At 60.9% G+C, this 100856-nt stretch carries 95 protein-coding genes and 1 pseudogene; 62 read left to right on the top strand and 34 right to left on the bottom strand.

Translation table 11 applies throughout. The features are described from left to right. Positions 1 to 208, top strand: a 208-nt coding sequence (locus OIS50_RS20495; protein ID WP_264694872.1) for a hypothetical protein, incomplete at its 5' end; no start/stop codon positions are given. A gap of 72 nt (positions 209 to 280) precedes the next feature. On the opposite strand, the gene OIS50_RS20490 is transcribed toward OIS50_RS20495, so the two are convergent. The 7 genes from OIS50_RS20490 to OIS50_RS20460 all read right to left on the bottom strand — a co-directional run bounded on the left by OIS50_RS20490 (position 281) and on the right by OIS50_RS20460 (position 7025). Continuing rightward, positions 281 to 1606: a type II toxin-antitoxin system HipA family toxin gene (locus OIS50_RS20490; RefSeq protein ID WP_264694870.1), complete on the bottom strand. Its 1326-nt coding sequence runs from the start codon at positions 1604 to 1606 to the stop codon at positions 281 to 283. Then, positions 1603 to 1929, bottom strand: coding sequence for a helix-turn-helix domain-containing protein (locus tag OIS50_RS20485; RefSeq protein WP_183405440.1), 327 nt, complete (start codon positions 1927 to 1929; stop codon positions 1603 to 1605). Before OIS50_RS20485 ends, OIS50_RS20490 begins: the two co-directional genes overlap by 4 nt. A gap of 248 nt (positions 1930 to 2177) precedes the next feature. Then, a complete protein-coding gene (locus OIS50_RS20480; protein ID WP_264694868.1) occupies positions 2178 to 2954 on the bottom strand; it encodes a DUF6122 family protein in 777 nt (258 codons plus the stop codon). A 71-nt stretch (positions 2955 to 3025) separates the two neighbouring features. After that, positions 3026 to 3649 carry a DUF305 domain-containing protein gene (locus tag OIS50_RS20475; protein WP_264694866.1) on the bottom strand — a complete coding sequence of 208 codons (624 nt, stop codon included), beginning with the start codon at positions 3647 to 3649 and terminating at the stop codon, positions 3026 to 3028. Between the two features lie 87 nt (positions 3650 to 3736). Further along, on the bottom strand, positions 3737 to 4360 hold the full coding sequence (locus OIS50_RS20470) for a helix-turn-helix domain-containing protein (RefSeq protein WP_264694864.1): 624 nt from the start codon (positions 4358 to 4360) through the stop codon (positions 3737 to 3739). Positions 4361 to 4369: 9 nt separating this feature from the next. Continuing rightward, the gene (locus tag OIS50_RS20465) at positions 4370 to 4747 is read right to left on the bottom strand and encodes a cupredoxin domain-containing protein (protein WP_264694862.1); all 378 of its coding nucleotides are present in this window, start codon (positions 4745 to 4747) and stop codon (positions 4370 to 4372) included. A gap of 4 nt (positions 4748 to 4751) precedes the next feature. Further along, the gene (locus tag OIS50_RS20460; protein ID WP_264694860.1) at positions 4752 to 7025 is read right to left on the bottom strand and encodes a heavy metal translocating P-type ATPase; all 2274 of its coding nucleotides are present in this window, start codon (positions 7023 to 7025) and stop codon (positions 4752 to 4754) included. A gap of 421 nt (positions 7026 to 7446) precedes the next feature. Between OIS50_RS20460 and OIS50_RS20455 the strand changes: the two genes are divergently transcribed. The 14 genes from OIS50_RS20455 (at position 7447) to OIS50_RS20390 (ending at position 20029) form a co-directional block, all read left to right on the top strand. Continuing rightward, positions 7447 to 7929 carry a hypothetical protein gene (locus OIS50_RS20455; RefSeq protein WP_183405435.1) on the top strand — a complete coding sequence of 161 codons (483 nt, stop codon included), beginning with the start codon at positions 7447 to 7449 and terminating at the stop codon, positions 7927 to 7929. Positions 7930 to 8254: 325 nt separating this feature from the next. Further along, positions 8255 to 9202 carry a heavy metal-binding domain-containing protein gene (locus OIS50_RS20450; protein ID WP_264694858.1) on the top strand — a complete coding sequence of 316 codons (948 nt, stop codon included), beginning with the start codon at positions 8255 to 8257 and terminating at the stop codon, positions 9200 to 9202. 42 nt (positions 9203 to 9244) lie between these two features. Beyond that, entirely contained in the window at positions 9245 to 9967 is a 723-nt protein-coding gene (locus tag OIS50_RS20445) for a DUF305 domain-containing protein (protein WP_264694856.1), read from the top strand. Positions 9968 to 10014: 47 nt separating this feature from the next. Beyond that, the gene (locus OIS50_RS20440) at positions 10015 to 10566 is read left to right on the top strand and encodes a heavy metal-binding domain-containing protein (RefSeq protein WP_264694854.1); all 552 of its coding nucleotides are present in this window, start codon (positions 10015 to 10017) and stop codon (positions 10564 to 10566) included. A 96-nt stretch (positions 10567 to 10662) separates the two neighbouring features. Then, positions 10663 to 11910, top strand: a complete 1248-nt coding sequence (locus OIS50_RS20435; RefSeq protein WP_264694852.1) for a TolC family protein — start codon at positions 10663 to 10665, stop codon at positions 11908 to 11910. 1 nt (position 11911) lies between these two features. Continuing rightward, positions 11912 to 12535 carry a hypothetical protein gene (locus tag OIS50_RS20430; protein WP_264694850.1) on the top strand — a complete coding sequence of 208 codons (624 nt, stop codon included), beginning with the start codon at positions 11912 to 11914 and terminating at the stop codon, positions 12533 to 12535. 13 nt (positions 12536 to 12548) lie between these two features. Next, on the top strand, positions 12549 to 13694 hold the full coding sequence (locus OIS50_RS20425) for an efflux RND transporter periplasmic adaptor subunit (RefSeq protein WP_264694848.1): 1146 nt from the start codon (positions 12549 to 12551) through the stop codon (positions 13692 to 13694). 8 nt (positions 13695 to 13702) lie between these two features. Next, positions 13703 to 14215, top strand: coding sequence for a YybH family protein (locus OIS50_RS20420; protein WP_264694847.1), 513 nt, complete (start codon positions 13703 to 13705; stop codon positions 14213 to 14215). 87 nt (positions 14216 to 14302) lie between these two features. Further along, complete coding sequence (locus OIS50_RS20415) at positions 14303 to 17524, top strand: efflux RND transporter permease subunit (protein WP_264694845.1); 3222 nt, start codon at positions 14303 to 14305, stop codon at positions 17522 to 17524. A gap of 3 nt (positions 17525 to 17527) precedes the next feature. Next, positions 17528 to 17839, top strand: a complete 312-nt coding sequence (locus OIS50_RS20410) for a DUF6122 family protein (RefSeq protein WP_264694843.1) — start codon at positions 17528 to 17530, stop codon at positions 17837 to 17839. Between the two features lie 11 nt (positions 17840 to 17850). Next, a complete protein-coding gene (locus tag OIS50_RS20405; protein ID WP_264694841.1) occupies positions 17851 to 18483 on the top strand; it encodes a helix-turn-helix domain-containing protein in 633 nt (210 codons plus the stop codon). A 76-nt stretch (positions 18484 to 18559) separates the two neighbouring features. Continuing rightward, positions 18560 to 18895 carry a four-helix bundle copper-binding protein gene (locus OIS50_RS20400; protein ID WP_183405424.1) on the top strand — a complete coding sequence of 112 codons (336 nt, stop codon included), beginning with the start codon at positions 18560 to 18562 and terminating at the stop codon, positions 18893 to 18895. 146 nt (positions 18896 to 19041) lie between these two features. After that, a complete protein-coding gene (locus tag OIS50_RS20395; RefSeq protein ID WP_183405423.1) occupies positions 19042 to 19680 on the top strand; it encodes a hypothetical protein in 639 nt (212 codons plus the stop codon). A 139-nt stretch (positions 19681 to 19819) separates the two neighbouring features. After that, complete coding sequence (locus OIS50_RS20390; protein WP_183405422.1) at positions 19820 to 20029, top strand: heavy-metal-associated domain-containing protein; 210 nt, start codon at positions 19820 to 19822, stop codon at positions 20027 to 20029. Positions 20030 to 20260: 231 nt separating this feature from the next. Here the strand turns inward: OIS50_RS20390 and OIS50_RS20385 are convergent, their stop codons facing one another. Together OIS50_RS20385 and OIS50_RS20380 are read right to left on the bottom strand one after the other, a co-directional pair. Further along, the gene (locus OIS50_RS20385) at positions 20261 to 20791 is read right to left on the bottom strand and encodes a hypothetical protein (protein ID WP_264694838.1); all 531 of its coding nucleotides are present in this window, start codon (positions 20789 to 20791) and stop codon (positions 20261 to 20263) included. Between the two features lie 246 nt (positions 20792 to 21037). Next, entirely contained in the window at positions 21038 to 21310 is a 273-nt protein-coding gene (locus OIS50_RS20380) for a T9SS type A sorting domain-containing protein (protein ID WP_264694836.1), read from the bottom strand. A 38-nt stretch (positions 21311 to 21348) separates the two neighbouring features. On the opposite strand from OIS50_RS20380, the pseudogene OIS50_RS20375 reads away from it, so the two are divergent. Continuing rightward, positions 21349 to 22017 (top strand): annotated as a pseudogene (locus tag OIS50_RS20375) (Tn3 family transposase); the annotation flags it as partial. 76 nt (positions 22018 to 22093) lie between these two features. Here OIS50_RS20375 and OIS50_RS20370 read toward each other — a convergent pair. Continuing rightward, positions 22094 to 23020 carry a toxin-antitoxin system YwqK family antitoxin gene (locus OIS50_RS20370; RefSeq protein ID WP_264694834.1) on the bottom strand — a complete coding sequence of 309 codons (927 nt, stop codon included), beginning with the start codon at positions 23018 to 23020 and terminating at the stop codon, positions 22094 to 22096. A gap of 165 nt (positions 23021 to 23185) precedes the next feature. On the opposite strand from OIS50_RS20370, the gene OIS50_RS20365 reads away from it, so the two are divergent. The 13 genes from OIS50_RS20365 (at position 23186) to OIS50_RS20305 (ending at position 46174) form a co-directional block, all read left to right on the top strand. Then, positions 23186 to 24199 (top strand): tyrosine-type recombinase/integrase, encoded by a 1014-nt coding sequence (locus OIS50_RS20365; protein ID WP_264694832.1) that lies wholly within the window; start codon positions 23186 to 23188, stop codon positions 24197 to 24199. A gap of 67 nt (positions 24200 to 24266) precedes the next feature. Next, entirely contained in the window at positions 24267 to 25016 is a 750-nt protein-coding gene (locus tag OIS50_RS20360; protein WP_264694830.1) for a hypothetical protein, read from the top strand. 73 nt (positions 25017 to 25089) lie between these two features. Beyond that, positions 25090 to 26187: a competence protein CoiA family protein gene (locus tag OIS50_RS20355; protein WP_264694827.1), complete on the top strand. Its 1098-nt coding sequence runs from the start codon at positions 25090 to 25092 to the stop codon at positions 26185 to 26187. A 158-nt stretch (positions 26188 to 26345) separates the two neighbouring features. Then, a complete protein-coding gene (locus tag OIS50_RS20350; protein ID WP_264694825.1) occupies positions 26346 to 28067 on the top strand; it encodes a UvrD-helicase domain-containing protein in 1722 nt (573 codons plus the stop codon). Between the two features lie 97 nt (positions 28068 to 28164). After that, positions 28165 to 28920, top strand: a complete 756-nt coding sequence (locus tag OIS50_RS20345; RefSeq protein ID WP_264694823.1) for a UPF0489 family protein — start codon at positions 28165 to 28167, stop codon at positions 28918 to 28920. A 243-nt stretch (positions 28921 to 29163) separates the two neighbouring features. After that, the gene (locus tag OIS50_RS20565; RefSeq protein WP_319805332.1) at positions 29164 to 29892 is read left to right on the top strand and encodes a DUF6577 family protein; all 729 of its coding nucleotides are present in this window, start codon (positions 29164 to 29166) and stop codon (positions 29890 to 29892) included. Positions 29893 to 29990: 98 nt separating this feature from the next. After that, positions 29991 to 32087 carry a methylation-associated defense system DNA methyltransferase MAD2 gene (gene mads2, locus OIS50_RS20335; RefSeq protein ID WP_264694819.1) on the top strand — a complete coding sequence of 699 codons (2097 nt, stop codon included), beginning with the start codon at positions 29991 to 29993 and terminating at the stop codon, positions 32085 to 32087. Continuing rightward, positions 32084 to 33445: a methylation-associated defense system restriction endonuclease subunit S MAD5 gene (gene mads5, locus OIS50_RS20330; protein ID WP_264694817.1), complete on the top strand. Its 1362-nt coding sequence runs from the start codon at positions 32084 to 32086 to the stop codon at positions 33443 to 33445. Before mads2 ends, mads5 begins: the two co-directional genes overlap by 4 nt. Next, a complete protein-coding gene (gene mads6 / locus OIS50_RS20325; RefSeq protein WP_264694816.1) occupies positions 33436 to 37575 on the top strand; it encodes a methylation-associated defense system protein kinase MAD6 in 4140 nt (1379 codons plus the stop codon). Before mads5 ends, mads6 begins: the two co-directional genes overlap by 10 nt. A gap of 12 nt (positions 37576 to 37587) precedes the next feature. Beyond that, positions 37588 to 39177 carry a methylation-associated defense system protein MAD7 gene (gene mads7 / locus OIS50_RS20320; RefSeq protein WP_264694814.1) on the top strand — a complete coding sequence of 530 codons (1590 nt, stop codon included), beginning with the start codon at positions 37588 to 37590 and terminating at the stop codon, positions 39175 to 39177. Continuing rightward, the gene (locus OIS50_RS20315) at positions 39177 to 44729 is read left to right on the top strand and encodes an ATP-binding protein (RefSeq protein ID WP_264694812.1); all 5553 of its coding nucleotides are present in this window, start codon (positions 39177 to 39179) and stop codon (positions 44727 to 44729) included. Before mads7 ends, OIS50_RS20315 begins: the two co-directional genes overlap by 1 nt. 19 nt (positions 44730 to 44748) lie before the next feature. Then, positions 44749 to 45168: a hypothetical protein gene (locus OIS50_RS20310; RefSeq protein ID WP_264694809.1), complete on the top strand. Its 420-nt coding sequence runs from the start codon at positions 44749 to 44751 to the stop codon at positions 45166 to 45168. Between the two features lie 16 nt (positions 45169 to 45184). Further along, complete coding sequence (locus OIS50_RS20305; RefSeq protein WP_264694807.1) at positions 45185 to 46174, top strand: hypothetical protein; 990 nt, start codon at positions 45185 to 45187, stop codon at positions 46172 to 46174. Positions 46175 to 46201: 27 nt separating this feature from the next. Here OIS50_RS20305 and OIS50_RS20300 read toward each other — a convergent pair whose 3' ends face one another. Continuing rightward, the gene (locus OIS50_RS20300; protein WP_264694805.1) at positions 46202 to 46759 is read right to left on the bottom strand and encodes a hypothetical protein; all 558 of its coding nucleotides are present in this window, start codon (positions 46757 to 46759) and stop codon (positions 46202 to 46204) included. 131 nt (positions 46760 to 46890) lie between these two features. On the opposite strand from OIS50_RS20300, the gene OIS50_RS20295 reads away from it, so the two are divergent. Continuing rightward, positions 46891 to 47817, top strand: coding sequence for a hypothetical protein (locus tag OIS50_RS20295; protein ID WP_264694803.1), 927 nt, complete (start codon positions 46891 to 46893; stop codon positions 47815 to 47817). Between the two features lie 26 nt (positions 47818 to 47843). On the opposite strand, the gene OIS50_RS20290 is transcribed toward OIS50_RS20295, so the two are convergent. The 5 genes from OIS50_RS20290 to OIS50_RS20270 all read right to left on the bottom strand — a co-directional run bounded on the left by OIS50_RS20290 (position 47844) and on the right by OIS50_RS20270 (position 53430). Further along, on the bottom strand, positions 47844 to 49202 hold the full coding sequence (locus OIS50_RS20290) for a Fic/DOC family protein (RefSeq protein ID WP_264694801.1): 1359 nt from the start codon (positions 49200 to 49202) through the stop codon (positions 47844 to 47846). Beyond that, on the bottom strand, positions 49202 to 49474 hold the full coding sequence (locus tag OIS50_RS20285; RefSeq protein ID WP_264694799.1) for an antitoxin VbhA family protein: 273 nt from the start codon (positions 49472 to 49474) through the stop codon (positions 49202 to 49204). The genes OIS50_RS20290 and OIS50_RS20285 overlap by 1 nt, the downstream gene beginning before the upstream one ends. A 79-nt stretch (positions 49475 to 49553) precedes the next feature. Beyond that, positions 49554 to 51764: a type IV secretory system conjugative DNA transfer family protein gene (locus tag OIS50_RS20280; RefSeq protein WP_264694797.1), complete on the bottom strand. Its 2211-nt coding sequence runs from the start codon at positions 51762 to 51764 to the stop codon at positions 49554 to 49556. Positions 51765 to 51830: 66 nt separating this feature from the next. Continuing rightward, entirely contained in the window at positions 51831 to 52865 is a 1035-nt protein-coding gene (locus OIS50_RS20275; RefSeq protein WP_183405406.1) for a DUF5712 family protein, read from the bottom strand. Positions 52866 to 52872: 7 nt separating this feature from the next. Next, positions 52873 to 53430, bottom strand: coding sequence for a BfmA/BtgA family mobilization protein (locus OIS50_RS20270; RefSeq protein ID WP_264694794.1), 558 nt, complete (start codon positions 53428 to 53430; stop codon positions 52873 to 52875). 885 nt (positions 53431 to 54315) lie between these two features. Here OIS50_RS20270 and OIS50_RS20265 point away from each other — a divergent pair. From OIS50_RS20265 to OIS50_RS20245, 5 genes are all read left to right on the top strand, one after another. After that, positions 54316 to 55083, top strand: a complete 768-nt coding sequence (locus tag OIS50_RS20265; RefSeq protein WP_123823395.1) for a ParA family protein — start codon at positions 54316 to 54318, stop codon at positions 55081 to 55083. Next, on the top strand, positions 55083 to 55568 hold the full coding sequence (locus OIS50_RS20260) for a hypothetical protein (RefSeq protein WP_183405404.1): 486 nt from the start codon (positions 55083 to 55085) through the stop codon (positions 55566 to 55568). The genes OIS50_RS20265 and OIS50_RS20260 overlap by 1 nt, the downstream gene beginning before the upstream one ends. An 873-nt stretch (positions 55569 to 56441) precedes the next feature. After that, positions 56442 to 57386 carry a replication initiation protein gene (locus OIS50_RS20255; protein WP_227769184.1) on the top strand — a complete coding sequence of 315 codons (945 nt, stop codon included), beginning with the start codon at positions 56442 to 56444 and terminating at the stop codon, positions 57384 to 57386. Between the two features lie 183 nt (positions 57387 to 57569). Further along, positions 57570 to 57893, top strand: coding sequence for a helix-turn-helix domain-containing protein (locus OIS50_RS20250; protein WP_227769183.1), 324 nt, complete (start codon positions 57570 to 57572; stop codon positions 57891 to 57893). A 4-nt stretch (positions 57894 to 57897) separates the two neighbouring features. Further along, the gene (locus OIS50_RS20245; protein WP_227769182.1) at positions 57898 to 59175 is read left to right on the top strand and encodes a type II toxin-antitoxin system HipA family toxin; all 1278 of its coding nucleotides are present in this window, start codon (positions 57898 to 57900) and stop codon (positions 59173 to 59175) included. 55 nt (positions 59176 to 59230) lie between these two features. Here the strand turns inward: OIS50_RS20245 and OIS50_RS20240 are convergent, their stop codons facing one another. From OIS50_RS20240 to OIS50_RS20205, 8 genes are all read right to left on the bottom strand, one after another. Then, positions 59231 to 59752: a hypothetical protein gene (locus OIS50_RS20240; RefSeq protein ID WP_227769181.1), complete on the bottom strand. Its 522-nt coding sequence runs from the start codon at positions 59750 to 59752 to the stop codon at positions 59231 to 59233. A 45-nt stretch (positions 59753 to 59797) separates the two neighbouring features. Then, a complete protein-coding gene (locus OIS50_RS20235; RefSeq protein ID WP_227769180.1) occupies positions 59798 to 60073 on the bottom strand; it encodes a hypothetical protein in 276 nt (91 codons plus the stop codon). 55 nt (positions 60074 to 60128) lie between these two features. Beyond that, positions 60129 to 60407 (bottom strand): hypothetical protein, encoded by a 279-nt coding sequence (locus OIS50_RS20230; protein ID WP_227769179.1) that lies wholly within the window; start codon positions 60405 to 60407, stop codon positions 60129 to 60131. A 78-nt stretch (positions 60408 to 60485) separates the two neighbouring features. Next, complete coding sequence (locus OIS50_RS20225) at positions 60486 to 61052, bottom strand: hypothetical protein (RefSeq protein ID WP_227769178.1); 567 nt, start codon at positions 61050 to 61052, stop codon at positions 60486 to 60488. Positions 61053 to 61293: 241 nt separating this feature from the next. Beyond that, the gene (locus OIS50_RS20220) at positions 61294 to 61689 is read right to left on the bottom strand and encodes a hypothetical protein (RefSeq protein WP_227769177.1); all 396 of its coding nucleotides are present in this window, start codon (positions 61687 to 61689) and stop codon (positions 61294 to 61296) included. A gap of 44 nt (positions 61690 to 61733) precedes the next feature. Next, on the bottom strand, positions 61734 to 62063 hold the full coding sequence (locus OIS50_RS20215) for a hypothetical protein (protein ID WP_227769176.1): 330 nt from the start codon (positions 62061 to 62063) through the stop codon (positions 61734 to 61736). Between the two features lie 33 nt (positions 62064 to 62096). Further along, positions 62097 to 62387 carry a hypothetical protein gene (locus OIS50_RS20210; RefSeq protein WP_227769175.1) on the bottom strand — a complete coding sequence of 97 codons (291 nt, stop codon included), beginning with the start codon at positions 62385 to 62387 and terminating at the stop codon, positions 62097 to 62099. A 77-nt stretch (positions 62388 to 62464) separates the two neighbouring features. Further along, positions 62465 to 63460, bottom strand: coding sequence for an ArdC family protein (locus OIS50_RS20205; protein ID WP_264694780.1), 996 nt, complete (start codon positions 63458 to 63460; stop codon positions 62465 to 62467). A 375-nt stretch (positions 63461 to 63835) separates the two neighbouring features. Here OIS50_RS20205 and OIS50_RS20200 point away from each other — a divergent pair, with 375 nt between their 5' ends. Then, positions 63836 to 64303, top strand: a complete 468-nt coding sequence (locus OIS50_RS20200) for a LexA family protein (protein ID WP_110980514.1) — start codon at positions 63836 to 63838, stop codon at positions 64301 to 64303. A 2-nt stretch (positions 64304 to 64305) separates the two neighbouring features. Further along, the gene (locus tag OIS50_RS20195) at positions 64306 to 65604 is read left to right on the top strand and encodes a Y-family DNA polymerase (protein WP_264694777.1); all 1299 of its coding nucleotides are present in this window, start codon (positions 64306 to 64308) and stop codon (positions 65602 to 65604) included. Here the strand turns inward: OIS50_RS20195 and OIS50_RS20190 are convergent. Further along, complete coding sequence (locus OIS50_RS20190) at positions 65601 to 66515, bottom strand: hypothetical protein (protein ID WP_264694776.1); 915 nt, start codon at positions 66513 to 66515, stop codon at positions 65601 to 65603. The two genes, OIS50_RS20195 and OIS50_RS20190, sit on opposite strands and share 4 nt — an antisense overlap. Before the next feature lie 162 nt (positions 66516 to 66677). Here OIS50_RS20190 and OIS50_RS20185 point away from each other — a divergent pair, with 162 nt between their 5' ends. From OIS50_RS20185 to OIS50_RS20165, 5 genes are all read left to right on the top strand, one after another. Then, positions 66678 to 67007, top strand: coding sequence for a DUF6660 family protein (locus OIS50_RS20185; protein WP_183405467.1), 330 nt, complete (start codon positions 66678 to 66680; stop codon positions 67005 to 67007). Positions 67008 to 67184: 177 nt separating this feature from the next. Beyond that, a complete protein-coding gene (locus OIS50_RS20180) occupies positions 67185 to 71579 on the top strand; it encodes a CusA/CzcA family heavy metal efflux RND transporter (RefSeq protein ID WP_264694773.1) in 4395 nt (1464 codons plus the stop codon). 22 nt (positions 71580 to 71601) lie between these two features. Continuing rightward, on the top strand, positions 71602 to 72798 hold the full coding sequence (locus OIS50_RS20175; RefSeq protein ID WP_264694771.1) for an efflux RND transporter periplasmic adaptor subunit: 1197 nt from the start codon (positions 71602 to 71604) through the stop codon (positions 72796 to 72798). A 2-nt stretch (positions 72799 to 72800) separates the two neighbouring features. Continuing rightward, a complete protein-coding gene (locus tag OIS50_RS20170) occupies positions 72801 to 73223 on the top strand; it encodes a Fur family transcriptional regulator (RefSeq protein WP_183405464.1) in 423 nt (140 codons plus the stop codon). A 78-nt stretch (positions 73224 to 73301) separates the two neighbouring features. Further along, positions 73302 to 75356, top strand: a complete 2055-nt coding sequence (locus OIS50_RS20165; protein WP_264694767.1) for a heavy metal translocating P-type ATPase — start codon at positions 73302 to 73304, stop codon at positions 75354 to 75356. A gap of 124 nt (positions 75357 to 75480) precedes the next feature. Here the strand turns inward: OIS50_RS20165 and OIS50_RS20160 are convergent, their stop codons facing one another. Next, positions 75481 to 75744 (bottom strand): hypothetical protein, encoded by a 264-nt coding sequence (locus OIS50_RS20160; RefSeq protein WP_264694765.1) that lies wholly within the window; start codon positions 75742 to 75744, stop codon positions 75481 to 75483. A gap of 1027 nt (positions 75745 to 76771) precedes the next feature. Between OIS50_RS20160 and OIS50_RS20155 the strand changes: the two genes are divergently transcribed. Further along, complete coding sequence (locus tag OIS50_RS20155) at positions 76772 to 77113, top strand: hypothetical protein (protein ID WP_264694763.1); 342 nt, start codon at positions 76772 to 76774, stop codon at positions 77111 to 77113. Here the strand turns inward: OIS50_RS20155 and OIS50_RS20150 are convergent. Next, positions 77110 to 78012, bottom strand: a complete 903-nt coding sequence (locus OIS50_RS20150) for a DUF3626 domain-containing protein (RefSeq protein ID WP_264694761.1) — start codon at positions 78010 to 78012, stop codon at positions 77110 to 77112. The two genes, OIS50_RS20155 and OIS50_RS20150, sit on opposite strands and share 4 nt — an antisense overlap. Positions 78013 to 78622: 610 nt before the next feature. On the opposite strand from OIS50_RS20150, the gene OIS50_RS20145 reads away from it, so the two are divergent. The 6 genes from OIS50_RS20145 (at position 78623) to OIS50_RS20120 (ending at position 82434) form a co-directional block, all read left to right on the top strand. Then, on the top strand, positions 78623 to 78973 hold the full coding sequence (locus OIS50_RS20145) for an ArsR/SmtB family transcription factor (RefSeq protein WP_110980503.1): 351 nt from the start codon (positions 78623 to 78625) through the stop codon (positions 78971 to 78973). A 57-nt stretch (positions 78974 to 79030) separates the two neighbouring features. After that, a complete protein-coding gene (locus tag OIS50_RS20140; RefSeq protein ID WP_110980502.1) occupies positions 79031 to 79489 on the top strand; it encodes a DUF6428 family protein in 459 nt (152 codons plus the stop codon). A gap of 81 nt (positions 79490 to 79570) precedes the next feature. Beyond that, complete coding sequence (locus OIS50_RS20135) at positions 79571 to 80344, top strand: metallophosphoesterase family protein (protein WP_264694754.1); 774 nt, start codon at positions 79571 to 79573, stop codon at positions 80342 to 80344. Between the two features lie 12 nt (positions 80345 to 80356). Next, complete coding sequence (locus tag OIS50_RS20130; RefSeq protein WP_264694752.1) at positions 80357 to 80851, top strand: GNAT family N-acetyltransferase; 495 nt, start codon at positions 80357 to 80359, stop codon at positions 80849 to 80851. Between the two features lie 13 nt (positions 80852 to 80864). Then, complete coding sequence (gene arsB / locus OIS50_RS20125; RefSeq protein ID WP_264694750.1) at positions 80865 to 81971, top strand: ACR3 family arsenite efflux transporter; 1107 nt, start codon at positions 80865 to 80867, stop codon at positions 81969 to 81971. 22 nt (positions 81972 to 81993) lie between these two features. Then, complete coding sequence (locus OIS50_RS20120; RefSeq protein ID WP_264694748.1) at positions 81994 to 82434, top strand: arsenate reductase ArsC; 441 nt, start codon at positions 81994 to 81996, stop codon at positions 82432 to 82434. A 542-nt stretch (positions 82435 to 82976) separates the two neighbouring features. On the opposite strand, the gene OIS50_RS20115 is transcribed toward OIS50_RS20120, so the two are convergent. From OIS50_RS20115 to OIS50_RS20090, 6 genes are all read right to left on the bottom strand, one after another. After that, positions 82977 to 84323: an FRG domain-containing protein gene (locus OIS50_RS20115; protein WP_264694746.1), complete on the bottom strand. Its 1347-nt coding sequence runs from the start codon at positions 84321 to 84323 to the stop codon at positions 82977 to 82979. Positions 84324 to 84436: 113 nt separating this feature from the next. After that, positions 84437 to 84997, bottom strand: a complete 561-nt coding sequence (locus OIS50_RS20110) for a sigma-70 family RNA polymerase sigma factor (protein WP_264694744.1) — start codon at positions 84995 to 84997, stop codon at positions 84437 to 84439. Positions 84998 to 85054: 57 nt separating this feature from the next. Beyond that, positions 85055 to 85219, bottom strand: coding sequence for a hypothetical protein (locus OIS50_RS20105; RefSeq protein WP_162303730.1), 165 nt, complete (start codon positions 85217 to 85219; stop codon positions 85055 to 85057). 77 nt (positions 85220 to 85296) lie between these two features. Beyond that, positions 85297 to 85491, bottom strand: coding sequence for a hypothetical protein (locus OIS50_RS20100; RefSeq protein WP_264694739.1), 195 nt, complete (start codon positions 85489 to 85491; stop codon positions 85297 to 85299). A 114-nt stretch (positions 85492 to 85605) separates the two neighbouring features. Continuing rightward, entirely contained in the window at positions 85606 to 88140 is a 2535-nt protein-coding gene (locus tag OIS50_RS20095; RefSeq protein ID WP_264694738.1) for a toprim domain-containing protein, read from the bottom strand. Positions 88141 to 88224: 84 nt separating this feature from the next. Beyond that, a complete protein-coding gene (locus OIS50_RS20090) occupies positions 88225 to 88626 on the bottom strand; it encodes a hypothetical protein (protein ID WP_264694736.1) in 402 nt (133 codons plus the stop codon). Between the two features lie 233 nt (positions 88627 to 88859). Here OIS50_RS20090 and OIS50_RS20085 point away from each other — a divergent pair, with 233 nt between their 5' ends. Genes OIS50_RS20085 through OIS50_RS20025 form a run of 13 tightly spaced genes read left to right on the top strand, consistent with a single transcriptional unit; the run spans position 88860 to position 100134 of the window. Then, on the top strand, positions 88860 to 89543 hold the full coding sequence (locus OIS50_RS20085) for a flagellar biosynthesis protein FlhF (protein WP_264694734.1): 684 nt from the start codon (positions 88860 to 88862) through the stop codon (positions 89541 to 89543). 57 nt (positions 89544 to 89600) lie between these two features. Continuing rightward, entirely contained in the window at positions 89601 to 90020 is a 420-nt protein-coding gene (locus OIS50_RS20080) for a hypothetical protein (RefSeq protein ID WP_264694732.1), read from the top strand. Positions 90021 to 90026: 6 nt separating this feature from the next. Beyond that, positions 90027 to 90353 carry a hypothetical protein gene (locus OIS50_RS20075; RefSeq protein ID WP_264694730.1) on the top strand — a complete coding sequence of 109 codons (327 nt, stop codon included), beginning with the start codon at positions 90027 to 90029 and terminating at the stop codon, positions 90351 to 90353. Then, on the top strand, positions 90322 to 92937 hold the full coding sequence (locus OIS50_RS20070) for a TraG/VirB4 family ATPase (protein ID WP_264694728.1): 2616 nt from the start codon (positions 90322 to 90324) through the stop codon (positions 92935 to 92937). The genes OIS50_RS20075 and OIS50_RS20070 overlap by 32 nt, the downstream gene beginning before the upstream one ends. After that, positions 92934 to 94070, top strand: coding sequence for a conjugal transfer protein TraG N-terminal domain-containing protein (locus tag OIS50_RS20065; RefSeq protein WP_264694726.1), 1137 nt, complete (start codon positions 92934 to 92936; stop codon positions 94068 to 94070). Before OIS50_RS20070 ends, OIS50_RS20065 begins: the two co-directional genes overlap by 4 nt. 23 nt (positions 94071 to 94093) lie before the next feature. Beyond that, a complete protein-coding gene (locus tag OIS50_RS20060) occupies positions 94094 to 94741 on the top strand; it encodes a hypothetical protein (RefSeq protein ID WP_264694724.1) in 648 nt (215 codons plus the stop codon). Positions 94742 to 94793: 52 nt separating this feature from the next. Then, positions 94794 to 95543, top strand: a complete 750-nt coding sequence (locus OIS50_RS20055) for a conjugal transfer protein TraK (protein ID WP_264694722.1) — start codon at positions 94794 to 94796, stop codon at positions 95541 to 95543. A gap of 19 nt (positions 95544 to 95562) precedes the next feature. Further along, on the top strand, positions 95563 to 96462 hold the full coding sequence (locus tag OIS50_RS20050; protein WP_264694720.1) for a conjugative transposon protein TraN: 900 nt from the start codon (positions 95563 to 95565) through the stop codon (positions 96460 to 96462). A gap of 17 nt (positions 96463 to 96479) precedes the next feature. Then, positions 96480 to 97877 (top strand): conjugative transposon protein TraM, encoded by a 1398-nt coding sequence (gene traM / locus OIS50_RS20045; RefSeq protein WP_264694718.1) that lies wholly within the window; start codon positions 96480 to 96482, stop codon positions 97875 to 97877. A gap of 24 nt (positions 97878 to 97901) precedes the next feature. Next, a complete protein-coding gene (locus tag OIS50_RS20040) occupies positions 97902 to 98792 on the top strand; it encodes a hypothetical protein (RefSeq protein WP_264694716.1) in 891 nt (296 codons plus the stop codon). A gap of 6 nt (positions 98793 to 98798) precedes the next feature. Beyond that, positions 98799 to 99338 carry a hypothetical protein gene (locus OIS50_RS20035; protein WP_264694715.1) on the top strand — a complete coding sequence of 180 codons (540 nt, stop codon included), beginning with the start codon at positions 98799 to 98801 and terminating at the stop codon, positions 99336 to 99338. 13 nt (positions 99339 to 99351) lie between these two features. Further along, a complete protein-coding gene (locus OIS50_RS20030) occupies positions 99352 to 99741 on the top strand; it encodes a hypothetical protein (RefSeq protein ID WP_264694713.1) in 390 nt (129 codons plus the stop codon). 27 nt (positions 99742 to 99768) lie between these two features. After that, positions 99769 to 100134: a hypothetical protein gene (locus tag OIS50_RS20025; RefSeq protein WP_264694711.1), complete on the top strand. Its 366-nt coding sequence runs from the start codon at positions 99769 to 99771 to the stop codon at positions 100132 to 100134. 70 nt (positions 100135 to 100204) lie between these two features. Here OIS50_RS20025 and OIS50_RS20020 read toward each other — a convergent pair whose 3' ends face one another. Continuing rightward, the gene (locus tag OIS50_RS20020; RefSeq protein ID WP_183405442.1) at positions 100205 to 100375 is read right to left on the bottom strand and encodes a hypothetical protein; all 171 of its coding nucleotides are present in this window, start codon (positions 100373 to 100375) and stop codon (positions 100205 to 100207) included. Between the last annotated feature and the right edge of the window lie 481 nt (positions 100376 to 100856).

Below are 100856 nucleotides of genomic sequence, written 5' to 3'. Positions count from 1 at the left end.
ATACTGGCCCGACACCTGCTCGGTTGCAGGTGAACCAAAGCGGGTGCCGCATGCCCTTTCAGGCAACAGCGTGCTGCCGACGGCTCGTAACAGGGATTCCCCGTTTGGCAGCTCTGAATTTAATTGCTTTCATTCGAAGCGTAATGACCTTCGCTGCCTTGTTTCCGGGCTCTATGAGCCCATGATTATAGCGCGGCAGCGCGCTTAAAACTGCGTTTGCGCGCTATTATGACGCTTTTCTCAAAAAAAACCCGGGTGTAGTGAGCCCTTTGTGAGCCCTTTATTTTTCGAGGAGTGTTCCCCTAAACAGCTGTAGCCGGTGCGTCTTCGCAATTGCCTGCTGCTGCTTTTCCGGAACGCCGGCTTCGGCAGCAAATTTGGGCCAGTTCGCAACGGCCTCAACCACTTGCTGGATTATCTCCCGGGGCTTTTTCACCAGTACATTCTTGGCTAGCTGCAGGAAATCATCCTCCGTAAAGTCATCTACTTTGCCGGCTATTGACATTTGGTGTTGGCTGGACCATTCCCCCGTGGGGTTGTAGGAGTGCGTCACATCGTACGCCGGTGACAAACTCCACTTCCCCTCGGGGTTCATCAGGAAGGAAATGTTTTTGGTATGGTCGTCTTGATTGCGGGCCACCACATTGAATACCATGCGCCGGTAGAGCTCCTCCACGGCCGGGTGCGGCAGCCGTAGCTTCAGGATGACCTGAAATGCCTGCTCGTAGGTGTACGCTCCGGGCTGGTTGTAATCAAAGTGAGCCAGTCCGCAAAGCGTCTGCATGTGCAGGCGCTTGCTGCCATCCACCCGGTCGAAGCGCCGCGTCATAAAGTGCGCCCGGCCGTTTTCTTCCAGCAACCGACACGGAGTCATGTGCAGGCCCGCCTGTTGCGCCATCAGGTAGTAGGCGTACTCAATGCGCCCGTAGCCGGCCGGGTCACCCAGGCTGGCGTTCGTTACCCCGTCGAGCTTGAGCAACCAGTGCTCAAAGCCGTCCGGAGCATCCACTTGCCCGGAGCGGACTTCCTGGGTGCCGGCGTTGTAGGCAATCACGGCCTTGGCCCGGGCACCGCCGGCGGAAGTGCCCACGCTGATGATTTCGGCCAGCCCCTCGGCGGCGTTGGTGGCCAACGATGTGTGCAGCCCCTCCCGGTTCGTTAGTACCTGACGGGCAAACTTAACGAGCTCGCCTACTTCCAGTGACATTCCCTTTTCCAGCGCCGGCTGCAAAGCCGGTTCATACACCAGGGCGCCCATCCCCCGGTGGCCGAGGTAGCACAAATGCTCAACCGGAGTAAAGGAAGCGGCGTCTCGTCCTTTGGACGCCAGCCAAGCATCAATCAACTGGCGCCCGTACCGGTCAGGTAGGCTGTCGGCGAGCAAACCTGGCAGGCCCTGATAGGTATCCCGGTTCAGGGTTGGGAAGATAAAAATCCCCTTCTGGCGCCGTTGCGGAAGGGGCATCGTCAACGGGGCCAGCTCCACTCCCGTGCGGGCAAAGGCGGGCTCGTATTCGAAGACGCCAACGCGACGTCGGGCGTCCCAGAGCACCGCGCCGACTCGCTGGCCCCAAATGGAAACAGTGGCAGTTATATCAGGGGTCATAAACCGGATGCTGAAGTGTCTTCCCCTCGGCGGCTGGCCCGTTGCCGCTGTTGGCGCGCCAGCCGTGCCGCCTGCAAAGGGCTGATGGTGGCGGACTCTTCCAGCACCTCCAGCACATCAAGCCGCCCCAATGCCCGCAACAGCTGCACCAGGGTCAGGGTAGACGCCGGGCGTCCATTCTCAACCTGGCTAATAGTCAACCGGCTCAGACCGGTTTGGACAGCCAGTTCCTGCTGGGAGATGTCCTGATTCAGACGAATCTGCTGCAGGTTCCGACCAATTTCCTTAACGGCGGCCAAGTCTGATAGCGCGTACCAATCCATAATGATGCTTTTGCATGTCATTAACTGCCGTTCACGGCCTTAATGTCACGTAAAGATAGCATTAACAAACGAACCGGTCAACAAATCTGCCAAAAGATTAATGACACCTATGCATTACATTAAGTAGGTTTTAGTGCCATAATGATACGCATAATATGCATTAAACTACACTAAATTGCTTTGACTTGCATACCAATAGAGGTGACGTGTCAGTTACCGATGTGTACTAAACTACTTCCTTGCCCCACTTACCTGACCACCTCAAGGCCCAGCAGCTTCCGCGCCCAGTCGACCAAACCACGAATGCGGGAGTTGAGATAGCACTCGCGGCAGTAGCGGAAGGACCATAGGCAGTCCACCGTATCGGTGAACAGGTGAAACAGCACGCCCACGGCGATGACGTTCATGGGCGGTGGCAGCAACAGCAGCAGCACATACACCGGGATGGCATAAAACGAGTGCAGCGGGTGGAAGCCTATGCTGCAGCGCAAGGGGTCAAAGACGGGAGTGGCTAACAAGTGGTCCAGGTCAATGAGCATCGTGGCCAGCATAATCAGGTAGGCAGTTTGCCACATCGCAGGAAAGAACACCAACGCCAGCACGACCGGAAACACGAAGTGCAAGCTATAATGCACCAGCGTTTTGGCGCTTACTAGTTTGGGTAAAGGCTTGCCAAGCTCGCGCGGCGTCGCTGCACGGGCTGAGTTCTTCGCCGTATCGGCCGTCGTTGTGGTTGGATAACTTCTATTCGATTGGGGTGCCTGTCCCTTTTTCTCCAAGGGCCTCTCGTTCAGCGAGTACACCGCCCGGGGGCGCGCTCCCCTCTTCGCCGGCCGCGGCGGGGCAGTAGAACGTTCAGGGGCGGCGGCCAGCGTCGTGTCCAGGCGCGTCACCGGGCGCTGCGTAAAGGAATAAGCGGCCGGGGCAAACCGGGGAGTTACAGCCGTGGAGCGGCAACCGCCGAGTAGCAGCACCAGACCGGCGGCGATGTTTCGGAGGCGATGCAGAACAGAGCAGGCAAGCATGGAAGCTCGTAACAGCGGAGCGAAAAAAAGGCAGCCCGAACAGAGCTGCCTTTGCCAGAACGTACCGGTGCTTAGCGGTTGCGCGTCAACCAATTCTGCAGCGCCGCAATTTCCTGACGCTGGTCGGCAATGATGGCTTGGGCCATGCTACGGGTGGTGGCGTGGCGCCCGTGCTGCAGCAGGGCCTCGGAGTTGTCGATGGCGGCCTGGTGGTGGTCCACCATGAGTTGGGCGAAATCGTAATCCGGCCGGCCCGTCAACGTGCGGGCGTCGCTGGCAGCCATCATGCGGTCCATGTTGGTTTTCTGCAGCTGGTTGAACTGCGGCACCAGCGGCGTTTGCGGTTGGTGGCTACCCAGAAAGGCGTTGAACTGGCCAATTTCAGCCTGCTGCTTGGTGATGATGTCCTGGGCCGTGGTCTTCATCTCCTGGTTAGTGCCCGTGCGCAGTTCTTCTTGGGCCATTTTGATGGCGGCATCGTGGTGCAGCACCATTTGGGCAGCAAAGTCGTGGTCGGGGTCTTGGGTTTTGGCCTGCGCGTCCATTTGAGCCATCATGTCCATCATGATTTTCATGTAAGGACTATCGTGTTTCGTGTGCTGGTCGTGGTCCTTCTTGCAGGATGTTACCAGCACCCCTATCAGAAGCAGGGAAAGCAGGGGCAGGCGAAAAAAGCGGCGGGAGAGCATGCGCATTAAATTAGTGGTGAATAAGCGTGACAACGGTCGGCTTGGCGAGGTTGTTTTTACACAACAGAGCCTTTCGCTTGCATAATTTCTGGCTTATACCAACGAATCCAGGCTACGGCGGGCTGAACTCGCCGGCCCCAGCTTCTGAAATTCACTCGGGGTAAGGCCGGTGATTTGCCGGAATTGCCGCGTTAGGTGGGCCGGGCTGCTGTAACCCAGTTGCCGGCTGACCTCGGCAATGCTCAGTTCGCCGTAACCGATAAGCTCTTTGGCGCGCTCGACCTTCTGGCGGATGATAAACTTCTCAATGGTCAGCCCTTCCTCGGCGGAAAACAAGTGGGAGAGGTAATGGTAGTCGCGGCCCAGATGTTCCACCAAGTAGTCAGAGTAGTTGAGCAGGCGCGGGCCGGGGGGCGGGTAGTGAATCAGGGTCACCAGCACCGTTTTAATTTGTTCCACCAGCTGGGCCCGGGGGTCCTCCAGCAACGCAAAGCCGGCATCGCGCAGGCAGGCCCGGATGGGCTCCCATTCCAGCTCGGCGCCGTCGGGAGCCGTTACGTCGGCCTCGCCCAGCACCACGCGGTGCACCTGCAGGCCCAGGGCCGTCAGGTCCTCCTGCACCACCCGGATGCACTGGGGGCACACCATATTTTTAATGAGCAGGCGCTGGACCCCGGGCGGGGGCAGCATGTGGCCGGCAGGAAGGGCGTGGTTCATAGCACGGGCTTACTTAACGACCAGGCTGCCCCGCAGCATGCCCATGCCGCAAGTGAACGTAAACGTGCCGGCCTGCTGGGGCAGCAGCTCTACCAAAGTGGTTTTGTAGGCCGGCAGGTCGCGGCGGATGCTGAAGTCGGGCAGCAGCAGCTCCTCGGAGCAGGAGTTTTCCTCGTCGCGGTAAAAGCTCAGCTGCACGGGTTTGCCACGCTCCACCTCGATGACGTCGGGCGAGTGGCCGCCCTTGACGGTGATGTCCACCTGCTGCACCCCGCCCGAGCTTGACACGGCGCTGGCCGTTTGGCGGGCCGAGAAGAAAAAGTACCAGATGACAAACCCGGCCAGCGCCAGCCCGGACAGGGTCACGATGATTTCGGCAGTATCCATAACCTTAGGATTTAACGGGGGTGAAGCCGCGCAGCCGCAGCGAGTTGGTGAGCACCGAAACCGAGCTCAGGGCCATGGCCGCGGCCGCCAGCATGGGCGAGAGCAGCCAGCCAAAGACCGGGTAGAGCAGGCCCGCCGCCACCGGGATGCCCAGGGTGTTGTAGATGAAGGCAAAAAACAGGTTCTGCTTGATGGTGCGGATGGTCTGGCGCGAGAGGTCGATGGCCGTGACCACGCCCTGCAAATCGGAGCGCATGAGGGTGATGCCGGCGGCTTCCATGGCCACGTCGGTGCCGCCGCCCATGGCCAAACCGATGTCGGCCTGGGCCAGGGCGGGCGCGTCGTTGATGCCGTCGCCCACCATGGCCACCGTGCGGCCCTCGGCCTGCAGCTCCTTGACTTTGCCAGCCTTGTCCTGGGGCAGCACCTCGGCGAAATAGCGCTTGATGCCCACCTGCGCGGCCACCTGCGCGGCGGTCTGGGGGTTGTCGCCGGTCATCATCACCACTTCGATGCCCAGCGCCTGCAGCCCTTGAATGGCGGCCCGGGAGGTGTCGCGCACGGTGTCGGCCACGCCGATTACCCCCGCGGCTTGGCCGGCCACGGCCACGTAGAGCACCGTCTTGGCCTGGGCCAGCAGCGCCTCGGCCTGCCGGCGCACGGCCGGGGGCAAGGAAATACCGGCTTCTTCGAGCAGGCGCAAATTGCCGATGAGCACGGGCTGGCCGTTGACCGTGGCCTGGGCGCCCTTGCCCTCCACCGCCCGGAACCCGCTGGCCGCGACCAGCGGCGTGTGCCGGGCATCGGCGAAGCGCACCACCGCTTCCGCCAAGGGGTGTTCGCTCTGCCGCTCCACGGCGGCCACTGCTTGCAACAGCTGGCTTGCATCCTGCCCGTCGGCCGGACTAAAGTCGGTCACGGCCGGCTCACCCCGGGTAATGGTACCGGTTTTGTCGAGCAGCACGGTGTTGACTTGGTAAGCTTTTTCCAGCGCCTCGGCGTTGCGGATGAGCACGCCGTGCTCGGCGCCCTTGCCGGTGCTGACCATGATGGCCGTGGGCGTGGCCAGACCCAGCGCGCAGGGGCAAGCAATGATGAGCACGGCCACGAAGTTGACCAGCGCCAGCGGCAGGCGCGCTTCTACCGGCGCCAGGTCGAACCACAGCACGAAGGTGAGGATAGCAATAACAACCACCGTGGGCACGAAGATGGCGCTAACCTTGTCGGCCAGCCGCTGGATGGGTGCCCGGCTGCCCTGCGCATCTTCCACCAGCTTCACGATTTGCGACAGCATAGTGTCGGCGCCCACTTTGGTCACGCGGAAGCGGAAGGAACCGGTCTTGTTGAGCGTCGCCCCGAACACGGGGTCGCCTTCCTTCTTCTCCACCGGCAGGCTTTCGCCCGTGAGCATGGCCTCGTCCACGGCCGAGTGACCGGCTTCGATGATGCCGTCGGTGGCGACTTTTTCGCCGGGGCGCACCACAATAATATCGTTCAGCTGGACCTGCTCAATGGGCACGTCCACTTCCTGGCCCCCGGGGCGCACCACGCGGGCGGTTTTAGCTTGCAAACCCATCAAGGCCTTGATGGCGGCCGAGGTCTGGGTTTTGGCGCGCAACTCCAGCACCTTGCCCAGCAGAATCAGGGCAATGATGGTGGCCGTGGTATCGTAGTACACCTCAGGCATGATGCCGCGGCGCATAAACCAGCCCGGCACCACGGTCGCCGCGAGGCTATACAGAAAGGCTGCGCCGGTGCCCACGGCAATGAGCGTGTCCATGTTGGCGGCCCGGTGTTTGAAGCCGTTCCAAGCCGACGTGTAGAATTCGCGGCCGCTGTAGAGCAGCACCGGCAGGGTCAGCAGCAGCAGGCCGTAGTTGAGCCATTGCATGTTGACGCGTGCCATCAGCGCGGGCCAGAGCATCAGCATGCTCAGCGGCATGATGACGATGGCCAAGGCCGTGGCTACCCAAAAGCGGCGCTTGAGCTTTTGGTAGGCCAGGGCCTTCTGCTGGTCGATTTCGGCCTGCCGGTCGGCCGCACTCGTGTCGGGGGCGCGCTCGGTCACGCCGTAGCCGGCCATGACCACGGCTTGCTTGAGGGTAGCGGGCGTGGCCTGAGCGGGCAAGTAATCCACGGTGGCTTTTTCCGTGGCAAAGTTGACCACGGCGCGTTGCACGCCGGGGGTGCGGGTCAGGGACTTTTCGACAAAGGCCGCGCACGAGGCGCAAGTCATGCCTTCGATGTCGAGGGTCTCGGTTCTGGTCGTTGGTTCCATAGGTAACAGCTCAGTAGCGGATTTGCGCGCTTGGCAGGCCAGTGGCCCAAAGGTGAAATCACGCTACAAAGGAACGGGGGCAGTTGCCGGAAGTTGGTACTAAATCCGGCTGCGAACTTGCATAATTTGACGCCCTGACCGGGTGGTAATTGCGTGGGGAAGTAAGGTTGTTAAAAGCCAAACAACAGGCAGCGTTTACATAATCGCGGCGCAGGCTTGCATAATTTTGCACTTAGTTGTGGTACCCGCAGGAAACGAAAAGCTGCAAAAACGGGCCGCAAAGCTTATTCAGCCCAAATTGCGACGCCCCGCTCCAGGCCTGATGCAGACCCGCGGCAACTCTTCGCCCGCAATTACAGTAAAGGAGCAGTCCTGCACTTTTTGCGCAGAATAGTAGTTTTGCAGTTGCTTAGCACCTGTCATGTTTCGTAGCCTGTTCCCCTTCCGCCGTTTGCTGGCGACGAGCTTTCTGCTCGTCTTCGTCAACGTGTTCGTGGGCCAGTGCTATTGCGCTACCCTCACTTCAACGGGGACGGCCCCGGTAGCCAAGCCTCAAGTCGTGGAGAAACCCACGCATCCGGGTTGTCACGGCCACGGCCAGGCGACGGCCCAAACGAAGCCCGTGAAAGCCCAGCCGGAACACGGCCGGCACGACTCCAAACCCGCGGGCAAAGAGGATTGCTGCAAAGACAACTCGGCTGCCATTCTCAAGTCCTTGACGACGCCCGGGGAAAAGCAGTTGCTGGTAACTTCCCCCGCGTTGCTGCCGGCCAGCAACGACTTCTTTTTCCGGCCGGCTGCGGGCCAATGGGACCGCACGAACGCGGTGGTACTGGTGCTTCGTGAGCACCTGCCGCCCAAAATACCCGACATCCGCATTTTCATTCAGTCCCTGACGGTCTGATTGGTTGATTAGCCGAAGGCCCGCCCCGGCATAGCGCTGCTATGCTCGGGGCGGGCCTTTGCTGTGGCGTGTTCGCCCGGCGCCCTGGCGCCCCCATCCCATCTCTTCCTGGATTACCCGCCCCAACAATGAAGCGTTGTTGCCAGGAGGCGGGCGGACCCGCCCCCCGGGGCCCGGTTCGCCGCCGGCTTTCCTACCTGCTCTATGCCGCGGTAATCGCCGTGCTGGGCTTCGTGCTCTGGCAGCAGTGGCAGACTTAATTCCCCGGCAAAGTTCTCGGGCCGCAACAGGCAGCGGCCTCATGTCTAACCCCCACACCTCTGTTATGTACCGCTTACCGCTTTCCCTGCTGGCCCTGGCCGGCACCCTGGCTGTTGCCGGCTGCTCGTCCAACCCCGAGTCCAGCAACGCCACCGACACCGTCACCACGCCCACCAACGGCCCGGCCGAAGGCACCGCCGAGCACAGCGGCGGCCACACCTACGCCTGCCCCATGCACCCCGAAGTGACCAGCACCAAAGAAGGGGAGAAGTGCCCCAAATGCGGCATGAACCTGGAGCACAACGACAAGGTGGCCAATGGCAAGACCTACGACATGAAGCTCGTGCCCACGCCCACGGAAGTGACGGCCGGGCAGCCCACCACGCTGGCTTTTACCCCCGTGGAAATGGGCAATGCCTCGGCTCCCGTGCCGCTGGACGTGGTGCACGAAAAGAAGATTCACCTCATCATCGTCAGCAAAGACCTGGGCCAGTTCTACCACGAACACCCCGAGTACACCGCGGCCGGCGACTACAAGGTGCAGTACACCTTCCCCAAAGGCGGCGACTACGTGCTGTTTCAGGACTACACGCCCACCGGCTCGGGGCACCAGCTGGGCCGCCAGCCCCTCACGGTGAAGGGCCCGGCCTACGCGCCGGTGAGGTTTAAGAACGACGACATGCAGTGGGCCGGCGACGGCTACCAAGCCACGCTCTCCTTTGACAAGGAGTTGAAAGTAGGCCAGCTGCTGGGCATGAAAATCAACATCACCAAGGGCGGCCAGCCCGTGACAGACCTGGAAAACTACCTGGGCGCCCTGGGCCACGTGGTGGTCATCAGCGAAGACACCGAGCAGTACCTGCACGTGCACCCCAACGACCAGGCCGACAAAGGCCCGGCCATCGGCTTCAACACCAACTTCGAAAAGCCCGGCCTATACCGCGTCTTCCTGCAGTTCAACCACGCGGGGAAGATTCACACCGGTGACTTCACCATCAACGTGAAGGCGTAGCTCCGGCACCGTTTTGTACACCCACTAATCCCAACCAAACCCATGAAAACCTCCGCTTTTATCCTCGCCGCCCTTTGCACTGGCTCGCTGCTCGTCGCCGGCTGCAACACCGACCAATCCGCTGACTCAACGGCTACCACTACTACTGCACCGGAAAGCGCGGCCTCCGGCGACATGGCCGGCGAGGACCACGCGGCCATGGGCCACGCCCCGGCCGAGGCAGCCGGCAGCTCGCCGCAGCTGGCCGCCATGAATGCGATGATGCAGAAGATGCACGCCATGCCGATGAAGGGCAACACCGACCACGACTTTGCCCACCACATGCTCGAGCACCACAAAGGCGCGGTGGTGATGGCCGACCTGCAGCTGCGCGACGGCAAAGACGCAACGATGCGCCAGCTGGCGGAGAAAATCAAAGCCGACCAGCAGCGGGAAATCGCCGCGCTGGAAGCCGCGGCCACCCGCCTCGACAACGCCCCGACCAACTACCAGCCAAACGACCCCAACGACCCCTTCTCCAGCAAAATGAAGGCCTCGATGGACGGCATGATGAAAAACATGCCCCGGCCGGTGGCCGACCCCGACATGAACTTCAACATGCTCATGACGGTGCACCACCAGAGCGCGGTGGACATGGCCAAGGCCGAGCTGGCCCACGGCAAGGACACCAAGCTCAAGGAAATGGCGCAGCAAATGATTGACGCCCAGGAAAAGGAAATCCAGCAGCTCAAAGACTGGCACAACCAGAACGCCGACAAAATGTGACCTCCGGGCCCGGCCCGCTTTTCTCTCCACGATTGACTTTTCTTCCCATGAAAATCCTGCAAGTTCTCGCCGCTGCTTTGTTGTTGGCCGCGCCGCTCACCGTTGCCGCCCAGCACAGCCACAAGCCCGGCACCGCCGCCCACGGCCACAAGGCCGCCGGCGAAACCCACGCCCACAAATCCCCCCACGGCGGCACCGTGCGCACGGCCGGCAAGTACCACATCGAGCTGGTGCAGCAGGCGGGCCAGGTGCACGTGTACCTGCTCGACGCCAAGGAAAACGCCCTGCCCCTGGAGCGCACCACCGGCACGGCCATGCTGCTGAGCACAACGGGCCAAACCGCCAGCGTGAAGCTCACCCCGGCCGGGGACCACTTGGTGGCCGCCGTACCCGCCGGCACCACCCTGCGCACGGCCATTGTCAGCCTGAAGGCCAACGGCAGCTCGCTCAGCGCCCGCTTTGAAAAGCTGGACGCGGCAGCGAAAGCCGGCAAAGCCCTATCGGCCGCGTACGCCTGCCCCATGAACTGCGAAGGCTCGGCCAGCACCCAGCCCGGCAGCTGCCCCAAGTGCGGCATGGCCCTGGTGAAAAAGTCGTAGGCGGAGTCCGGAAGCCGGACGCCCGGCTTCCCTCCGTCCCGGACCGCTCGCTGCTACCGCAGCGGGCGGCCCCCAGGCTGGTTTTAACCCGAACGTATGAAGTCATTAACAAGTAAAGTCGGATGGCGGTGGCTGCTGGCCACGGGGCTAGGCGTGCTCGGGTCCGGGCTGGCCGAGCTGCAGGCCCAAACAATTATCAGCCTCGATAGCGCTGAGGCCCAGACGCTGCGCCGCCACCCGCGGCTGCGCCAGTCCGAGCGGGAAATCGAGGAGCAGCGGGCGCTCAAGCGCGGCTCGTTCGCGCCGGCCAACCCCGACTTTCTGTTGGCGGCCCCCACGGGTGAGATGTGGGCCCCGGGCGTGGTGCAAACCATCGACCTGCCCAACGTGTACCGCCGGCAGCGCCAAGTGGCGGAAGCCGGCATTACCCTGGCCGAACGCAACCGCGAGGTGAGCCGGGCCAGCGTGCTGCGCGACACCCGCCTGGCCTACCTCACCTTGCAGTTTGCCGAGGCCCAGGTGCGGCAGCTCACCTACCAAGACAGCTTGTTCCAGGCGCTGCGCCTGGCCACCGAGCGCCTCTTTACCGCCGGCGAAGTGACCTCCCTGCAGCGCATCAGCACCGACGCCGAAGCCCGGCAGGTGACCGTTCTGCTGCAGCAGGCCCAAGCTGACCGCCAAGCCGCCCAGCGCCGCCTGGGCTTGCTGCTGGGCCGGCCCTCCGAGCCGCTGACCACCAGCACCGACCTGAGCCGGACCGGCGCGGAACTGGCCCAAACGGGCACGGCCCTGCTCAGCGGCCTGCCCGCCGAAGACAGCACCGCCCTGGTGCGCAGCCCCACCCTGGCAGCGGCTACCCAGAACGTGGCCCTGAGCCAGTCGGGCATCAGCCTGGTGCGGGCCCGCCGCACGCCGGCCCTGACGGTGGGCTACCAGAACCAAGCCTTTGAGAACTCCCAGCTCAAGTACCGCTTTCAATTTGGCGTGTCGGTGCCCATCTGGTTCTGGACCTACCGCTCGCAGCTGCAGGCGGCCACGGCCCGTTCTCAGGCCGCCAGCTACCAGCTGCAAACCCAACGCCTGGAACTCAGCACCCAGTACCAGCAAGCCCTGGCCGACACGCGCAAGTTCGCCGCTTCGCTGGGCTACTACGAGCAAACGGGCCTGCCGCAGTCGCGGGCCATCATCAGCCAGTCGCAACGCCTGTTTCGGGCCGGGGAAGCCAGCTACCTGCAGCTTATCCTGAGCTTAAACCAGGCCTTTGCCATCCAGAATACTTACCTGACTACCATCCGCGACTACCGTCAGGCCCTCATCGAACTTACCTACCTGCGGGGGGAATAACATGAAACAGCTACTCATTCTGCTCCTGGGCCTGCTCCTGACCGGAGCCGCCTACGCCCACGGCGGCGAGGACCACGGCGACGGGGCCAAGGCCGCCGCGCCGGCCGGCGCGACTTCGTTTTCCGTGGCGGCCCTGTCCGAACAGTTCGAAGTGCTTTTGCGCTACGAGCCCCTGGAAGGCGGCCAGCCCGCCGACCTGCGCCTGTTCCTTTCCGACTACGCCACCAACGTCCCCATCAAAGGCGCCAAGCTGACCCTGACCAACCCGGAAGACGCCCAGCTGAAGTGGGCGGTGACGGAACAGGAGCCCGGCGTGTACCTGGTCGAGGGGGAGTTTCCGGCCAACAAAGCCTACAGTTTCGCCCTGAACGTGGTAGCCGGCGAGCGGGCCGACCTGATGCTGCTCGACGGCATCAAAGTCGGCGAAAAGCTGCCCGCAACCACGTCTCCCGCCGCGGCCGCACCCGGCCTCTTTTCCTCCTGGAAAACCATCCTGGCCCTGGTGGGCGCCTTTGTGCTCGGCATCGGGCTGACGGCCCTGCTGCTGCGGCGCCGGCAACAGCCTCCGGTGCCACCGGCGCCGGAACCCGCCCTTTCGGCCCGCCGGCATTCCCCCCTTGCTTAAGCCCCTTACCAAGATGAAAACCAAGCATAAGCTACTTGCCGCCACGGCGGCCGCCAGCCTCGTGCTCACGGTGCTGCTGCCCCCGCCGGCGTCCGTACGAGCCCACGACGGCGAAGACCACGGCGGCGCAGCCAAGGCCAGCACCGGCGTGGCACTGACCGACGAGGTGCTGCTGCCCAAGGAAAGTCAGTTCCTGTTTCAGGTGCGCACCAACCTGGCCGCTTTCTCCACCACCTACAGCCGGGCCACGCTCTACGGCACGGTGTCGGCCGCGGCCGGGGGCGAAGGCCGGATTGTGGTGCCCCAAACCGGGCGCATCGTCAGCCTGGCCGCGCAGGTGGGCCAGGCGGTCCGGGCCGGCCAGACGCTGGCCGTCATCGAGCAAACCCTGGACGCGACCCAGCAGATAGCCCTCAGCACGGAGCGGGCCAACGCCCAGGCCGAGCTGCGCGCCGCCCAGCAGGACTACGCCCGCTTGCAGAGCATCGCCGACATTGCCGCTCGCAAAGATGTGGTGGCCGCCGAGCTGCGCCTGCGCCAGGCCCGGCAGAACGCGGCCATCCTGAACGGGCAGGCCCGGCAGCGCCGCACCACCATCACCTCGCCCGTGAGCGGCACGGTGGACGTGTTCAACCTGGCCGTGGGCCAGCAGGTCAACCAGGGCGACGAGCTGTTCCGGGTCATCAACCCGGGCAAGCTGCGCGTGGAGGCCCAGGTGTTTGCCCAGGACCTGGACAAGGTGACGCCCGGGGCGGTGTTTCGGGTGGAGGGCCTGCAAGGACAGGCCGGCGTGCCGGCCCGGCTGGTGGTGTTTAGCAACGTGGTGAACCCCGTGAACCAGGCCCGCCAGCTGGTGCTGGAGCTGGATGCGGCCGAGGGCAGCGCCTACCGCGCCGGCCAGGCCGTGAACGTGCAGGTCGTGGGCCAGACCGGCGGCGGCAAGCCGCAGCTGGTGGTGCCCACTTCGGCCATCACCGACCTGAACGGCAAACCCGTGGTGTTCGTGCACACCGAACCCGAGCGGTTCAAGATTCGCTACGTGCAGCCCGGCGCCGTCAACGGCCAGCAAACCGTGCTGGCGCAGGGCGAGGTGAACGAAAACGACCGGGTGGTTACGTCCGGCACCTACCAGCTCAAGTCCATCTACCTCAACCAATAACCCGCCTCATGAGAACCTGTATTGCTTTCGCGGCCCTGTCCGCGCTGGCGCTGTCGGTCCCCACCGCCCACGCCCAAACGGCTGGCAGCGCCCCGAGCGGGGACGCGGCGGCCGCCAAAGCCGTGCTGCGCCAGTACCAGCAGGCGGTGGAAAAGTTGGACACGACCGGCACCCACCGCCTGTTCACGGCCGATTCGCAAGTGTTTGAGTCGGGCGGGGTGGAAGGCACATTCAAGCATTACGCCGCCCACCACCTGGGCCCGGAACTGCGCGAGTTCAGCGCCTTCACCTTCAGCGACTACCAGGCTACCGTGACGGTGGACGGCTCCTACGCCTTCGCGACGGAAACCTACACCTATACCATCACCCTGAAGAAGGCTCCTCAGGACAAGGAAGCCAAGGCGCCCATCGTGCGCCGGGGCGTGGCCACGTCGGTGCTGCGCAAGAACGCTGCGGGCCAGTGGCAAATCATGAGCACCCACTCCTCGGCCCGTACGCCCAGGCCCAAAAAACAAAGCTAGCGTGCCTAAACAGCGGCCCACTTCCGGCCGCGCACTGGCCCGGCCTTAAGCCCACTACCTGGGGGCTTCACCTTACTGCTTACCCCGATGCTTGATAAAATCATTCGCTTTGCCCTGCAGAACCGCCTGCTCATGCTGGCCTTCGCCGTGGGGCTGCTCATTGCGGGCACTTACACGGCGGGCCAGCTGCCCGTGGACGTGCTGCCCGACCTCGACCGGCCCCGCGTGACCGTGTTTCTGGAAGCGCCGGGCATGGCGCCGGAAGAGGTGGAAGCCCTGGTCACGCTGCCCGTGGAAACGGCCCTGAACGGGGCCACCGGCGTGTCGGCGGTGCGCTCCAACTCGGCCATCGGGCTGGGCATGGTGTTCGTAGAATTCGACTACGGTACCGACATCTTCACCGCCCGCCAGATTGTCTCCGAAAAGCTGCAAACCACGGGTGAGCAGCTACCCGAGGGTATCACCCCAGTCCTGGGACCCATTTCCTCGGTCATGGGCCAAATTATGTTGGTGGGGCTGTCGGGCGGAAAAGAAACGAACGCCGCCGACCTGCGCACGCTGGCCAACTACACCGTACGTCAGCGCCTGCTCAGCATTCCGGGCGTGGCCCAGGTGATTCCCATCGGGGGCGACAACCTGCAGTACCAGGTGCTGCTCGACATGCCGCGGCTCAACGCCACCGGGCTGACCGTGAACCAGGTGGAGGACGCGCTGCGCCGCTCCAACCTGAACACCACCGGCAATTTTTTTGACCGCAACGGCTCGGAGGTGCTGATCCGTAACCTGGGCCGGCTGCGCTCGGTGCAGGACATCGAAAACATCATCGTAGGCTACCGCGAGCAGTCGCCCATCCGCGTGGCCGACATTGCCAAGGTAGAGTTCGGCTCCCGCTTCAAGCGCGGCGACGGCAGCGTGAACGGCCAGCCCGCCGTCATTCTGAGCATTGAGAAGCAACCTGGTGCCGCCACGGTGGGCTTGACCGAGGCGGTGGAAAAGGCGCTGGTCGAGCTCAAGCCGTCGCTGCCCAAGGACGTGCAGGTAAACACCCGGCTGTTCAAGCAGTCGGAGTTTATCGAGGCCAGCATCACCAACGTGGAAGAGGCCTTGCGCGACGGCGCCATTCTGGTGGTCATCGTGCTCTTCGCCTTCCTGCTGAACGTGCGCACCACGTTCATCTCGCTGGTCGCGATTCCGTTGTCCTTGCTCGTGACGGCCTTGGTGTTTCGCTTCGCCGGCATCAGCATCAACACCATGACGCTGGGTGGCCTGGCCATTGCCATCGGCGAGCTGGTCGACGACGCCATCGTGGACGTGGAAAACGTGTACCGGCGCCTGCGCGAAAACCGGCACCTGCCCAATCCGCAGCCCGTGCTCAAGGTAATTTACGCGGCTTCGTCGGAGGTGCGCAACTCCATCGTGTACGCCACCATCATCGTGGTGCTGGTGTTCCTGCCGCTGTTTGCGCTGGAAGGCATGGAAGGCCGCATTTTCGCCCCGCTCGGCATTGCCTACATCACCAGCATCGTGGCCTCCCTCTTTGTGTCGCTGACGGTGACGCCGGTGCTTTGCTACTACCTGCTGCCCAAGATGAAGCAGATGGACCACGCCGAGACGGACGGCGGCCTGGTGCGCTGGCTCAAGCGCAAAGACACCCGGCTGCTGAACTGGGGGCTGACGCACCCCAAACTGGTGCTGACCACCACGGCCCTGCTGTTTGCCATGGCCGCTGCGATGGTGCCCTTTTTCGGTACGGAGTTCCTGCCACCCTTCAACGAAGGCTCCCTCACGGTAAACTTTTCGGCGCCGGCCGGCACGTCGCTGGCCGAGTCCAACCGCCTGGGCACGCTGGGCGAGCAGCAGATGCTCAAGATCCCGGAGGTGGCCTACACCGCCCGGCGCACCGGCCGCGCCGAGTTGGACGAGCACGCCGAGTCGGTGAACAACTCCGAAATCGAGGTGGCCTTTAAAACGGAGGAGGAGTTGGAGAAGGAAGGCCGCGAGATGCGCAGCCGCGACGAGATATTGGCCGACATGCGCCAGAAGCTCAGCTTGATTACGGGCGTGAACGTGAACATCGGCCAGCCCATTTCGCACCGCCTCGACCACCTGCTCTCGGGCGTGCGGGCGCAGGTGGCCATCAAGGTGTTCGGCAACGATTTGCTGGAGTTGCGCCGCTACGCCAACGAAATCCGCGCCGTGGCCGGCACCGTGCCCGGGGTGGTGGACCTGCAAGTGGAAAAGCAGGTGCAGATTCCGCAGCTGCTCATCCGCCCCCGCGACCAAGCCCTGCGCGCGTACGGCATGGAGCGCGGCGAAGTCGTGCGGGACCTGGAGACCTTGTTTCAAGGCGCCGTCGTCTCGCAAATGCTGGACGGCCAGAAGCGCTTTGACCTGGTGGTAAAGCTGCCCGAGGCGCAACGCAACGACATTGCCGCCATCAGCAACACCCGCATCGAAACGCCCAGCGGGGCCATGATTCCGGTGAGCCAGGTGGCAGAGGTCGTCTTCGAGCCGGGCCCGAACACGGTGAATCACGAAAACACCCAGCGGCGCATCACCATCTCGCTGAACGTAGCCGAGCGCGACCTGGGCTCTACCGTGAAGGAAATCCAAGCCAAGGTAACCCAACAGGTTAAGCTGCCACCGGGCTACTACCTGACCTACGGCGGGCAGTTCGAAAGCCAACAGTCGGCCTCGCAGAAAATTCTGTGGCTGAGTTTGTTTTCGCTGGCCGGCATCTTTTTGGTCTTGTTCTCGCACTTCAAGTCGAGCTACATGGTGCTGCAGATTATGCTCAACATCCCGTTGGCGCTGATCGGCTCGGTGGTGGCGGTGCTGCTCACGGGCGGTACGTTCAGCATTGCCTCGCTGGTGGGCTTTATCACCCTTACGGGCATTGCCTCGCGCAACGGCATCATGATGATTTCGCACTACATCCACCTGGTAGAGCACGAGGGCGAAAGATTCGGCAAGGACATGATTATCCGCGGCTCGCTGGAGCGCCTAGTACCGGTGCTCATGACGGCCCTGGTGGCCGCCCTGGCCTTGGTGCCGCTCACGCTGGCCAAAGACGCACCGGGCAAGGAGATTCTGTACCCGGTGGCCACGGTTATTCTCGGCGGCCTGCTCTCTTCCACGTTCCTTGACATCATCGTGACACCGGTCGTATTCTGGTTGGTGGGGGAAAAAGCCCTGGCGCAATACTTTGCCGCACACCAGGAAACGGGCCTCGACGACCACCCGCAGGAACTGGACGCGCCCCCGCTCACGCCGCCTTCGGACCTGAACCCGGTGCTGCCCACGCGCTAAGTCATGGTGCACGCCTTTCTGCACATCGTGGTGCCGGGCCTCGTGGCTTTGGCCTTCTACCGCCCCCGCTGGCGGCGGGTCTGGTTGGTGCTGGCCGCGGCGCTGCTGCTCGACCTGGACCACTTGTGGGCCACCCCGTTCTACGACCCCGACCGCTGCAGCATCAACTTCCACACTTTTCACACCTACTGGGCCATTGGCTTCTACGTGGTGTTGCTGTTCCCCCCTCGGACGCGGGTGTGGGCCGTAGGCTTTCTGTTGCACATGGTGCTGGACTACACCGAGTGCTGGCAGCGCGGCATTTACCTGCCCTAATCCTGTCGTCCATGCCGCGCCACACCGTTCCGACCCCGCCCACCACCGTGCTCTACATCAAGCACATGGTCTGCGCGCGCGGCATACGGGTGGTGCGCCGCGAGCTGGAGCAGCTGGGCCTGCAGGTGGTAGACGTCCGGCTGGGGGCGGCCACAGTCGTGGGCGCATCCTCTGACCTGAACTGGGCCGCTATCCGGCAAGCCCTCGGCGCCGCGCAGTTTGCGCTGCTGGAATCGTTTCACCAGACCTTGCTGGAGCGGGTGGACGCCGCCGTGCATAAGCTGCTGCGGCAGGCCGAGCCCTGCCCGCGGCACCGGGCGTTCGGGGCGGCCGTGGCCGCCGAGCTGGCCCTGCCGTATTCCCAGCTCAACGCAGCGTACACCCGCTTGTCGGGGGGCCGCACCGTGGCCGCCTTTATTGTCCACCAGCGCCTACTCTACGCCCAGGAGTTGCTGGCCACCTCGCCCCTGGGCGTGAGCGCCGTGGCGCGGCGGCTGGGCTACAGCAGCTTGGCGCATTTTTCCGGGCAGTTCCGCCGCCTGACGCGGTGCTCGCCCTCGGCGTACCGCAAGCGCGGCGCCCAAGTTCAGTTCCCGGCGCCGCGGCCGCCCCAAATAATGCAAGCGGAAGGCTCGCAGGTGTAAAACCGCGGGTCAAGGATGGGGTATAACTGGTTTAGCAGGCCTCTTGGCCACCAGTATTCACCCCAAACCTTTACCCATGCATACCCAGAACCAAGCCCTACTCGACGCCCTTAACGCCTGCATCGCCGCCTGCGAGCATTGTGCCACGGCCTGCCTGCAGGAAGAAAACGTAAAAATGATGGCCCGCTGCATCAGCCTGGACCGGGACTGCGCCGACGTCTGCGCCCTGACTGCGCGCTTGACGGCCCGCGGTTCCGAGCACGCCCAGCACCTGCTGCGGGAGTGTGCCGAAGTCTGCAAAGCCTGCGGGGACGAGTGCGAGCAGCACGGCGCCCACATGGAGCACTGCCGGGAATGCGCCGAGGCCTGCCGCCGCTGCGAGCAGGCTTGCCGCCAAGGCTTGGCCGCGTAGCCGGTCTTGCCACCTTTGTCGCTAAGCCAGCCGGTAGCTTTACCAGCTGGCTTTTGCGCTGTTTAACCCTTACCTATATTGTTAAGCTGCGCCACGTCGCGTCGGCCCGTTGCTTTGCGGCTTGATTCCACCGTTAGTCCGTTTAAATGGCCTTTTCCCCGCCGCTTCGCAAGTTTGTGCTCACGGCCCACATCACGTTTTCGGTGGGATGGCTGGGTGCGGTGGCCGCCTTTCTGGCATTGGCCATCGCGGGACTCACCAGCCAAGACCCGTTGCTGGTGCGGGCATCCTACCTGAGCATGGGCCTGAGCGGCTGGTTTGTCATCGTACCGGCCAGCATGGGCGCGCTGGCTACCGGCGTTGTGCAGGCACTGGGCACACCCTGGGGGCTGTTCAAGCACTATTGGGTGCTGGTCAAGCTCGTACTCACGGCGGGGGCCACGCTGCTGTTGCTGCTGCACATGCAGCCCGTTACCTACCTGGCCGACGTGGCGGCCCGAACCGACTTGTCCGCCACGGACCTGCGGAGCCTGCGCCTGCAGCTGCTCGCCGATGCCGCCGCCGCGCTTGCGGTACTGCTCTCGGCCACGCTTATTTCCGTTTATAAGCCCTGGGGGCGCATTGAGCAGTGGCGAAAGCATCGGCAGCAGCGGGTGGCCCCAGGGCTACCCGCCGAAGCGGGTCCTACACCCTGGGGCCGGAACCTGCTGCTGGCCCTGCTGGTGCTGGGCCTGCTGCTGGTCATCGGCAAGCACCTGCTCAGCGGCGGCATGGGCCATCACTAGGTCGGGCTGCGGGTACCCGGCGGCTGCAAATCATGCAAGTCCCAAGCCTAATTCTGTACCACTGCCCGTGCACCACCCGCTAGTTTTGGGTGTTCTTAGTCCGAACCCGCCCCCCTTGGGCACCACGCATTCACCTCCCATGAAAACGCTTCAATTCAAAACCAACATCAACTGCGGCGGCTGCATCAAAGCCGTGACGCCCACCCTCAACCAGGAAGCCGGCGCCGGCAACTGGCAGGTTGACACCGCCAACCCGGATAAAATCCTGACCGTGACCTCCGACAAGCTCACGGCCGAGCAAGTGGTACACGCCGTGCAAGAAGCCGGTTTCGAGATTCAGCCCGCGTGAGTGTCCTCCTGCTTTCAGGTTGAACGCCCGGCCCCGCCGGGCGTTTTGTTTTCCATTGCCCTGCCGACGCGCACCCAGCATTGGAAATTAAGTAAGCCTTTCGCTTAATGGCAGCAAACAGTTTATGAGCCCGCGAGCATAACGTCAAGCGCGCCTAGTTGCATGCTTACTCCGCTGCCTAGGCAACGCAGGGGGCGCTTCTATTAGGAAAACCGTCAGCACGCCGGCTACCTAGCTGGCTGGTTTGGGAGTGTTGGTGCCGCCGGCCTTTGCCTCCCGTTTGCGACGGCGCTCGGCTCGGTCCCGCTCGCGCAGCTCCCAACGCCGCGCCTCGTCCTTTTCCTCATCCTCGTAGCGCGCGTATTCGCCCGCGTAGTAGGCCCTTCGGCTGGCAATGTACTGCTGCGCCGACACGGATTCCTGCCCGAAGCGCTCCACCACCGGCTCGCCCGTACCAATGCTCAGCTTCAGCTTGCCCTGGGTATCCCGGCTATGCTGCCAGATTAGCAGGTGCAGCTGTGGCGTTTGGTTGGCCTGCACATAGGGCTGAATGGCTTTCTCCATGAACTTGGCGCTAAAGCCGTTGAAATGGGTATCCAGCACAAAGCGCAGCATCTCCCGGTCGTGCTTCCAGTCGCTGAACGCCACGCTGAGGTAAAGCATGTTGTCCCGAAAATCCTGCTCACCGTGTCGGTTGTGAAAGCTGAGCGGGGGCTCGGCCCCGAAATGCTTATAGCCCGTGCAGGTATAGGGGTAGCGCAAGAGTAAGAACAGAAATTCCCGTTAGGGCTGCGGCGGAATCGGGGTTGCCCTTGAGTAGGAACGGAAAGCAACGCCAAGGTTCCTTAGTAAGCAGTCAATACGATTCCTTCTTCGACGGTTTCCTTCTTTGCTCGCTCATTTTACCTGTTCTCCTGCTCCGGTGCTGCAACACAACGGCCCGTGCACTGGCCCAGCTGGGCCAGTGCACGGGCCGTTGTGTTGCAGCACCGTGAAGGGGGTATTCAATCAGTGGGCAATCTGTACCCGCACAAAGTCGGTTTGCCCGGTGGCAGAGCGCACGCGCATCTGGTAAACTCCGGCCGGGACACGCCGGGTGTCTACCCACGTGCGGCCCGGGGTGGTATGGCCGCTGAGCCGGGCCACCCCGTAGAGGTCGAACAAGGTGTAGTCCAAGCGGCCGAGCGCAGCCGGGCCGGTGTCGGGCGCGGCGTTAACGTCGGTCAGGTCAAAGCCAGCGTCGGCCGGGTTGGGCGCCACCTGCACCGCGAGCGGGCGCACGCGCACGGAGTTGGCGCAGCCTTCCGGGCCGTTGTACACGCCTGGCCGACCTGCCGGACCAGCGCTTCTGGCGCCTGGAAAAAGAGGCGGATTACGGGCCGCTAAACGCGCTGAGCCGCCACGTGGTCAATGCCCGGCTCATCGCCGAGCACTGGGACGACATGCTGCGGCTGGCCGGCTCGCTCAAACTCGGCAAGGTCAAGGCCACGGCCGTGATGCGCACCCTGCAACGGGCCGGTACCCTCTCCGGGCTGGGGCGGGCCGTGGCCGAAGTCGGGCGGGTCGAGAAAACGCTCTACCTGTTGGCGTACGTGCAGGACGAAGCCTACCGCCGGCGCATCCTGGTCCAGCTCAACCGGGGCGAGGGGCGACACGCCGTGGCCCGGGCCGTGTTCCACGGCAAGAAAGGCGAGCTGCGCCAGCGCTACCGCGAGGGCATGGAAGACCAACTCGGGGCCTTGGGCCTGGTCGTCAACGCCTTGGTGCTGTGGAATACCCGCTATCTACAGCAAGCGCTGGAACACCACCAAGCCGTAGCGGAACCGCCGGAGCCCGGCGAGGTGGCCCGCCTCTCGCCCTTGCTGCACGAGCACATCAACATGCTGGGCCGCTACGACTTCACCCTGCCCGAAGGCATCGCCGCCGGCGAGTTGCGCCCGCTGCGCGACCCGACCAGTTGGGAAGAACAGCTCGCCCAACTGCCCTAACGGGAATTTCTGTTCTTACTCTTGCGCTACCCCGTATAGATTGACATCATCGCCGTACGTCGTTATTCAAGTAGCCTCACTTACAATCCTGCACCAGGGCACTCACGCTCAGTGTAGCCGTGGCGTCGGTGGTGTAATTATCGTTATTCACGCACACGTACAGCCGCCGGGTACCCGCCGGCACCGCCATGGGCCGGGTTTCCTGGGGCGTGTTTTCCGCCGCCCGAAAGCACAGCTTGTCCCGGCTGATGGTGCCTTTGGTAGCCAGAAACTGCTGGGCAGCATTTTCGTCGGGGGTGATGTACCAATGGCATTTGGTGCTGACTGTGGGCGGAGCGTTGTTGCCCTGCTTGGTGAGGGCCGTGGCGGCGGTGCTCAGCAGCGCCGGGGCGGCCGCGCCGCCACTGCCGGCCACGGCGGCCACCGCCAGCGCCGTTGACCAGGAAATGGGCGGTTGACCTTCGTCGCGCACGTCGAGCTTGTAGACAATACCCACCGTGCCCGCGGGCAGGTCCACGGTGAACACCTTCCGGCTGGAGTGCATGCAGTTGCTGCAGTGAATGGTGGCGTTGCTCAGCGGCAGCGCGTCCTGCATGACGGAAGCGCACTTGATTTCGCGCCCGTCGTCGTGCCAGCTCCGAAAGTCGGCTTGCTGCGCGCCGTTCACGTAGGTGCCGCGAAAGCTGACCTGGCCGTTCTCGTGCCAGCCGCAGCACAGGCCCGTGGGCTTATCCGGATTCTCCGACGCCAGTTTGCCCTCCCACTGCTTTTTCCACGACGGAAAGTAGTAGTCGCGCACGGTGCCGATGGTTTTGCCGGCCGCGTCGTGGCGGGCAATGCGGGCGTAGGCCACTTCCTCCAGTGTTTCGGTACGCTCCCAGTCGCGGTCGAAGTAAACGGTATCGGCCGGGGGCAACGTAGCAGCGGCTGGCTTGGGCCGCTGGGCCAGCGCTGTGGTACATATAATAAGGAGTAGAAAAAGCAGCGAGTAGTTTTTGGCCATAGAATAAAGCAGCTGAGATGAACGGGAAGGCGGTAGGTAAATGTAATGCGAAGTTTGGCGAAGCTAAACCGGACTCCGGTCATGTGTTGCTTGTTCTTTTCCAAACTTTAGGTATCATAACTGTTAATTATGATGCCTAAAGTATTTGCGGTTACCTTTGCCCACATGAGCACCGAACTCGCCCGAATTCCCGACCAGCCGCAGGCACTGGGGTCGCAACTCGCCACCGCAGCCGACAACGTGGCCCGCTACCTGAAGCTCGGCCTGGAAGGCGCTGACAACACGGTGCTCGCGTACTCGGCCGACCTGAAAAGCTTCGGGGAATATTGCGCGCTCCACGGGCTGTGCCCGCTGCCAGCCGACGTGGCCACCGTGGCCCGGTACGCGGCCGACCTGGCCGACATCCCGCGCAAGCTCTCGACCATCAAACGTCACTTGGCGGCCATCCACAAGCACCATCAGCTGCGCGGCTACCCGTCGCCGGTGCACTCGGACGAGCTGGCCCTGGTACTCGAAGGCATCACCCGCGCACTGGGCAAGCGCCAGAAGCAGGCACCGGCCTTTACCGTCGACGAGCTCAAGGAGTGCATCCGACGCCTGGACGTGACGACCACGGCCGGGCTGCGTGACCGGGCCCTGCTACTGCTGGGCTTCGCCGGCGCCTTCCGCCGCTCCGAGCTCGTAGCCCTGAACGTGGAGCACCTAGAGTTTACCGAGCGGGCGCTAATCGTGCACCTGCCCAAAAGCAAAACCAACCAGGCCGGTGACGCTGAGGACAAGGCGGTGTTCTACGCCTCCACCGCGAGTTTCTGCCCGGTGCGCAGCACCCGGGCCTGGGTGCATCAGCTGGGCCGTAGCACGGGGCCATTGTTCGTATCGCTTAAGCGCGGCAAGGAAAAGGGCAATGCGCAGCCTACGCAGAAGCGGCTATCAGCCCTTAGGGTAAACGGATTAGTGCAGTTGCACCTGAACCACGACGAGGAAGGACACAAGATTGCTGAGAAGAATTACTCGGCTCATTCCCTACGTGTCTCCTTCATTACGGTGTCCGTGCTGCGTGGCCAGTCTAACCGGTTCATTAAGAATCAAACGAAGCAGAAGACGGATGCGATGATTGACCGCTACTCGCGCCTAGACGATGTAGTTAGCTTCAATGCAGCCCAAAACCTGGGCTTGTAGATTCAGGCTTACTTAATCTGAAGTAGCTTCACCTTAAAAGCTGTTCTCAATTATTTCACACTTTTCAATGAAAGAAACAGACAAAGAAGCGGCACTTAAAATAGTAGCATTAGGATTGGGGAAAATCGTGCACAACTACACAGAGAATGCACTTCTTATCAACTCCTGTTTTATAGCTGCTGATAGATACAGAACACTGACCAAAACCAATGGACTTTCCACAACAGCCAGCATCCCACCCGACCTGCGGCTGGACCACGAAGTTGATGTTCAATACACCAACACCCAATTGGTGAAAGCCTATAGCATCGATGTACAAAACATTGTTTTCCAGAACTACATTATTGCTTCAGTATCTATCGTGGATGCGACGCTAGAGGACCTTTATGAACATCTAATCAAAGTTTACAACCCATCGATTACTGAGGTGGAGCTTGAAAAACAAATCAGAAATGCTTGGACAAACGACAGTTTATTGAAATTCTTTACTGACGCTGATAAAGTTGGCTTAAGGAAACCTAGTGACAAAGAAACTAGCTTTAGTGAAGCGTTCTTGAGGTATCAAGAGTTGCGTATTATCAGGCATACCCTGTTACACACCAACGGAAAATTATCCGATAAAAACCTTAAAAAACTAGAAGACAGTTTACTCAACACCCCTGCTGAGAGAAAGCATTTTGCCTTAATTAACTCGCCTTTATTAAATAAAGACAGAAACGTGACGCTTTCCATAAATACGATACTATCAATCAGGCAATACTTAGATAGATTCTTAATGTTTATTTTCCAATCTATAAAGGAGAAGCAACCTGTTTAGCGAATGGCTATTACGAAAACAATTAGCATCAATGCCAGAAGAGACTTATACTATGCAACTAGCTGTCTAGAAAGTGTCAACTTCTCTTAAGCTTCCTTATGGCCTTCGTAATGGTCAGCTCTGGCACATCAGCCAGGTAGCAACCGGGCTAGCCTGTGAGTGTACTTGTCCTGGCTGCGGCGCGCTGCTTGTGGCCCGTAACTCGGTTGGCAATGTAAAAGTGGCGCATTTTGCGCATTATCAGGCCCTGGAATGCACCACGGGCCTGCAAACAGCTATTCATTTAGCTGCCAAAGACATTATCGCGCAACACAAGCAATTGCGCCTACCGGGAATGGCGGGGTATTTATCCTTCACCCCGGCCTTTTGGGAGAGCTTTTCATTTGATGCACGGCCCTATGCTGATGAGCTATATGATACCCTGGGTTTTATGGGTACTGAGTTTACGCCCAGTAGCTACGAGACCGATAGCTACTATAGCTTTCCAGCTCGACTCGTCACATTGGACGAAGTAATCTTGGAAAAACGCACCGGAACTATCATTCCAGATATCATGGTGCGTATCGGTACCAAATGGGTGCTAGTGGAAGTAGCCGTTACGCACTTTGTAGACGCAGAAAAACGGGCAAAAATCCGGACGATGGGCCTACCGGCTATCGAAATAGATTTGAGTAAGGTTCGGCGTGACATCGGCCTGAGTGACTTGGAAGAACTGATAATTCGCGGTGAGCAGCAAAAGCAATGGCTCAACAACCCGGAATTGCGGCGGGTGGTGAGCCAGCGGCGGCACCGCTATTTTGAGAAATGCCGGACCGAGATAGAGCGCCTGCATGCCGAACAGCTGCGTGAAGAAGCCCGCCAAGCGGCTCGCGAGCAGTGGCGTGCAGACCAGGCCACTAAGTCACCGGCCGAGCGTGCCTTGGCTCAGCAGCGCCGGCAAGAATTCTACAGTAAGAACTACCGCTCTATCATGGAGCGCATTGGGGGCGGCCTGGAAATAGTACATCAAATTGACGACTGCCCCAAAGCGGCTCACCAGCTTTTGGATAAACCTTACGCCGACGTGGAGCGAAATTGCTTCAACTGCCAGGCATTCCGGGGCTATGACCCCGACCGCACCGCTATCGTGTGTCTATATGAATATCAACAGCGAAAGGAACCAAACCACTAACTATAAAATGGCCCTCTTTTGGCTATAGGATGCTTTCACGACATCATTCTATTCTATTTGATGCAGTACTTCTACAAAGATTTTACGTGCAGACAGCACGCCAGTCGGTACGTGCAGCGGCTCGGTTTTACAGTATTCACCGCGACCCACTTAGCCAGATGAGCACTCCGCGACAATCAACCCTGCCCCTCACTCCCGAGCAGGAGGCTATCGTAGCTTCAAAGGGGGACATTAAAATCAATGCAGTAGCTGGCTCAGGCAAAACCACTACGGTGGTGGAGTACGCCCGCACGCGGCCACCAGCAGCTCGTATCCTTTACCTCGCATTCAATAGTGCTGTGCGCTGGGAAGCTGTTCGCAAGTTTCAGGCGCAGGGCTTAGGGCATGTCCAAGTAGAAACAGCCCACTCGCTTGCCCGCCGACACATTGTCGTCAACAGTCCCTATGCCGTCCGTAAGAATGGTTCTTTCAAGCCCTACGAGTTGGTAGGCTTACTAGGGCTGCCCCGCCCCACTGGACCGTCAGCACTTGGAGAGTATGTGCTGGCAACGCACATCATCAAATTCCTGGCCTATTTCTGCAACAGCGACAAAAAGCGGGTAACAGACCTTAACTATCTAGACATCGTGGTGGAGCCGCCGGCAAAGGAGTTCGTCACCCAGCACTACCAACTGATTGAGGATGGCTGCCGGCAACTGTTGCGCCGAATGGATAGCGGTAAGATTGAAATCACGCACGACTTCTACCTCAAGAAATTTCAACTCGCCTCCCGGCAGCTGCACCACGACTACATCCTGTTCGATGAGGGCCAAGACGCGTCGGGCGCTATGCTGGACTGGTTTTTCAAGCAGGAGGCCACCAAAGTCATTGTGGGGGACGCTCACCAGCAGATTTATGGGTGGCGGCATGCCATCAATTCATTGAACAAGGCCGATTTCACACCTTACCACCTGAGCACCAGCTTCCGGTTTGGCGCGTCGCTGGCCGACCTGGCAACGCAGGTACTGGCTTGGAAGGGGCAATTGGGAACGGATGCCCCTTTGCCTATATCCGGTCATGGACAGGGGATAGCTACAACGACGCGGGCCGTTATCGGCCGCACCAATGTTGGCCTGCTGCTCAAAGCGTTCGAGTACACCGCCCAGCCTGGCGACCAAGCCCAGAAGCTTTACTTTGAAGGCAACATAAAGTCCTATACCTACGCCGACACGGGGGCCAGCCTATACGATGTCCTGCACCTGGCTAATGGCCGCCACGCCTCCATAAAGGACCCGCTGTTGCGCAAGATGGCGGACTTGGATGGCCTGCGCGACTACGCCAAGCAAACGGAGGATGCGCAGTTATTGCTACTCGTGAAAATTGTGGAGGACTACGGCAACGATGTAGTGGACCTTATCGACAAGCTCAAACAGCGCCACGTGAAAGATGAAAACCGCGCAGAAGCGCAGCTGTATTTTTCAACGGTACACCGCTGTAAGGGGCTGGAGTATGACGCGGTGCAGTTGACCAGCGATTTTATCACGCAGGCTACTATTGACCAGCTAGCACGGGACCACGCCCGAAAGCCAACTGAGCCGGGGGTATTATCTCGTATTCTGGAAGAGATAAACCTGCTGTACGTTGCCCTCACGCGGGCCAAAAACCTACTTTATGTACCTGCCGAGTGCTTACCAACAGGCTTTACTGCTGGACCCGGAATCATAGCCACGCATGAAGGAGGCGGCACGGCGTTAATTCAGCCACCGCCCCCACCGCCCGCCACGATAATAGCAAGCCCACCGGCCCCCGCAGCACGCCACCCTAAACCCTCTCCTCAGCGCACTGACTTGACTTCGTTGCAGCAGAAACTGGACGCAATTTCGCAGCGCGGGCCCGGCTAAATACGAAACCTTCTTTCTGACTCTTACACTACTCTTCTTAGGCCTTTACATGGAGCTAACGTTTCGCAAATCGTCTTATGTAACAGCCCCTGGAAGCATGAGCGACATCGTGTCGCACCCCGCTGGTGGTGAAAAGTCGGTTGAGGTGGCTGTTTTCCAATCGCACCGCTATGCCTTCTTCTTTTGGGCACAGTGGACCCGGAATCACCAGCTGTGTCCGCCGTGCCTAGTCAGCATTGATTGGCATCAGGACTTGTGCTATCCTGGGCCGCACGAGAAAGAGTGGCTAGATAAGCTGAATACCCATGATGACAAGGAAGTAGCGGCCTTTAGCTGGGCCTCGTTGTCTTCCAACAACGACGACCATGTTTTGGCCGCGGCCTACCTCAACCTGATTGGAGACGTCTATGTGCTATGCCGGCAGGGTCGGGATTGGCACGACGAAAAGCTTCGGGACAAGTTTGGAAACGAGCATACCATCAAGAAGTTCAAAACCCCAGAGTCGTTACAAAAGGCGCTAGCTTCCTCCACGGAGAAGGCCGTGTATTTGGATGTTGACCTTGATTTTTTTGCTATCAAGGATGCCTACAAGCGCAAAATGAAGGCATCGGACTACATGTCCAAGCTAGACATCGAAGCCCTTTTCGATGCAAAGCAGCCGTTAATGAGTTGGGTTTATCAGCGCCTCGCCGGCTTTACCATAGCCACAGAACCCGAGTACTGCGGCGGGCTTAAGAAGTCGAATGAGCTTCTAGACACGTTGACTTCAGTTCTATTCAAGCCGGGCCTGTTCGAAAAAAACAGCAACTGGAGACACCTTCGAGTTAAAAAGCAAAGCGAGGGAGCTGCATAGCTTTCCAGTTTCTGAGGGTATCACTGTTTCTGATAAGTAAGAAGAGTCCGCTTCTGAGGACCAACTAAAAATTTTAGAGTTCAGATGCAATCTAACTATCAGCCCTAAACGCACTCAATAGCTGAATATCGAAAAATCAGGGGCGTAAAACTTCGGCAAAATTTTAGGAAAAATTGCCAAAGATTTGGAAATGCTAAATTCGGAAGCAACCTTCGCTTAGGAATTACCCAACATCCTGCCCCCGTGTCGCCAGCTCTAAATACCTCACCTCTACAGGATGTGCTGTTGAGCCGGCCTCAATGGTCGAGGCAGGAGCTCTTGACACTCCTTAGCCAGGAGCAACCCGACGTGCCTGCTGCAACGCTTGTGTCACGCCTGCACGCACTTAAAAGCCGTGGCATACTGCATTCTGTAGGCCGAGGCAGCTACACTGCTGCCCCTCCACGCCCGGTTTTCAGTCCTTCGTTGGACAATGGCACTGCAAGGCTGGTGCGGCAAGCGCAGCAAGCCCTACCAGCAGGCGCCTCCTTATGCTTCTCAGATACTGCATGGCTAAATGCATTACACGAAGAAGCTCCACTCCCCAGCTACCGGCTGATTGAAGCCAACAAAGCCCATCTCCCTGCTTTGTATGAGGCATTGGAGGTACACAGCCGCCTGGTCTTTCTCAACCCCGACGCCACGGCAGTGCTAAACTATGTCCATCGGCATGAGCGAGCAGTGGTACTGCGCCCGCTTATCAGCGAAGCGCCCCTGGCTGTAACAGCCGGCGTTTGCACCAGCCCCTTGGAAAAGCTGCTGGTGGACGCGCTGGCTCACCGCGACTTGTACCTCGATTACCAGCTGGGATTGCCAGGCATGTTTGCCTTTGCGCGTCAGCACTTCACTTTAAACGAAAGCCGGCTACGGCGCTACGCCAACCGCCGCGACCTCTGGGCAGAGATTCAACATCTACTCTACCCTGAACCCTAGTATCGGCCTACTGCCCAAACCAGCTGCTAGATGATGATTTATCGACTTGGCACTGGTGAATTCCCTCACTGAATGGCCTCTCTGTAAATAGCCCCCACATGCAACCCGACGACCTGACTGAAACCGACCTGCTGACCGACGACTCGACCGAAGACGAAAGCACTGCCCAATGCCGCCTCACGGGCCAGCCCATCAAGGAGACTGGCAAAGAGAAGAACCTGCAAGCCCTGATTCTGATGCTGCTCGAAGAGTATGGCTTCGACAAAGAAGACATGGCGCGCGACTTCACCGTGACGGGCGACACCGATGAGGGCAAAAAGTGGAAGCGGCGGGTAGAGTTGGTTGTGTTTGGTCCAGGCCAAGACCACAAGCAGGAGAACCTGATTCGCCTGTGTGTAGTGAACGACGAAAAGACCAAGCCCAACGACCCCAAAAAAGGCTGGCAGGTGCTGCAGGATGCTCTTAGCGCCGCCGAAAACTGCGAGTTTGGCTTGTGGTCAAATGGCACGGTGTTCACCTTCTTTCAGCGTAAAATCGGCAGTCTGAATGCGGTGACGTTCGAAGAGTTGGCGGACTTTCCGGGGGCTGGGGAGTCTCTGGCCGACCTGGAGCGTTCGGATAAGATGACCGGCCGGAGCCCGGCCAACGAGTCATTGGTACGCACGTTTCGCGCCTGTCACGATTACATCTACGGCAACGAGGGACGCCAGAAGGATGCTTTCTGGCAGCTGTTAAACCTGATTTTCTGTAAAATCTACGACGAGAAGCGGCGAGACATCTGCGCCCGAGAGGGCAAGAGCTACCGCCGCTACTTCTGGGTGGGCATCAAAGAAAACAACTCGGAGGAAGGCCGGGCGGCCGTGGCGGAGCGCATCAAAAAGCTCTTCGCTGAGATGAAGGAATCCCTCGAATTTGCGGAGGTATTTGAAGGCAACGAAGAAATCCGCCTGACCGACCGGGGCTTGGGCTACGTGGCGGCCGAGCTGGCTCGTTACTCCTTCCTAGATGCAACCGTCGACGTTAAAGGCCTGGCTTATGAAACCATCGTCGGTACGACGCTGAAGCGGGAGCGGGGGCAGTTCTTCACACCACGCAACATTGTACGGGCCATGGTAGAAATGCTGGACCCCCAGCCCGACCAACGGGTGCTGGACCCCAGCTGCGGCAGCGGAGGCTTCCTGGTGATGGTACTCGACCACGTGCGGCAAAAGATTGCCAAGGAGCTATACCCGGACCTGGAGGGTGAATGGCTGCGCGACAAGTACAACTCGCCCGACGTGAACGAAAAGGTACTGGCCTATGCTCAACGGTATCAGTTTGGCATCGACTTCGACCCAGACCTGAAACGTGCAGCCCGCATGAACATGGTGATGGCCGGCGACGGCCACGCCAATATCTTCCACTTCAACTCGTTGGAGTACCCCAAAGGCAACTTCCCCGACATTAAGACCTTCAACGAAGCTGTGCGCAGCAGTGTGGAAGAGGCCGGCGACGCGGAAGAAACTGACCCACAATACTACACTAATGGCCTGGGCTGCTTCGATTTGATATTCTCGAATCCGCCCTTCGGAGCCAAGATTCCCATTAATGATAAGGGCATTCTACAGGAGTTTGACCTTGGACATACTTGGCGTCGGCTGGCCAATAACCAGGGATGGGATAAAATGGCTCTTGCCAATAGCCAGCCCCCTGAAATTCTGTTTATTGACCGCTGTTACCAGTTTCTGAAACCTGGCGGCCGGTTAGCCATTGTGTTGCCCGACGGTATTTTGGGCAACCCAAACACCGAATATGTTCGGGCTTGGATACTCCGCAAATTCCGTCTGCTTGCCTCGGTAGACTTGCCGGTAGAGGCCTTTCTGCCCCAAGTGGGTGTGCAAGCCTCCTTGCTGTTTTTGCAGAAGCTTACACCCACTGAAATCAGTCTGGCTTACGACCGGGGCGGTAATGACTATGACGTGTTTATGGCTATTGCTGATAAGGTAGGCAAAGACCGCCGAGGGGTACCTGTGTATGAGCGCGACGAAGATGGAGCAGAGATTATCAAATCTAAAATCATCTCCTATTTGAGTGTAGACGGCAAAACCGGAGAGAAGAAGCTTAAGCATCGTACCGAAAAAGCCCCAGTGCTCGACGACGATTTACCCAAAATTCGCACTGCGTATCACGAATTTGTCAAAAGCCAAGGACTATGAAAATAGCACGTGCAAAAGCTGCTTGGTTTGGTGAAACCGGGGTACGTCTGGATGCTTCTTACCACTTAAGTGAAGGACGTAATACGCAACTCGCTATTGAGGCATATGGTGATTACGAGTCGTTATCTGATGCTTCAGAGCGTATTTTCCTAGGCAATCGGTTCCGGCGAACCTATGTCAATGACCCAAAGCGTGGTTACCCGTACATCACAGCCTCAGATATGACTAAAACAGAGCCTCTTTCTGGCTCTTATTTGTCTAAGGTTCATACTGGCAAAGTAACCAACCTAATGATGCATAAAGGCTGGATTTTAGTATCCTGCTCTGGCTCTATAGGTCGCACAGTTTATACGAATGAGGATTTCGAAGGTCAAATCGGCACGCACGATTTGATTCGTATCATTCCCAAAAACAAAAAGATTCCTAGTGGATACCTCTATGCTTTCTTAGCATCTAATGCTGGATTCGCAATGATGACACAAGGCACATATGGCGGCGTAATACAGCATATTGAGCCTCATCATATAGCTAATCTACCTGTTCCTCTGTTGGCACAAGAACAGATGAAGCTAATACATGACAAGATTGAGCAGGCCGCTAAGTTGCGCGAAAATGCCAATTCAGCCTTGCGGTTAGGCGTAGAGTTGCTGGAGGGTGTATTACCAGCATTCGAGCAGTCCCAACAATACGTAGCACGTTCATCCTCCTTCGCTCACCAGCGGCTGCGGTTTGACGCTACGGTTCAGCATACTGCTTACGACCGTTTTCTACAGCAAGCAGGGAAAACGGCTATCCTAAAATCAGTCGGCTCATTGTCGGAGCGAGTGTTCACGCCTGATATTTTCAAGCGTATACGAGTAGCAGATGCTAAGCGTGGTGTGGTGTTCCTGAGCGGTACAGATTTGCTGGAGACTTGTCCCAAATTTGACAGCTTCCTTTCCCGCAAAACACCAAAGCTCCAGGATTATATCTTGGAAGAAGGCTGGCTGGCGCTACAAGATTCGGGCAGCCTTTCCTCAATGGGGTATGTGAGCATCGTTCCAAAGTTTCTGGAAGGCGCAGCAGCAACGAACAACCTGATTCGTATTGTGCCAGCAGCGGATAACCACAACCCCTACCTGTTCGCTTATTTCAAGACTAAGCAAGGCCAAGCCATTCTGAAAAGCCTTTCTTACGGCACTGGCCAGCTCCATATTGATAACGGTCAAATTGAGCAGTTGCAAGTGCCCATTTACGAGAAGCTGGTAGAGGACGTCACTCGCCACGTTACGGACTATACTCGTCAGTTCAATCAAGCTTACGAGCTTGAGACCAGTGCTATTAAACTCGTTGAATCCGCAATAGCCGCATGGCAATAATCATCAACCCAGCCCACCACGAGGGGGCAGTACAGGCCGGGGAGCAGCGGCTACTAGATTTCCTAGAAGCCCAGTTGCCAGACACGTATCTGCTGGTACCCAACGTAAACTTGGTATACCGCAACCCCCGCAACAACGCGGTGGACATGCTGGAGTATGACCTGATTGTAGTTGCCCCCCATGCGCTTTATCACCTCGAAAACAAAGACTGGCGAGGGCACCTGATTGGCGACGACCACACCTGGCGGGTAAGTGGCCGCAGCTTTAAAAGCCCCCTACTCGGCGCGCGATTCAAAACCAGTGTACTGGCCAGCCGGCTCAAGCAGGAAAATGCAGCCTGGGGCCGGGCTTGGATAGAAACGTCCATCACGCTGTCGGACCCCTCCATGGTGTCGCGTCAGCTACCCGATGCCACCGGCAGCCGGGTGTTTTCCCTTGACCAGTCGCTCACGGCTTACCTACAAGACCATGACGCGGCCCGCAGCACGCCGGGCAAAATAGCTGACCTGCAGGAGGGCGTTTCGGCTTTCCTTGCAGGCCTCAGCCAGGAGCCTCGGCCCGAGCCAAAACTATTCGAGGCCGACTATGAAGTGCTGGACGTGCTGGCCCAAAGCGCCGACTGCACCGAGTACCTGGTACGGCCGCGCGGCCTCGACGGGGCCGGCCAGAAGCGGGTACGCGCGTATAGCCTTGATGTACATGGCTTGAGCCCTGCTGACCGCGAGTTTCGCCTAGGCGTCATTCGAAACCAATACCAAGCGCTTCAAAAGATTGGGGCCGCTCCCCACGTGCTAACCGTGCAGATGCTCACAGACGAGCTGCGCGGAGAGTTGTTTGAGATAACAGACTACCTGGATGAGAAGACCCTGGCTGCGGAGCTAGACCGGGCCACCTATTCCCTGCCCGAGAAACTAGCCCTGATTCGCCAAGTAGCACTGGCCCTGCAAGCTGCCCACGCCGCCGGCGTGTACCACCGCGACGTACGGCCCGCAAATATCTACCTGACGGCAGCAGGCGCTTTCCTGGGAAACTTTAGTCGCGCCTTTTTCCGGGCCGCGCAGCGCGAAGGCATCACGGTGCTGCCTGCCGCAGCCGACGATGATGCCGATGCCCTACCCTACCGCGCCACCGAGCTAGACGACAGCCCGGCAGATGCTACGGCAGCTACCGATGTGTACGGCCTCGGCCTGACCCTGTACGAAACCCTGACCGGCGAACGGGCCCTCCCCAACTCCTGGCATGACCTGGACCATTGGCAGGGCCAACTGCCTGCTTCAGAGCTACCGGGGCGACGGGTACCTGGCCTACCCGAGTGGGTGGATAGCTTGGTAGACCAAATGGTACGACTGCAGCCAGCCAACCGGCTGCAAACCATGACCGAAGTATTGGCCAAACTTGACCAGGGACTAAGCAATACGCGCACCCTGACCACGCCTGCCCCTGCGAGCACACCGGCCCCGGCTGCCTCTGATGGCCGCATTCGTGCGGGCGACCAACAGGAGTCTTACCTTTTTGTGGCTCCACTGGGAGAAGGCGGCTACTCGGAAGTGTGGAAGGTAAAACACACGCTGCAAGGTGAAGAGCGTGCCATGAAGGTGTACAACGAGAGCGTGAATACCCGCACGGTACTTGATGAGTACAATGCGCTGAAAGGCCTCAACCACCGCAACATTGTCAAGTTCGTGTGGAATGGAGAATTACCCACGGGCCGATTCTTCACTCTGATGGAGCTGCTGGAAGGCGACTGCCTAGGCGACTACGTAGGAGGCGTGAAAGGAGAGCAACGTCTCCCCTTGCCACTGATATTTCAGCTGGGACAGGAATTGACCGGGGCCCTACGCTACCTGCACGAGCGTCCGAATCCAATTTTCCACCGCGACATCAAGCCCCGCAACATCATCTGGCACCGCAACGAGCGGTTCGTGCTGATTGATTTCAACGTGGCTACCTCGGAAGCTGCTGACAAGGACCACGTAGGCACTTCCTTCTACATTGCCCCCGACCGGGTAGTGGACCAAATGCGTGTGCGCTGGGATGAAAGCTGCGACACCTTTGCCTTGGGCATCACGCTGTTCGAGCTGGTATGCAAGCGCCACCCCTGGGCCGATGCTAACGGCAAAGCCAGCAAGCCTATTATGACCCGTGTACCGCATCACCCCAAGGCTTTGCGGCCGGAGCTGTCGGATGGGTTTGCCAACTGGCTCTTCAAAGCAGTGCAGCCCCAGCGAGCTGACCGTTTCGCCACCGCGCGCGAGATGCAGGAAGCGTTGGAGCAGCTGGGCTTGCCAGGCTTGCTGGCTGACCAGCCAGTACCCGCAGCAACGATTACCACGGAGAAATTCGTGACCGAGCTCAACAAGCTGTTCAGCCAATCGCGCTACACGAACGCCGGCACCCGCGGCTTGGATGAGTTTGCAGTTCGGACGTACATCGAAACGCGCCTGGACACGAAGCTGATAAATGACATTCTACAGGCGAAATACCGCCTGGTCATCATCACCGGGAATGCGGGCGACGGCAAAACTGCCTTCATCCAAAAGCTGGAAAACCAAGCGCAGAAGCTGTTTCCCACGACTTTCAAACGGGATGAAACTACTAAAAACGGTGCGTCCTTCGAACTACAGGGAATCCCGTTCCAGAGTAATTACGACGGCTCGCAGGACGAAGGCAGCAAGGAAAACACCCAGGTACTCGATGAGTTTTTGGCGCCTTTCGCCGGACGCAGTGACTTCGCTCAGGTACCAGCTGGTAGGTTGATAGCCATCAACGAGGGACGCTTGGTAGAATATCTCCAATCGCACCGCGCTGAGTTCGGGGCCTTGGAGAAGGCCGTAGAGTCCTTTTTCTATCAGGAAGGCATTACCGATTTGCCAGGCGGCCTGTTGCTGGTAAACTTGAACTTGCGCTCCGTCGTGAGTTTGAGCGAGCTAACAGGCGAGCAAAGCATTTTCCGCCGCCAGATAAAAGCGCTGGTAAAGCCCGAGTTCTGGACTGGCTGCAACTCGTGTGCGGTACGAGAACAATGCTTTATCCGCTACAATGCTCAGAGCTTAAACGACCCTGATGCCGGTGACGAAGTATTGCGGCGCATGGAACGACTGCTGCTCACAGTGCACCTGCGCCGTGAGCTTCACCTGACCATGCGGGACCTACGCTCGCTGCTGGCCTTCTGGCTAACCCGCGACCATAGCTGCGCGGATGTTATAGCACTGGCTGCTGCAGGCGAAGCAATGCCGCTGCTTGAGAAATACTACTTCAACTTACCCGACAGCGAAGCCAACGATGCCGGCAACCGGGACCGGTTGGTGAGCCTGGTGCGCCTGACCGATGTAGGTCAGCGTGCCCTGCCCACTCTCGACCGCAATCTGTACTACAATCCACTTCAGGAGCGGGATTATCTGTCTTTCAGCAGTCAGCGGGAAGGCAACTTGTTAAGCTGGTTAGAGCGCGAAAAAATAGCACTTCGCGATACCTGGACCGATGATGACAAGCTCCCGCCGCAGCGCCCTTTACACCGGCTCCTGGCCCGTCATCAATACTTTGAGGGCCGCTTCGACTCCGATTTACGGTTGCCCTACCGGGCAGTAGGTCAATTCGCTAAAGTTCTACTGGCTTCCGAAACAGAGCAGAAGGAGGAGTTGCAGAAGCTACGAATGAGCATTGCGCACGCCATTGCCATTCTGGAACGATGCCCCAATAGGCTTATAAGTGAGCAATATTTGGTACTATCGGTGGGTGAGAAAGACAATGTGGCAATGACTTATCGCCTATTCGCCCTTACAGATTTTGAACTTCGGCTTGGCGTACCACCTAAGCGAACGGAATACCTCGAGTATTTTCCTGACCGCCTGGTATTCCGTCACCTGACACTGCCACACGTGTCAATGGAAATTTCCCTGGACCTATTCGAGCTATTGACTTATATCGGCGCAGGCTACCAGCCTTCGCTCAATGATATGAAGGGTCGATTCCTGGAATTGCAGCTCTTCAAAAACCTGCTGGCCAACATGCCCTACCGGCAGGTGCTGGTAACGGGTGACCACCGGGACTATTACACAGTAGAAGCTGACCCCCATAACAAGATTGTGGTGCAGAAGAAACTGTTCACTCAACCAGCGCTATCCGCCTAATTTGCCCGCTCTATGGCTATTAAGATGCCCAAGCTGCCGTTTCGCAACGAGCAGATATTCTTCATTGATGCGAAGCAAATTAATCTGGACCGTACGCTGGTAAACTTGTATGTGCTGCTTAAACACAACGGCGGGCGCACCAGAAGCCGGGTGAGCCAGGCCAATAAGCAAGTGGGAGAAAAGGAGTTGATGCAGGTATTTGCCGACATGGAAGCAGCAGGCCAAGCCAGTGGCATCCGCGAGAACCCGCTGGCAGTGCGCGGCTGGCTACGGGCCAACCTAATGGACATGGTTTACCGGGGGCAAGGCCCTGACAAAGAGACTTTCACATCTCTAAAGCCTATCCACCTCTTTAGCTACCGAATCCGCAACCAGAAGAACACTCGCGACTACAACTCAGCTGACCAGGTTTACTCGATGCTGTCAGTGCGGCCAGCGGTTCGCGAGGAGTTGCAGAACTACCTGAGTGAAGGTTGGGATAAAACATCTAGCACCGTAAGTCCTAGCCAGCTGCTTGATATTGACTCGCTGGGTTTGCTCCGCATGATTGATGTCGTGCAGAAATCCCAGCCTGATGCCACGGGCGACGCCAAACCAGTCTTCGATAAAATAGGTCCTCTTCTGCCCGAAGAAGCAACCATCTACTGCGATGATGTGCATCGACTGTTGCAATACCGGGGTGTAATCCCTCGGCACGTGCTACTGGACTATCTAAAAACGCTGACTGGGTTTCACCTCAGCTTATATCTGCTGCGTCTTATCCGCTACGTGCCAGAACTGGTGAGTACTGGTGCTCTCCCACCTGAGCGCCCACTTGATATTGTGCTAGATGTGACGGAAGAGCCTGATAGTGCAGCTGGCCAGTTGGCGATGGAAGATGCCACCCAGTTCTACAATAGCCTTCCCGATTACATACGCGCAGTATTTGCCATCAACAACAGCTTGGCTGCCCTGCCTTTTGACGCCCGTGACCTACCTGCTGCCGAGCGACTGAAACGGGCAGTAACTGCTATCAGTGAGCAGGAGCCTGGTTTTATGGCGCATTGCCGTCAGCAACTAAACGAAGTGTACAAAGGCACTCCGCCCGAACTTCACAAGACACTGGATGACCTGGTGGCTTTGGAAACGGACGACATAAACCGCTACATGGCCGTGTTCTTGTACGTGCGCGGCGCTTTCCATCAGCTTTACCATACGAACCTGCTGGATTCGCTTTTGCTAAAGAACACGGAAAACGGCATGCTGGCCCAAGGCAAAAGCCGGCGCCACAAACGTCGCTTCGTGCTGGGTACCCGGCTGCTTGAGGCGCTGGTCCAAATCAGCGTTCTGCGCGCCGATGATGCTGCCGACACTTACTACAGCACGGCGGTTTCCATCGAAGAATTCACAGAGCATCTACATCAGCGCTACGGGCTTGTCATCAATGGCCTGAGCCTGCCCCGCTTTCAGGACTCCGACCTGCGCACTCATCAGGCATTCAGCCAGAACGTGGAAGCCCTTAAGTACAAACTCCGGCAAATAGGCTTCTACACGCAACTGAGCGACGCTTACCTGCTTCAAAAAATTCGTCCCCGCTATACGCTCAATTCGCAACCTGCCTGATGTCCTACGTCGATAACGTTATTGATGCTATTGAGCAAAAATTCACGCCGCTGCTGCTTAGTGCTCCCAACGGCCACTGCATGAAGCTGGGTGGTGTGGCCGACCAGGTGCTGGAAGTGCTTTGGGAACGGTTTACGCAAGCTGCGCCAAAGCTGGAATGCTACATTTTGAGCCAAAGCCCACCAGCGGGAGAATCGCGCTACATTCAGGCTACGAAGCTTATTGAGCGGCGTAACCTCGAAGCGGCTCCTCTTCTGGTCCTTTGCCCGGCTACACTACGCACAGCTGCCGAAGACTCGCTTGGTAACGCGACATTCTCGGAGCTTGATTTGAGCGACATCGAACAACGCATCAATCAGCGGCTGCGCGAACAGGCGGTAGCCCAGCACCTGACAGAGGGGCCGTTCGCAGCTGTGTTCAAGTTCATGGAAAGCGGTATTAGTGTAGAGAAGCGAAACAAGTTTTTGCTCCGAGTACTCGAAGACCCGACCAATGCCCAGCGCACTGGCCATGCGTTGCACTTGCTTGACCTTATTCCTGATGGTGACTTGTTGAGTAACGTAGCTAAAATTCCAGCTCGCCTCAATTACAACCAACAGTGCATCAATACACTGTGCGAATTCAATAAGGGGGTTTACGAACGGCTTGCATCTCTCCCCATTCCAGCCAATCCTAATACTCTGCAGCTGGAACTGGCTCACCTATTGCGCAACAACAGTTTAGCGAAGTCGCAGGCCGCCCTGACTACCCTGATTGCAGAGCAGTATCCTCAGCTATACTTCGAAAACTGGCCTATCGCGGAGCTACACCACAGCCAGCCACCCAAACTAACTATTGAGGAGATAAAGGGCTACCCTAGCACCGTCCTCAAACGGGATGAAGAAGGCAAACTGGAACTAGTTGGCAACCTGGCCACCCCGGTGAAAGTCAAAGTAAAGCTTAGCACCGACCCTAAGCCGACGAACATTGCAGACTTAGCCCATTTCCAGGCTGACTTGATGCAGGTGGTGGGGGCAGGTAATTATGCTTGTGCCATTCCGCAGTTCGACCGCTGGGTCAGCGGGGGAACACAGGGTAAGAGCCGTACCCGTGAGATGAAGTTTGATGCCAACTTGCTGGAGCCCGGTGAGTATTTCTTACGCGTCTTTGCTCTTGATACCCGCGGCAACGTCCTCAATACAAACGATGACTTCCGGGATTCTGAGGCGCAGGCCGAGTGGAAACGAGTGCAGGAACAGCAAGGCGACGCTGCCAATCGGCATGAAATAAGAGGCCGCTGGACTTCGGACACAGAGATTTTCTACTTTGAAGCCGAGCAGATAGAGGGGGGAACCGAAGTAGAAACTTCTCGTCGGGAGAAGGTCTCCAGCGTGCTGCAGAGCTATTTCCGCTACCGCCTTGACTTGCTCCTTCGCAAGCAGGAGCCTAGTGCGCGACGTCTTGTTCCCGACGAAGACGAATGGCGTTGGCTCAATGAGCCAGAGAAACAGACAGCCTCAAACTTTCAAATCAAATACAAGGACTCGCCTTATAGCTTTCAACTGGCCGTTTCATCGAAGCTGCGGTTGCTCCAGCAGCATTTGCTACAGTACCCAGCTGGGCTGGGACGGTTGATGGTGGAAGCTCCAGTAGCAGGCCAACCGCTGGCTGCCGATGCACTGACACCTGAAACCAGTGCATTGAATGATTATGCTGGGGCACTCCCGTTCCTTTCAGCTCGCCGCGAATTCTTTGCGCTGGTAAGTGAAAGTGTTGCTACTAAAAACGGCATCTTCGAAACATTTGACCTGGCTCAACATCGGGAAGCCGCAACGGCTTACGTGCAGGCTTATACCGATTTGCTAGCTAGCCTCAAGCATGAGCAGGAACGCTGGCCTACTTTGACAGAGTTGAGCAGAGCTAATCTGCAGGAACTATTGGTGGCCGTGCAGCAGCTGGATATGGTCTCGCTAGGCGGCAAGCTACCCGATACCCAGGAGCGCTACGCTGCGTTGTTGGTGCCTCCCATACACCCTTTACGCTTAGGCTGGCAGCTTTCACTGCTCAACTTGTTTGAACGCTGGGAAGAAATGACCCGTGACCAGCTGGACCAACAGCTACCGCACTGGTCTGATGACATAGAGCGCCTATTCTTCGGCAAGCTGCAGCCCACCAATCACCCATTGCTGGTGAAGGATTCGGAGGTGCAGCCTTATGAGTATGCTGGCGAATTATGTTTCGGCTGGGGCGTCTTTACTCGAACTGCTATTGGTGGCAACGATACAACTTTGTCGGCAGCAGGTTCTAGCCGTTCGCTTGTGCAGTATTTACAGCATGTGCTCGACCTACGAGGTACTAGCAGTGTTATCGAAAATGACGTTGATGCCGATGTAGTAATCCATCACATCAAGAACTACCTCAAGCTGCATCCTTACACTGAGCAGCTAACGATTAACATTTTCAATCCGGGCGAGGGGCAGGTATTTAACGATGTTTTAGTGAAACTGGAACAGTATGCACCTTTCAAATCGGTGCGGTACGAAATCCGGCTATTTACCTCGCATCGTTCGCTAGTCCAAGAAGGAGAGGCATTCAACCGATTGCTAAATCCCGCTACGACCTTAACGGAGGAAGCTGAAACCTTTGCCCAGCCAGCGCGCAACCGTTTATTCCCCAAGCTCCGGCTAAGCATTAATTCAACTGAAGAGTTCGGACGTACCTCCGCCGTAGCCGACGCTCATCTGAGCTTCGTTATCAATCCATTCCCACTAACACCACGCATACAGGTTCCTTCTCAAATCGCCTCATCATTTCACCTGGATGGCTTGATAATAGAGCCACACGTTGATTTTCGCGCTACGCAGTCACCAGACACGTACACTTGGACGCGCTACATTACGCCGGGCAACAGGCCAGAGGCTAGTGCAGGGGCAGTGGGAGAAGTATTGCACCAAGCCTTTGGCTACCTCAGCGAATTTACGGCGACGTGCTTGGCAGGTAAACCCACTGCCTCCCTTCCGGCTACCGAGTTGAGATTGGGTGGCCCCGAGAGTGTTCTGATTGATAAGATTCACACCTATTCCGATTGGGTTGTCACCTTCGACCGCCACTTAGGTCCAGAGTTATTTGACCTACCCGTGGAGGAAGGCCAAGTCCCGTTTCTGCTAGATTACCTACCAGGCCAACAGTTCTTAGGTGTCTCCACTTTCCTGACCAGCAAGCCAGGTGCTGAACTCGTTCATCTGCTATCACCCGTTATGCAGGTGCTTACAGGGACAATTGCGCCTGCTCCACTGGCCTCATTGACCCAGGCAGTACTTAACGACTTGCGTACTGTCAGTGGCTCGCTGGTGATGAAGCTTAGCAACCAGCCCCACCAAGCTAAAGTGCTTGAATACGCAGGTATTGCACTAGCAAAACGACTATTGGAGAAACAAGGCCTGCTGAACTACCAGTTCATCATTCCTATTGACCTTCATCAGCACTTTTTCAAGGCAAATGAGGAAAACACAAGTCAAAGCCGGGCGGACCTCCTGTTGATAGATGTTGACCCAACAACCAATACTATCCACGTACAGGTGGTGGAAATAAAGGTTAGGACGGCTGAGTTGAGCACCGGAGAGTGGAGCCATTTGTATGAACAGATAAGCGACCAGTTGACGAATACTATTTCGCACTTAAGGCAACGGTTCGACTTTGAACATTTCGCTAATCACACCCGCTTCGACCAACCTTTACGCAGCCGTGAGCTAAGTGAATTGTTGCAGTTCTATGCGGAGCGTGCTGCCCGGTATGGCTTGCTGACGGAAGGTGAACCCGAACGTCTGAGGCTATTTCTGACGCAGCTAACTAGTATGCCTTATCAGATGGAGTTTACCCGTCGAGGCATTGTTTTCAATCTTGACAATCCGGTAAAAGTCCAGCGTGATGAATATGGGGATACTGTCTATTATCGCATCGGACGTCCAGGAATAGAAGCCTTGTTGGACCCTGAATCTACTTTCAATACCCGCCGTCCTACTCCAGAATGGCATCGACTACGCACAGACCTTACTCGCCGTAGGCCAACCGAAATAGCTGCTACTCCATTCCCCAATCCTTCACCGGCTTCGGACACCATTGCCATCATAAGCAATAACGATAGACCCCTCACCGCAGATAGCAATCCGCAGAATAAGCCCACATCAGCAACTGATGTTTCTCAACAGGAAGGACAGGCAACAGATACGACCATCCCTTCTTCCGAGCCAACCGATTCAGCCTCAAGCAGGCCATTGGATGCAGTCGCTAATGAAACTGCAACGCATCCTGAGTCAAATGCTGTTTTGCCTAATGATGAGAGCACTCCCCTTTCGGAAAATGCGTCTCCTGCTTACAACATTTATGTAGGTGAAAACGAGGCTTCATCGCAGTATGGCATGCTTGGACGAACGATGCATGGCCAGGGTGTGGCGCTGGACTTAAATGGGACGCAGACCATCAGCTTGTTTGGTGTCCAAGGAGCTGGCAAAAGCTATTCCATTGGCACTATTACGGAGATGGTATTGCAGTCTATACCGCACGTAAATGCGTTACCAAAACCCCTAGCTGGTGTGATTTTTCATTACAGCGAAAGTCAGGACTACAAACCTGAGTTTACTTCAATGACTTCGCCTAACCGCCGGCCGGGCGAGGTAAGCCGCTTGCGAGAGTGGTATGATGCCCGTCCTCAGGGAATCGATGATGTTGTGTTGGTGGTGCCAAAAGCGAAGCTCGCGGAGCGCCAAGCAGAGTATCCTGACTTGCGAGTAGAGCCACTAGCCTTGTCCTCAGCTGAACTGAGCATTCAAGATTGGCGCTTCCTGATGGGTGCAGTTGGTAGCCAAGCGTTGTACATGAAGCACCTAAACAGCATAATGCGTGATTTGCGGGGGAACCTGACATTGATTGGACTACGCAATGCTATCCAGAATTCTGCCTTATTGAACACCTCGCAACGCGAGTTAGCATTGTCCCGCTTAACCCTCGCGGCAGAGTACTTAGATGATTCCGTGCGATTAGGTCAGCTAATGGCCCCTGGTCGGTTGCTCGTAGTGGATTTACGCGATGAGTTCTTGGACCAGGATGATGCGCTAGGCCTGTTCGTCATCATGCTTAACATCTTCGCGAATGCCCGCTTGCCTGATGGACAGCCCTTCAACAAATTCATTGTATTTGATGAAGCCCATAAGTACATGGGCAACCAAGAGTTGACTGGCAGTATTGTAACGGCTATCCGGGAAATGCGGCATAAAGGCGTAAGCCTGTTAATAGCCAGCCAAGACCCACCGAGCTTGCCTAATGCCATCATCGAACTGAGCACAGCGGTGCTTATCCACCGGTTCAACTCGCCACAATGGCTTAAGCATGTGCAAAAGTCCATTGTTCAGTTTGACAAACTGACTCCTGCCGACCTCTCGCAGCTTGGTCCCGGTGAAGCGTTCCTATGGGCAACGAAAGCGACGAATAAGCTTGTAACACAACAGCCTATTAAGATTGTAACTAGGCCTCGCGTTACCCAGCATGGAGGTAGCACAATTCGCGCTGCCGAGTAATTCTAGTTTTATATCAACTATGAATACAGGGCTGAGTCTTGAAACGACACAAACCATCATTAATCTGGGCCATGCTTTTAATTGGTATGCATACGCCCAAAAATCTTGGCCGAGCTTAGATGATGCCGGTCTCCACGCAGAGATGGGCAAAAAGGTCCAGCACTTGAAGGCCTCTTCAAAACTGTACCTACGGGCCAACGATAACTTTGCAGTCAACAGCTATCTACACCGCAGCTTTCACCACTGGGGTTACCCTCCTGAAGCTCATACCGACTACTGGTATGACATGGTTTTCCTGTATCTCCACCTATACCGCTTGCCTATTCCTACTGAATGCCGCCATTCCCTATATGCTGAGTGGATGAGTCGACGTAAGGGAGCGGCCGAGGCCGCGGCAGCTGAGATTCGAATCGTGTTGAGGTGTAACCAATTAATCTAGGAGCAGCGACCTCCCTATGCTCACCCTTGTCAGCGACCCAAAGCAGGTAAAGAAACTGTACACCGAATTTCGGGCGCTGCTCGACAGCAATACCATTTTTCCAGAACACCGACCAGACTTCACCATTGGCCATCGGGGCGGTACGGCCGCTACTGATGCCAACTTTTCGCCTAAACTTAATATTTGGACGAGTCCTGGCCACCTGCAATGGAACGCATTTGGCGTGGGCAAAAGCCCGTCCATGGTTGTCCAAATCAACTTTCAGGATTACAGTCACCGGCCAAGGCGCGTGGGAGCTGTCTTCGCATTGGATGAAGAAAACAGCCCTATCGTATTACATCGCGGCCACATCGGTGGGGGCAAGGCGGGCGTTGGGCGCGGCCTTATGCTCAACGAGTGCCGCAGCGAGAAGGTCTGGTTGCACGAAGAGAATGGCGAGCAAACCGAATGCTTCATAGTCGGCCAGTTGCGCTCGAAATTCTTTGGTCAACAATTGGCCACTTTTGTTCAGGAAGTTCAGCGGGTAAAGGAAGCCGGGGCAAACACAGGCTTAACAGGTATTGCTTCCTCCTTGCTGCAGATAGATAACCGCATTTTTGCTCAGGAGAAGTCTGGCGCTACAACGCGTTCGAGCGCAGGGTCCATGGATTTTACGCATGGCCTCGTGGTTAACGAGTTGGCCCAACGCCTAGGTGGCTTAGCTGCTTCACGCGGTTGGACAGTACGCAATGACCGTCATCGGGACTTAATGCTGATGGAAGGCCGTGACCTGCTGGTGCTCTTCGAGGTAAAAACCAGCGTGACAACTCAGACTATCTGTACGGGCCTGGGACAACTCCTGCTTTACAGTTCAGCTGCTCGCACGGCTAAGTTGGTCCTGGTATTACCTGAAAAGCTTCCTGCTGAAATAGCAGAACAATTAAAGAAATGGCAGGTGCAGGTACTCTGCTATAACTGGGTTGGGACAACCCCTCGTTTCAGTCAATTGAGCAGGGTGCTAGGATAAGGTCTGTGCCATCTGGTAACGTTGGTGTTACTCAGGAGCAAAATCCCATTCAACCAGCAGAAAATTTGTCGGCTGCAATCCCACTTGTAATGCCGCCGCTAACCAGCGGGGCTGTGTAGGGCGCAATCGGTCCTTTTTGCGGCGCTTCAGTTCCGCAAACAACACATCAGGGCCAGCCCAGCCGACGATATCCCAACACCCGGCATAGCTGTTACCATTAGCGTGTGCAATCTGCTGGAGTAACGCCTGCATGTCCGAATTCGGAATAGGCTCATGCTTTTGGCCGGCCAGCCCGGCGTCGGCCCAGCTGGTGAAGTATTTCGGGTTCATTGCCCCAGCACCATAGGTCTCCACCCAACGGGCCTGCCAGCCGGAGAGTCGCAGTAACTCATATACACATAACTCCGCAAAAACGGGCCGTCCCCCAAAATCGATGGCTGGTTTACCACCAAACGTATCGGCCAAGGGGGCTCCTTGCCACCGACGAAGCTGTAATTCGGCCTTGGGAACCTCCACTACCTGACCTGAGATTGTCAGAAGCTCTGCTGAAATAGGACGGAGGAGGCAAGGGTAGGGAAAGCTCATGGGAAAGGTGATAGATAGGTAAGTACGCGAAAGCCCTGCATCTTTGAACTAGGTTGCTGGGCTCGGCACAATAACGCCTTCATACCTGCTCACGCTTTACTCCCTCTCAAAACGCTCTTTCTCCTACCTGCATGCAAGATATTACCTTCGCCCAACTTGCTGAGAAAAAAGCTTTTCTTGACGTTTTGCGGACCCACCTCGCGGGGGATGTGACGCCTGCCTGGGAGCAGGGCTTGCTGTCCCTCATGGATAATGTATTCTCCACGTTTTTTGCGCTGGAAAGACCCGAGGTGATAACCGAGATTCAGCGGGTCACGGTTAATCGCCGGGTCATTGGCAGCAATAGCCGCCTACAAAATATTGGCTTAATCAAATACCCCCCCGCCGACAAAGTTGCTAAATACGGACGGTGTAACATTCAAAGAAGCAGTGTCCTCTATGCAGGGTTTAACTACTTAACCATTCTGAGTGAGCTCAAACCTGAGGAAGGCGATTTGATTACAGTCAGCCACTGGGAAAACACAGAAAGCACTCCCATGCGCTGTTTTAGCATCATAGGACATCAGCCACCTGACAGCATCAACATAGGCACTTGGGAGATACGTGAAGCCTTCGAGCAGCAAGTGCGACAATTCCCCCCTCACTTACGGGAGCTTTTTACGCTCCAAGTGGAATTCTTAGCCGATGCCTTCTCCCGGCTGGTTCGGCCGGGTTCCCACCTTAACTACCTGTTCAGTGCCTTTTTTGCGGGCAAGATAATGGGAAGCGAGATTGGAGGTGAAGCTATTATCTACCCGAGTGTACAACAACGATTGTCCTTTGATAATATCGCCATTAAGGCAAATGTGTTCGATAGAGTTTTCCGGTTAAAAGAGGCCAAGGAAATGGTTGTGCTGGCTAGCCCCTTCGGGGAAAAGGGCTATTCAACGGGAACATTCAGTCACAGCACAGGACGCGCCAAAGAGGTCCAGGAAGGTGGGCAACTCAATTGGATAAATAGCTATGATGAGCGTACAATGACTGGTTTTGAGCGGGAGTATAAGATAAGTTTTAGCTAGGGTTCTTCGCTCTTCAGAACCAGATTTCATCGCTCAATCCCTCCGGCATTACGATTAGGTATATTGGCTGGACTACGTTCCTGTACCAGATGTGCTTTCTCCATAACGCTTAGCGCACTTTTCAGGTCGACCACTTCGCTGCTACCTCTCAGAGCCGGAATCTGCTCTGCAGCATCGATGGCCTTGCCTACATTCACTCGATTTAGGCCCCCAATGAAAGGCGTACGTTCTACGTGACGGGCAACTTCCTGCAGCCGGGCCGCGTCGAGCCCCTTCCCGTGCTCGCGCAGGGCTTGAGCAACATGCTTAGCGGCTTGCTTGAAAACAGCCTGAGCCTCCTCGTGAGTCATAGGCAGCGGAGTCTTCGCTTCTGCCTCTTTTGCCACCGCCAACGTCTGAACCTTCTCCGCCGCTACTCGAAACCGTCTGGCATCCGTCTGGTCCTGCCGCGCATCTGGACCCTGCAACGCGGGATGCTTGATAATCTTCTCCGCCGCCTGCTGAAACTGCTTTAAGTGGCTCTGAATTGCCGCGGGGTTTAAGTTCGTTGCCTCTACCCCCTTCCCTACCGCCACGCCCTTCTCGTAATTGCCGGCGCCGGGCATGTTGGCCACGATGTCCATCACCCGGTAGCCGGTCACTTCCAGTTCGCGCCGAGCGTCCATGGCTTTCATCTCCGGGGACAACGCGGCCAGGGGACGCGCCTGGCTGGGGTCGCGCCGCAGTTCGGCTTCGAGGCCTGGCGCCGGGCTGATGACCTGCTCAAACATGGCTTTCAATGCCTGCAGGTTCTTCGCTGCCTCTTCGGGTGCGTGAGGGCGCACGATGGCCAGGTCGCGGGCTCGGTTGAGCGTGGCCGGGTCGATGCGAGCGAAGTCGACTTGGTAGCCGGCCTCCTGGCCCAGCTGCACAAACGTGGCCTGCAGCGTGCGGCCGTTGCCGTCCCGAAAGGCGTGGGTGTGGTTGTACTGGTCGAGGTAGTAGGCCGCGCGCTCGGCAAATTTTTCCTCCGACAGTCCCTTCAGGTAGTTCTCCTGGCCCAGCTGCGCGCCGATGGCATTCAGCCGCTGCTCAATCTCTTTGTAGGGCGCGTAGGTCATCGTTTCCTTGAAGCCGGTGACGTACGTGGGCTTGTGGCCCTGAAACTCGCGGTCGGCCCGGGTTTCGCCGGCCCACTGGTAGACGCCCTCAAACAGCTTCTGGTGCACCTGCTTAAGGTGGGCGTGGTCGTAGCGCCCGCCGGGGATGCCGCCCTGCAGGTTGAGCCGCTGCAGGCGCAGCAGCGAGGAGTCGGTTTCGGCCTGGGCCAGCTGCTGGGGGTCGGTAATGCCCAGCCGGTTTATCCGTACTCCGTTTTCGTCGCTGAATCGGTCGCCGGCTACCATCAGCGCGCGGCTTGGTCCTCGGGGCTGGCCGGGGAAGCGCCCGGCTGGTAGCGCGCCAGCAGCAGCGCGTCGTTGAGTTCAATGGCCTCGTCGATGCTCAGTTCGCCGTCCACGTAGCGCTGCATGATGGCCACGCTCTCCGGGCTCGGCGCCGGGCCGTTGCTCATCAGGATGGCAATGGAGTTGTTGGCGCCGCGCTCCCGCTCCTGGCGGGCCGCGAGCTGCTCGGGGTCCAGGCCGGCCGGGGCCGGCGTAAAAAAGCTCTTCATCATCGGAATGGAAGTCTAGGTGTTGGGTACTTACTTAACAGCAAAAAGTGGCTTAACGTCCCTTTCTGCTGGGTTTTCGAGGCTATTCGACCTCGTTCTTGGTGGCTCCTGCTAAGGTATTTGCGTGCAGGGCCAGGGTTTCTCGGACCTGCTGGCTGACGCGCCGGTAGTTCTCCTGAACCACCACCGTGAGCGTGGCGGCGCTATCTTCTTCGCTGTCGCCGAACGTGGCCACCGGGTGCAGCGGGAAACGCTCCGGGGTGGCATCGGCCCGGGAGATGATACCCTGGAAGAAGGTGCGCTCGGTTTCCACGGTCTGCCCGATAAACTCGCCCTGCTGCAGGCTGATGGCGTCCTGCACCCGCACCAGGTTGCGCTCCTGGTAGCTGGTGCTCAGGTTGGAACTGTGGCTGCCGCGGCTGCCAGCCCCGCCCTGGCTCTTGCCGGTGCTGGTGCTGTGCATCTGCTTGTCCTCCCGGCCCACGAGCTCGGAAATGAACTTGGCCGTGTCGAGGGAGTTGACCTTACCGAAAAACTGGTTGTTGAGGTTGGAGACCATAACCTTCATCTTTTCAGGCCCATAGGCGTCGGTCATCTGCGCCAAATCCTGGGTCATGTAGATGGTGGCCACCTTGTTGCTGCGGGCCGTGGCGGGCAGCAGTTCCAGCCCCGGCACGTACACCGTGGCGGCCTCGTCGAGGAACACATAGCTGCGGTGCTTGTGCTGCTGGTTCATGAGCTTGATGGCCACGGTGATGATGCAGCTGACCACCGGCGAAAAGGTTTCCTTTAGCGTGGGGTCGTTGCCGATGCAGAGCAATGCCGGCTGCTGGGGGTCGTTCAGGTTCAGCGAGAACCCCTCCCCTTTCGCCTCGTCGGGCGTGAGCACCCACACGATTTCCGGGGAGTTGATGCGGTTCAGTATCACCTGCAGCGTGCCCACCACGGCGGCTACCTGCTTCTCAGCCCGCTGCTCCACGGCCGTCACAATGCTGCGCACCATGCCGGCGCACTCGGGGTCGGTTTCCAGCATCGAGAGCACGTGCTTGAAGTCCTTGTGGATGGCCGTGGCCACCACGTGGGGAATGGTGCAGTAGCGCGGGAAGTGCTTTTTGTAAAACCAGATAATGCCCGTCAGGTAAGCCACCGCGCTGATGTCGAAGAACTCCATCTTGCGGATGCTGGCCGGGTTTAGGTTGTTGATGATGGCCCGCGAGTATTCCTCGGCAAAAGCCACCACCGGCATGTCCGCGGCTCGCAAGGGGTTGACCCGCTCGCTGCGCGTCAGGTCGCGGAAGTTGATGACGTGCAGCACCACCGCCGGCTCGGGCTCCCCGTTGGGCAGTCGCCGCGGCGCATCCGGCCGGCGCCCGGCCAGCTCCAGCGCCTTCTGCGCCGTTTCCGCCAGCACCGGGAACTTGAAGTCGTAGATGAGTCCGGCAAAATTCTTGGCCGCCAGCTGCTCAATCACGGGCTCCCCGATGGAGTACGTTTTGCCCGCGCCGGCGCCGCCCAACACCAGCACGCCCCGGTAGGGATTGGGTACGTTCACCCAACCGCCCCCTTCCGTGGGCAAGCTGAACCCATCGGGTGTATCTACCTTCTTGCGCTCCACGCTCAGCCCAAAGTCCGGGCTTTTGGTCAGCGCCCGCAGCAGCCCCACCACAAAGCCGCTGGCCAGCACCAACGCCGCCGTCACGGGGTAGCCCACCCGGATAAAGCCGGCTGGGTACGACGCGATGCCGAGCAGCACGTAGGCGCTGAGCAGGGCCAGGCCCGCGCAGCTGGCCACCACGAGACGCACGGCCTGGGGCCGTAACGGCTTGCGGCGGGCCTGCCCCGGTTTGCGCGCCGGTGCCGGTTGCAGAAATACCAGAGCCAGGGCTACGAGCAGCAGTAGTCCCCGCAGGTACACGCCGGCCGCGTCGTAGAACCGACCGGCCTTCACCAGCACCTTCTGTTGAAATCCCTGCCCGGCGGTGGCCACGCGCAGGGCCGCCGCCCCGCCCGTATGCACTACCTGGTCGCCAGCCTGGCTCGTGGTGGTGGCCAGTTCGGCAGCCGGCTTGCCCACCACGGGCGCCGCTTGCCGCCGCAGCCGCGTGCGCCGCGCTTCGGCCCGCTGCCGGTTTAGTACGGCCAGCCGGGCCGCGAGGCGCTGCCCTGGCGTCAGCCGAGGAGCCTGCGCGGCCTGGTGTTGCGCGGCGCGGGCCGCGGCCAGCTCCGCGGGGTGCAGCAGCACGTACCACTCGCCGGCCAGCAGGCCCGCCAGCAGCAGAGCCAGGATGAGCAAGACGGATTGGGAAGCGGCCGCAGGCCGGGGTGGTTGGTGTGGCATGGGGGGTAGGAAAAAGGGGGCTTACATCTCGATATCCAGCTCGGCGCTGCGGCGCCCGGGCTTCTCGGCTACCTGCTCGGTGCGCTCGTCCCGGGTAGCTTGGGCGTTGCGCACCAGGTGTTGGACCGCGTGCAGGGCCGTCACCGCCTGGCGCTGCGGGGCCGGGGCCTGTTCCCGCCCGGTGCGCAGCAGCTGCAGGGCGTTGTCGATGGGCCGGCCGTCGCGAGCACGCTCCTCCACCCGGCGCAGCATCCGGTAAAACGTCTTGTCAAACTGCCGGGCCTGGGCAATGGCCTGCACCTGGTCCGGCGCCAGGCGCTGCTCCCGGGGCACCAACTGGTTGATGGTGGCCACGCGCCCGGCAATCTTATCCAGCCGGCCGGCATCGTAGGCCGGGTCGCGTGGCCGGGCTGCCTGGGGCCGCAGCTTCTCGTGCGCCTGGGCTTCGTAGCCGAACTGCTGCTCAAACTGCCGGCCGGCCGCCGCTTGCCAGCGCATCAGGTCAAACCGCTGCCGGCGCCCGCCGGGGTTGAGGGTCAGCTTTTGCTCCCGGTCGCGGGCGCTGACGATGATGTGCACGTGCGTCTGCAGGCCCGCGCGCTTGGCGCCGGCCTTGGCAGTGCCCGCCACTACCTCGGGGTCCGTTCCCCGGTGGGTGCGGTCCTGGTGGAGGATGGCGCCCCATACCAGGTTTTGGCTATCCAGCTGCCGGCCACCGGGCAGCCGGAAGTTCTGCGCGTACTGGCCCATGACCTGCCGGGTGTACGCCTTGAGCTTGTCGGGGTCGTTGCCGATGTGGGCCAGCTCCTGCTCGCTGGGACTCAGCACCAGCGAGTAAAATTTGGCCTCCGTGGCCCGCAGTCCTTTCACGTTGGAGTCGATGCGTTGCAGCAGCTGCGCGGCGCCGAGCTCGTCCGAGTCGGCGTTAAAAAACGTTGCTTCCTGCCCCTCCCCTACCGCTTCGTGCTGCAGATAATTCAGTGTTTGCGCGCAGCTGCCGGTATTGGTATACGCCGCTTTGCCGTGCGTTTTGGGGTTGATAAGTTTGACGTACATCGGCCTTTTAACCTGCTTTAAGTTCGCTGGAAGTAGCTCCTTCTTCTCCCGATTGCCCCGGATTTACTTTTCTTTCCACTGGCGCCTCGTGCTTTCCCGGGCCCTGTTTGCTGGCGGTCAGCAGCGCTTCTTTTACCTGCCTTTCTACCGCTTCTTCGTTGCGCTGGCGCAGCAATTGGAGTGCCTGCTGCTGCCGCTGCAGCTGTGCTTCGCTGAGCGTTTCCAGCTGCGTGTTCAGGTTGCTCACCAGGATTTCGTTCATGCGCAGCACCCGCTCCAGCGTGATGCGGGTACGCAGCATTTCTTCCAGCATGGCCGTGAGCAGCGTGCGCTCCTGCTCCTGCATGAAGCCGAAGACCCGGTCACCCAGCTTTTTTATCTGCTGCATGATGAGCTGCCCTTCGCGTGCTTCCGTGGCCCGGGGGTCGAGCCCTCGGGTGGCAAAGTACTCCACGGCCGCACTGGTGTAGGTCCCCAGGCTGGCGCCGACTTCCGCGGCAGCTGCGTCGGCTTTGCGGTAGGCAATGCTGTCGAGGGTAACCCGTTTGCGAAGCGCTGTACTCATGACATGTATGTTGTTGTTAGGCTCGCGGCCCACATTTACATCTGTAAACCAATTACTTACATTCAGATGGCCCGCTAAAACAGCTCTGCTGGTTTATAAATAACTCAGGAATAGCGCGTTAGCTCTACGCCTGAGTTGTTCTTCTTGCTAAGACCATTATACAGTTAGCAATAAGTTAGTAAGAAGCTAGTACGGAGCTTTGAACATTAGTGTTAGCTCCCGGGGCACTTCGCTTTCATTTGCCATCTAGGTTCTGAATCAAACCCGTTGCAACAGACTATGCACCCAGGCTCCTCCAACACCTGATTTGGCTAATTGCTGGTTGCTGGCTTTGATTCAATTATGCCGCATTGCAGCTCAAGGGCACGCCGACGCGGGTTTTAAGCTGCTGGGTTCAAATCAACAGTTCTGCAATTCTGCATTTCTGTTGCTGATATACGGCACCTGCTAGCTCTAACTGGTCGCTTGTGCCGCAATTCTGCTTTTCTGTAGTTCTACACTTCTACCAGTTGTGCCCTTACGCGTCGGCTCCGTGCTTTCTGCTTTTGTGCAAATCTGTTGTTCTGTTGTTTTGTATTTCTGTTAAATTCACGCACTCACTAGCTACCCGCCCCATCTAGCTGCGGTTCTGCAAAAACACACTTCTGCAAACCTGTTTTTCTGTTGTTGTGTGATTCTGTTTTTTTGTTATTTGACTTTTCTGCAACTTGACAGAACCGCATGACGACAGAAAAGCAGAAATACTTTTCTGTTTAAAAACACTTCTGCTTTTCAGCAAAAGTGTTGTTCTGCGCTTCTGGCTTTCTGCTTTTCTATTACTTTTGGTTTATTGTCCTGCCGGCGCGTTGCCCCGGTACCTACCTACGCCTCAACCCCACACCCACTATGTCCAAGGTTATCAGCTTTGCCACCCAGAAGGGGGGCTCCGGTAAATCCACGCTGGCTCTGGTGCTCGCTGCCCCGCTGGCAACGGAGTACGGCTTGCGCATCGCCGTCCTCGACTGCGACTACCAGCAGAGCATTGTCAAGACCCGCGAGCAGGTGGACGCGGCCAACTTCGCCAAGCTGCGCGAAGTCAACCCCGACGCCCAGTATCCCTACGACGTGTACCCCTGGCAGCTGAGCCAGATTTTTGACTTCATCGATAATCCCGAGCACAACTACGACCTCATCATCATCGACGTGCCCGGCCGCGCCGACGGCGACGATGTGTTCAACGCCCTGACGGCCTGCGACGCGGTAATAGTGCCCCTGGTGTCGGATTACCTGGACCGGGCCTCCACGGCCGAATTTATGACCATCCTGGAGGCCATCAAGAAAGCCGCCGACGACGCCCAGATTGACTTCCAGTACTACGGCCTGCCCACCAAGCGCGTGGCGGGGCAGCGGGAGGAGAAAGAGATGGACGACTACATCGATGGACTGGGCCTGGCGCGCTTTAACTCGTACCTGGGCCACCGCAAGGCCTACACCCGGGCCTCGACGCTTTACAGCCTGCTTAACCCGGCCTGGTCGCGCTACGCCGGCGGCTCCAAGGACACGAGCGAGGAAATCCGCCGCGTGTGCGAGGAACTCATCGAGCGCCTGGGCTTGCCCGACCGCCGTTCTACCGCGGCTACCACCGTATCCACCGCTTCAACCTCCGCTAAGTAATGGGCTTCGAGAAACCACAAATCACGCCGCGGCGCCGCATTGAAGTACCCGAAGAGGCTCGCCAGCAGGCCCGGGCGGGAATGGGAGGGGAGGCCACCCGCACGGCCACCACGCCGCCGGCGCCGGTAGAGCCCATTGCGCCCCCCACGCCCACAGCTGCGCCGGTAGTTGCGGCCCCTGCCCCTGAACCCGCAGCTGTGGCGCCGCAGCCCACGGTCTCGCAACCAGGACCACCGACAGCCGCTCGGGCGCGTGCCTCCACGCGGGGCCGTAAGACCGCCGCGGCCGCGGCACCAACCCCGGAGCCCGAAGTGCCCCTGCATACGGTGCAAATCGCCAAATCCGTGGTGCAGGAGATTAAGATGAGCCTGCTGCTGGCCACGCCGGGTCCGGACACCCCGACTACCATCAAGAACTACCTGGAGGCGGCCCACCGCCACTACGATGCCTACCTGCGTAAGTCTGGCAAGCTGCCGGTTAAGTAGGGGAGGGGCTTCTCTCCGCCGACTCAGTGCAAGCAGCCTCTTCGGGGGCTGCTTTGCTTTTGGGCGGTGGGGGAGGAGAGGCGCCAGGCTGCGTGCGATACCCTCTGGCTGCGCTCACTTTTTATAAGCGCCGGTCGTCTGGCAGCCCGCCCTTGCCCGCAGGCGGCGCAACTGCTGTGTTCCGCCGAGGGAGCTAAACCGCGCACCCAGGGCAAAAAGAGGGCATTTACTGCGGATAGAGGCCTGGGGTTGCGCTTATAAAACGTGCTAGTTGGCCGCTGGGAGCACTGCAGGGACTTATAAAAAGTGGTAATTCATTGTTAGCTAATAGTTAGCAAAAAGTTAGTAAGCATCTGTTTGACCTTGAAAAAAGTTGGAATGACTTATAAAAAGTGGTGCAGAGCACCGATTCCCGTCTCGGCTTCGAGAAGCTGTATTCGCTTATAAAACGTGAGATTAACTTTGAATCAGTAACTAACGTCTTAAAAAAGTGCAATCCCTTAATGACGTCTGTTTTCTTCTGTTCGTTGTGTTGTTTTCTTGTTTGTTTGGCTGGTGGTTTGCAGCCGACCATCTAAAAGCTTATCGAGGGGGGTAACATCAACCTTTGTGAGTTATTTGCTATTACTTGTTCTATTTGTAGGGCTCATAACTCGCTGATACACAGTAGTATATAATGGTATAAAACCACTTTTTATAAGCGAAAAACCACTTTTTATACCTTTTATTACCACGTTTTATAAGCGAACTCTCACGTTTTATAAGCCTAAAGACCACGTTTTATAAGCCAAAAACCACGTTCAATTACCACTGTGGTTTTTTATCCTCTGCGGGCTTACATTTGCCTTATCCCGCGTCCGTATCTGCTACCCTATGAAGCCCGAAGAAACTGCCGTTGTGGTGGTGGAGCCCACCCCCGTTGTTCGCCAGCACAATGCCATCACCCAGGCGCGCTACGACTACACCGCTTGCCAGCTCGACATATTCTTCTACCTGCTCTCCCGGCTACGCCGGGACGACACGGCCGACCAAGAATACACGATTTACGTGAAGGATGTGGAAGCGCTGACCGGGCGGCAGTGGAACTACCAGCAGCTGCGCGAAGCGACGGCCGACATGGGCTCGCGGATGTTCGAGGTGGAAAGCGAGCGCACCTACCAGCAGCTGTGGATGTTTCAGCGCGTGGAGTACATCAAGGGCAAAGGCTGCCTGCAGATTCAGCTGGCGGCGCCAATTCGCCCCTACCTGTTCAACCTCAAGGAAAATTTTACGTCCTACCAGCTGCACTCGGCCCTGAAGCTGAGCAGCAAGTACGCCAAGCGCATCTACCAGCTGGTGAGCCAATGGAAGGACAAAACCTCGACCCGTACCTACCCACTGGACGAGTTCAAGCAGATGCTGCACCTGAAAGACCCCAAGGGCAAGGAGCCGGAGCTGTTTCAGAACATCAGCCAACTTAAAGCCCGGGTGCTCGACATTGCCGTGCGCCAGGTCAGCGAGCACACCGACCTCAAGATTGACTACGAGCTGGTCAAGAAGGGCAGGGCCTACGACGCGGTGCGCTTCACCATCGCCCGCCAGCACCCCCAGCAGCTGCCCATCCCGTTCGAGCAGCCGGCTGAGGACGCCCGGGCCTTCGCTGCCCGGCAGCACCTGGACGCGCTGGGCATTACCCAGCCGCAGCTGGTGGCCACCATCCTCGGGGATGCCAAGCACCTGGACCAGCTGTTCAAGTTCACCTACCAGCTGAAAACCGATAAGGTCAAGGCGACTAAAAATCCGGGTGGGCTGTTTTTGAAAATCTGCGGGTTGCGCTAGGTGCTTGCCTTCGGCTGGTGCGCCGTAGCTAATGGTGAGCGTCGTCGTAGTCAGGGAAAAAAGCCACAGGTTTTATACCGCTGCCAGTACAACCGGTTGCGGGACATGGGCAACGGCGGCAATTAAAATAATGCGCAATAAATTGGGCGCTATCAGGTATTTTTGCTCATCATATTGCGCATTATGCCAAAAGAATCCGTTGTCCTGTTACCACGATTGCAGCAGCTGCTGACGCAGACGGGGGAAAACATCCGCCTGGCCCGCCTGCGCCGCAAGCTCAGCGCGGCCCGGGTGGCGGAGCGCGCGGCCATCAGCCGCAACACCCTGCACGCCATCGAGCAGGGCGCTGCCACGGTGAGCATGGGGGCCTACCTGCAGGTGCTGTTCGTGCTGGGGCTGGAAAAAACCCTGCTCCAGCTGGCAGCCGACGACGTATTGGGCCGCAAGCTGCAGGATGCCGAACTGGTGGTTAGCGCCCGCGCCCCGAAACAATCTGCTGGCGAGTAGTTCCATGGCCAAAACCGCTGAACGCCGCCAGCTCTACGTGTACGCCGACTGGCAGGGTCTGGCCGATGGACCGCAGCTGATGGGCACGCTCTCGGCCGTGCCGGTGCGGGGCAAAGAAGTGTTTTCCTTTGCCTACGACGCGCAGTGGCTGGCCCAGCCGCAGGCCCAGGCGCTTGACCCGGCGCTGCAGCTGTTTGCCGGGCCGCAGTACCTGCCGGAAGACCAGTCCAACTTTGGCCTGTTCCTGGATTCCTCGCCCGACCGCTGGGGGCGGCTGCTCATGCGCCGGCGCGAAGCCGCCCTGGCCCGGCAGGAGGAGCGCCGCGAGCGGCCGCTGCTCGAATCGGACTACCTGCTGGGGGTCTTCGATGGCCACCGCATGGGCGGGCTGCGTTTCAAAACCGACCCGGCCGGCCCGTTTCTCAACGACAACCGGGCCATGGCGGCCCCGCCGTGGACGTCCCTGCGGGAGTTGGAATACGCCAGCTTGCAGCTGGAGCGGGTGGACGCGCCCCAGGACCCGGACTACCTTAAGTGGCTGTTTATGCTGGTCGCGCCTGGCTCCTCACTGGGCGGGGCGCGGCCCAAGGCCAGCGTGGTGGACGAGCACGGACAATTGTGGATTGCCAAGTTCCCCAGCGGGCAGGACGAGCACGACGTCGGCGCCTGGGAAGCCGTCGTGAACGAGTTGGCCCAGGCCGCCGGCCTGCAGGTGGCCACCGGCCGGGCCCAGCGCTTCAACAGCCGCCACCACACCTTCCTTTCCCAGCGCTTTGACCGCACGGCCACCGGCGAGCGGCTGCACTTTGCCTCGGCTATGACCCTGCTGGGCTACCAGGACGGCACGGACCACCAGGACGGGGCCAGCTACCTGGAACTGGCGGGCCTGCTCATCCAGCAGGGCGCCCAGGTGGCCGGGGACCTGACGGAGCTCTGGCGGCGCATCGTGTTCAACATCTGCGTCTCGAACACCGACGACCACCTGCGCAACCACGGCTTTCTGCTCACGCCCCGGGGCTGGCGCCTCGCGCCGGCGTTCGACCTGAACCCCATCCGCTACGGGCAGGGCCTCAAGCTCAACATCTCCGAAACAGACAATGCGCTCGACCTTGACCTGGCCCGGGAGGTAGCCCCCTACTTCCGCCTGTCGGCCGCACAGGCCGAAACGGTGCTCGCGCAGGTTGTGGCCGCGGTGCGGCAATGGCCGGACGTGGCCAGCCGGTATCAGGTCTCGCGCACCGAGCAGGAGCTGATGGCGGGCGCCTTCGAGGCGGCGCAGTAACCGGCAGAACAGCTCGCAGGCCGTTTACCAGCACGGAGCGCGTAGGCCGCAATGGCTAAAGTGGAGCCGGATACGTTGCCAGGCACCCCCGCTTATATGCTTCGTATTCGGGCTGGGCATCCGCCAGGTCGTCGGGGAATGCGTCGAACTGCTCGTCAGCATAAGCCCAAGCCCGAAGCTCCCGCCCTCTCTCCGCTACCGGGTCACGGTCGCGAGTACCGGGTAATGGCCGGTCAACGTCATCATGGGCGTGCCCCGATTCGTGCATGATGTCAAAAATCACTTCCCTTTTGCTGCCAAAACGGGGCTCTTTCTTTATCCAGAGATAAAAGGCCCGTCTCCCATCGGGGAGTGTCGTAGCACTACAGGTGGACCAGTCCTTGTCGTACAGGGAAAGCCCGATGTTCTGCGCGTAGGAATTTCTGATGAGTGCTTCGAGAATGCTATCATAAGCCGGGAGATTAACCCAGGCTTTAAACTCCTTGATTTTCATCTCGATTTGAGCGTCAGAAACCATACCGGAAGGGTCGCGGGAAATAACATCCAGCTCAAAGCTAGGCTCAGAGCGGTTAATCATCCCGGCACCGGGCACGGGGCATGATTTGTTGCCCATTGATACCCCTTACTCCGCGGCCGCTTCAGCGCGCACGACGGCAAAGAGGTCCTCTTCGGAGACATTGAGCACCCGCGCCAGCTGCTGCAGTTCGCCGACGGTGCAGGTACCGGGGCTGCGCTTGCGGGTGTCGTAGGTACGGGCCGACACGCCCCAGGCTTCCACGATGCGCTTGCGCGTACCGGCAACTTCCAGCAACTCGGCCAGGGTGGCGGGGTGGTGTACGCGCGGCGGGCTGGTCAGGGGCTCGGTGAAAGCCACGGTGGGGGAGGGCACTTTAGGCATGGAAGAAAGGCTAAAAAGGCACAGAATAAAGCGCGAAAGGTAGCCTGTCTACGTGCTAGCTGCTCACTTGGCTATAATTTCTTTTTCTTTCGGGCCCGTCTTCTGAGGCCAGCGTTTGCTCTTCCCAGCGCCCACACTCGGTCACGGCCAGGGCCAGCCACCGTTCTAGTCGGGCCGCATCGGTGCACCGGCGCATAAACGCTTCGGCGGCCTGCCGGCGAGCCGGCGCAATGGCCGGGTGCTGCAGGATGCAGCGCAGTTCCGTGCGCAGGGCCTCCAGTTGAGGGCAGAGGCCGGTAGCGGAGGCAATGGATGTATTCGAAGTAGCAGGCATCGGCGGTAAGCGGTGAGGAGTGAAACGGGCAGGCAGCGCGGGAGCCGCTCCGGTACCGGAGCGGCTCCCGCGCTGGGTTCAGCGCAGCAAAGCGGACTTCATCAGCAGCACCGGACCGGCCACTACGTCGACGGGCGAATAGTGCTCCAGGGGGTAGGTTTCGTACCACAGGGCCGTGGCCAGCGGGTTGATGGGGCGCCGGCGGTCTTTGCCCTCGTCGTCAAACACCAGGATGTAGCCCTCGTAAGGCCCATGCTGGGGGCAGTGCACGTCGATGTAGTTGGCTTCCAGCGCGGCGTACAGTTGGGCCAGGCCAAAGCTTTTGCGGCCCTTTTCGGGGCGTAGCTCGCGGGTGCTGCCGTCCACGCCCAGCAGCGTGGCGGCCCCCTCGGCGGGCAGCATGCCCGCGTGCTGGGTCAGGAAATACGTCCCGAGGGCCTGGCGAGTGGCGTAGGCAGCACCGCCTACTACCTGGAACGGGCCGCCATCGTAGCTCGTCGTCGGAAAGAGCTTGCCCGTGGTGCCACACAGGGCCACAATGTGCGCGGGCTGGCCGGGCGCGGTGCGCAGAAACAGGCGGGGCGGCAGCGGGAAGTTGGCGCCCTCGGGCCTCACCAACTCAGTGTTGTGCAGGCTGAAAAGCAACGGTTTGGCGACAATTGAACGGGGCGCATTTTCCATAATACAGAGCTGATTTATTGATGCTTGCCTCTGTATATTAAACGAAACAACCGCTCCGCTCGTTCTCTTTTTTACCTATTTTATGTATCTTTTTGCTCTTTTTAATCAGTCTTCTTTGCCCCACTGCCCGCATTAGGTGTCCCAACAAACAAGCGCAGCCGCCGAGTTTGGCGGCTGCGCTTGTTTGTTGGGACACGGCTGGAACTCAAGATTGCTCGGGACCGGCGTCAAGCAGCCCGCCGGAAAGGCGCCGGCGGGAGGTACGGCTGGTAGCGGGAGGGTCGGGTAGAGGCTCAAACCAGTCGCGGTAAGCCGTTGTCAGCCGGTCGGCCACGACGGCCAGGCGCTGCTGCTCGCCGGCGCGCTGCACCCAGATGTGGGCGCTGCCGCAGCCCACCTCGTAGCCGGGACCCAAGAGCTTCTTCACCGCCCCCGCCAGCCCGCGCAAATCGGTGGTATGGGTGTGAGCCTGCACGTGCCGGCGCAGGGCCAGCAGGCGGCGTTGTTCGGCCGCATTGACGGGTTGCTGCTCAATGGCCAGGTAGGCCTGCTGCGGAGGAAACGGGTTGGAGAGGGCGGCGGAGTTGGGTTGCTGGGGCATGGGAAGAGGGTAAACGTTAGGGAAAGCGCGGGTAGCAGGGTCGTTCAGGGCACGGCCAGGTAGCGCGGGTCCTGAAAGCCGGCCAGCAGCCGGGCCGTGGCAAAGGCGGCGAAATGGCCGCGGCGGTAGTCGGCGTGCAGCTGGCCCACGTGGGTAAACTCGTAGCGCAGGCCCGTATGCCCCAGGGGTACCAGGAACTGGTCGGCCTCCTCGGCGCTGAAGCCGCTCAGGTCGCGCCCGCCCCGGCTGAGCAGCAGCTGCACGCCGGGCCGCTCTCCCGGGCCGCGCTCGTAGACTTCGTAGATGAGGCCCACCGCGTGCTCGCGGGGGTAGAGCACGGCGTCGCCGACGGTTAACTGCTGGGCTGCGGGCATACGAATGGAAATAGCGTGAATGGCGGGAGCCCCTCAAAGCAGCAACAGGCGGTACTGCCCGGCCTGGTCTTCGCGGGTGGCGCGTACGGCTTCGCGGGCCAAGGGCCGCAGGGCGTTGACCAGCGCGTCAAGCACCTGAAAGTCTTCAATGGTGGCCACCCCCACCGGCAGGCGCTCGGCTACTTCGAGCGTGAGGCCTTCGCTGCTCAGGCCGTAACCGCGCTGCTGCATATCAGCTTCGATGTCGGTGAGCACGGCGGCTACCCGCGCGCGGTAGTGGTTCCAATCGGGGTCCCCGAAAACGGGGGCTTCACTTGCATTCATGGGGCGGTAGGGGAGAAGAGGGTGAAAAAGCAACCAGCCAGGTGGGCAGCCGCCGGCCGCGGCTGCCCGACCGGGGCTTATGCGGCCGCTAGCCAGCTGAGTTCAGCCGCTCTGTACTGTTGGCTCACTTCGTCTTCTTCGGGTACCAGCTCCACCACCCGGGGCGGCGCGGGAGCGGCCACCGGCTCGCCCTCCTCGACCACACCCAAAATAAGCTTGGCGGCGCGCTGAGCCTTGCTGGCCGCCTGCAGCACCAGCTTTTTGTCGTTTTTCAGACGCTCCAGCCAAGACTGGATGTAGGCCACAGCGTTTTCTTCGGTCTGCACCGTATCCAAGCCAGCGGCGGCGCACAGGAACGAGGCGCCCATTTCGGCCGTCAGTTCTTCACGGGCGTAGCTGGCCGAGCGCTTGCCTTCGCCGGCGGTCAGGTCCGGCCGGTCTAGCCGCGAGGCGTGGCCGGTGCTGTGGGTCAGCTCGTGAAACAGGGTCGCGTAGTAGCCTTCGGCGGTGGTGAAGGTGTCCCGCTCCGGCATGTTCACCAGGTCGAGCGCCGGGGAGTAGTATGCCCGCTGGTGCAGGTGTTCAATGGCCGGGCGCCCGTCCCAGTTGCGCACAATGGCCTCGGCCGCCTCAATGGGCGTGTGCGCGTGGCGTTCCACCGCGGGCAGCACAAAGTCAATATTTTCGATGTCCTCTACTGAAAACACGGTGTAGTACTTCAGGAAAGGTGTTTTTTCTTCCTTGCCGGTTTGCTCGTTCTCGCGTACCGACACGTTGTAGTACACCACCGGGTGCCCCTTGGCGCCCTTGCGCACGTTACCGCCCAGGGCCAGGGCCTGCTTGAAGGTTAAAAAGAAAGGCAGCGCGCCGCTGAAGTGCAGCAGAAAGGCGTTGATGCCCGTGTAAGCCGCACCCGTGGCGTAGTTGCGGGGCAAACCATACACCGCGTTCCACGGCTTGCGCCACGGAATGATGCCGCCTTCCAGCGCGGCCACAATGCGGTCGGTTACAATCTGGTAAACGTCGGGGCGGGGAGTAGCGGTACGGGCGGCGTTCTTGCGGGTCTTTTTCATGATAAAGCGCTGTTTTCGTGGGCGTTTATTATACTTATTAAACGAAAAAAGCACCCTTATAGTTTTCTTTTTGCTCTATTTATTATATCTTTTTGCTCTTTTTACACCTCCTTCTTTCCCCCACTGCCCCTTTGTAGCTGCGCCGAAATGACGGTGTGACAGCAGCTTAAAAACCACTTTTTATAAGCGGCAGTGTAGGTTGATGAGCCTTCGGCCAGTCAACTTGCCTGTTCGGTTCGGAGGGGGGCGTGACTGGGTAACACCCGGGGTAGTGCCGGTAGCCTTTCCCAACTTCCGGCTACAATTTTTAGCCTTGTTTCTACTAATTTTATTAGCAGCACGTATTATTGTGGCCACGCCTATGCTACACCACCCATGCGCAACGTCGAATTAATCCCGGTCCACGACTCCCAAACCCCGTTTCTGCTTCCTCTTTTTAGCTGTTCGGTGTCCGCCGGCTTTCCCTCGCCGGCGTCCGATTACACCGATGAGCTGTTTGACCTGAACCGCCTGCTCCTGCGCCACCCCGATGCCACGTACCTGGTGCGGGTAAGCGGGGAGAGCATGAAAAACGCCGAGATTCACGAGGGCGACCTGCTGGCCGTGGACAAGCAGATGGAAGCCGACCACAACCACATCGTGGTAGCCGTGGTGGACGGGGAGTGCACCGTCAAGCGCTTGGTGTGCGAGCACGGCACCTGGTGGCTTAAGCCGGAGAACCCGGACTACCAGCCCTGGGAGATTCACGACGCGGGCGCCGTGCGCATCTGGGGCGTGGTCACCCACGTGCTGCACGAGCTGGTTCCCGGTAAACTGGCGGCCTTGCTGCGCACCCGCGACTAGCTATGTACGCCTTAGTTGATTGCAACAACTTCTACGTGAGCTGCGAGCGGGTTTTTCAGCCCCGGCTCGAAGGCCGGCCCGTGGTGGTCCTGTCGAATAACGACGGGTGTTTGATATCCCGCAGCGCGGAGGCCAAGGCCCTGGGCCTGCAAATGGGGGAGCCCTATTTTCAGGTCAAGCCTCTGCTGGAGCAACACAACGTGGCCGTATTTTCCAGCAACTACGCCCTCTACGGCGACATGTCGCGCCGGGTGATGTGGTACCTGAGCCAGGTAGCGCCGGCGGTGGAAATTTACTCCATTGACGAGGCCTTTCTCGACCTGCACGGCATGGAGCGCTTCGTGGTCAGCAGCCTCGACACCTTTGCCCGCACCGTGCGCGCCAACGTGCTGGCCCGCACCGGCATCCCTACCTGCGTGGGCATCGCCCCCACCAAAACCCTGGCCAAGCTGGCCAACCGTCTGGCCAAGAAAAACCCGGAGATGGGCGGGGTATGCTACCTCGATACGGCCGAGCGCCGCCACTGGGCCCTGGAGCAGGTGGGGGTGGAAGATGTCTGGGGCATTGGCCGGCAGTATGCCCAGAAGCTGCATGCCGCCGGCATTACCACGGCGGCTGGGCTGGCCGGCTGCTCGGAGGCCTTTGCCCGCAGGCACCTGGGCGGCGTGGTAGGGGCTCGTCTTGTGCGCGAGTTGCAGGGCTATCCCTGCCAGGGACTGGCGCCCAGCGAAGACGGTACCTTGTCGCGCCGTACGCTGTGCTGCTCGCGCACCTTTGGCCGGCCGCTGACCGATTTCCCCGATGTGATGGGTGCCGTCAGCGCCTTTGCCTCCCGGGCCGCAGAGAAGCTGCGCCGGCAGGGCGACGCGGCGCATCTGATGACCGTCTTTCTAAGCAAAAGCCGCTACGGGCTGGAGCCGCCCCCGTATTCCTGCTCCGCCGTGCTCACGCTGCCAACTACAACCAATGACACCCTTGAGCTGGTCCGCTTTGCCCGGGCAGCACTAAAACGCCTCTGGCAGCCGGGCAACCGCTACACCAAGGCCGGCGTGATACTCGACGGCTTGGAGCCGGAAGGACAACCACAGCTCACCCTGTTTGAACCCGCGCCCGTTTCGGAAAAACGGGCCAAGTTAATGGCCGAGCTCGATGCGTTGAACCGTCGCTTTGGCAAAGGCACCGTGAAGCTGGCTGCGCTGGTGTTGCCCCCCAGCCAGGCTCGCGCGCCCTGGGAGGGGCAAGCCCAGTGGCGCACGCCGCAATACACCACCCGCCTGGAAGACCTGCTCTTGGTCAGCTAAGTGCGTGCCTTAGCCGTGTCAGGATGCCCGTAAGAAGCGGACAAACGCTTTCGAAGCAGGCAATCAATCTTAAGGGAAGAATCTGATTCAAAGCTGTCCTCGAACACGAGCAAGCCGTCAACGCCTTGGGGCAGCAGCGGCAGGAGCGCCCGAAAGTCGTCGGTGTCAGGCGCCAGCAACGCTTTGAGATGGAGCACATCCATGAACACTTTGTTCACGGCCAGGAATACCCGCCCATTCAATCCGCTGTGGCCATCCTGGCCGAATTTATCGGCCAGCTTATTTCTGATTTTGAGCTCGAAGCTCTCGTCATCCTGCTTCAGGTCGATAACTTTCAGCGGGTACTCATCGGACTCCTGCTCGCTCGCGCTGTCCGCCTCGAGGAGCTTGTTGGGCATGTACACTTCCACGTGAAAGGTATTGCCCCTGGCCGTCTGCACGCTCAGGTCAATGTCCCGCTTTTTGAGCGTTGTCAGCAGCTTGAATTTCGTTTCGAAGCTCACCCTATACCCCCGCTGGTGCAGCGCATACGCCAGCGAAAGCTCGCTCATGGTAGCCAAGAAGTACAGGCCTTCCAGGTTTGTTATCTTTTCCAGGAAGCGCTTCTCGGCCGGTAGTTCAGGAAAAGCCCGCAAGTATACTTCCAGCTTCCGCAGCAGCCGTCTGTAGTGCGCAAAAAGGGCGTCGTCTCGCCCAGTCCGGATGCTGTACCCGGTCATAACCGATACATTCAGCAGATTCAGCTTTTCGCCGTTCCCGCCTAGAAAATCATCCGGGCTACGCTGGGAGCGCAGCGTGCCGGTCCACATCCTCACCACTTTGGCGCCGATAACCCCGCGGAGCCACGGGAACAGCTGGTAGCACAGCTCAAGATGGGCAAGGATATCAGCTACATCCGTAAACAAGCTCATGCTGCTGGGATAAGGGCGGGGGCCAGGTTGCTTTTGCTGTTGAAGTTACTCGGTTTCGGCACTGTACGGGGAAGTTCCGCGCAGCTCAATCAGGAACCTTTGCCGACCGAAGCGGGTACAAGCGGTAGCCGACAATTACCAGCTGTCGTTACCTTTGCCCTCATGCGTCTGTTGTCCCTGTTTTTCGCCTTTTACTTCGCGTGCCTGTCGACGATGACCTGCACCGACGAAGTGCCGGTGTCCCAGGACCAGGCGCACACCACCATCGCCGCGGCGTCGCATGCCGACGGCGGCACGGATGCACTGGGGGATTGGTGCTCCCCGCTGTGCCAGTGCCACTGCTGCCCCGGCGTGGTCATGCCGGTACCGGCTACCCCGGTCCTGCCGCAAGCCGCCCTGCCGGACTGGTCCGAGGCCCAGCGCCACGCCTTTCTCGTGGTAGCCGCTCCAACGCGGGCATCCGGGGCCGTGTGGCAGCCGCCCCAGGCCTAGCCCTTCCCTATTCTTCCTGCTGACTTCCTTCAGGTAGCCTGAGCACGTGCGCGTGTTCAGACTGCCGGCATATGCTCGTGGCAGCCATATGCCGCGGAAGTGCCACGTGCCCCGCCGCCCTGGGCCGGGGCCAGCAGGTCGTGACCGAAGTGTTAGACCTAACCCCCACAGCAACGGATGTTTGACCGGCTGATTCATTTTTCCATTCATAACAAGCTCATCATCGGGCTGCTGACGCTGGCGCTGGTCGTCTGGGGCGGCTACTCGCTGAGTCGGCTGCCGATTGACGCGGTGCCCGACATTACCACCAACCAGGTCGTTGTCTACACGGTGGCCCCGTCGCTGGCCGCCGGCGACATCGAGCGCCTGGTGTCCTTTCCCGTCGAGCAGAGCGTGGCCACGATTCCCGGCCGCGAGGAAGTGCGCTCGTTTTCGCGCTTCGGCCTGTCGGTGGTCACCATCGTCTTCGAGGACCAGATTGACATTTACTGGGCCCGCCAGCAGGTGGCCGAGCGCCTGCGCGAGGCGGAAAGCCAGATTCCGCCCAGCGTCGGCCGGCCGGAGCTGGCGCCCGTCAGCACCGGGCTGGGCGAGGTGTACCAGTACCTGGTGCGGGCCAAGCCCGGCTACGAGAAGCGCTACGACGCCCGCGAGCTGCGCACCATTCAGGACTGGATAGTGCGGCGCCAGCTGCTGGGCACGCCCGGCGTGGCCGACGTCGCCAGCTTCGGCGGCCAGCTCAAGCAGTACGAAGTCCGGTTGGACCCGGCGCGCCTGCGCGCGTTGAACGTCACCACCGAGCAGGTGTACCAGGCCGTGGCCGCCAACAACCAGAACGCCGGCGGGGCCTACCTGGACCAGAAGCCCACGGCCTACTTTATCCGCACCGAGGGCTTGGCCGAGAATGCCGCCGACCTGGGCAACATCGTCGTGCGCACCACCCAGGGCGGGCTGCCCGTGCTCGTGCGTGACGTGGCCGACGTGCGCGTGGGCTCGGCGGTGCGCTACGGGGCCATGACCCGCAACGACGAGGGAGAGGTCACCGGCGGCATCGTGCTCATGCTCAAAGGGGCCAACGCCAACGAGGTCATCCAGGCCGTGAAGCAGCGGATGCAGACCGTGCGCAAGTCCCTGCCCGAAGGCGTCACCATCGACGTGTACCTGGACCGCTCCGACCTGGTGGGCCGTGCCATCGGGACCGTGAAAACCAACCTGATTGAGGGCGCGCTCATCGTCATCTTCGTGCTGGTGCTCTTCCTCGGCAACTGGCGGGCCGGCCTGGTGGTGGCCTCGGTCATTCCGCTGGCCATGCTCTTTGCCATCGGCCTGATGCGCTTGTTCGGCGTGTCGGGCAACCTGCTCTCGCTCGGCGCCATCGACTTCGGCCTGGTGGTGGACGGGGCCGTGATTATCGTCGAAGCCATCGTGCACCGCCTGCACGGCGGGCAGCTGCAGGTGCCGGCGGGCCGCCTGAATGCCGCCCAGATGGACGAGGAAACCTACCACGCGGCCAGCAAGATTCGTTCCTCCGCCGCCTTTGGGGAAATCATCATCCTGATTGTGTACCTGCCCCTGTTGGCCTTGGCCGGCATTGAGGGCAAGATGTTTCGCCCCATGGCTGAAACCGTGGCTTTTGCCATCATCGGCGCCTTCATCCTCTCCCTGACCTACGTACCGATGATGTCGGCGCTGGTGCTGAGCCGCTCCACGGCCAGCACGCGCACGTTCTCCGACCGCATGATGCGCTGGCTCGAAGCCCGCTACCGCCCGGTGCTGGCGTGGGCGCTGCGCCGCCAGGCCCTGGTGCTGGGCTCGGCCGCCGTACTCTTTGCCGGGGCACTGCTGCTGTTTCGCACCCTGGGCGGGGAGTTCATCCCGCAGCTCTCGGAAGGCGACTTTGCCGTGGAGATGCGCACGCTCACCGGCTCCTCGCTGAGCTACACCATCGACAAAAGCCAGCAGGCCGCCGCCATTCTGCAGCGGCAGTTTCCCGAAGTCAAGGAGGTGGTCACCAAAATCGGCGCCGCCGAAATTCCCACCGACCCCATGCCGGTGGAAGGTGGCGACCTGATGGTTATCCTGGAGAAAGACCCGCGCAAGTGGACCTCGGCCCGCACCCAGGAAGAGCTGGCCGAGCGGATGGCCGAGGCGCTGCGCGTGATTCCGGGCGTGACCTTCGGCTTCCAGCAGCCCATCCAGATGCGCTTCAACGAGCTCATCAGCGGCGCCAAGCAGGACGTGGTGCTCAAAATCTACGGCGAAGACCTGCAGCTGCTGGGAGCCTACGCCCAGCGCGCGGCCCGCCTGGTCCGGCAGGTGGAAGGGGCCGAAGACGTGTACGTGGAGCAGGTTACCGGCCTGCCGCAAATCGTGGTCAAGCTCGACCGCAACCGCCTGGCCCGCTTCGGCCTGAACGCCGAGGACGTGAACCGCACCGTGCAAACCGCCTTCGCCGGCCAGACCGCCGGCCAGCTCTTCGAGCAGGAGCGCCGGTTCGACGTGGTGCTGCGCCTGGCCCCGGAGCTGCGCCAGAACATCAACAACGTGCGGCAGCTGCTGGTGGCCACGCCCCGCGGCGAGCAGATACCGCTGGAACAGGTGGCCACGGTGGACCTGCAGGAGGGCCCCAACCAAATCCAGCGCGACGACGCCAAGCGCCGCATCACGGTGGCCTTCAACGTGCGCGGCCGCGACGTGGAAAGCGTCGTGCGGGAGCTGCAGGGCAAGGTCGATGCGCAGCTGCCGCTGGCCCCGGGCTACTACACCACCTACGGCGGGCAGTTCGAGAACCTGCGCCAGGCCACCGAGCGCTTGGGCATCGCCGTGCCCGTGGCCCTGCTGTTGATTTTTGTGCTCCTGTTCTTCACGTTCCGGTCGCTGAAGCAGTCGGTGCTGATTTTTACGGCCATTCCGCTCTCGGCCATCGGCGGGGTGCTGGCCCTGTGGCTGCGGGGCATGCCGTTCAGCATCTCCGCCGGGGTCGGCTTCATTGCCCTGTTCGGGGTGGCCGTGCTCAACGGCATCGTGCTCATCGGCTATTTCAACCAGCTCAAAGCCGAAGGCCGCCAAAACGTCTACCAGCGCATTCTGGAAGGCACGCAGGTGCGCCTGCGCCCGGTGCTAATGACGGCCACGGTGGCCTCGCTGGGTTTTCTGCCCATGGCCCTGTCGCAATCGGCGGGGGCGGAAGTGCAACGGCCGCTGGCCACCGTCGTGATTGGCGGCTTGGTCACGGCCACCCTGCTGACCTTGCTGGTGCTGCCGGTGCTCTACGCGTGGTCCGAGCGCATCGCCCAGCCGGCCGAAAAGCCAACGCCGGCCCCGGTCCTGCCGGCTTCCCTGGTCCTGTTCCTGGGCTTGCTTGGCGGGGTGCTGACGGGTTCGCCAGCGCGGGCCCAGGGTCCTCTGTCGGCCACCCAGGCCGTCAGGCAAGCCCTGCAAGCCAACGGCACGGTGCAGGCCGCGCAACGCGCGTTGGAAGCCCAGCAGGCCCTGCGCCGCACGGCTTACGACGTGGGCCGCACCACCCTCGTCGGCACGTACGGCTCCATCAATTCGCCCCAGCCCGACAACGTGGTGAGCATTGGGCAGTCGCTGGCGCTGCCCGGGTACTACCGCGCGCAGGCCGGCCTGAGCCAGGCGCAGGTTGCGGGGCGGGAGCAGCAGCTGGCACAGGTACAGGCCGAGTTGCGCCGGCAAGTGCGCCGCAGCTACGAGCAGGCGGTCTACGCCCGCCACCGCCTGCGCACCCTGCGCGGGCAGGACAGCATCTATTCCGAGTTTCTGCGGGCAGCGCAGTTGCGGTTTAAAACCGGCGAGGTGAACCGACTGGAACCGGCCAACGCCATCATCCAGCAGGGCGAAACCCAGAACCTGCTGGCCCAGAGTCGCGCCGACCTGGTGGTGGCCCAACGGCAACTGCAGGCGCTGCTGCAGGCCCCGCAGGCCATTACCGTCGCCGACAGCACCCTGCAGTTACTGCCCCCTCCCCCCGCCGACACCGCCCGCTTGGCGGCCACGCCCCAGGCCCGAGCCCTGCAGCAGCAGATAGCCGAGCGACGGGCCGAAACGCGGCTGGAACGGGCCCGGGGCCTGCCCGAGGTAAGCGTGGGCTATACGAACCAGTCGCTGCGCGGCGTCTACGAGGAAGGCGGCCGCCCCGTGACCTACGGGCCCGGTGACCGGTTCCACAGCGTGCAGGCTGGGGTGGCCCTACCGTTGGTGCGGGGGCCGCAGCGCGCCCGCGTGCAGGCGGCCCAGCTGCAGGAGCAGGTGGCCGCGGCCACCTACCAGCGCTACCGGGCCGAAGCGGCGGCCCAGCTGGACGAGCTCCGCACGCGCCTGCAGGAGCAGCAGCGGCGCGTGCGGTTTTACGAGCAAACGGCCTTGCCCCAGGCCGCCGCGATTGTCCGGCTAAGCCAGCTGTCCTACAAAGCCGGCGAAACCACCTATTCCGAGTTGCTGCTCAACCTGGAGCGCGCCCTGAGCGTGCGCACGGCCTACCTCGATGCCGTGCTGCAGCACAACCAGACCGTCATTGACCTGGATTACCTGCTCGGCACCGCCCAGTAATCCTTCCTTCGGACTTTTTCTCATGAATAAAATAGCATCCCTGTTGCTGCTGCTGAGCCTGTCGCTGGCCGGCTGCAGCAAGGAAAAACCTGAATCCGCCGACGCGGAAAGCACCGACGCCCGGAAAACAGAAGCGGGCGAGGCCTCGGCCGGAAACGCCGACGAAGCGGCCGAAGCCTCGGACGTAGTGACGCTCTCGCCGGCGGAGCAACAGGCCGGCGGCCTGAAAACCGGGCGCCTGAGCACCCGGGCGATGGGCGCGGGCCTGGCCGTGAACGGCACGCTGGACGTGCCGCCGGAAAGCGCCGTGTCCATTACGGCGCCGCTGGGCGGCTACGTGCAAAGCACCGAGCTGCTGCAGGGTACCCGCGTGCGCAAGGGCGAAGCCCTGGCCGTGCTGCGCAACCCCGAATTTGTCACCCTGCAGAAGGAGTACCTGGAGCTGCGCAGCCGCCTGAAGTTTGCCAACGCCGAGCTGGCCCGCCAGCGCGAGCTCTACCAGCAGGAAGTGGCACCGCTCAAAAACTACCAGCGGGCCCAGGCCGAAGCGGAAGCCCTGCAGGTGCAAACGGCCGCGCAAGCAGCGCAGCTGCGCATCGCCGGGCTGCCGGTGGGCGAAGCCATCACCACCACGGCCACCCTGCGGGCGCCGCGGGCGGGCTTCGTGCGGGCCGTGAACGTGACGGTGGGCCAGAGCGTGACGGCCACCGAGCCGCTGTTTGAAATCGTGGACCCCGAGCACCTGCACGTGGAATTGGTCGTCTTCGAGAAGGACGTGGCCCGGGTGCAGAAAGGGCAGTTGATACGCTTCACGCTGGCCAGTGACTCCGCCGGCTCCCGCCGCGAGCGAACCGCCCGGGTATACCTGGTGGGCAAGGCCATCGGCGAGGACCGCACCGTGCGCGTGCACGGCCACCTCGACCAGGAAAACGACCCCGCCCTGCTGCCGGGCCTGTACGTGCGGGCCACCATCGAAACCGGCCGCTCCGACGCCCACGCCCTGCCCAACACGGCCCTGGTGCGCTTCGAAGGCAACAACTATGCTTTCGCCGTGGAAGCCCCCGGCCGCTACCGGATGGTGCCCGTGACGCTGGGCCGCAGCGAAGACGGGTACACCGAAGTCGCCCTGCCCGAAACGGTGCCGGCCACCACCACTTTCGTGACGGATGGGGCCTACTCGCTGCTGGCCAAGATGAAAAACGCCGAAGAAGAAGAATAGCCATGGCCCATCCCCTCGAAGACACGCTGATTGCCCGGCAGATAACGCCCACCCCCATGCGCCTGCTGGTGCTGGACGTGCTGCAAAAAGAGCCGACCGCGCTGAGCCTGGCCGACGTCGAGCAGCACCTGAAGCATGCCGACCGCATCACGGTGCACCGCACCTTGAAAACGTTTACCGACAAGGGCCTGGTGCACCGCATCGAGGACGGCAGCGGCGCGGTCAAGTTCGCCCTGTGCGCGCCCGCCTGCACGCCCGAGCTCCACCGGGACCTGCACGTGCACTTCTTCTGCGTTCGGTGCCGGGAAACCGCCTGCCTGCCCGCGGTGCCCGTGCCGGCCCTTGCCCTCCCCGGTGGTTACCAGGTGCAGGAAACCAGCCTGGTCGTCAAAGGCCACTGCCCCCGGTGCGCTGGGGCGGTTTAAACAATGCAATACCATTGCATCGACCGGGGCCCGAGGTTTGTACTCGCTTCCCGGCCGCGTGCCTCATTCCGCTTTCCCATGCCCGATACATCCCCCGAACAACGCAACGAAGAGCTGCACACGGCCAAGCAGGTGCAGCTCGAGAACGTGGGCGCGTTGACCCGCGACCAGCTCACCCCCCAAGCCGCGGCCGAGCCGCGGGGCCACGACGTGCCCGGCCACGACCACGCGCCGGTAACGGCCGCCGGACCCCGGGCGCCCTGGTGGCACAACCCCTACGCGCCGGCCGTGGCTAGCCTGCTGCTGCTGCTGGCGGGCCTGGCCCTGGACCACTTCCGCGACCAAGCCCCTTTCTTCACCGGCTTCGTGCGCCTGGGGTGGTACGGCGTCGCCTTTCTGCTGGTCGGCTGGAAGGTGATTCGCTCGGCCGTGCAAAGCATTCCGTCCGGCCACGTGTTCAACGAGTTTTTGCTCATGAGCCTGGCCACGCTCGGCGCCTTTGCCATCGGCGAGTACCCCGAAGGCGTGGCCGTGATGCTGTTCTACACCGTGGGCGAGCTGTTCCAGGACGCGGCCGTGAACCGGGCCAAGCGCAGCATCCGGGCATTGCTGGAAATTCAAGCCACCGAAGTCACGGTCCTGCGCGACGGGCAGGCCGTGGTGCTCGACCCCAAGCAGGTGGCGGTGGGCGATACCATTGAGGTGAAGCCCGGCGAGAAAGTGGCCCTCGACGGTACGTTGGTCCAAGGCCCGGCCTCGCTAAACACCGCTGCCCTAACCGGCGAATCGGTCCCCCAGACCAAGCAGGCGGGCGAGCCGGTGCTCGCGGGCATGGTCAACCTCGAATCGTTGATTCAGGTCGCCGTAACGGCTGGCTACCAGGACACCAAGCTGGCCAAAATCCTGGCCCTGGTGCAGGACGCGGTGGGGCGCAAGGCCAAGACCCAGCAGTTCATCACCAAGTTTGCCAAGACCTACACGCCCATTGTGGTGGTGCTGGCCGCGCTGCTCGTGGCCGTTCCCTACTTCGTGGTCGAGGACTACGTGTTTCGCGACTGGCTTTACCGGGCCCTGGTGTTCCTGGTTATTTCCTGCCCCTGTGCGCTGGTGGTGAGCATCCCGCTGGGCTACTTCGGCGGCATCGGCGCCGCTTCCAGGGCGGGCATTCTCTTCAAGGGCTCTAACTTTCTGGACGCGATGCGCGAGCTCGACACCGTGGTCATGGACAAAACGGGTACCCTCACCCAGGGCGTGTTTGCTGTGCAGCAGGTGCAGCCCGCGCCCGGCACGGCACCAGAGCAGCTGCTGCGCCTGGTGGGGGCGCTGGAAACCAAGTCGACCCACCCCATTGCCAAGGCGGTGGTCACGCACGTGGGCGCCGCCGCGGCTGGCATGGCGGTGGAAAACGTGGAAGAAATTGCCGGCCATGGCCTGCGCGGCCGGGTGGACGGGCGCGACGTGCTGGCCGGCAACACCAAGCTGCTGGCCAAATTCGGCGTGGCCTATCCGCCCGAGGTGGACCAGGTAGTGGACAGCATCGTGGTGGCCGCCGTCAACGGGCAGTACGCCGGCTACCTGACCGTGGCCGACGCACCGAAGGAGGACGCGGCCCGCGCCGTGCAGGAGTTGAAAGCCGATGGCATCACGAAGCTGGTCATGCTCTCCGGCGACAAGGACAGCATCGTGCAGCGGGTGGCCACCACGTTGGGCATCACCGAAGCCCACGGCGGGCTGCTGCCCGAAGACAAGGCCCGCTACGTGCAGCAGTATAAGGACGCGGGCCATAAACTGGCCTTCGTGGGCGATGGGGTGAACGATGCGCCCGTGGTGGCCCTGGCCGACGTGGGCATTGCCATGGGCGGCCTGGGCTCGGACGCCACCATTGAAACGGCCGACGTCGTCATTCAAACCGACCACCCCAGCAAGATTGCCACGGCCCGGCGCATTGCCCGCGCCACGCATACGGTGGTGTGGCAGAATATCTGGCTGGCCTTTGCCGTGAAAGGTGTGGTGCTGGCCCTGGGCGCCGGCGGCGTGGCCACCATGTGGGAAGCCGTGTTTGCCGACGTGGGCGTGGCCCTGCTGGCTATTCTCAACGCCTGGCGCATCCAGCGCATGAACTTTACCAACTAAACCGGGGCGCCGGCAACGGCCCACCAGTAGTTGCCTACCTCGTTCAGTTGGAACAGCCCCGCAGAGCCGGCCAGGTGCAAACTTGGCTGCGCGAGCAAGGACAGCGCGTTAACCGGGGCCCCGCTCACGGTCGTTGCGGCCGGCGAGCCCGTTTGGGGCGCTGCGGCGCGGCCACCGGTACCGGTGCCGCCACTACTTCGCGCACCACGGAAAAGCTGTAGGTAGTCACCTGCTTGCCGGGCTGCGCCAGCAGGGCTGGAGCGCCAGCCACCGGCTCCAGGGGCCGCGTGACTTCGCGGTACAGTTGCACGCCACGGTAAGCGGCATAAAAGGCCCCGGCCAACAAGGCCAGCAGGGCAGTGCAGAGGGCAATCTTCATGCGGTTCATGCTATTCGCAGGTAGGAATTATGGGCATCAGGCGCCCGGTTGTGGGGTGAGAAACAGGGTTGTGGAGGCCCGCGTTAAAGCGTGCCGCCGGCGGTAAATAGCCCCGCATCACCGCGCCGGACCGGCAACAGGGTAGTAAGGGCGACAGATGTTGGGTGGTGGGTCAGAAGCAGCGCCCCGCGGGGAGGGTGCCGGCAAAGGTGGCGCCGGGCCGCGAACGGTTTATCTGATACAGCTCTAGCCGCAATCGACTGTCTGGTAGCTTTTTGCCTGGATTTACGCCCGTATTCGCACGAAAAAACCGGCGGCAACGACGGCTGCCGGCACCGTGAAGCAGGGGGAGACGACACAACCCGGTCAGGCGGATGTGCCAGGACCAGCAGCCTGGTCGGCGGTGCAGAAGAGGGGGAGCGTTTCATCGCTGCAAACCTGCCGCCCGCTGCTCGTCAGAAAAAGGACACAAAAAGCGTATTCGTTACTTGCAATTGGTACCAACGCCAAACGCCCATGTCCCTCCACGACACTTCCCAAATTGCCTGTGAGTACTGCCGGCGAAAGTTTGTTCCCAAGAAGCGGTGGGTGCAGAAATACTGCGGCAGCCCCTGCCGCGTGGCGGCCTGTAACCAACGGGCCGGGCGGGCACATCCACTCGAAAGTCAATCCGCGGGCAAGGCCCGTCGCCGAAAGGAGCAGGGCCGTACGCCCTCGGCCGTGGCTGACAAGCCGCTCGTGGCAGGCCATGAAGCCATCCTGGCAGCCTTGGAGCATCTCACGGAGCGCGTAGCAGCCATGGAACAAGGGCAGCAGCAGCTCCTGGCTTTCCTTCGCACCCGGCTCTGAGCTATCTGGCAGCACGGAATACGAAAAAAGCCGCCCCGGTGAGGGAGCGGCTTACGCGTTGGAAGGCAAACAGCCAATGTACCCGCATACCGCGGTTGGGCCGGCGCGGCGCTCCGCCGGCTGGCGGGCGCGCTCAAAACCGCGGGCTTACGTATAACTTCGCTTAGCCGGTACCGGTCAGTTTAGGATGAAAGCATTGGGCTTCGACGACAGCGTTTTCCCGCCCCTGCGCGTGGACCCCACGCATCCGCAGTACCCCCTGGGCCTGGGGGAGGAAGTGGAGTGGTTTGCCGAACCGGTGCTACTCGGCCATTTCGCCACTGCGCCCGCTGTTCCATTGCTGGCCCTGGGGCTCAGCAATGTCATTCGCCCCGCGGCTTTCGCCGCACTGGTCGTGCAGGTAGCAGGCGAAGCCGGCCCGCCCATGCTGTGGGCCAAGCTGCTAAAATTCGGCCAGCCCTTCCCGTTCACAACGAACGAGGCCGGCCTGGCCGAACTTTACCGGCGCTACGGGTTACGGCAGGGTTAGGTACCGAACTCTCGGACATCAATGCCCGCTGCCCGGCAACGGTCGCGAACGTCCGGCGGGACATCTTGCAGTTGCTTCGTTAAGAGGCAGTCAATGTCGGCCAAGCCAACGCCCCCGTGGTACTGAGCCTCCACGTAGCGGAACTCCAGCTCCTGCATGGTAGCAGCAGTCACCATTCTGCCCAGAAAGCACCGTACGTAGCCTGACAGGTTCGGAATCAGCGCCGTGACCGGCAGATTGGTGTAGGCGGCCGGGACCACGGCCTTGTCGAGGGTATCGGTAATGGACAGCGTCGTGCGGCTGAGCATATGCGGCCGGAGCCGCAAAGCAAAACGCCCGTACTGCTCCACTTCCGCGGGTTCATACCCAACGGTCGTGAGGTAACCGTATACCGGGCGCAAGCGCGGGTCCAATGCCAAATCGTAGCCGAACAGCTCCGCTTCCAGTTCCGCCCGCACGTGCGGGGCGTAGGCCCCGCCGGACGTTTGGGTTTCGAATTGGGTCTGCAGGCGCTGAACGTTCAGGATTTGCCGCAACACTTGCTGCTGGTACGCCAAGGGCAACGCGTTGCCGACGCGCAGCTGTGGCTGGGCCATTGCCAGAATACGCCGGACGTTAGCCGCCGCCCGCGCCAAGTCGTCTGCCAAGGCCTGCGGGGTAGTCAACGACTGAAGTTTACCCCGAACGGCCAAGTCCCAGTGCTTGGCTTGCTGCTCTACGTGGAGCCTGACATGCGGCAGCAACTGCGACTCCAGCGCCGGCGCCGGGCTCGCATTCACATCCGCGACCGGAGTCGGCGGTAAGGCTAGGGTATCAGAAGGGCAACGCTGAACAGCTTCTGGATGAGTTTCGCCCGTGCGGGCGGCGTTGAGTACTGGTGTTTCATGTTCGTTCTTCAATGAATGATGGAGGATTTTTTGGTTGCCGCAGCGAGGTATGGTTGTGTCGCCTTGGCGGGGTGGAACCTTGCGGTTCCGGTTATTGCCGACCCGGTGCGGTAAGGCAACGGGCCGGCTCGGGTTCGGACGCAGGTCCGAACAGGTTTCTACCTAGGAATACGTAAAAACCGGCTCTGCTTGTAATTCGGCCAGGAAATGCCGGTGAGCAACACGTCCACCAGAGGGCCGACCGAGCGCACATGGAGGCCCCCTTTGCCGCTGGCAGGGGGCCAGCTGGCGCGCGTGGTTGAGGATGTAGAAGCGAGCTTTCATGAAGGTTATATCAGTAAATAGGGCGGGGTTTGCCCAGGCGTCGAAAAAAATCCAAGTTTCTCAGTTAATGCATTGATTATTAGATAAATAAAATTACTTCCTTCGCCACGAGCAATTGACTGTAAGCGGCGCGGGTGCTGGAGTTTGCGCGCCTTGGTTCCGACCACCTCACCAAGCGCATGTAGGCGCCTGCGGCTGAATGCATGTAGTTGGCGGTGAAAAAAAGTTGAAAAAAACTTTATGACGTAAACATGCGTCATATTATGTCGTATATTTGCGACATACTTCACAGCCTGCCATGACCTACGCTAAAACCGCCGCCTTTACGGAAGAACAACAGCAACTGGCCCGCGTGGCGAAGGCGCTGGCGCACCCGGCCCGCGTGGCCATCATTCAATTGCTGGCCTCCAAGCAGACGTGCATTTCCGGCGACATCGCCGCCGAGCTGCCGCTCTCGCGCACCACGGTTTCGCAGCACCTGCAAGAGCTCAAGGCCCTGGACCTCATCCGCGGGGAAATCGACGGCCTGACGGTGTGCTACTGCCTCAATACCGAGCTGCTGCAGCAGGTGCAGCAGCAGTTCACGGCCTTCTTCATTGAAGCTACCGCCAGCCCGGCCTGCGGACCCGCGGATGCGTGCAGCTGCTGATTCCGCAGCTTTTGCCAACCCCTTTCTTGAACATCCTCAACCCAACCACGCTTGACCATGAACATCGCCGAAATGAAGCAGACCCTCGCGGGTCTCGAAGCCGTCAACTTTCGCCTGCCCTCGGGTGAGTACCTGCCCTCGCATTTCCACGTGACGGAAGTGGGCCTCGTGAGCAAGCACTTCATCGACTGCGGCGGCGTCGAGCGCCGCGAGACGGTCGCCAACTTCCAGCTCTGGGAGGCCGGCGACTACGACCACCGCCTAGCGCCCCAGAAGTTTCTGCACATCCTGAAGCTGTCGGAGAAAATCCTCGGCCGCGAAGACCTCGACATCGAGGTGGAGTACCAGCAAGCCACCATCGGCAAGTTCGGCCTCACCTTCGACGGCACCGATTTCGTGCTCACCCCCAAGCACACGGCCTGCCTGGCCCAGGAGGCCTGCGGCATTCCGGCCCAGGACCTAGCCCTGCCCCAGCTGCAGGTGGCCGGCTGCACCCCGGGCGGCGGGTGCTGCTAAGCTTGCGCAACGGCGCTGCCTTCGCAGGTGGCGCCGTTTTGCTGAGTTGCTCTTTTGCCTTTTGCTGACTTCTTCTCTCTGATGACAATTGCCTTTTTCTCCGACGTGCACGGCAACCTGCCGGCCCTGGAAGCGGTGCTGGCCGATATGGACCGGCGCCGCCCGGACATGATTTTTTGCCTGGGCGACTTAGTGGGGTACGCCCCCTGGCCGAATGAAGTGGTCAACGAAGTCCGCCGGCGGGGCATCCCGACGCTGGCCGGCAACTACGACCAGGGCATTGGCCTGGCCAGCGAGAACTGCGGCTGCGCCTACAAAACGGACACGGAGAAAGACCTGGGCGCCCAGAGCATTGCCTTTACCAACCAAGTGGTCGGGGCCGACGAGCGGCGCTACCTGCGCTACCTGCCCAAGCACATGCGCCTGGACTTTCAGGAAGAGCCCTGCACGTTGAGCCTGCTGATGGTGCACGGCTCACCCCGCAAAATCAACGAGTACCTGTTCGAGGACCGGCCCGAAGCCAGTTTCCTGCGGGTGCTGCAGGAAGCCCAGGCCGACATCCTGCTGTTTGGGCACACCCACAAGCCCTACCACCGCACCTTCGCCTACGAACACGCAGGCGAAACCCGCTACCGGCACGCGCTCAACATCGGCTCGGTGGGCAAGCCCAAAGACGGCGACCCGCGGGCCGCCTACCAACTGCTGCACCTGGACGAGCACACCACCCTGACGGACCCCGGCAGCGTGCGCTCGGAGCTGGTGCGCGTGGAATACGACGTGGAGAAAGCCGCGCGGGCGGTGGAGGCCTCGCCGCTGCCCAACGAGTACGCCGACATGCTGCGCAAAGCCTACTAACCCGTTTCTGCCATGACCATTATCCCGATGACGGACGCCCACTGGCCGGCGGTGAAGGCCATTTACGAAGCCGGCATGGCGACCGGTAATGCCACGTTTGAAACCCAGGCGCCGGCTTGGGAAGCCTGGGACAAAGCCCACCTGAACCATAGCCGCCTGGTGGCGGTGGACGAGGCCGGCACAGTGCTGGGCTGGGCGGCGCTCTCGCCGGTGTCGAGCCGCTGCGTGTACGGCGGCGTGGCCGAAATCAGCGTGTACATCGCGGCCGAGGCGCGGGGGCAAGGCGTGGGCCGGCACCTGCTGCAGGCCTTGATTGCAGATTCGGAAGCGCACGGCATCTGGACGCTGCAGGCCGGCACGTTTGAAGAAAACAAGGCCAGCATTGGCCTGCACACGCAGGCGGGGTTCCGCATCATTGGCTACCGGGAGCGAATTGGCCAGCACCACGGCGTGTGGCGCAACACGGTGCAAATGGAGCGGCGCAGCCCGACCGTAGGCGTTGCGTAAGACAGCTATTTTTATGACGACGCTGAATCAACCCGTACCCGCCGCTCCGGCCCCCGCCGCCCTGGCCGAGAAAAAGCTTTCGGGCCTGGACCGGGGCCTGACGCTGTGGATATTCCTGGCCATGGCGCTGGGCGTGGCTTTGGGCTACTTCGTGCCCGGCATGAACGACGCGGTGAACTACTTCTCCGTGGGCACCGTGAACGTGCCGCTGGCCCTGGGCCTGATTCTGATGATGTACCCACCCCTGGCCAAGGTCAAGTACGAAGAGCTGCCCAAGGTCTTCCGGAACACGCGCATCATCGGGCTGTCCTTGTTTTTGAACTGGATACTCGGGCCGCTGCTCATGTTCTTTCTGGCCGTCTGGCTGCTGCCCGACAAGCCAGAATACATGATGGGCTTGATTCTCATCGGCATTGCCCGCTGCATTGCCATGGTGCTCGTGTGGAACGACCTGGCCGATGGCAGCCGCGAGTACGCGGCCGGACTGGTGGCGCTGAATTCCCTCTTTCAAGTGCTGTTCTACTCGGTGCTAGCCTGGCTCTTCATCACTATGCTGCCCCCCTTCTTTGGCCTGAAGGGCTACGCCGTGAACATCGGCATCGGGGACATCGCGCAGAGCGTGCTCATCTACCTGGGCATCCCGTTTGCGGCGGGCTTCCTTTCGCGCACCATTCTGCGCCGCCTGAAGGGCAACGCGTGGTACGAGCAGGTGTACCTCCCGGCCATTAGCCCCATCACACTCGTGGCGCTGCTGCTTACCATCGTCATCATGTTCAGCCTCAAAGGCGAAACCATCGTGCAGGTGCCGCTCGACGTGCTACGCATCGCCCTGCCGCTGGCGTTGTACTTCGGCATCATGTTCGTGCTCAGCTTCGCGGCCGGCAAATGGCTGGGGGCGGGCTACGCGGAGAATGCCAGCATCGCCTTCACGGCGACGGGCAACAACTTCGAGCTGGCCATTGCCGTGGCCATCGGGGTATTTGGGCTCAATTCGGGGCAGGCGTTTGCCGGCGTGATTGGGCCGCTGATTGAGGTGCCGGCGCTGATTGCGCTGGTGAACCTGGCTTTCTGGTTCCGGCGGCGCTGGTACGGGGATAAGATGGGGTCACCAACGGCGTAGCTACTTCTCCATTTTTCCTCCCATGACTGATGAGAAAAACGTGCTGGTGCTGTGCACCGGCAATTCCTGCCGCAGCCAACTGCTGCACGGCTACCTCCAGCAAGCCTTGGGCAACCAGGCCATCATCTACAGTGCGGGCGTTGAAGTGCACGGCGTTAATCCCCGCGCCGTGCGCGTGATGGCCGAAGACGGCGTGGACATTTCGCACCACACCAGCAACCACGTCGATGAGTACGCCGCCGTGCCTTTTGACTACGTGCTGACCGTGTGCGACCACGCCAACGAGGTGTGCCCGGTATTTCCTTCCTCAGCCCGGAAGCTGCACCACAACTTCCCAGACCCGGCCAAGGCCGTGGGCAGTGAGGAAGAAATCATGCAGCAGTTCCGCACGGTGCGCGACCAGGTGAAAGCCTACGCGCAGGAATTCGCCCGTACGCAGTTCGCTCCGTCCCCCACCGCTTGAACCCGGCCCCGTGCGCCTGGCCGCCCACGCTGAAGGTGCCCAAACCAGTGATGCCACGCCAACAATAATGGGTCTATCGGCGCTGCTGGTGCGGCACCGGGGAAAAGCCGACCTCCTCACGGCAGCCGCCGCATAACGAAGTTTTTGAGCGGGTTCTTCTTGATGATAGTCACCCGTTGCCCGCTGGAATAGCGGTACCAGTGCCCGGCCCACTCGGCGCGGTAGATGCCTGATGAGGCAGGACTAGGGCTAAAAAAGTCGCCGAAATATTCCGCGTAGGCCCGGCTGCGACGGCACGGTCGCCTAATCTTCCTGGCCCTACCAAGCAAAAAGGGAACGGACCTACGCCCGTTCCCTTTTTTCATGCCGCGGGCGGCCTAGCAGCACCCGCTGGTATTGCCGCCGCAGCAGGTGCCGTCGCAGCAATCATCTGGTTCGTTGTTCATGACAATCGAGGATTAAGGTGAGGTACGCCATACCAACTTGGTACACCTCATAGACGACGGCCCTCAAAAAAGACGCGGCTGCAGAACAACGAGCGGTTAATTAGCGGCGGTACTGGCGGGCTCAAACTCCTTCGCCGTTATCTCAAAAATGCGCCACACCAGATTGCGCAGGTGTTCTTGGTCTTTCTCCGGGAAGATGAAATCAGGCGTAATGCCCTCGTGGGCCAAGTGGTCAAAGATGTGTGGTATCAGCGCTTTGTTGATGTTAAGGCACTTCGTGTAGTAGTGTATCGTGTCCGGTTTTTCCGCCAGCATCATTTCACGCACGGTGTGCTCCATGGGATTGGCCGCGGAGTTGTTCCACGTAAAGACGCCTTGCTGGTTGGTTACGTTGGGACTGTTCTGGAGCCCAATCGGAACGTATTCTTCCTCCCGGTCCGAGAAGTAGAACGCCGGGATTCGTGACAGCAAGTCGATTTGACACATGTGGTTGGTTAATCCGGCCACGTGATACGAGCTGAGCGCCGCCCGCACAAGGGCTTCATCGTCCTGCTTAAACTTTTCTATCGTCTCGGTCGTGAACGTGGCAAAAGCGGGGTTGGTAGCCAGGTCTTGCTCCAGCTTTTCCAGCACGGCGGGCCGGATTAGGTCCAAGCTTCCCTTAAGGCTTGTCTCCAGCATAACCCGCAGGCTATTGGGGGTAAACCATTTCTCCTTGATGTAATAAATGCTCAGGTAGCGGTCGATTTCCCGGCTTGAGCGCGGCAAGGCGGATGACGCGCCCAACGCCGAGAAGTAGAGCGCGACCCGAAAATCGTAGGTCCAGTCGAGGATGGGCGTCGGGCAGCCGTAGTGCTGCAAGATGCTCAGCACGCTGACATCGTTGTTGTAGTCGCCCCCGTGCGCATCGATATACCGCGCGAGTATTCCCCCGCAGTACAAGCGGGCATTGGCCACCAACCGGGCGACAAACTGGTGGTAGTCGATGGCCTGATTAAACCACCCCCGGGCCTTCCAGGTCCGCTGAAGCGAGCTGTAGAGCATAAAGCTGGCATCGTGGACGCCGCGAAACAAGTGTTTCCTTTTCGCGCTGAACCGCCGGATAACGTCTTCCAACTCTTCGACCGTATCAACGGTGCGCTGCCGAAAGAAAATCTGCTTCTGCAGAAACGATTGGTACACCGACGTCGCCTGGTCGTACATGGACGGCGGCGTCAGATGCGAAGCATAGAAAGCATTCAGCAGTGCCCTTACCTGGCCCGATACCGTAGCCGGGTCCACCTGGCCGCTGCCGTCCCGTTTGCTCTTGACTTCTTTTAAATCCTCCAAGACCTCGCGAAACGGAAGCATGCGCGGGTCGAAGTGCGGGCTTTCAAACCACTCTTTGAATAGCTTAACTTTCTCGTCAAGCAAGAGCTGCTCATCGGAATTATCAAAAGCCATAGAAGGGCAAGCAGAAACGATTATGGAATGGTACACCGGCTCGTGTGCAAGGTATCATCCGTTCTGTTTCGTCCACTACCTTTCCCCAGTAGCTCTGGCCGGAAGGCCAACTCTTAGCAGCGGCCCAGGGCAACGCAGCCGCAGGGGGTGCGGGGCGTAGACGCCAGAATGTTGCCGTAGCCGTCGGCTTCCATCCGGCAGCAGGCCGTGAACAGCTGATGCAGCTGCTGCTTGGCCCGCTGCACCCGCGACTTGGCCCCAGAGTAGGATATGCCCAGCTCGGCCGCGTAGTCTTTCTGGGACAGCGGACCCAACTCCGTGCGCAGCAAGGCCTCGCGGGACCTGGCCGGCAGCTGGTTTAAAAAGGGCGCCAGGCACGGGGTAAAATCCAGCGCTGGCGCGGGACTGCTGTCCTCGGGCAGGTCCGGCACCTGCGCCGCGGCGGGGCGCGGGGCTTTGTGGTAGTCCAGAATACGGTTGCGGGTAATCTGGTAAACCCAACTGGCCAACCGGTCGGCGTGGGTCAGGGTGGGCAGCTTGAGGTGAATCTTCACAAACACGTCCTGCAGCAGGTCCTGCGCGGTGTCCGGGTCCGGCACGCGGCGCCGAATAAAGGCCAGCAGCTCGCGGTGAAATTCCGTCCAGATGGCGGCCGTGGTCAGGGAAGGGGGCATAAGCAAGGGCATCCAGTTCCGTGAATAGACGACCGACCTGAAAAAAGACGCTGCTCGCTAGCAGGCGAAAAACAAATACCGCCCCCGCACCACCTTCAGGCCCCGCACCAACCGGCATTCAGCGCGCATAAACAGGCGCAGCACCAGGCAGCCGTGCTCGTCCACCAGCAGCAGGCTCAGCTCCCGGTGCAAGTGTGCGTAGCCTTTGTGCAAACGTCCCATGCACGGAAATTACGCACCGATGGGCAATGTTCCTTGGACCTGACCAGTCTGCGGGCACTGGTCATTGGCCTGACCACTCACCGGCTGATGGACTTTAGCTTCTCGTCGTAGCGGGCGCCCAGCGTGGCCAAATCAAGCTGGCCGGCAATGTACCGGGCGTGCTGTTCCACCAGCCATTCGGGCTCTTGGTAAGGGCCTTGGCTTTGGGTAATGCCCAGCGACTGGTCGACCATGCGCTTGCGCTGCTCCGGGGTTTTGTTCGCGGACCCCAAACCGAGGGGTGTAGGATGCGGGCGTGTCCATTCACCAGCCATACGTAAAGCAGGAAAGGGTATCCAAGCCAGCTCAAACCCGCCGAGCAGTCCAGACCGCGACGCATCAGCGGATTAGCGCGTTAGTTCGGCGCGGTTACTGCCGGCTTCGAGGGACTGCTGTCCGCGGGCCGACTCCTGCCGCTCGACCCGGTGGCTGGCGTGTTCCACCACCTCGCTGCCCGGCTGCGCCGCCACGGCATCCAGGGCCCGGCTAACCTGCGCCATATCCGGCTGGTCGGTGCGGTAGGAAACTTTAATTTCCGAGTGACGCATGCCCTGCCCGTCGGTGGTGCTTTGCACCTCACCGGCCTTGGCCCCGCTGGCTACCAGCGTCTCCTTCACGGCTTCGGCTTGCCCGCGGGCCCCATCCGGCGGTGCTACTTCGTCCACGCGGATGAGTACCTGGCGCTCCACGCCCGCTCCATCCCCCGGCCCGGTTTGCGCCGCTTCGCCGGCGGCCTGCTCACGCGTCGGCCCGGTGCGCGGTTGCAGGGCCGCACCAGCGGCGGCCTGCTGCCGCTCCACGCGGTCTTGTTCGCTTTCGGTGACGCTGACGCCCACGTACTTTTCATTGCCGGCCGCGGCCCGCGCGTTGGTGTTGGTCACGATGGCGTGAATAAGCGCAATTTCCGGCTGCTCGTTGCGGTAATACATGTCGAACTCGGCCCGGCGGATGCCCTGCTCGTCCACCGAGCTGCGAATGCTACTGGTGCGGATGTAGCCGTCGCTTTCCAACACCGCCTGCCAGGCCTCGGCCCGGCCCGTGGTATGGGGCAGCAACTCATCCACGCGCCAGGTGGCCACCCGGTCTTCCCCCGTCGTTACCGGGGCCGGCGTAGCGCTGACAGTCGCCTCCCGGGGCTGCGGCTGAGCTGTCAGCTCCTCTTCGCGGGCGCGGCGGCCGGTGGGCGGGGGGTTGTCGTGCATCCAGTCCCGGAGCAGCACCACGCCGGCTTCCCGCAGGTGCGTAAACGCGGCGGTTTGCTCGCGGGCTTCCTGCTCGCTGCGGTAGGAGCGGGTAGGGGCATCACTGGCGGCGGCTTCGAGCACCGTCTGAGTAAAGCGCTTATCGTCCTGCGCCCGCTCCTGCTGCCCCGCGGCCGTGCTCTCCCGCTCGCGCTGGGCCTGGCGCTCCAGGGCCCGTTGCTCGCGCTCCTGGCGCTGGGCTTCGGCCAGCCGCTGCTGCCGCTCCGATTCGCGCTGCTGCTCCTCGCGTTGGGCTTCGGCCCGGATTTGCTCGGCACTCAAGCCCCGGCTGGTGTATTCCAGTTCCTTGTTGAAGTCCTTGGCCAGGGGGTAGTCTACCCGCAAAAAGCTCTCCTGCTGCCGTTCCGCCTCCGGGCGGAGCTGCTCGCGCTGCCGGTACAGCTCCTGGGCGACTACTTCCAGCTGGGCCGTGTCGGCGCGGGCCACGGTCAGGCGCACGATGGTGGCCTGCTCGGTACTGCGCTGCACCTCCACCGACAGCGTGGGGCCGTCCTGCTGGGTCTGGTTAATCTGCTCCACCCGCTCGCGCAGCTGCTGCACCTGGCCGGCACCCTGCCCGGCTGAGTCGTGGTGAAAAGTCACCTTCAGGCTGGTGTGGTACTTGTCGCTGGTGGCGTGCCACTCCACCGGCCGGGAGGCCTCGCGGTAGGCTTCCTGCTCGGCCACGGGCACCATCGGCCGGGCCGGCTGCAGCTCGTTGAGGTAGTTGATGTTGAACTGCCGGCCACCGGCGTCGCGGTCATTGGCCAGCACTACCTCGCGGGGCTGCTGCTTGTCGATGACGCGCTGAATCAAGGCTACCTGCGCCTCGGTCGGCGTGCCGCTGGTGGCAATGTAGAGCGTGTTCTTAGGTTCCTGCCCGTGCTTGAGCTGGAAATGAGAAAGCGAGTCGATGGCCGACTCGCTCACCACCACGCGCTCCACCGGCGTATCTTTACCGTCAGTAGGGTGCGATACCCAGATGCCGTTTTTGGGCAGCGGCAACAGGCTTTTGTAGTGCTCGTTCTTCTGCTCGACGCTGGCCAGCCCGTGCTCGTTGTAGAGGGGAAAGGCCGTGTTCCGGTGTTCGTTCTGCTGCGCGGTGAAGATGCGTCCCTGAAACGCGGGGTTATCCAGCGTTTCGTCGGTAATGGCGCGCCCGTGCAGGTAGCTGCGGTCGGTCAGCTCCTTCTTCACGCCCAGCACCTCGGATATCAGACGGGTGCGGCGCTCTTCTTCCGCCTGGCGGGCCTGTTCCGGGTCGCCCGTGGGCAAACTATTCAGGCGCTCGGTATCCGGCGGGGTGGCGTACACCCGGGCCGGGGCGGGCGCCCCGTCGAGGTACTCGCGCAGTTGCTGGCGCACCTGGCCCAGGTTCAGGCCGTGGCCGTTACCGCCCCGGGTTTTGGCAAAGTCGATGATGGAGCCCGCGTCGCGGTCGTCGCCGGTGTTCAGGTAAACTTGGTGGTCACCCTTGCGCGTGACGATGACGTGCTCGTCGTCCTTGACCAAGTGGTGCCAGTCGCCGCGGCGGCTTTCCTTCTTGATGGTGTAGCCCTGGCGCTGGGCGTAGTCAACCAGGTCAATGTCGCGCTTGAAGCGGTCAAGCTCGGAGGGGTCGTTTTCCCGGGGTGCGTTCATGGGGTGGGCTGGAGGAGTGGAGCCGGACAGCTCCAACTCCGCTTCGCACCCGAACCGGGCCCGACAGGGAAAGCTATCCGGGGTTTAGGTAGTCGGCGGCGGGCTGCTGGCCCGCTGCGCGGCCGCGTCGAAGAAGGCCAGCTGCTCGCGGAATTGTGCTAGTAGCTCCGCGCTACCAAACACGTACTGGTTGGCGCCACTGCCGATGTCGATGCGTACGATTTCCGTGGGCATGCCCAGGGCCCGCAGCACGCGCTGCACCAGCCGCGGCTCGTCGCGCTTGAGCTTGCCGTTCTTCAGGTTCACGACGTTGGTATAGGTCAGGCCATGCTGGGCACAAAAGGAAGTTAAATCGCCCTGGGCAATGGCTTTGAGGCGGAACTGGACGTAGCGCAGGCACTCGCTGTAGGGCGCGGATAGGCTTAAATCAGGAAACCCCAAGGGGGCGGAAACGTGGTCGGAGGGTACCATGCGAAGAGGGCTCACTGCTGGGGGCAGTGGGGGTGAAGTATCGGAGAGATACCCCAAAGGACGCATATCGGGCTTAGAAGCCGCACAGCCTTCGTGGAAAAACTCAAATCTTCTCCCTGCTTGCGCGCCTGAGACGGAAGCTGGCTATACCCTTTTTTGCTGGTAGACGCATCATACGACTAAACATTTTTTATGTTTTCACTAACTTTTTACTAACACTAAGAAGCGTCCTGCCGTAAGGGGGCGGTATGCGTTCCGGAATACTCTTGTTGGTGGTTGTCCTAGCCCTGGTCGCGCTGGCGGCGCTGCTGTGGTGGCGGTTTAAGGGCAGCGGCAGACCAGCAGCCCCGGCCGCAACGGCCACCCGCAACCATCATTCCCTGCGCACCTTTCACTACGCGCCTGCTGGGGATACTCCTAAAGCAGCTGTGCCCGCCGGGTCCGCCGCAGCTGGCGCGGCCCTGGCCAGCCTGCTGCCCGCCGAAGACCTCGAAGCCCCGGCGCCGGACCAGTTGCCGGCAGAAATAGTCCCCGCAGACGATGTGGCCAACAGCCCGCAAGCAGCTCCTCCGGAAGCGCCGGAAGATGCCCCCGGGCCGGTAACCGACGAAGCACAGCGGCCGGCCTCGATTCGCCACGCGGCGGGGGCCGTTGCCGTGCTGCTGGATACAGTAGACGAGGCCCCCGCGGCGGTACCGGCGGCGTCCCTACCCGCGTCAGACCCGGATGAGGAACCGGCCGAAGCCCTGTTTCACAACCCCCTCACCGCGCCGGCCCCCACGGCCAACGACCAGGCCAACCGCGCCGCCGAAATCGCCCTGCGCCAGCAGCGCCGGGCCCGCATGAGCGCGGACGCGGCCGCCCAGCGCGCTGCCCTGAACGACCTGTTCCCCGGCGCCGGCAGCCCCGTGCCCACCGCCAAGCCCTCCTAACTGCCACACCTGCTTTTCGGGGAGATAAGCGCCCTGTATTCACCCAACCTTCTTCCTATGCTAACCAACCTTCTTTCCCGGGCCAGTACCCACGCCGCAACGGCAACTGAAACGATGCACACGCTGGCTGCGGCCGGCCGGAGCTACCAGCCTTCCAAAGCCGAGCAGCGCATAGCGGCCCTGCTCACCACCCTGGCCCTGGCCACCAGCCCGGCCCGGGCGCAGCTGGGCGGCGGGGGCGCCGCCGCCGCGCTCGAAGGCGTGCAGGAAACCGTCGTGGGCATCGTGCAGGTCATTTTCGCCATTGTGCTCATCGTGGGCCTGATTCGGGTGGTGATGAAGTTCGTGCAGGGGGCACCGGATGCCCTGGGCTCCCTGGGCTGGCTCGTGGGCGGCGTGATTCTGTGGTTCGGCTTCCAGCTGTTCAAGGACGATTTGGTCAGCGCCGTGGGTGGCGGGGACGGGGGCGTACGCTAACCGGCCATGCGCTCCTACAAATCCATTGAGCGGCCCGCCCAGGTGCTGGGCATGAACATTCAGGACCTGGGCATTATGGTCGGCCTGTTCATCGGCTCGGTGCTGCTGCTCGGCTTTCTGGGCATGGCCGTCAAGATTCCGCGCCTGGTGTACCTGCTCGTCATCCTGGTGGAGTTGGGCCTGATTCTGGGCCTGCGCTACTTGAGCAAGCGGCAGGCGCCCGGCTTTCTGATGGGCTGGCTCTCCTTCACCTTCATCCAGCCCCGCCGCCTGGCGGTGGGGCCCCTTCCTACTCCCAACCATGACCAAAAAGCCCAAAACGGCCGCGTTTAACGCCGTGATGCCCGTGCACAGCTTCGAGGGCGACAAGGTAGTCTTCAAGGACGGCCGCGTCGCGGTGGGCTTCCGCGTGGAGCCCGCCGAGATGGAAAGCTGGACCTCGGACGACTACGAAGCCTTCCAGACCGCGCTGGTAGGCGTGCTCCGGCCCCTGCCGGTGGGCACCATTGTGCAGAAAACCGACATCTACTACGACCGCCCCTACCGCGAGGACAAAACGCAGCAGACCTACTTCGAGAACAAGATGAACAAGCACTTCTTCGAGCGGCTGGTGCTGTTTCAGAAGTCGTACTTGTTCCTCTCCTTCGCCCCGGTAGCCGTCAAATCGCCCAAAACCAACGCGGTGAATGCCCTGGTGGCCCGCGCCGGCGAGGCCGTGCTCAAGAATCCGTTTGCCCAGCTCGTGCACACGCTCGAAGAGGCCGAAAGCTGCGCCGTGGAATTCATTCAGGGCCTCAAGAACCTGGGCGGCGTCACCTTCGAGCGGCTGGCCAGCGCGGAGATGCACCAGCTCTACCTGCAGTACTTCAACCTCAACTTCGACGGGCAGCCCACCCGGCAGGAGCGCGAGATTGGCAACGACCTGGGTACCTTCAGCGTGGGCGAGCAGAAAGTGAACGTGCTCTCGATGGTGGGGCAGGGCTCCGACGCTTACCCGGCCGTGCGCAACTCCTACGGGGTCACGGCACCGATGCTCTACCCGCTCACCCACATCCTGCAGTGCCCGCACGTGCTGACCCAGGCCCTGTTGATTCAGGATACCCGCGCCGAGCTCAGCTCGCTGGATACCGACCGCAAGCTCAACGCCTCCCTTTCGTTTCTGGCCACCCAGGACAACCACCTGCGCGCGGCCGAAGTCGAGGAGTTCACGGCGGAAGTGCGAGCCGAAAACAAGCAGATTGTGGGCCTGCACCTCTCGTGCGTGCTCTGGGACACGAACGACACCAGCCGACGCGAGAACGTGGAGCGGGCCACGGCAGCCTTCCGCTACATGTTCGGCACTGAGAGCGTGGTGGAAAGCTACCTGGCCCTGCCCGTGTTCTTTGGCCTGCTGCCCGGCAACGCCTGGCAAGTGCCGGACCGCTGGCTGACGAGCACCGCCGACCGCGGCGCCTGCTACACCCACTGGACGGCCACCTACAAAACCGACCCGGTAGGGGAGTACCTGACCGACCGGTTCCGCAACCTGGTGCAGGTAAACCTGTTCAACACGGCCCTGGACAACCAGAACGCCATTGTCATCGGCCCCTCGGGCTCGGGCAAGAGCTACACCTTCGGCAATTTGATTGTGCAGCGCTTCGAGAAGGGCGCCCGGCAAATCATCATGGACGTGGGCGGCACCTACCGCAACGTGCTGCAGTCGCTCAACGGCGAGGACTTCGATAACACCTACTTCGAGTACGACCCGCAGCGGCCCATCGAGTTCAACCCCTTTGTGGTGCCGCGCGACGCGGCGGGCAAGTGGCTCTACAACGACGAGAAAACCAACTTTCACCTGGCCCTGCTCGCGGCACTGTGGAAGGGTGGCAAGGACACGGCGCTGGACAAGTCGGAGCGCACCATTCTCTCGCGCTTTTTGATTGAGTACTACGCCTGCCTCAACGAAAGCCCACGCCTGAACCAGAAGGATGAGGAGTTTCCCGGCATGGAAAGCTTCTACCGCTTCGTGGAGCAGTACGACCAGGAAATGCAGAAGCCCGTGGCCCAGCCCGGCGACGGCGGGGAGCCCGACCCGCTGGATGGCGCCCGCCGGCAGTACCAGAAAAACCTGAAGTACATCGACATGCACCAGTTTTTCCTGGTGCTGGGTCAGTACATCACCGGCGGGCGCTACGAGCGGGTGCTCAACGCCAAACGCGACGTGGACCTGTCGGAGTACCGCCTCATCTGCTTTGACCTGGCGAAGGTGCAGGCCGACCCGGACCTCTACCCGGTGGTGGCCATGCTCATCACCGAGCTGAGCCTGGACCTGTTCCGCAAGTTTCCCGACGACATCAAGTACATCGCCCTCGACGAGGCCTGGACCATGCTCTCGGGCGTGCTCTCGGAATTCATTGAGTCAATGTACCGCACCATCCGCAAAACCAACGGCTCGGTCACCATCATCACCCAGGGTATCACCGAGATTACCAGCAGCAAAATCGGGCCGGCCATCATCAACAACTCGGCCACCAAGATTATCCTGCGCCACGTCAACCCCGACTCGCTGGCGCAGCTGCAAGCCCCGCTGGGCCTGACCGGCCACGAGATGGACCTGATTAAGTCGGTGCGTTCGACGGAGGCCCTGCGCGAGTTCTTCATCAAGCAGGGCGCCAAGGGGAAGGTATTTGCGCTGGAGGCCTCCCCGCAGCTCGATGCCATCCTGACGTCGAAACCCGTGGAGCGCAACCACCTCAACAAGCTGGTCAAGTTCTACCAGCAGACCCAGCAGCGGCCCCGCACCGACAAAAACGGCCACGTGCTGCTCAATGCCGAAGGGCAGATTGAGTACGAGCCGGTGCGCGTGCAGCGCCTAGACTACGCCGTCGACCAGTTCGTGGAAGATAAACAGGCCCGCAAAGGGGCCCTCGCCCGATGAGCATGCTGGCGATGGTAGCCTACGGCATCGACCCGGGCTTTTTGCGGGCCTGCGACCAGACCCTGCAGGTGGTGCTTACCGCCTGCCGCTTCATCACGCCCAGCCTGATGGGCATTGCCCTGCTCTACACCATTGGGCGCGGTTTTATTTCCGGTAGCGGCCTGGCCATGGACTGGGGGCCGATTATCAAGGCCACCTGGATATTCTTTCTGCTCTTCTTCTACCAGACGCTGGTAGATACCCTGGGCACGGGACTGGCCGCCTTTACGGCCATGTTCTCGACCGACAAGTCCGCGGCCGAAGCTATTCGGGACCTGACCACGCCGGCTTCGGTGGCCGCGGCGGCCCGCAACGACGCCATGGGCATTGGCGACATCGTGGCCGGCGCCAGCTCGCTGATGACCAGCATTTCCCAAACGCTGAGCTCATTCACGCTCTCGGGCATTCTGACGCGGCTGTTTACGGCCACGGCGGTGCTCATCATTCGCCACATCATGCAGTTTATCCAGCAGTTCATTCTGGGCTTCCTGTACGTGTGCGGGCCGATTGCCATGACCCTGTCGGTGATTCCGGCCTTCGGGCAGCTGGCCCTGAAGTGGCTGCAGAACTTCCTGGCCGTGCAGCTCTGGGGGCTCACGTTCGTGCTGCTCGATACCATCTACGGCTTCTACGCCGAGACGGCGCAGGCGCCTAACGGCCTGTTCAGCGGGCTCACTAATGGCCCGCAGCAGTCGGTAGATGACGAGAAGTTCATGGTGATGTCGGTGGCATTTGTGCTGCTCTACGTGATGGTGCCCTACCTCACGTCCATGTTCATCGGGTCTTCGGCCGTGCAAAGCTTCGTGGGCTCCATGGTCGGCTCGGCCGTGGGCGCCGCGACGGCCGTGGCCTGGGTAGCCTCACCCGGCGGCGGGGGCCTGTCGAGCGCCGTGGGCCGCGCCCTGGGCAACGGCAGCAGCCGCGGCGGGGGAGGAGGCCACAGCGCCAGCGGCGGAGGCAGTAGCAGCGGTGGCGGCGGCGAGGGAGGCGAGTCAGCTTCGTCCTCGGCTTCCTCCGGCCTGCCGACCATCACCATGTCGGAAGCCCTGAACCCGTCCTACCGCCAGCGGACCTCGGGCATCTGGACCAAATAACTCACCCTGCTGACTTCCTAGCTATGAAAAACACTCCCCTGTCTATTGCTGCGGGCTTTGCCTTGACCCTGACGGCCGCTTGCCAATCCAAGGAATCCGCTCCGGTAGCTACCACGCCGGCGGCCCCGGCGGCAACCCAACCCGCTACGGGTTTACCGGCTCCGCTGCCGGCGTCGGCCGTGGACCTCAAACCCGGCGTGGCTGAGCAGACTCCCCGCGAAGGGTATCTGCAGGTGGTTTCCGCCAAGGCCCTGAAAGCCGAGCCTATGCAGCTGCGGCTGCCGGTGGCGTGGCAGTCCGACCCGGACCGGCCGGACGGGGTGAAGCAGGCTCCCGGCTACCGCATAGCCTACGAAGCCGTGCTGCAGTGGATACCCCAGGACTTCGGCAAGCAGAAAGTGCCGGCCTCGCTGCCGCTGTACGCCCCGAACGGCCGGGATACCCTGGCTTCGTTCCGCGTGGGTGGCCTGAACCTGAATGTGCCCGGCCGCGAGCGGTACACCGTCACGCCCATCGAGCCCCGCAAGCCGCTGACCGTGCGTGGCACGCTCTACGCCTTCCTGGGCCAAAACGAGCAGAAGCAGCCCGCCTTGGTGGTGTACCCCTACCGGGGCCGCGCCGGCGGGTTCGACGACTCCTTTAAAAAGGTGCTGCTGCCCATCAGCCGGTAAGGGCGGTCGGGCGAAAAGCACCCATCACCACAACCAGACTCTCAACACTTTCATGGATTCCGCCAAAGACTTAAGTACCTCTTTTTCCACCATGCGCAACCTGGCGCTGGGCAGCGTGCTGGCCCTGCTGCTCGTGGCCCTGGCCTCGGGCTTCCTCGTGTACCGGGCCTACGAAAACAGCGGCCGGCGCGTGTACGTCGTCTCGCAAACCGGCTCGGTGGCGGCCCTCTCGGCCGGCAACGATGCCCACACGCCCTACGAGGCCCGCAACCTGGTGCGCCAGTTCATGCAAACCATGTTCGGCCACGACCAATACACCTTCAAGGCCAACCTGGACGCGGCCCTGCCCCTGATTGAAGGCCGCGGCGGCCGGCGCATCTACGAGGGCTTCACCCGCGGGCAGGTGCTGCAGAACTACGAGCGCTACGCCGCCCGCAACGTGGTGACCGTGGACAGCGTGCTGGTGGACATGAGCAAGCGTCCCTGGTCGGGCTCGGTCTACATCAAGCAGCGCATTTTCATCGGGGGCCAGCAAAAGGAGCCGTTACCGCTGGCGGCCAAGTTCAACCTGGTGGAAACCAACCGCTCCGATGCCAACCCCTACGGGCTGCTCATCACCAACTTCGATTACATCCCCTACAGCCCGCAGCTGACGCGGGAAGAGCAGGAATTGCTGCAGGCCCAGGAGGCCGACCGCCAGCGCCGCCTGCAGGAAGCCGAGCGCGGCCTGGCTCCGGCCGGCACGCCCGCCGCGCCGGCCGCTCCGGCTACCACACCCGCCCCAGCTGCCCCCGCTAACTAATCACCAATCATTTTCTCCGATGCGACTCTACACCTTCCCCGTCTTGCTGGGGCTGTTTTTACAACTGCTGCAAACGGCGCCGGTTGCCGCGCAAACCACCGCCACTACCCCGACTACGGCCTTGGCTACTTCTGACAACCTGCTGGACGTGGCCGTGTCCGACTCCTCCACCACCTACCTGGTGTTCGGCGGGCCCGTGTCGCTGGTCGACGTGGGCATGGCCGGCAACTACCTGGTCAAGATTGAAGCCAACGCCGTGTTTGTGCGCGCCAAGCGCAAGCACGCCCCGCCCACGCCCATGCTCATTCGCTACGGCTCCAAGTACTGGATGGGCCGGCTTGTGTACGCGGACCGGCCGGTGCTGCAGCTCTACGACTTCCAGAAGGACGGCGCGCTGCGCATCAACGGCAAAAGTGTGTCGTCCACGGGGGCCGCGCCGGAAAACGAGCTGGCCCTGGACAAGGAGCGCGAAAAGAAAGCCGTCGTCGAGGGCAAACTCAGCCAGCTGCGCAAAGCCCGGGAAGAGCACCAAGCCGTGGCCGTGGTCGACAACGACTTGGTGCTCTCGCTGGCCAACGTGCGCAACGACAAGGACTTCACCTACCTGCGCTTCAAGGTCATCAACAAGACCAACATCGACTACAACGTGGATTTCACCGACTTCCAGCTGGTGGAAAATGCCCAGAAGAAGTTCCTGGCCCGCAAAAAGAACGAGGCCCGGCGCCCGCTGGCGCCCTCGGGTGGCAGCCCGAACCAGGTCATTACCGGCCGCACCACGGGCTACCTGACCTATGCCATTCCGTTGTACGCGGCTACCGAGCGCGGCTACCTGGAAGTAACCCTGCGCGAGCTTAACGGCGCCCGGGTGCTGGTGCTGCCCGTGCCCTCCCGCGTGATTAACCGCGCTTCCACCATCTAACGCCGCCTGTACCTGCTATGGAACCCCTCACTCCCCCAACCGATAGCCGTTCTGCGGCTCAGCAAGCAACGGAACAGCCCGTCCCGGCTGCTGCCCCTGCCAGGCGCACGCCCGCCGAGGTGCTACGCGCCAACTGGATGGCGCTGGCCGGCCTGCTGCTGGTGCTCATCATCGGCGGCCTGTTGCTGTGGCTGAAAGCCGCGCAACGGGCGGCCCAGCAGGAGCGCGAGCCGGTGGCGGCTGCCTCGGCCAACATCGAGCCCGAAATCCCCTCGGTGGAAGCGGCGCCGCCGGCACCGGCCGCCTCACCCTCCGCTCAGATTGAGGCCCAGCGCCGCGCCGAGCAGGACGCCCAGAGCGCCCCGGCCCGCGCCACTGACCAGGATGTCGTGGACGTGTTTGCCGTCGACACCACCGGCCTGGCCCTGCGCAAGCGCCGCCGCGCCCAGGCGGCCGCGCAGGCCGCCGGCCGCCGGGCCGAAGCGGCGCGGCTGGCCGCGGCCGACGTGGACACCATCGAAACCACCGTTCAGGACCCGGCAACCGGCTCCTACCGGGCCCAAACGCTGGTCGTACCCCGCCGGCGCCTGACGGCCGGGGGCGGCAGCGGCCGCCGCGCGGGCACGGGTTCCGGCCGGGCGGGCCGCAGCCTGGTCCCGGCCCGCGACGTGGACGGCACCCCGTTTGAAACCGACCCGGATGTGCTGGCCATGCTGGGCTCCTCGCCGCCGGAAACCCGCGCGGCGTACGAGCGCATGACCGGCAAGCGCTACCGCGACCCCAACCAGACCGCGCAGCTGCTGGCCACCCGCATGAGTGCCCCCGGCCTGGATGGCTTCAATACCGTGAAAGTGGGCAATGCCAGCCGGATGATGGCCCAGGGCAGCCAGCGCGAGCAGCAGCTGGCGCCGGACGTGTTTTTCAAGTGCGTTATCAACGGCGAGCAGAAGGTGCGTACCGGCTCGGTGGTTATCCTGCGCTTGCTGGAAGACGCCGTGATTTCCGGGGTAACCTTTCCCAAAAACATGGTCTTCGCCGGCGTGGCCACCGTGGGCACCAACAACGTGATGCTGGAAGTCAACCGCCTCGGCCCCACGCGGGTGCAGGCCGACATCTACGACTTCAACTACATGCCGGGCATCATGATTGACCCGGTGAAGCGCGTGGCCCGCGAAGCCGGCATGGCTGGCAACGAGTTGCAGCAGCAGACCACCCAGGAAATCAGCACGGCCATCGACCGCTCGGCCTCGGCCGCCAACTCCGTGGTAGGCGTGGGCGGCCGCGTGGCCGCCTCGGTGCTCTCGCGGCCCAAAACCCGCACCAAGCTGCGCGACGTGCTGCTGCCCGATGGCTACCCCATCCTGATTACCACGGCGGCAGCCGGTCAGCTCGGCCCGGAAGCGGCCGTGCGCTAATTCTTCCACCTAACCGATACGACGATGAAAAAGACGCTTTTGCCGGCCCTCGTGGCCCTGGCCCTGATTCTCGCTCCCACGACGGATGCCGCGGCCCAGGCCGTGGTGAATGACCCGCTGCACATGGGCGTGCACATCGGTGAGTTTGCCAAGCACCTGAAGCAGTGGACCGAAACGGTCAAAAACTACCAGGTTATCAAGGACGCCAAGCAGATTGCCGGCGTCACCAAGGACATCACTGGCCAAGTCAAGGACATCACCGACGAGACCCTGCAGCTGCAGCGCCAGGTACAGGCCGACCTGCGCAAGGTGCAGAGCATTCAGGATTTGCGCCTTTCCAATCCGCAGGAACTGTTTGCCCGCGCCCTGGCCATGTCGGGCCGGGGCCAGAGCAACCAGTACATGCCCGTGTTTCAGAAAGCCGAGCGCCTGCGCCAGGCCCTGCAGCTCAACAACCCGCAGCAGGACTTGAACACGGTGTACGACGTGTTTTCGCGCTTCGGGTCGGGCGCCACGGCCGGCAACAACCGCATGAGCTCCCGCGAGTACCAGCTCAAGCGCGAAGAGGCGGCCGTCTCCACGTTTGCCTACGAGGAGATGATGCAGAAAAAGAAGATTGCCACCGCTTTCGGCTACTACAAGATTGCCGACGAGATGACCCAGCAGAGCATCGAGATGAACGCGACGCTCAAGAACCCCGGCCGTTACGCCATGACCGAAGGCGAACGGATGGTGGCCCTGAATACCTCGAACGACAACATGATTAAAGCCATGCAGCTGCGCCAGGAAGCCGACCGGCTGCTGGCCGAAGCCGCCCAGCCCGGCCCTTCGCGGCAGGCGGCCGAAATGGTCTATTCCGACATCCTGGTGCAAAACGCCCTTATCAAAGCGGACCGGGCCCGCCCCCGCCACTAACCCCTTATGAAGAATCTCTTGCTAGTGGCCCTGCTGCTGGCGGGGGCCGGCGCCGCGCCGGCCTTCGCCCAGCGCCACGTCCAACACATTTCCAGCTGGGGCGCCCACCTGGGCCGCTCCGAGAAAGGCACCTACTACGAGTTGAGCTACACCAGCATGCTCACCAACCACCTGGCCCTGCGCGCCAGCGGCCTGCGCGAAACGGGCGCGCTGGATGGCCGCGGCGATTTCACCATCTACGCGGGGCGGGTGCTGCTCGCCCCGCAGCTGTTCCGCCTGGGCGAAGTGGCTTACGTGCACCTGCTGCTCGGAGCCGGCGCCGGCTACGAGCGCACCGGGGAAAACGGCACCGGCGAGCTGCCCGCCGACGCGCAGCAGCCGCAACGCTTCACCTACGGCCCGCAGGCCGGGGCCGAAGTAGATGTGTTCCTCGGCAACCGCTTTTCGCTAGTGGGCACCGCCACCAAAGGCTACCTCTTCAACGATTCCCTCCTCGACCACTGGCCGGGCTCCGCCAGCGCCGGCCTGCGCTACCACTTTCGCTAGCCCATTCTGCCCCATGAAACGACTTGCCACCCTGCTACTAAGCGGCGCGGCCCTGGCCACGGCCGGCAGCTGCGCCAAAGACGACGCGACACCCACCGGCCCCAAGGAATACCAGGTGGAGTACCGCATTTCTTCCACCACCGCCCCGGCGTCGGACTACATCAGCTACGACAACGAGAGCGGCGGCACCACCACGGTCAATAACGTCCCGCTGCCGGCTACCTACCGCTTCAAGCGCACCATGAAGCAGGGGGACCACCTCAGCCTGCTGGCCAGCCTCGCCGGCGGCACGGCCGCTTCGGAAATCACCGCCGCCATCCTGCTTGATGGCAAGGAAGTGAAGAAGGAAACCGGGCGGGGCGCCAATGCGCAAGCCGTACCGGTATACGTGATTGGGCAGTAGGATAAGAAATATACTTCGGGTACTCTTATGGAAACCTCCTTGGCCGTGTCCGGCTTTCCCGACCCGGCCCTTGTCATCAATTACCCAACGGCCCTGCGCTTCGTCCGCTTCCGCCTCAACCGCATGGCACACGGGCAAATGAAGCCCTGGTCAAAGGAGCACCGCTTCAACTATGCCCGGCTCGTGGAAATCAAGAAGGACGACCGGCAGCTCTACGTCCCCTTGGTCCAGCGGCTGCTGGCCGCCTTTGGCTACGACGTTGCGGTCATCCGGCTGGTGTCGACGAGCCGGGTGAAAAACCACTTCTTCTGGTTATCCTCGCCCGAAGCCCACGCGCTGTTCTGTCAGGAGCTACGCACCTACGACCAGTTGGTCGCGCTGGCCAGTCAGTAGCCTGCCAACCATCTATAGACCAGAAAAAAGGCCGACCAGCAACCTGGCCGGCCTTTCTGTTTGGTTGGAACTACTCCCCCCGGACCAACTCCCGCTGCAGGCAGGCGAGCAGCTGCTGATAGGATTCCGGACAGAGCCGGATGGCCGGCTCCTGGGCCGTGCAGTACAGCAGCGTGGGGTCGGCCAGCGCCACGGCCCGGGCCCAGGCATCTTCGGACACCTCAGTAGCGAGGTTTAGCAAAGGGGTGAATTCTTCTTGAATAAGCCGAATTACCAGTGCCTGCACGTTAGGGCAAATGCTGGAAAAGCGGCGATAGGGGCTCGCAGCCATAGCAGTAACGTCAACGGAAAAGAATGAAAACGCCCCGCCTGCGGCCAGTTGTGGGGACCCGGCAGGAAACAGGGTAGCCGCCCAGCCGCCCGGGGTGGTGCGGTGGCGTGCTGCTTTTCAGAGGGGTAGCGTTACGCGAGGGAGCCCACAAACAGGGCGGGCCGCTGCTGGATGGGCAGCGGCTGCCGGAGCGCCCAGCTCAGCCAGTCGGCGGGAAGGGCTGCTGCGGAGGGGCAACTATGCAAAGCGTAGGATTCTAAAGCCAGCATACTCGGCAATCAGTTTGACAGGCAAAGCTAGCCATTACGGCTACACCAGACGGCAGTTTGGCTTTTCGACCGGCTAAATTGACTCCAGGCTCGCGTATCGCCATAGCGGGCAGGCGGTGCTC

This window comes from Hymenobacter sp. YIM 151858-1 (genome assembly GCF_025979705.1).
Lineage (GTDB): Bacteria > Bacteroidota > Bacteroidia > Cytophagales > Hymenobacteraceae > Solirubrum.
This window is presented reverse-complemented; position numbering and strand designations above follow the sequence as displayed.

Excerpts from the sequence above, each read along its gene's own strand:
- OIS50_RS20360 (WP_264694830.1), top strand. The coding sequence starts at position 24,267 with ATGAAAGAAACAGACAAAGAAGCGGCACTTAAAATAGTAGCATTAGGA.
- OIS50_RS20390 (WP_183405422.1), top strand. The coding sequence starts at position 19,820 with ATGAAAACGCTTCAATTCAAAACCAACATCAACTGCGGCGGCTGCATC.
- OIS50_RS20145 (WP_110980503.1), top strand. The coding sequence starts at position 78,623 with ATGACCTACGCTAAAACCGCCGCCTTTACGGAAGAACAACAGCAACTG.
- OIS50_RS20185 (WP_183405467.1), top strand. The coding sequence starts at position 66,678 with ATGCGTCTGTTGTCCCTGTTTTTCGCCTTTTACTTCGCGTGCCTGTCG.
- OIS50_RS20435 (WP_264694852.1), top strand. The coding sequence starts at position 10,663 with ATGAAGTCATTAACAAGTAAAGTCGGATGGCGGTGGCTGCTGGCCACG.
- OIS50_RS20290 (WP_264694801.1), bottom strand. The coding sequence starts at position 49,202 with ATGGTAGCCGGCGACCGATTCAGCGACGAAAACGGAGTACGGATAAAC.
- OIS50_RS20295 (WP_264694803.1), top strand. The coding sequence starts at position 46,891 with ATGCAAGATATTACCTTCGCCCAACTTGCTGAGAAAAAAGCTTTTCTT.
- OIS50_RS20120 (WP_264694748.1), top strand. The coding sequence starts at position 81,994 with ATGACTGATGAGAAAAACGTGCTGGTGCTGTGCACCGGCAATTCCTGC.
- OIS50_RS20350 (WP_264694825.1), top strand. The coding sequence starts at position 26,346 with ATGAGCACTCCGCGACAATCAACCCTGCCCCTCACTCCCGAGCAGGAG.
- OIS50_RS20065 (WP_264694726.1), top strand. The coding sequence starts at position 92,934 with ATGAGCATGCTGGCGATGGTAGCCTACGGCATCGACCCGGGCTTTTTG.
- OIS50_RS20430 (WP_264694850.1), top strand. The coding sequence starts at position 11,912 with ATGAAACAGCTACTCATTCTGCTCCTGGGCCTGCTCCTGACCGGAGCC.
- OIS50_RS20410 (WP_264694843.1), top strand. The coding sequence starts at position 17,528 with ATGGTGCACGCCTTTCTGCACATCGTGGTGCCGGGCCTCGTGGCTTTG.
- OIS50_RS20030 (WP_264694713.1), top strand. The coding sequence starts at position 99,352 with ATGAAACGACTTGCCACCCTGCTACTAAGCGGCGCGGCCCTGGCCACG.
- OIS50_RS20270 (WP_264694794.1), bottom strand. The coding sequence starts at position 53,430 with ATGAGTACAGCGCTTCGCAAACGGGTTACCCTCGACAGCATTGCCTAC.
- OIS50_RS20105 (WP_162303730.1), bottom strand. The coding sequence starts at position 85,219 with ATGGGACGTTTGCACAAAGGCTACGCACACTTGCACCGGGAGCTGAGC.
- OIS50_RS20035 (WP_264694715.1), top strand. The coding sequence starts at position 98,799 with ATGAAGAATCTCTTGCTAGTGGCCCTGCTGCTGGCGGGGGCCGGCGCC.
- OIS50_RS20455 (WP_183405435.1), top strand. The coding sequence starts at position 7,447 with ATGTTTCGTAGCCTGTTCCCCTTCCGCCGTTTGCTGGCGACGAGCTTT.
- OIS50_RS20115 (WP_264694746.1), bottom strand. The coding sequence starts at position 84,323 with ATGGCTTTTGATAATTCCGATGAGCAGCTCTTGCTTGACGAGAAAGTT.
- OIS50_RS20070 (WP_264694728.1), top strand. The coding sequence starts at position 90,322 with ATGACCAAAAAGCCCAAAACGGCCGCGTTTAACGCCGTGATGCCCGTG.
- OIS50_RS20420 (WP_264694847.1), top strand. The coding sequence starts at position 13,703 with ATGAGAACCTGTATTGCTTTCGCGGCCCTGTCCGCGCTGGCGCTGTCG.
- OIS50_RS20210 (WP_227769175.1), bottom strand. The coding sequence starts at position 62,387 with ATGAATGCAAGTGAAGCCCCCGTTTTCGGGGACCCCGATTGGAACCAC.
- OIS50_RS20475 (WP_264694866.1), bottom strand. The coding sequence starts at position 3,649 with ATGCGCATGCTCTCCCGCCGCTTTTTTCGCCTGCCCCTGCTTTCCCTG.
- OIS50_RS20190 (WP_264694776.1), bottom strand. The coding sequence starts at position 66,515 with ATGAGCTTGTTTACGGATGTAGCTGATATCCTTGCCCATCTTGAGCTG.
- OIS50_RS20175 (WP_264694771.1), top strand. The coding sequence starts at position 71,602 with ATGAATAAAATAGCATCCCTGTTGCTGCTGCTGAGCCTGTCGCTGGCC.
- mads5 (WP_264694817.1), top strand. The coding sequence starts at position 32,084 with ATGAAAATAGCACGTGCAAAAGCTGCTTGGTTTGGTGAAACCGGGGTA.
- mads2 (WP_264694819.1), top strand. The coding sequence starts at position 29,991 with ATGCAACCCGACGACCTGACTGAAACCGACCTGCTGACCGACGACTCG.
- OIS50_RS20040 (WP_264694716.1), top strand. The coding sequence starts at position 97,902 with ATGAAAAAGACGCTTTTGCCGGCCCTCGTGGCCCTGGCCCTGATTCTC.
- OIS50_RS20445 (WP_264694856.1), top strand. The coding sequence starts at position 9,245 with ATGAAAACCTCCGCTTTTATCCTCGCCGCCCTTTGCACTGGCTCGCTG.
- OIS50_RS20140 (WP_110980502.1), top strand. The coding sequence starts at position 79,031 with ATGAACATCGCCGAAATGAAGCAGACCCTCGCGGGTCTCGAAGCCGTC.
- OIS50_RS20315 (WP_264694812.1), top strand. The coding sequence starts at position 39,177 with ATGTCCTACGTCGATAACGTTATTGATGCTATTGAGCAAAAATTCACG.
- OIS50_RS20425 (WP_264694848.1), top strand. The coding sequence starts at position 12,549 with ATGAAAACCAAGCATAAGCTACTTGCCGCCACGGCGGCCGCCAGCCTC.
- OIS50_RS20310 (WP_264694809.1), top strand. The coding sequence starts at position 44,749 with ATGAATACAGGGCTGAGTCTTGAAACGACACAAACCATCATTAATCTG.
- OIS50_RS20465 (WP_264694862.1), bottom strand. The coding sequence starts at position 4,747 with ATGGATACTGCCGAAATCATCGTGACCCTGTCCGGGCTGGCGCTGGCC.
- OIS50_RS20405 (WP_264694841.1), top strand. The coding sequence starts at position 17,851 with ATGCCGCGCCACACCGTTCCGACCCCGCCCACCACCGTGCTCTACATC.
- OIS50_RS20135 (WP_264694754.1), top strand. The coding sequence starts at position 79,571 with ATGACAATTGCCTTTTTCTCCGACGTGCACGGCAACCTGCCGGCCCTG.
- OIS50_RS20245 (WP_227769182.1), top strand. The coding sequence starts at position 57,898 with ATGGCCAAAACCGCTGAACGCCGCCAGCTCTACGTGTACGCCGACTGG.
- OIS50_RS20025 (WP_264694711.1), top strand. The coding sequence starts at position 99,769 with ATGGAAACCTCCTTGGCCGTGTCCGGCTTTCCCGACCCGGCCCTTGTC.
- OIS50_RS20260 (WP_183405404.1), top strand. The coding sequence starts at position 55,083 with ATGGGCTTCGAGAAACCACAAATCACGCCGCGGCGCCGCATTGAAGTA.
- OIS50_RS20400 (WP_183405424.1), top strand. The coding sequence starts at position 18,560 with ATGCATACCCAGAACCAAGCCCTACTCGACGCCCTTAACGCCTGCATC.
- OIS50_RS20060 (WP_264694724.1), top strand. The coding sequence starts at position 94,094 with ATGAAAAACACTCCCCTGTCTATTGCTGCGGGCTTTGCCTTGACCCTG.
- OIS50_RS20230 (WP_227769179.1), bottom strand. The coding sequence starts at position 60,407 with ATGCCTGCTACTTCGAATACATCCATTGCCTCCGCTACCGGCCTCTGC.
- OIS50_RS20110 (WP_264694744.1), bottom strand. The coding sequence starts at position 84,997 with ATGCCCCCTTCCCTGACCACGGCCGCCATCTGGACGGAATTTCACCGC.
- OIS50_RS20080 (WP_264694732.1), top strand. The coding sequence starts at position 89,601 with ATGCTAACCAACCTTCTTTCCCGGGCCAGTACCCACGCCGCAACGGCA.
- OIS50_RS20180 (WP_264694773.1), top strand. The coding sequence starts at position 67,185 with ATGTTTGACCGGCTGATTCATTTTTCCATTCATAACAAGCTCATCATC.
- OIS50_RS20165 (WP_264694767.1), top strand. The coding sequence starts at position 73,302 with ATGCCCGATACATCCCCCGAACAACGCAACGAAGAGCTGCACACGGCC.
- OIS50_RS20365 (WP_264694832.1), top strand. The coding sequence starts at position 23,186 with ATGAGCACCGAACTCGCCCGAATTCCCGACCAGCCGCAGGCACTGGGG.
- OIS50_RS20085 (WP_264694734.1), top strand. The coding sequence starts at position 88,860 with ATGCGTTCCGGAATACTCTTGTTGGTGGTTGTCCTAGCCCTGGTCGCG.
- OIS50_RS20200 (WP_110980514.1), top strand. The coding sequence starts at position 63,836 with ATGCGCAACGTCGAATTAATCCCGGTCCACGACTCCCAAACCCCGTTT.
- OIS50_RS20075 (WP_264694730.1), top strand. The coding sequence starts at position 90,027 with ATGCGCTCCTACAAATCCATTGAGCGGCCCGCCCAGGTGCTGGGCATG.
- OIS50_RS20250 (WP_227769183.1), top strand. The coding sequence starts at position 57,570 with ATGCCAAAAGAATCCGTTGTCCTGTTACCACGATTGCAGCAGCTGCTG.
- OIS50_RS20195 (WP_264694777.1), top strand. The coding sequence starts at position 64,306 with ATGTACGCCTTAGTTGATTGCAACAACTTCTACGTGAGCTGCGAGCGG.
- OIS50_RS20470 (WP_264694864.1), bottom strand. The coding sequence starts at position 4,360 with ATGAACCACGCCCTTCCTGCCGGCCACATGCTGCCCCCGCCCGGGGTC.
- OIS50_RS20460 (WP_264694860.1), bottom strand. The coding sequence starts at position 7,025 with ATGGAACCAACGACCAGAACCGAGACCCTCGACATCGAAGGCATGACT.
- OIS50_RS20130 (WP_264694752.1), top strand. The coding sequence starts at position 80,357 with ATGACCATTATCCCGATGACGGACGCCCACTGGCCGGCGGTGAAGGCC.
- OIS50_RS20220 (WP_227769177.1), bottom strand. The coding sequence starts at position 61,689 with ATGCCCCAGCAACCCAACTCCGCCGCCCTCTCCAACCCGTTTCCTCCG.
- OIS50_RS20345 (WP_264694823.1), top strand. The coding sequence starts at position 28,165 with ATGAGCGACATCGTGTCGCACCCCGCTGGTGGTGAAAAGTCGGTTGAG.
- arsB (WP_264694750.1), top strand. The coding sequence starts at position 80,865 with ATGACGACGCTGAATCAACCCGTACCCGCCGCTCCGGCCCCCGCCGCC.
- OIS50_RS20285 (WP_264694799.1), bottom strand. The coding sequence starts at position 49,474 with ATGATGAAGAGCTTTTTTACGCCGGCCCCGGCCGGCCTGGACCCCGAG.
- OIS50_RS20055 (WP_264694722.1), top strand. The coding sequence starts at position 94,794 with ATGGATTCCGCCAAAGACTTAAGTACCTCTTTTTCCACCATGCGCAAC.
- OIS50_RS20370 (WP_264694834.1), bottom strand. The coding sequence starts at position 23,020 with ATGGCCAAAAACTACTCGCTGCTTTTTCTACTCCTTATTATATGTACC.
- OIS50_RS20155 (WP_264694763.1), top strand. The coding sequence starts at position 76,772 with ATGAAAGCATTGGGCTTCGACGACAGCGTTTTCCCGCCCCTGCGCGTG.
- OIS50_RS20095 (WP_264694738.1), bottom strand. The coding sequence starts at position 88,140 with ATGAACGCACCCCGGGAAAACGACCCCTCCGAGCTTGACCGCTTCAAG.
- OIS50_RS20450 (WP_264694858.1), top strand. The coding sequence starts at position 8,255 with ATGTACCGCTTACCGCTTTCCCTGCTGGCCCTGGCCGGCACCCTGGCT.
- OIS50_RS20490 (WP_264694870.1), bottom strand. The coding sequence starts at position 1,606 with ATGACCCCTGATATAACTGCCACTGTTTCCATTTGGGGCCAGCGAGTC.
- OIS50_RS20160 (WP_264694765.1), bottom strand. The coding sequence starts at position 75,744 with ATGAACCGCATGAAGATTGCCCTCTGCACTGCCCTGCTGGCCTTGTTG.
- OIS50_RS20265 (WP_123823395.1), top strand. The coding sequence starts at position 54,316 with ATGTCCAAGGTTATCAGCTTTGCCACCCAGAAGGGGGGCTCCGGTAAA.
- OIS50_RS20050 (WP_264694720.1), top strand. The coding sequence starts at position 95,563 with ATGCGACTCTACACCTTCCCCGTCTTGCTGGGGCTGTTTTTACAACTG.
- OIS50_RS20205 (WP_264694780.1), bottom strand. The coding sequence starts at position 63,460 with ATGAAAAAGACCCGCAAGAACGCCGCCCGTACCGCTACTCCCCGCCCC.
- mads6 (WP_264694816.1), top strand. The coding sequence starts at position 33,436 with ATGGCAATAATCATCAACCCAGCCCACCACGAGGGGGCAGTACAGGCC.
- OIS50_RS20485 (WP_183405440.1), bottom strand. The coding sequence starts at position 1,929 with ATGGATTGGTACGCGCTATCAGACTTGGCCGCCGTTAAGGAAATTGGT.
- OIS50_RS20440 (WP_264694854.1), top strand. The coding sequence starts at position 10,015 with ATGAAAATCCTGCAAGTTCTCGCCGCTGCTTTGTTGTTGGCCGCGCCG.
- OIS50_RS20480 (WP_264694868.1), bottom strand. The coding sequence starts at position 2,954 with ATGCTTGCCTGCTCTGTTCTGCATCGCCTCCGAAACATCGCCGCCGGT.
- mads7 (WP_264694814.1), top strand. The coding sequence starts at position 37,588 with ATGGCTATTAAGATGCCCAAGCTGCCGTTTCGCAACGAGCAGATATTC.
- OIS50_RS20305 (WP_264694807.1), top strand. The coding sequence starts at position 45,185 with ATGCTCACCCTTGTCAGCGACCCAAAGCAGGTAAAGAAACTGTACACC.
- OIS50_RS20300 (WP_264694805.1), bottom strand. The coding sequence starts at position 46,759 with ATGAGCTTTCCCTACCCTTGCCTCCTCCGTCCTATTTCAGCAGAGCTT.
- OIS50_RS20415 (WP_264694845.1), top strand. The coding sequence starts at position 14,303 with ATGCTTGATAAAATCATTCGCTTTGCCCTGCAGAACCGCCTGCTCATG.
- OIS50_RS20215 (WP_227769176.1), bottom strand. The coding sequence starts at position 62,063 with ATGCCCGCAGCCCAGCAGTTAACCGTCGGCGACGCCGTGCTCTACCCC.
- OIS50_RS20255 (WP_227769184.1), top strand. The coding sequence starts at position 56,442 with ATGAAGCCCGAAGAAACTGCCGTTGTGGTGGTGGAGCCCACCCCCGTT.
- OIS50_RS20170 (WP_183405464.1), top strand. The coding sequence starts at position 72,801 with ATGGCCCATCCCCTCGAAGACACGCTGATTGCCCGGCAGATAACGCCC.
- OIS50_RS20395 (WP_183405423.1), top strand. The coding sequence starts at position 19,042 with ATGGCCTTTTCCCCGCCGCTTCGCAAGTTTGTGCTCACGGCCCACATC.
- OIS50_RS20240 (WP_227769181.1), bottom strand. The coding sequence starts at position 59,752 with ATGATTAACCGCTCTGAGCCTAGCTTTGAGCTGGATGTTATTTCCCGC.
- OIS50_RS20235 (WP_227769180.1), bottom strand. The coding sequence starts at position 60,073 with ATGCCTAAAGTGCCCTCCCCCACCGTGGCTTTCACCGAGCCCCTGACC.
- traM (WP_264694718.1), top strand. The coding sequence starts at position 96,480 with ATGGAACCCCTCACTCCCCCAACCGATAGCCGTTCTGCGGCTCAGCAA.
- OIS50_RS20275 (WP_183405406.1), bottom strand. The coding sequence starts at position 52,865 with ATGTACGTCAAACTTATCAACCCCAAAACGCACGGCAAAGCGGCGTAT.